Annotated in this window: 97 protein-coding genes (2 of these 97 cut by a window edge); 59 read left to right on the plus strand and 38 right to left on the minus strand. The window is 61.9% G+C overall.

Annotation, left to right across the window (positions count from 1 at the left end):
• Both OH764_RS19900 and OH764_RS19905 read left to right on the plus strand, forming a co-directional pair.
• Positions 1–421: the 3' portion of a putative bifunctional diguanylate cyclase/phosphodiesterase gene (locus OH764_RS19900; RefSeq protein ID WP_498850456.1), read on the plus strand. The gene continues 1,025 nt to the left of window position 1, outside the view; the window shows 421 of its 1,446 coding nt (coding positions 1,026–1,446); its start codon lies beyond the left edge, outside the window; the stop codon is at positions 419–421.
• Positions 422–535: 114 nt separating this feature from the next.
• The gene (locus tag OH764_RS19905; RefSeq protein ID WP_498850457.1) at positions 536–808 is read left to right on the plus strand and encodes a hypothetical protein; all 273 of its coding nucleotides are present in this window, start codon (positions 536–538) and stop codon (positions 806–808) included.
• A gap of 63 nt (positions 809–871) precedes the next feature.
• On the opposite strand, the gene OH764_RS19910 is transcribed toward OH764_RS19905, so the two are convergent.
• Positions 872–2,113, minus strand: a complete 1,242-nt coding sequence (locus OH764_RS19910) for an NAD(P)/FAD-dependent oxidoreductase (RefSeq protein ID WP_498850458.1) — start codon at positions 2,111–2,113, stop codon at positions 872–874.
• 181 nt (positions 2,114–2,294) lie between these two features.
• The gene (locus OH764_RS19915; protein ID WP_027777563.1) at positions 2,295–3,581 is read right to left on the minus strand and encodes an MFS transporter; all 1,287 of its coding nucleotides are present in this window, start codon (positions 3,579–3,581) and stop codon (positions 2,295–2,297) included.
• 106 nt (positions 3,582–3,687) lie between these two features.
• Here OH764_RS19915 and OH764_RS19920 point away from each other — a divergent pair, with 106 nt between their 5' ends.
• The 7 genes from OH764_RS19920 (at position 3,688) to OH764_RS19950 (ending at position 11,230) form a co-directional block, all read left to right on the plus strand.
• Complete coding sequence (locus OH764_RS19920) at positions 3,688–4,335, plus strand: helix-turn-helix domain-containing protein (RefSeq protein ID WP_440783496.1); 648 nt, start codon at positions 3,688–3,690, stop codon at positions 4,333–4,335.
• 177 nt (positions 4,336–4,512) lie between these two features.
• Positions 4,513–5,412, plus strand: a complete 900-nt coding sequence (locus OH764_RS19925) for a DUF3348 domain-containing protein (protein WP_498850459.1) — start codon at positions 4,513–4,515, stop codon at positions 5,410–5,412.
• A gap of 10 nt (positions 5,413–5,422) precedes the next feature.
• Entirely contained in the window at positions 5,423–7,867 is a 2,445-nt protein-coding gene (locus OH764_RS19930) for a DUF802 domain-containing protein (protein WP_498850460.1), read from the plus strand.
• 5 nt (positions 7,868–7,872) lie between these two features.
• Positions 7,873–8,520 carry an OmpA family protein gene (locus OH764_RS19935; protein WP_027777567.1) on the plus strand — a complete coding sequence of 216 codons (648 nt, stop codon included), beginning with the start codon at positions 7,873–7,875 and terminating at the stop codon, positions 8,518–8,520.
• A complete protein-coding gene (locus OH764_RS19940) occupies positions 8,513–9,238 on the plus strand; it encodes a DUF2894 domain-containing protein (protein ID WP_498850461.1) in 726 nt (241 codons plus the stop codon). Before OH764_RS19935 ends, OH764_RS19940 begins: the two co-directional genes overlap by 8 nt.
• 57 nt (positions 9,239–9,295) lie before the next feature.
• Positions 9,296–9,970, plus strand: a complete 675-nt coding sequence (locus tag OH764_RS19945) for an HAD family hydrolase (protein ID WP_498850462.1) — start codon at positions 9,296–9,298, stop codon at positions 9,968–9,970.
• 288 nt (positions 9,971–10,258) lie between these two features.
• Positions 10,259–11,230 (plus strand): response regulator, encoded by a 972-nt coding sequence (locus tag OH764_RS19950; protein ID WP_498850463.1) that lies wholly within the window; start codon positions 10,259–10,261, stop codon positions 11,228–11,230.
• Between the two features lie 101 nt (positions 11,231–11,331).
• Here OH764_RS19950 and OH764_RS19955 read toward each other — a convergent pair whose 3' ends face one another.
• The 5 genes from OH764_RS19955 to OH764_RS19975 form a co-directional block, all read right to left on the minus strand.
• On the minus strand, positions 11,332–12,279 hold the full coding sequence (locus tag OH764_RS19955) for an alpha/beta hydrolase (protein WP_498850464.1): 948 nt from the start codon (positions 12,277–12,279) through the stop codon (positions 11,332–11,334).
• Positions 12,272–12,781 (minus strand): thioesterase family protein, encoded by a 510-nt coding sequence (locus OH764_RS19960; protein ID WP_027777573.1) that lies wholly within the window; start codon positions 12,779–12,781, stop codon positions 12,272–12,274. The genes OH764_RS19955 and OH764_RS19960 overlap by 8 nt, the downstream gene beginning before the upstream one ends.
• 104 nt (positions 12,782–12,885) lie before the next feature.
• Positions 12,886–13,851 carry a carnitine 3-dehydrogenase gene (locus OH764_RS19965; RefSeq protein ID WP_498850465.1) on the minus strand — a complete coding sequence of 322 codons (966 nt, stop codon included), beginning with the start codon at positions 13,849–13,851 and terminating at the stop codon, positions 12,886–12,888.
• A 72-nt stretch (positions 13,852–13,923) separates the two neighbouring features.
• Entirely contained in the window at positions 13,924–14,853 is a 930-nt protein-coding gene (cdhC, locus tag OH764_RS19970; protein WP_498850466.1) for a 3-dehydrocarnitine:acetyl-CoA trimethylamine transferase CdhC, read from the minus strand.
• A gap of 46 nt (positions 14,854–14,899) precedes the next feature.
• Positions 14,900–15,865 carry a choline ABC transporter substrate-binding protein gene (locus tag OH764_RS19975; RefSeq protein WP_408485728.1) on the minus strand — a complete coding sequence of 322 codons (966 nt, stop codon included), beginning with the start codon at positions 15,863–15,865 and terminating at the stop codon, positions 14,900–14,902.
• Positions 15,866–16,231: 366 nt separating this feature from the next.
• On the opposite strand from OH764_RS19975, the gene OH764_RS19980 reads away from it, so the two are divergent.
• Together OH764_RS19980 and OH764_RS19985 are read left to right on the plus strand one after the other, a co-directional pair.
• A complete protein-coding gene (locus OH764_RS19980) occupies positions 16,232–17,239 on the plus strand; it encodes a GlxA family transcriptional regulator (protein WP_498850467.1) in 1,008 nt (335 codons plus the stop codon).
• Positions 17,240–17,352: 113 nt separating this feature from the next.
• Positions 17,353–17,676 (plus strand): DUF4148 domain-containing protein, encoded by a 324-nt coding sequence (locus tag OH764_RS19985; RefSeq protein ID WP_020068216.1) that lies wholly within the window; start codon positions 17,353–17,355, stop codon positions 17,674–17,676.
• A gap of 69 nt (positions 17,677–17,745) precedes the next feature.
• Here the strand turns inward: OH764_RS19985 and OH764_RS19990 are convergent, their stop codons facing one another.
• From OH764_RS19990 to OH764_RS20000, 3 genes are all read right to left on the minus strand, one after another.
• Positions 17,746–19,206, minus strand: a complete 1,461-nt coding sequence (locus tag OH764_RS19990; RefSeq protein WP_498850468.1) for an NAD-dependent succinate-semialdehyde dehydrogenase — start codon at positions 19,204–19,206, stop codon at positions 17,746–17,748.
• Positions 19,207–19,217: 11 nt separating this feature from the next.
• On the minus strand, positions 19,218–20,507 hold the full coding sequence (locus OH764_RS19995; RefSeq protein WP_498850469.1) for a PLP-dependent aminotransferase family protein: 1,290 nt from the start codon (positions 20,505–20,507) through the stop codon (positions 19,218–19,220).
• Between the two features lie 241 nt (positions 20,508–20,748).
• Positions 20,749–21,585, minus strand: a complete 837-nt coding sequence (locus OH764_RS20000) for a DMT family transporter (protein WP_498850470.1) — start codon at positions 21,583–21,585, stop codon at positions 20,749–20,751.
• Positions 21,586–21,884: 299 nt separating this feature from the next.
• On the opposite strand from OH764_RS20000, the gene OH764_RS20005 reads away from it, so the two are divergent.
• The 5 genes from OH764_RS20005 (at position 21,885) to OH764_RS20025 (ending at position 31,039) form a co-directional block, all read left to right on the plus strand.
• Entirely contained in the window at positions 21,885–22,919 is a 1,035-nt protein-coding gene (locus OH764_RS20005; RefSeq protein WP_498850471.1) for a M14 family metallopeptidase, read from the plus strand.
• The gene (locus OH764_RS20010; RefSeq protein WP_498850472.1) at positions 22,916–23,782 is read left to right on the plus strand and encodes an alpha/beta fold hydrolase; all 867 of its coding nucleotides are present in this window, start codon (positions 22,916–22,918) and stop codon (positions 23,780–23,782) included. The genes OH764_RS20005 and OH764_RS20010 overlap by 4 nt, the downstream gene beginning before the upstream one ends.
• A gap of 110 nt (positions 23,783–23,892) precedes the next feature.
• A complete protein-coding gene (locus OH764_RS20015) occupies positions 23,893–28,746 on the plus strand; it encodes an NAD-glutamate dehydrogenase (protein WP_498850473.1) in 4,854 nt (1,617 codons plus the stop codon).
• Positions 28,747–28,903: 157 nt separating this feature from the next.
• Positions 28,904–29,809, plus strand: coding sequence for a cation diffusion facilitator family transporter (locus OH764_RS20020; protein ID WP_027777584.1), 906 nt, complete (start codon positions 28,904–28,906; stop codon positions 29,807–29,809).
• 156 nt (positions 29,810–29,965) lie between these two features.
• A complete protein-coding gene (locus tag OH764_RS20025; protein ID WP_027777585.1) occupies positions 29,966–31,039 on the plus strand; it encodes a purine-nucleoside phosphorylase in 1,074 nt (357 codons plus the stop codon).
• Positions 31,040–31,309: 270 nt separating this feature from the next.
• Here OH764_RS20025 and OH764_RS20030 read toward each other — a convergent pair whose 3' ends face one another.
• Positions 31,310–31,624, minus strand: coding sequence for a DUF4148 domain-containing protein (locus OH764_RS20030; protein ID WP_498850474.1), 315 nt, complete (start codon positions 31,622–31,624; stop codon positions 31,310–31,312).
• Positions 31,625–31,847: 223 nt separating this feature from the next.
• Positions 31,848–32,852, minus strand: a complete 1,005-nt coding sequence (locus OH764_RS20035; protein ID WP_020068227.1) for a LysR family transcriptional regulator — start codon at positions 32,850–32,852, stop codon at positions 31,848–31,850.
• 172 nt (positions 32,853–33,024) lie between these two features.
• Between OH764_RS20035 and OH764_RS20040 the strand changes: the two genes are divergently transcribed.
• The 10 genes from OH764_RS20040 to OH764_RS20085 all read left to right on the plus strand — a co-directional run bounded on the left by OH764_RS20040 (position 33,025) and on the right by OH764_RS20085 (position 47,129).
• Entirely contained in the window at positions 33,025–33,879 is an 855-nt protein-coding gene (locus tag OH764_RS20040) for an alpha/beta hydrolase (protein WP_027777587.1), read from the plus strand.
• Between the two features lie 45 nt (positions 33,880–33,924).
• A complete protein-coding gene (locus OH764_RS20045) occupies positions 33,925–35,133 on the plus strand; it encodes an efflux RND transporter periplasmic adaptor subunit (protein WP_498850475.1) in 1,209 nt (402 codons plus the stop codon).
• A gap of 70 nt (positions 35,134–35,203) precedes the next feature.
• Positions 35,204–38,389, plus strand: coding sequence for an efflux RND transporter permease subunit (locus tag OH764_RS20050; protein WP_020068230.1), 3,186 nt, complete (start codon positions 35,204–35,206; stop codon positions 38,387–38,389).
• Positions 38,390–38,402: 13 nt separating this feature from the next.
• Positions 38,403–39,998, plus strand: a complete 1,596-nt coding sequence (locus tag OH764_RS20055; RefSeq protein WP_498850476.1) for an outer membrane factor lipoprotein domain-containing protein — start codon at positions 38,403–38,405, stop codon at positions 39,996–39,998.
• Between the two features lie 221 nt (positions 39,999–40,219).
• Positions 40,220–41,059: a MetQ/NlpA family ABC transporter substrate-binding protein gene (locus OH764_RS20060; protein WP_498850477.1), complete on the plus strand. Its 840-nt coding sequence runs from the start codon at positions 40,220–40,222 to the stop codon at positions 41,057–41,059.
• A gap of 42 nt (positions 41,060–41,101) precedes the next feature.
• Positions 41,102–42,508: an LLM class flavin-dependent oxidoreductase gene (locus OH764_RS20065; protein ID WP_498850478.1), complete on the plus strand. Its 1,407-nt coding sequence runs from the start codon at positions 41,102–41,104 to the stop codon at positions 42,506–42,508.
• A gap of 13 nt (positions 42,509–42,521) precedes the next feature.
• A complete protein-coding gene (locus tag OH764_RS20070) occupies positions 42,522–43,676 on the plus strand; it encodes a methionine ABC transporter ATP-binding protein (protein ID WP_498850479.1) in 1,155 nt (384 codons plus the stop codon).
• Positions 43,669–44,325 (plus strand): methionine ABC transporter permease, encoded by a 657-nt coding sequence (locus OH764_RS20075; protein ID WP_020068235.1) that lies wholly within the window; start codon positions 43,669–43,671, stop codon positions 44,323–44,325. The genes OH764_RS20070 and OH764_RS20075 overlap by 8 nt, the downstream gene beginning before the upstream one ends.
• 210 nt (positions 44,326–44,535) lie before the next feature.
• On the plus strand, positions 44,536–45,738 hold the full coding sequence (locus OH764_RS20080; protein WP_498850480.1) for an acyl-CoA dehydrogenase family protein: 1,203 nt from the start codon (positions 44,536–44,538) through the stop codon (positions 45,736–45,738).
• 59 nt (positions 45,739–45,797) lie between these two features.
• Positions 45,798–47,129, plus strand: a complete 1,332-nt coding sequence (locus OH764_RS20085) for a divalent metal cation transporter (protein WP_498850481.1) — start codon at positions 45,798–45,800, stop codon at positions 47,127–47,129.
• 168 nt (positions 47,130–47,297) lie between these two features.
• Here the strand turns inward: OH764_RS20085 and flhC are convergent, their stop codons facing one another.
• From flhC to OH764_RS20105, 4 genes are all read right to left on the minus strand, one after another.
• Positions 47,298–47,867: a flagellar transcriptional regulator FlhC gene (gene flhC / locus OH764_RS20090; RefSeq protein ID WP_020068238.1), complete on the minus strand. Its 570-nt coding sequence runs from the start codon at positions 47,865–47,867 to the stop codon at positions 47,298–47,300.
• Between the two features lie 13 nt (positions 47,868–47,880).
• Entirely contained in the window at positions 47,881–48,201 is a 321-nt protein-coding gene (flhD, locus tag OH764_RS20095; RefSeq protein WP_020068239.1) for a flagellar transcriptional regulator FlhD, read from the minus strand.
• A 527-nt stretch (positions 48,202–48,728) separates the two neighbouring features.
• Positions 48,729–49,952 (minus strand): YeeE/YedE family protein, encoded by a 1,224-nt coding sequence (locus tag OH764_RS20100; protein ID WP_498850482.1) that lies wholly within the window; start codon positions 49,950–49,952, stop codon positions 48,729–48,731.
• Between the two features lie 157 nt (positions 49,953–50,109).
• The gene (locus OH764_RS20105; RefSeq protein WP_498850483.1) at positions 50,110–50,949 is read right to left on the minus strand and encodes a helix-turn-helix domain-containing protein; all 840 of its coding nucleotides are present in this window, start codon (positions 50,947–50,949) and stop codon (positions 50,110–50,112) included.
• Positions 50,950–51,175: 226 nt separating this feature from the next.
• On the opposite strand from OH764_RS20105, the gene OH764_RS20110 reads away from it, so the two are divergent.
• From OH764_RS20110 to OH764_RS20130, 5 genes are all read left to right on the plus strand, one after another.
• Positions 51,176–51,544 (plus strand): nuclear transport factor 2 family protein, encoded by a 369-nt coding sequence (locus OH764_RS20110; protein ID WP_498850484.1) that lies wholly within the window; start codon positions 51,176–51,178, stop codon positions 51,542–51,544.
• A gap of 51 nt (positions 51,545–51,595) precedes the next feature.
• Entirely contained in the window at positions 51,596–51,904 is a 309-nt protein-coding gene (locus OH764_RS20115) for a hypothetical protein (RefSeq protein WP_498850485.1), read from the plus strand.
• 26 nt (positions 51,905–51,930) lie between these two features.
• Positions 51,931–52,395 carry an RbsD/FucU family protein gene (locus OH764_RS20120; protein ID WP_088173359.1) on the plus strand — a complete coding sequence of 155 codons (465 nt, stop codon included), beginning with the start codon at positions 51,931–51,933 and terminating at the stop codon, positions 52,393–52,395.
• 139 nt (positions 52,396–52,534) lie between these two features.
• Positions 52,535–52,966 carry a DoxX family protein gene (locus tag OH764_RS20125; protein WP_408412775.1) on the plus strand — a complete coding sequence of 144 codons (432 nt, stop codon included), beginning with the start codon at positions 52,535–52,537 and terminating at the stop codon, positions 52,964–52,966.
• A gap of 73 nt (positions 52,967–53,039) precedes the next feature.
• Complete coding sequence (locus tag OH764_RS20130) at positions 53,040–53,312, plus strand: hypothetical protein (protein WP_020068246.1); 273 nt, start codon at positions 53,040–53,042, stop codon at positions 53,310–53,312.
• A 131-nt stretch (positions 53,313–53,443) separates the two neighbouring features.
• Here OH764_RS20130 and OH764_RS20135 read toward each other — a convergent pair whose 3' ends face one another.
• Both OH764_RS20135 and OH764_RS20140 read right to left on the minus strand, forming a co-directional pair.
• Positions 53,444–54,925: an MFS transporter gene (locus OH764_RS20135; RefSeq protein ID WP_498850486.1), complete on the minus strand. Its 1,482-nt coding sequence runs from the start codon at positions 54,923–54,925 to the stop codon at positions 53,444–53,446.
• A 374-nt stretch (positions 54,926–55,299) separates the two neighbouring features.
• Positions 55,300–56,322, minus strand: a complete 1,023-nt coding sequence (locus OH764_RS20140; RefSeq protein WP_498847421.1) for an IS110 family RNA-guided transposase — start codon at positions 56,320–56,322, stop codon at positions 55,300–55,302.
• A 113-nt stretch (positions 56,323–56,435) separates the two neighbouring features.
• On the opposite strand from OH764_RS20140, the gene OH764_RS20145 reads away from it, so the two are divergent.
• Positions 56,436–57,461 carry an IS110 family RNA-guided transposase gene (locus OH764_RS20145; RefSeq protein ID WP_498847422.1) on the plus strand — a complete coding sequence of 342 codons (1,026 nt, stop codon included), beginning with the start codon at positions 56,436–56,438 and terminating at the stop codon, positions 57,459–57,461.
• A 456-nt stretch (positions 57,462–57,917) separates the two neighbouring features.
• Here the strand turns inward: OH764_RS20145 and OH764_RS20150 are convergent, their stop codons facing one another.
• Positions 57,918–59,219 carry an MFS transporter gene (locus OH764_RS20150; protein WP_498850487.1) on the minus strand — a complete coding sequence of 434 codons (1,302 nt, stop codon included), beginning with the start codon at positions 59,217–59,219 and terminating at the stop codon, positions 57,918–57,920.
• 394 nt (positions 59,220–59,613) lie between these two features.
• Here OH764_RS20150 and OH764_RS20155 point away from each other — a divergent pair, with 394 nt between their 5' ends.
• Complete coding sequence (locus OH764_RS20155) at positions 59,614–60,336, plus strand: response regulator transcription factor (protein WP_498850488.1); 723 nt, start codon at positions 59,614–59,616, stop codon at positions 60,334–60,336.
• A 14-nt stretch (positions 60,337–60,350) separates the two neighbouring features.
• Here OH764_RS20155 and OH764_RS20160 read toward each other — a convergent pair whose 3' ends face one another.
• On the minus strand, positions 60,351–61,256 hold the full coding sequence (locus OH764_RS20160) for a dihydrodipicolinate synthase family protein (protein ID WP_498850489.1): 906 nt from the start codon (positions 61,254–61,256) through the stop codon (positions 60,351–60,353).
• A 371-nt stretch (positions 61,257–61,627) separates the two neighbouring features.
• Here OH764_RS20160 and OH764_RS20165 point away from each other — a divergent pair, with 371 nt between their 5' ends.
• The 6 genes from OH764_RS20165 to OH764_RS20190 all read left to right on the plus strand — a co-directional run bounded on the left by OH764_RS20165 (position 61,628) and on the right by OH764_RS20190 (position 66,776).
• Positions 61,628–62,662, plus strand: coding sequence for a proline racemase family protein (locus tag OH764_RS20165; RefSeq protein WP_498850490.1), 1,035 nt, complete (start codon positions 61,628–61,630; stop codon positions 62,660–62,662).
• Entirely contained in the window at positions 62,659–63,792 is a 1,134-nt protein-coding gene (locus OH764_RS20170; RefSeq protein WP_498851247.1) for an NAD(P)/FAD-dependent oxidoreductase, read from the plus strand. The genes OH764_RS20165 and OH764_RS20170 overlap by 4 nt, the downstream gene beginning before the upstream one ends.
• The gene (locus OH764_RS20175; protein WP_498850491.1) at positions 63,785–64,057 is read left to right on the plus strand and encodes a (2Fe-2S)-binding protein; all 273 of its coding nucleotides are present in this window, start codon (positions 63,785–63,787) and stop codon (positions 64,055–64,057) included. Before OH764_RS20170 ends, OH764_RS20175 begins: the two co-directional genes overlap by 8 nt.
• Before the next feature lie 172 nt (positions 64,058–64,229).
• Positions 64,230–65,510, plus strand: coding sequence for an FAD-dependent oxidoreductase (locus OH764_RS20180; protein WP_498850492.1), 1,281 nt, complete (start codon positions 64,230–64,232; stop codon positions 65,508–65,510).
• A gap of 158 nt (positions 65,511–65,668) precedes the next feature.
• Positions 65,669–66,436, plus strand: coding sequence for an AraC family transcriptional regulator (locus OH764_RS20185; RefSeq protein ID WP_027777610.1), 768 nt, complete (start codon positions 65,669–65,671; stop codon positions 66,434–66,436).
• A 10-nt stretch (positions 66,437–66,446) separates the two neighbouring features.
• Entirely contained in the window at positions 66,447–66,776 is a 330-nt protein-coding gene (locus OH764_RS20190; protein WP_087753855.1) for a hypothetical protein, read from the plus strand.
• 8 nt (positions 66,777–66,784) lie between these two features.
• Here OH764_RS20190 and OH764_RS20195 read toward each other — a convergent pair whose 3' ends face one another.
• From OH764_RS20195 to OH764_RS20205, 3 genes are all read right to left on the minus strand, one after another.
• Positions 66,785–67,045: a hypothetical protein gene (locus OH764_RS20195; protein WP_131316811.1), complete on the minus strand. Its 261-nt coding sequence runs from the start codon at positions 67,043–67,045 to the stop codon at positions 66,785–66,787.
• A gap of 164 nt (positions 67,046–67,209) precedes the next feature.
• Complete coding sequence (locus tag OH764_RS20200) at positions 67,210–67,542, minus strand: hypothetical protein (RefSeq protein ID WP_027777613.1); 333 nt, start codon at positions 67,540–67,542, stop codon at positions 67,210–67,212.
• A 322-nt stretch (positions 67,543–67,864) separates the two neighbouring features.
• Entirely contained in the window at positions 67,865–69,748 is a 1,884-nt protein-coding gene (locus OH764_RS20205; RefSeq protein WP_498850493.1) for a bifunctional sugar phosphate isomerase/epimerase/4-hydroxyphenylpyruvate dioxygenase family protein, read from the minus strand.
• A gap of 512 nt (positions 69,749–70,260) precedes the next feature.
• Between OH764_RS20205 and aroQ the strand changes: the two genes are divergently transcribed.
• Genes aroQ through OH764_RS20220 form a run of 3 tightly spaced genes read left to right on the plus strand, consistent with a single transcriptional unit; the run spans position 70,261 to position 73,041 of the window.
• Positions 70,261–70,716, plus strand: a complete 456-nt coding sequence (gene aroQ / locus OH764_RS20210; RefSeq protein WP_020068256.1) for a type II 3-dehydroquinate dehydratase — start codon at positions 70,261–70,263, stop codon at positions 70,714–70,716.
• Between the two features lie 8 nt (positions 70,717–70,724).
• Positions 70,725–71,615, plus strand: coding sequence for a shikimate dehydrogenase (locus OH764_RS20215; RefSeq protein WP_498850494.1), 891 nt, complete (start codon positions 70,725–70,727; stop codon positions 71,613–71,615).
• Positions 71,616–71,673: 58 nt separating this feature from the next.
• Positions 71,674–73,041: an MFS transporter gene (locus OH764_RS20220; RefSeq protein ID WP_498850495.1), complete on the plus strand. Its 1,368-nt coding sequence runs from the start codon at positions 71,674–71,676 to the stop codon at positions 73,039–73,041.
• A gap of 89 nt (positions 73,042–73,130) precedes the next feature.
• Here the strand turns inward: OH764_RS20220 and OH764_RS20225 are convergent, their stop codons facing one another.
• The 3 genes from OH764_RS20225 to OH764_RS20235 form a co-directional block, all read right to left on the minus strand.
• A complete protein-coding gene (locus OH764_RS20225; protein WP_498850496.1) occupies positions 73,131–73,841 on the minus strand; it encodes a TetR/AcrR family transcriptional regulator in 711 nt (236 codons plus the stop codon).
• Between the two features lie 224 nt (positions 73,842–74,065).
• Positions 74,066–75,355 carry an NAD(P)/FAD-dependent oxidoreductase gene (locus OH764_RS20230; protein ID WP_498850497.1) on the minus strand — a complete coding sequence of 430 codons (1,290 nt, stop codon included), beginning with the start codon at positions 75,353–75,355 and terminating at the stop codon, positions 74,066–74,068.
• Positions 75,356–75,429: 74 nt separating this feature from the next.
• Positions 75,430–76,362, minus strand: a complete 933-nt coding sequence (locus OH764_RS20235) for a dihydrodipicolinate synthase family protein (RefSeq protein ID WP_498850498.1) — start codon at positions 76,360–76,362, stop codon at positions 75,430–75,432.
• A 210-nt stretch (positions 76,363–76,572) separates the two neighbouring features.
• Here OH764_RS20235 and OH764_RS20240 point away from each other — a divergent pair, with 210 nt between their 5' ends.
• Both OH764_RS20240 and OH764_RS20245 read left to right on the plus strand, forming a co-directional pair.
• Positions 76,573–77,628, plus strand: coding sequence for a LysR family transcriptional regulator (locus tag OH764_RS20240; RefSeq protein WP_498850499.1), 1,056 nt, complete (start codon positions 76,573–76,575; stop codon positions 77,626–77,628).
• Positions 77,629–77,820: 192 nt separating this feature from the next.
• Complete coding sequence (locus tag OH764_RS20245; protein ID WP_498850500.1) at positions 77,821–80,907, plus strand: transglycosylase domain-containing protein; 3,087 nt, start codon at positions 77,821–77,823, stop codon at positions 80,905–80,907.
• 15 nt (positions 80,908–80,922) lie between these two features.
• On the opposite strand, the gene OH764_RS20250 is transcribed toward OH764_RS20245, so the two are convergent.
• The 5 genes from OH764_RS20250 to OH764_RS20270 all read right to left on the minus strand — a co-directional run bounded on the left by OH764_RS20250 (position 80,923) and on the right by OH764_RS20270 (position 86,577).
• Positions 80,923–82,149: an ROK family transcriptional regulator gene (locus OH764_RS20250; RefSeq protein ID WP_498851248.1), complete on the minus strand. Its 1,227-nt coding sequence runs from the start codon at positions 82,147–82,149 to the stop codon at positions 80,923–80,925.
• Positions 82,150–82,179: 30 nt separating this feature from the next.
• Positions 82,180–82,977, minus strand: coding sequence for an ATP-binding cassette domain-containing protein (locus OH764_RS20255; protein WP_027777622.1), 798 nt, complete (start codon positions 82,975–82,977; stop codon positions 82,180–82,182).
• A gap of 73 nt (positions 82,978–83,050) precedes the next feature.
• Positions 83,051–84,037, minus strand: coding sequence for an ABC transporter permease (locus OH764_RS20260; protein ID WP_498850501.1), 987 nt, complete (start codon positions 84,035–84,037; stop codon positions 83,051–83,053).
• An 87-nt stretch (positions 84,038–84,124) separates the two neighbouring features.
• A complete protein-coding gene (locus tag OH764_RS20265) occupies positions 84,125–85,129 on the minus strand; it encodes a sugar ABC transporter substrate-binding protein (protein ID WP_498850502.1) in 1,005 nt (334 codons plus the stop codon).
• 416 nt (positions 85,130–85,545) lie between these two features.
• A complete protein-coding gene (locus OH764_RS20270) occupies positions 85,546–86,577 on the minus strand; it encodes a LacI family DNA-binding transcriptional regulator (protein ID WP_498850503.1) in 1,032 nt (343 codons plus the stop codon).
• Positions 86,578–86,767: 190 nt separating this feature from the next.
• Here OH764_RS20270 and OH764_RS20275 point away from each other — a divergent pair, with 190 nt between their 5' ends.
• The 8 genes from OH764_RS20275 to OH764_RS20310 all read left to right on the plus strand — a co-directional run bounded on the left by OH764_RS20275 (position 86,768) and on the right by OH764_RS20310 (position 96,305).
• On the plus strand, positions 86,768–87,919 hold the full coding sequence (locus OH764_RS20275) for an ABC transporter ATP-binding protein (RefSeq protein WP_498850504.1): 1,152 nt from the start codon (positions 86,768–86,770) through the stop codon (positions 87,917–87,919).
• Positions 87,920–87,930: 11 nt separating this feature from the next.
• The gene (locus OH764_RS20280) at positions 87,931–89,907 is read left to right on the plus strand and encodes a beta-galactosidase (RefSeq protein WP_498850505.1); all 1,977 of its coding nucleotides are present in this window, start codon (positions 87,931–87,933) and stop codon (positions 89,905–89,907) included.
• Positions 89,908–90,005: 98 nt separating this feature from the next.
• Positions 90,006–91,259, plus strand: coding sequence for an ABC transporter substrate-binding protein (locus OH764_RS20285; protein WP_498850506.1), 1,254 nt, complete (start codon positions 90,006–90,008; stop codon positions 91,257–91,259).
• Between the two features lie 150 nt (positions 91,260–91,409).
• Entirely contained in the window at positions 91,410–92,381 is a 972-nt protein-coding gene (locus OH764_RS20290; RefSeq protein ID WP_498850507.1) for a carbohydrate ABC transporter permease, read from the plus strand.
• A 10-nt stretch (positions 92,382–92,391) separates the two neighbouring features.
• On the plus strand, positions 92,392–93,243 hold the full coding sequence (locus tag OH764_RS20295) for a carbohydrate ABC transporter permease (protein WP_020068273.1): 852 nt from the start codon (positions 92,392–92,394) through the stop codon (positions 93,241–93,243).
• Between the two features lie 234 nt (positions 93,244–93,477).
• The gene (locus OH764_RS20300; RefSeq protein WP_408418571.1) at positions 93,478–94,713 is read left to right on the plus strand and encodes a Crp/Fnr family transcriptional regulator; all 1,236 of its coding nucleotides are present in this window, start codon (positions 93,478–93,480) and stop codon (positions 94,711–94,713) included.
• An 89-nt stretch (positions 94,714–94,802) separates the two neighbouring features.
• Complete coding sequence (locus OH764_RS20305; RefSeq protein WP_020068275.1) at positions 94,803–95,567, plus strand: flagellar motor protein; 765 nt, start codon at positions 94,803–94,805, stop codon at positions 95,565–95,567.
• Positions 95,568–95,612: 45 nt separating this feature from the next.
• Positions 95,613–96,305, plus strand: a complete 693-nt coding sequence (locus tag OH764_RS20310) for an OmpA family protein (RefSeq protein ID WP_498850508.1) — start codon at positions 95,613–95,615, stop codon at positions 96,303–96,305.
• A 3-nt stretch (positions 96,306–96,308) separates the two neighbouring features.
• Here the strand turns inward: OH764_RS20310 and OH764_RS20315 are convergent, their stop codons facing one another.
• Positions 96,309–97,982, minus strand: coding sequence for an FAD-dependent oxidoreductase (locus OH764_RS20315; RefSeq protein ID WP_498850509.1), 1,674 nt, complete (start codon positions 97,980–97,982; stop codon positions 96,309–96,311).
• Positions 97,983–98,271: 289 nt separating this feature from the next.
• Between OH764_RS20315 and OH764_RS20320 the strand changes: the two genes are divergently transcribed.
• Together OH764_RS20320 and OH764_RS20325 are read left to right on the plus strand one after the other, a co-directional pair.
• Positions 98,272–99,822 carry a methyl-accepting chemotaxis protein gene (locus OH764_RS20320; RefSeq protein ID WP_498850510.1) on the plus strand — a complete coding sequence of 517 codons (1,551 nt, stop codon included), beginning with the start codon at positions 98,272–98,274 and terminating at the stop codon, positions 99,820–99,822.
• A gap of 42 nt (positions 99,823–99,864) precedes the next feature.
• On the plus strand, positions 99,865–100,965 hold the full coding sequence (locus tag OH764_RS20325) for a lactonase family protein (protein ID WP_498850511.1): 1,101 nt from the start codon (positions 99,865–99,867) through the stop codon (positions 100,963–100,965).
• Between the two features lie 80 nt (positions 100,966–101,045).
• Here OH764_RS20325 and OH764_RS20330 read toward each other — a convergent pair whose 3' ends face one another.
• Both OH764_RS20330 and OH764_RS20335 read right to left on the minus strand, forming a co-directional pair.
• Positions 101,046–101,630 carry a glutathione S-transferase family protein gene (locus OH764_RS20330; RefSeq protein ID WP_498850512.1) on the minus strand — a complete coding sequence of 195 codons (585 nt, stop codon included), beginning with the start codon at positions 101,628–101,630 and terminating at the stop codon, positions 101,046–101,048.
• Between the two features lie 122 nt (positions 101,631–101,752).
• On the minus strand, positions 101,753–103,588 hold the full coding sequence (locus tag OH764_RS20335) for a pyruvate oxidase (protein ID WP_498850513.1): 1,836 nt from the start codon (positions 103,586–103,588) through the stop codon (positions 101,753–101,755).
• Between the two features lie 169 nt (positions 103,589–103,757).
• Between OH764_RS20335 and OH764_RS20340 the strand changes: the two genes are divergently transcribed.
• From OH764_RS20340 to OH764_RS20355, 4 genes are all read left to right on the plus strand, one after another.
• A complete protein-coding gene (locus OH764_RS20340) occupies positions 103,758–104,756 on the plus strand; it encodes an SDR family oxidoreductase (protein ID WP_498850514.1) in 999 nt (332 codons plus the stop codon).
• A gap of 118 nt (positions 104,757–104,874) precedes the next feature.
• Positions 104,875–105,516 carry a DsbA family oxidoreductase gene (locus OH764_RS20345; RefSeq protein WP_498850515.1) on the plus strand — a complete coding sequence of 214 codons (642 nt, stop codon included), beginning with the start codon at positions 104,875–104,877 and terminating at the stop codon, positions 105,514–105,516.
• An 81-nt stretch (positions 105,517–105,597) separates the two neighbouring features.
• Entirely contained in the window at positions 105,598–107,514 is a 1,917-nt protein-coding gene (locus OH764_RS20350) for an NHL repeat-containing protein (RefSeq protein ID WP_498850516.1), read from the plus strand.
• Positions 107,515–107,591: 77 nt separating this feature from the next.
• Positions 107,592–107,924 (plus strand): DUF2322 family protein, encoded by a 333-nt coding sequence (locus OH764_RS20355; RefSeq protein ID WP_498850517.1) that lies wholly within the window; start codon positions 107,592–107,594, stop codon positions 107,922–107,924.
• Between the two features lie 41 nt (positions 107,925–107,965).
• Here the strand turns inward: OH764_RS20355 and OH764_RS20360 are convergent, their stop codons facing one another.
• The 3 genes from OH764_RS20360 to OH764_RS20370 all read right to left on the minus strand — a co-directional run bounded on the left by OH764_RS20360 (position 107,966) and on the right by OH764_RS20370 (position 112,520).
• Positions 107,966–109,528: a PepSY-associated TM helix domain-containing protein gene (locus OH764_RS20360; protein WP_498850518.1), complete on the minus strand. Its 1,563-nt coding sequence runs from the start codon at positions 109,526–109,528 to the stop codon at positions 107,966–107,968.
• Positions 109,529–109,582: 54 nt separating this feature from the next.
• Positions 109,583–112,027 (minus strand): TonB-dependent receptor, encoded by a 2,445-nt coding sequence (locus tag OH764_RS20365; RefSeq protein WP_498850519.1) that lies wholly within the window; start codon positions 112,025–112,027, stop codon positions 109,583–109,585.
• Positions 112,028–112,118: 91 nt separating this feature from the next.
• Positions 112,119–112,520, minus strand: a complete 402-nt coding sequence (locus OH764_RS20370) for a DUF2946 domain-containing protein (protein ID WP_498850520.1) — start codon at positions 112,518–112,520, stop codon at positions 112,119–112,121.
• A 211-nt stretch (positions 112,521–112,731) separates the two neighbouring features.
• Here OH764_RS20370 and OH764_RS20375 point away from each other — a divergent pair, with 211 nt between their 5' ends.
• On the plus strand, positions 112,732–114,882 hold the full coding sequence (locus tag OH764_RS20375; protein ID WP_498850521.1) for a tetratricopeptide repeat-containing glycosyltransferase family protein: 2,151 nt from the start codon (positions 112,732–112,734) through the stop codon (positions 114,880–114,882).
• A gap of 55 nt (positions 114,883–114,937) precedes the next feature.
• Here OH764_RS20375 and OH764_RS20380 read toward each other — a convergent pair whose 3' ends face one another.
• On the minus strand, positions 114,938–115,343 hold the 3' portion of the coding sequence (locus OH764_RS20380; protein ID WP_498850522.1) for a DUF1801 domain-containing protein. 11 nt of this gene lie beyond the right edge of the window; the window shows 406 of its 417 coding nt (coding positions 12–417); the start codon falls outside the window, past its right edge; the stop codon is at positions 114,938–114,940.

Below are 115,343 nucleotides of genomic sequence, written 5' to 3' on the forward strand. Positions count from 1 at the left end.
CGAAATCACCGAGGGCATGCACTTGCCCGATGACGCGGCCGTGCGCGCCACCACCGCGGCGCTTGCAAAGCTTGGCGTCAAGCTGGTAATCGACGACTTCGGCACCGGTTACGCGTCGATGTCATACCTGAAGCGGTTTCCAGTGGATAGCCTGAAGATCGACCGGTCAATCGTTGCGGGTTTGCCGCGCGATGCAGATTCGGTGGCGATCACGCATGCGCTCGTGACAATGGCCCACGCATGCAATATGCGCGTAACGGCGGAAGGCGTGGAAACCGAAGCGCAGGCCGTTACGTTGCGCGAAATGGGTTGCGACGCGCTGCAAGGTTATCTGTTCAGCCGCCCATGCAGCGCTGCAGAATGCGCGGTCGCATTGTCGCGGCACCCCGTGCGAATGAAGAGTTGCTGCGTGGATAAGTGATCCTAACTAAAAGAAGTAGCGTTTTCTACCATGGCTTCTAGAATCAACTTTATAAAAACGACGAGATCGAGTGCCCGTCGCACGGGCGGTGTTGCACTAATGAGGAGAGAGACTATGTGCGATGCAGAAGTCGCTGCTGTGTTGCTGAACCGTTGCACACTTCAGCCATTCGACGAACCGGAGCCGTCTTACCTCGGCATACTGCGCGAAGGAAATCTGACTTTCAAACACGAGCATGGCTTCGTGGGATTACGCGATATTCCCGATAGCGCCGCGTGCCGTACCGAGTCGCTGATTTTCGCCGACGGCTCGCGTGCGTTGCGGGTTAGCGCGGCCGAGAGCGAAGGTGGCTGGACCCGCTGGGCGGCCTTGCAACCGCTGCACTGAGCCCGGCGGCGCTGTGGTGGCGCAGATAAAAGCGAGCGGCAATGACGCCGCTCGCGTTCGCCGTTAGAACCGGTCAACTCTGAACGGTCGCGGGTCCACCAGCGTTTGCTCTCCGGTCATCATTTCGGCGATGAGGCGGCCTGTCACTGGCCCCAGCGTCAGTCCGTGATGCGCGTGGCCGAATGCAAACCACAAGCCCTGATGTTTTCCAGCGCGCCCGATCACCGGCATCATGTCGGGCGTGCAAGGCCGCGCGCCCATCCACGGTTGATCGTCGACACGTTGGTCCAATGGGAAGAGCGTGCGTGCAATTGGTTCGACAGCGGCGAGTTGCGTGGGGGTTTTCGGCGCGTCGCGCAGCGCAATTTCGGCGCCCGTCGTCAAGCGGATGCCGCGCGCCATTGGCGCAAGCAGGTAGCCATTTTCCACGTCGAGCACCGGATGATTGAGGCGTGCCCCAGCCCGTGGCGAATAGTGCATGTGATAGCCGCGCTTGACGCCGAGCGGCAGGGAGTACCCGAGCCTCGAAGTGAGAACGTCCGACCACGGCCCGAGTGCGACGACCACCGAAGAGGCCGCGATAGTCCCCGCGTCTGTCGTCACCTCCCAGCCATTGCGAAGCGTGTTCGCATCGCCAGTGAAGATGCGTCCGCCGAGTGTCTCGAAGTGCTTCGCGTAGGCTGTGACAAGTGCGTTGGGATCGCTCACCGAATCGGCTTGCGTGTAGCGCAATCCACCTTGCAATGCCTTGTCCAGATCGGGTTCGGCCAGTTGCAATCGAGCCGCGTCGAGCGTTTCGAATTCGACGCCATATTCGCGGTGCCATTGCTCCGCGAGGCGCACTTCCGCGTCTTGGGCCGCATTGCTGCGAAACACCTTAATCCAGCCGGTGGGCCGAAGCAATGCACTCGCGCCTGCGTTTGCGGCCAACTCGCGGTGCTCGCTAATGCAGTGTTCGATGAGCGTCGAGTACGACTTCGCGATTGCAGCGTGTTTCGCCGGCTCGGAATTGCGCCAGTACTTCCACAGAAACGGCGCGGCGTGAAACAGCGCATCGCCATGGTAGCGAACGTCGAGCGACTGGTTGCGCGCATACCGAAGCAGGGCGCCGAGTCCGCGTGGGAACGCATACGGATAGACGCCTTCGCGCTGGATCAGGCCTGCGTTGCCAAACGAAGTCTCGTTGCCGGGCAGCTTTCGATCGACCAGCGCGACCTGGCGGCCGCGTTGTTGCAGGTGCACGGCGACGCACACGCCGACAATGCCTGCGCCTAACACTACGGTATCGAATTTGATTGCAGTCATCGGTTAAAGCGCTGAAAGGCCCGAGCCATTCGAGCAGGACCGGTTGAGAAGGTAAGGTGCGCGTCGAGCAGTTCCACAGGCGATTGTCTTCGCGCTAATCATGCGGCGCAACTCGACCGCTCTGCGCCGGGGCAATCCGCGGTCGGTAGTCATCGCCTCTTCGCTCATTGCGTGTTCATCGTCAGCCGAGCGCTTCGCCCGTACGGTCTCGCAGCCAGATCACGGGTACTAGCGAGATCGCGCAGGCAGCGGCGACATACCAGGCCGGCGCGAGCGGATTGCCGGTGCGTGCGACCAGCCAGCTTGCAATAAACGGCGAGAAGCCGCCGAAGAACGAGGCGCTCACCACATACGTCAATGCAATTCCCGTTGCGCGCACATGTTTCGGGAACAGTTCCGGAATCATCACCAGCACCGGCACGATCTGCCCGGACACGAACACGGCGAGCAGCGCCGAGACCATGCAAAGCGCTGCCATGGACGGATGCGCGCTCAGAAATGCGAACGCCGGATACACGAGCAGGAGCATTGCCACGCGGGAAATCACCAGCACCCGCTTGCGGGTGAAGCGATCGGCCAGCATGCCCGCGAGCGGCGCCGCAACGAAGAGCGCGAGCGAACTGACAATACCCGAGATCACCGCGGACGTGGAAGAAAGGTGCAGCGCGCGCACCGCATGGCTCGGCAGAAAAAAGGCGGTGATATAGACAGAAACCGAACCGCCCAATTCGGCGAAGGTGCCGAGAATCGTGAGCTTCAGGTGCGTGGTCAACGCGGCCTTCAGCGCGCCGCGCGGCGCGGGTTCGCCGGGCTTGCGTTCGGTGAGCGTTTCTTCGAGGCGTCTGCGGATCAGCATGCCGGCCGGTGCCGCGACAATGCCGAGCACGAACGGAAGACGCCAGCCCCATTCGAGCACCGCCTCCTTCGGCAACAACACGTTGACGAGCGTTGCGACGAGCGCGCCGAGCACGAGCCCCGCTGCGGTCGCGGCGAAGTTCCAGCTTGCAAAGAAGGCGCGGGTGTCGTCGGTCGCGTATTCGACGAGCAGCGTCGTGCCAGGCCCGAACTCGCCGCCCGCCGCGAAGCCCTGGATCAGGCGCGCCACGAGCACGATCAACGGCGCGGCGAGTCCCGCAACCGCATAAGTCGGCGCGCACGCGATCATCGCGCAACTGAGCGCCATCAGCATGATGGTCAGGACCATCGCGTTCTTGCGCCCGGCGCGGTCCGCATAGGCGCCGATCACCACGCCGCCCAGCGGCCGGACCACGAAGCCGACGCCGAATACACCGATCGACAGCAGGAACTGGTTGACCGGCGACGCGCCAGGAAAGAACAACTGGCCGATCTGAATAGCAAAAAAGCTGTAGATCGTGAAGTCGTAGAACTCGAGCGCGGTGCCGATGGTCGTGGCAGTGATGACGCGGGTCTTCGTCAAACCGGGCTTACTGAGAGCAAGGGTAGACACGATAGGGTTCCCACAGAAAAGGTGGAATCGACGTGAGTTATCATATACGAGAAAAAATAAATTTCTCACATACGAGAAATTTTCCTTGCAAGCGGAATCCGGTGAGATGGCCAAAGTAGCAGTGAAACAACAGGCGGCGCTCGGACATGAAGCGCCGCCCTTGCTCGATCACAAGCTGGTGGGCGCACATTTGCGGCAGGCGCGCAAAACGCGCGGACTGACGCTGGCCGAACTGTCGGAGCGCTCGGGTATTGCGGTATCGACGATCTCGAAGGCTGAGCGCGGCGACATTGCGCTCACCTACGACAAGTTCGCGGCGCTCGCGCATTCGCTGGAACTCGAATTCGACGCGATCTTCGGGCGGCGTCGCAAGCCGGCCGCCGGTGCGATGAAGCCCTCTTTTACGGCGGCGGGCAAGCAGCAAATCTACGACACGCCGAACTACGAGTACGGGATGCTGGCGAACAGTCTCACCGGCAAACGCATGATGCCGATGCGCGCACACATTCACGCCCGCGCCGTGTCCGACTTCCCCGAGTACATCCGGCACTCGGGCGAAGAATTCGTTTTTCTGCTGAGCGGCAAACTCGAACTGCGTTTCGAGAACGGCAAGTCGTTCAGGCTGATGCCGGGCGACAGTCTTTACTTCGACAGCTCGGTGGGGCACATCTATCTGAGCGTCGGCGACGAAGACGCCGATGCGCTCGTGTGCTGCGTCGATACGGACGAACATCGTCCTCGCGGGGCTATCTGAACCAATGGGTTCGTCCTTGTACGTCGCGTGACCACGGGGCCGCGGGCCAGTCGTGCGGACTCTATCGAACGCAATATGCGGGGCCGCGAGACGTCCCTGTTGCGGACCGATCTTTGGGGGACGGAAGCCGTCGTCCGCGTCAGCGTGTAAACTGCTGACTTTTTTGCATCTGGTGGTATGTTGCAAGCCCTTCAGCGCACAGCTCCCAGCGGCCCGGCGCTCATCCGCCTGCTGGCGCGTTTCGCCGATGCCGATGTCTCCGAACCCCGGCAATCGCTGTCCGACAGGCTGAGCCAGTGGCTCGGCTGGACGGACGCGATTGCGCTGTCTTCGGCGCTTACTGGCGCGCCGCCCTCGGTGCCTGCGGCCGCACGAGCGTTCGGCAGCGCGGAGGAGGCGGAATGCGCGCGCGTGCGTGCGTCGCTAGTCAAGACCATTACGGGCGACAGTGCGTTCGCCGTCGCGAGGCGCCGCGGTGCCGGGTACGTCGAGCCGCAGGCCGTGCCGGTGGACTACGCGTTGTTTCGCCAACGCTACCAGGCCATGCAGCAATCGATGGAAACAGGTGTCGGCAATCTGCGCGGCCGGCTGCGGGCGCTGCTCGCCGCGAAAACTCCCGCAATGGGCCGCCTTGCGCTGCTGGACGCCGTGATGGAACGTGCGCTCGGCGAGCGCGAGCGGAATTTGCTGGCGAGCGTGCCCGTGCTGCTCGCCGGGCACTTCGAGCGGCTTCGCGAGGCCGCGCAGCAGGCGCAAGACCAGGTGCCGGCACCGGACGACGGTACGCAAGCGGATGGTGCAGCGAGCCGGCCCGCGAGCGCGGCAGCAGGCAACGCCGCAGCCGCAGCCGCGGGCAGCAGTGCCGCTGAGGGCAGCGTTGAGGCGAAGGCCCACGTCCAGGCTCAGCTCCAGCCGCAAGCGCCCGCTCTTGACGGTCCGCCGACGTCCGCCCACGCGGTCGCGCCCAATGCGTGGCTCGACGTTTTCCGCAAGGACATGCAGAGCGTGTTGCTTGCTGAACTGGATGTTCGTTTACAACCGGTCGAAGGGCTGCTCGCCGCCCTTCGTACTCGCTAACTGGGACACTATGTCCAGATTTCGTATTGAATTCGTTGTGTTCGCGGCAGGTCTCGCCGCGGTGTGCGGCATCGCTATCGGCTATGTCGGTTCCAACTGGCTGGCGCTGGCGGTCACGTTGCTGATCGGCGCCTGCTATCTGGCGGGCGCGCTCGAATTGCGTCGCTATAGCCAGGCCACTGGGACGCTCGCGCGTGCCGTGGCCGGTTTATCCGAGCCGCCGCCGCAGCTTGGCGCGTGGCTCGAACTGCTGCATCCAGGTCTACGTAACGCGGCGCGGCTGCGTATCGAAGGCGAGCGCGTTGCGTTGCCGGGCCCTGCACTGACGCCTTACCTGGTTGGCTTGCTGGTGCTGCTCGGCATGCTCGGCACTCTGCTGGGCATGGTCGTGACGCTGCGAGGCACGGGCATGGCGCTCGAAAGCGCGACCGACCTTGCAGCGATCCGCGCTTCGCTGGCCGCGCCGGTCAAGGGGCTCGGCTTCGCATTCGGCACGTCGATCGCGGGCGTCGGCAGCTCGGCGATGCTCGGCCTGCTGTCGGCGCTCTGCCGCCGCGAACGGCTCGAAGCGGCGCAACGTCTCGACGTCAAGATTGCGACGAGCTTGCGCATCTACTCGCAGGCTCATCAGCGCGACGAAAGCTTCCGGCTCTTGCAAACGCAGGCTGAATTGATGCCGACGCTCGTCGATCGCCTGCAAACCATGATGGCGGCGATGGAGCAGCACAGCCTCGCTTTCAATGAGCGCCAGCTTGCGAGTCAGGAGGCATTCCACAGCAATGCACAGGTCGCCTATACGCGGCTCGCGGCGTCGGTCGAGCAGTCGCTGAAGAGGAGCATCGCGGACAGCACGCGCGCCGCCGGCGAGGCGCTGGAGCCCGTCATGCAGGCAACGATGGCCGGCCTCGCGCGCGAGAGCGCGGCGTTGCACGCGAGCGTGGGGCAGGCGGTTCAGCAGCAACTGGATGGCCTGTCGAGCGGGTTCGAATCAGCCGCTGCGACGGTCGCCGACATCTGGAGCAAGGCGCTTGCCGGACAGCAGCGCTCGAACGAGGACATGACGCAGCAGTTCCGCGCGTCGCTTGAGCGCTTTACACAGACTTTCGACGAGCGCTCGGCCGGCCTGGTCGACGGCGTGTCCGCGCGGCTGGAAGCCGCGGCGGGCAATGTCTCGCAGGCGTGGAAGGAAGCGCTCTCGCGTCAGGAGCAGGCCGGCGAGACGCTTGCAGTGCGGCACGAGCAGGCGCTCGCTGCGGCGGCGGCGAGCTTCGAAGAACGTTCGGCGTCGTTGGTGCGGACCGTCGGGCAGTCGCATGCGGATTTCCGAACCGAACTGGCCTCTCAAGACGAAGCGCGGCTCGCGGCGTGGACCGCGACGCTGGCCTCGATGGCGGCCAACCTCGGCAAGGAATGGGAGCAGGCAAGCGAGCGCAGCGAAGAGCGGCTCACGGCGTGGACTGCGAAGCTCGATTCGATGGCGGCCACGCTCGGCAAGGAGTGGGAGCAGGCAGGCGAGCGTGATGAAGAGCGGCTCTCGGCGTGGGCCTCGAAGCTCGATTCAATGGCGGCCAGCCTCGGCAAGGAATGGCAGCAGGCAGGCGAGCGTAATGAAGAGCGGCTCACGGCGTGGACCGCGAAGCTCGATTCGATGGCGGCCACGCTCGGCAAGGAGTGGCAACAGGCAGGCGAGCGCAATGAAGAGCGGCTCGCGGCGTGGACCACGAAGCTCGATTCGATGGCCGTCACGCTCGGCAAGGAATGGCAGCAGGCAGGCGAACGCACGGCGAGCCGTCAGCAGGAGATATGCGATACGCTCGCGCGGACCGCGACCGATATCGCTGCGCAGACGCAGGCGCACGCGAGCGAGACCATCGGCGAAATATCGCGGCTGGTGCAGGCAGCGTCGGAGGCACCGAAGGCCGCCGCCGAAGTGGTCGCGGAACTGCGTCAGAAGCTCTCGGACAGCATGGTGCGCGACACCGCCATGTTGCAGGAGCGCAGCCGCTTGATGGAGACGCTCGAAACGCTGCTCGATGCTGTCAACCATGCATCGACGGAGCAGCGCACGGCGGTGGATGCGCTCGTCGCGACGTCGGCGGATCTTCTCGAGCGTGTCGGGACCAGGTTCACCGACAAGGTCGAAACTGAGGCGGACAGAATCGGCGCGATTGCCGCGCAGATCACCGGCGGCGCCGTCGAAGTGGCGAGCCTCGGTGAAGCGTTCGGCTCGGCCGTTCAGCGTTTCGGCGAGTCGAACGACAAGCTCGTCGCGCATCTGGAGAGAATCGAGGCTGCGCTCGACAAGTCGCTCGCCCGCAGTGACGAGCAGCTTGCGTATTACGTCGCGCAAGCACGAGAGGTGGTCGATCTGAGCGTGATGTCGCAAAAGCAGATCGTCGAAGATCTGCAGCTGCTCGCTGCCCAGCGCGCCGCGGATGGAGCCGAGGCAGCATGAGCGGGATGAGCGAGGACATCGACGGCGGCGTGGAGCAGGGCGCGCCGATCTGGGCGGCGTTCGGCGACCTGATGTCCGTGCTGCTCGGCGCGTTCATGCTGATTCTGGTGGCTGTCATCGGCGTGCAGCTCGAACTGTCGAACAAGCTCGACCAGGAGGTCAAGCAGCGTCAGCTTGAAACGCAGCGCCGCAAGACGCTCGAGCAGGCGCTGGCGGGGCCGCTCGCGGCGGGCCGCGTGACGCTGGTGAACGGACGTATTGGCATCAGCGGCAACGTGCTGTTTGCGCTGAACTCCGACCAGTTGCAGCCGCAAGGGCGCGATCTGTTGAAGAGCCTCGCCGGGCCGTTGTCTGCATATCTGCGCGCGAACGACCAGATCCTGATGGTGAGCGGCTTTACCGACGACCAGCGGCTGCGCGAAGGCAACCGCCGTTTCGCGGACAACTGGGAATTGTCGGCGCAGCGCGCGCTGACAGTGACCCGCGCGCTGATCGATGCGGGCGTGCCGGCGTCGTCGGTATTCGCTGCGGCGTTCGGCTCCGGACAACCCGTGAGCTCGAATGCCGACGAACCGGGGCGGGCGCGCAACCGTCGCGTGGAAATAGCGCCGGTTCCGAGGCCGTCGGCTGCGGCAGGCAAGCCTCATGAGTAACAGCGAAAACGTCGACGCAAGGCCGACGCCGGGTGTGCCGCATGCTGAATGCACGGGTGAAACGGTGCAGACGGCGGAGGCAAACCACCCACCTAGGAGCGCGCCGACGAATTCCGCCGTGCAAGCCCCGCGCGCCACCCTCGACGCGTGGCGCGAGCGCGGCGCCGACCGCCTCGATCCGCTGCGTTTCGCTTTCATCGACGCGTTCGAGCGCCGTGCCGCCGCGCACACCGGCGCTGCGCGCCACGTGCTCGACGAGAAGCTTGCCTCGCTACTGGAAGCCTATGCGCGCAAAGTCGACCTGGCGGCCACCGCCGGTCATGCGTCGTCTCCGGATGGACCTGGACGCGGCACCCTTGCCGAACTCGTCGGCTACATGCAAGACGAGCCGCGGCACCTTGCAGGCGACCGGGCTCCATACCCGGAGCTTCCCGCTCTCGACTATTTCAGGGAAACGTGGGCCAAGGTCCGCACTGAAAAGCAGTTGCGGCAGTCGCTGCAGCCAGCGCCCGGCAATGCCGGTCCGCTCAATTCGAGCAGCCTCGTGCACCGTTCGCTGTCGCTCATGCGCGAGTTGTCGCCGGGCTATCTAAAACAGTTTTTGTCGTACGTCGACGCGCTGTCCTGGATGGAGCAATTGAGCGGCGGCGTCCCGGCCAGCAAGGATGCGCCGCGCGCCGGGGCGGCGGCTAAGGGCACTCGCAGCAAGGCCCGCTGATGCCGGACGGCGTGTGCCGTGGCATATTGGTGGGGTAGCCATCGAAAGGAGCCCACCATGCGAATCCAGACGTCATTTTTATTCGATCTCGACGGCACGCTCGTCGACAGTGTTTATCAGCACGTGCTGGCGTGGAAAGAAGCGCTCGACAGCGAAGGCATTCCCCTGTCCGTCTGGCGGATTCATCGAAAGATCGGCATGAGCGGCGGCCTCTTCACCAATCAGCTTCTGCGTGAGACCCACGGAGAGATCAGCGCCGAGCGCAGCGAGCGTCTGCGTCGTGCGCATGCGACTGCCTATCAAAACTTGCGCGCGCAGGTATGTCCGCTGCCGGGCGCGCGCGAACTGCTCGATGCCTTGACGCAAGCGGGCACGCCCTGGGCGGTGGCGACCAGCGGGCGCATGGAAACCGCTGCGGTGAATCTCGAAGCGCTCGGCGTCGATCCGGCAAAAGCGGTCGTCGTGACGCGCGACGACGTTAAATATGCGAAGCCCGACCCCGACCTTTTCCTCGCGGCGGCCGAACGCCTTGGCGTTGAGATCGAACACTCGGTCGTAGTAGGCGACAGCATCTGGGACATGCTCGCGGCGCGGCGTTGTCGCGCGCTCGGTGTCGGATTGCTGTCGGGCGGCTACGGCACCGAAGAGTTGGAGCGCGCGGGCGCCCTGCGCGTCTACGACGACCCCGCAGCTTTGCTCGACCATCTCGATGAAGTCGCCTCGCGGCCCTAATCGCGAGCATTCCGCGGCCGCAATCAACGCGGCCGCGGCGGCTCGTTCCACCCATGCTCATCCGGTTGATTCAACGCGCATAGGCTGCCGGCACCGCGCGTAACTTTGTACTGTTCGCGCCAAGAGCCCTGTACTATATGTTGAAACGGGGCCGGCCCTGCAACCTGCGATAGTTGACCGGCGTGTACGCACATGGCGGCGCGCCGGTATGTTCCATGAGCTCATGCGGTGGCCGGCGAGCCTGTCACGGTAACGCTCTGCGGCGGCCCGACGAACCACGCTAAAAACATGAACAAGTTTATTCGACCACCCGTCTCTTATCCGACAACGGTTGTTTTCGTCGACGATAACGACAACTACCTCGACGCCCTGCGCCGCTTCTTTCCGGACGTTTTCACCAATCTGTTCTTCTCGCGTCCTCAGGCGGGGCTTGCGTTCATACGCCAGCATGCGCGTGAGAACTCGCTGGAATTCGCGCCGGCTTCGGCCTGTTTGAGCGAGACCGGTTTTGATCGCTTTGTCGAGTCATCGCCGCAGCGCGATGTGCTCGCGCGCGCAACGCGTTTCTCCGAAGTGGCAGCCGTCGTAGTGGACTACGACATGCCGGGCGTAAGCGGTGTCGAGTTTCTGTCCTCCATATCCAACCTGCATTGCGCGAAGATTCTGCTCACAGGCGTCGCAGACGAAACTGTCGCTGTCAAAGCGTTCAATGCCGGCATTGTCGATTTATATCTGCGCAAGACGGACGCCGATTCGGCGAACCGGCTCGTCCACTTTCTCAAAGACGCCAAGAGCCGTCACTGCTCCGAAATGGGCTGGCTCGCGCTGGGCGAGAACGGCATGACGTATTGCGACCCGCGCACGCGCAAGGTGCTGGACGAAGTGGTGAAAGACAAAGGCATCGTCGAGTATTACTGGCGGCCCGAGCAGAATGCGATTCTCATGTTCGATCGCGAGGGAAGGGGCAGTGTCTTCGTCGCGTGGGCCGAGCACGACTGGATATCTCAGGGCGAGATCGTCGCAGACGAAAGCGGCCCCGCCGAGTTGCTGAAACAGATGGCGGTGCGCGAAGTCATGCCGCTTTTCTGGCCGCATCTCGCCTACCGGTCGGGCGTCGAATTCAGGATGCTCAAGCCGCAACCCATTCCTGGCTGGGGCGACGCTTTCTACTGCTGGAGCCCGATCGAGACGCCGGAAGTGGTCCAGGCCGGCGTCAGGCCGCTCACGTTCGCGCAGTGGCGGAGTGACCGGGCACGCTAACGTCCGCCGGCACGTCGCGCAACATGTACGCCATCCCCACTGCCTTCGTGTCGGCCATGTTCGCCGTGTTCGGTCTCTACGTGGTCATCACGCAATTGCCGTTACACCGCGTGGGCTTTTGCGGACAGAAAGCCGCAGACTTCGCCATGCATCGCCTGCACGCCAGGGCTCGATTCGATAGCGCGCCAGCATCCATGTACGAGTCCTGTGCCGATCCACAGGTGCGCTTCTCCGCCTGCAGCCTGAATGCGTTCGGCGAACACGCGGGCGTCGTCTCTGAGCGGATCGTGTTCGGCGCCTATCGCAAGCGTAGGCGGAAGGCCGTCATAACGCGTGGCGTCGAGCGGGATAGTCCACTTGAGGTATTGCGCCGTTTCGCCCCAATACGTGTCGCGAAACGCATGGACGTCGGTGAGCGTGAGCATGGGCGCTTGCGCTTCGGTATCGCGTGAGGGCGGCTGCGGGTCGGTGCCGAGCATCGGATAAATCAGCGCAAGACCGCTTATTCCTTCGATGCCCTCGTCGCGCAATCGCATCGCCACACTGGCAGCGAGCGTGGCGCCCGCGCTATCTCCCGCGAGTTGCAGCGTGGCGCCGTCAGGCGAATCGAAGGGCAGCCGCCGTTCCAGCGCGGCGAGCGTGACCTCCATGCAGTCGTCATGCGCGGCCGGTGCGCGGTGTTCGGGCGCGAGCCGGTAATCGACGGCGATTACATCGAGGCCGGTATCCGCGGCAAGGCGCGCCGTGATGACCTGATGACTGTCGAGCGATCCAAGCACAAAGCCGCCACCGTGGAAATACAGCACAGTACCACGCGGCGTCGCGGCCGCTTTTGCACCGTTGCGATACAGCCTTAGCGCAATCGGATGGCCTGCCGCGGTCAGGAATTGCGCGTCTTGGGTGACGACTTCTGCCGGCAAAGGCGGAGTGAGCGCAGCCGCGTAGCGGTCGTAGATTTCGCGCTGCTCGCGCGGCGTCAACGAGGTGCTGTGCCCCGGATAGACCGCGGCGGCTCGCGCGATAAATTCAGCCATCTGCGGCTCAAGCATGTTGGCTCCGGCTACGTTGTGCGGCGGCGGGCAGGCCGATCATGCGGCCCGCGTAGGTCGCGGGCGGCAATGCAGCATGAGCGTCGGCCAGTTCCCGCACGCGAGCGGCTACGTCGGCATCGAACGCGACCGAGCGCGGCCCGCTCGTGTCCACGTGCAACAGCATCTGCTCGCCCGCCGCGACCGGCGTGTCGCTGCCGTCGGCGAACATCTCCAGGTAGAGTTGCAGCCGCTTCGCATCGCACCCGAGCACGCGCATATCGACCCGCACGCGCGTGCCTTCCTTGATTTCGTGCAGATAGTTGATGTGCGCTTCGAGTGTGTAGATCGAGCGCCCACGCTCCTTACGCACAGCGTCTGGCAAACCGATCTGGTCGATCAGCTGGTCGGTCGCAAAGCTGAAGATCAGCATGTAGAACGCGTCGCGTAAATGGCCGTTGTAATCGACCCATTCCGCGCGCACCGTGTCGCGATAGCAGGGCAGGGCAGCGGTTTGCAGCATGTTGCGGAGTCTCCTTGTCTGGTGCCTCGCCTGCTTCGCGCTTTGCGGCGTACATGGCGGAAGCGGCGCGACACGGTGTGGTGCCGCGCATTGCGAGGCTCGCGTCAATCCGCCGGCGTCAGTCCGTGCCGCGCCTTGGCTTCGCCGATTGCGGCCAGCACACTCGTGATGCAGTCGTCGCGATAACGCTCCAACTGCTTGATCGAGCGCGGGCCGACCTGCTCAGCGGTGCCGTCCACGACGCGGTCGATCAGTTCGTCGGTCAGCTTCGGCGCTATCAGTTTAGTCCACGGCAGCTCCAGCGCGGGACCGAACTGCTGCATGAAGTGGCGCATGCCTGCATCGCCGCCTGCAAGGGTGTAAGTAAGGAACGTGCCCATGAACGACCAGCGGATGCCTGCGCCGAAGCGGATGGCGTCGTCGATTTCGCCGGTGGTCGCCACGCCTTCACTGACCAGATGCAGGGCCTCGCGCCACAGCGCTTCGAGCAGCCGGTCGGCGATAAAGCCGGGCACTTCCTTGCGAACTCGCAGCGGGCGCATTGAAAGCGAGCGGTACATGTGCAGCGCGGCGTCGATGGTTTCGGGCGCCGTCCGCTCCCCGCCGAGCACCTCGACGAGCGGCAGCAGATACACCGGATTGAACGGATGTCCGACGATGCAGCGTTGCGGATTCACAGCCCGCGCGTAGAAGTCGCTCGGCAATAGCCCCGAAGTGGACGAAGCGATGATCGCGTCCGGCTTCGCGGCACGGCTGATCTGCTCGTGCAGCGCGAGCTTCAGTTCCTCCCGCTCGGGCGCGCTTTCCTGAATGAAGTCCGCGTTCGCGACACACGCTTCGATCGTATCGACGAAGCGCAGTCTCGACTGCGACGCGCCCTCGGCGAGGCCGACGCGTTCTAGCGCGGGCCACGCATTGGCGACGTTCTCGCGCAGCTGCTTTTCCGCGCCCGGTGCGGGGTCCCACGCAATCACATCGAGCCCGTGCGCGAGCGCGCGCGCCACCCAGCCGCTGCCGATCACGCCCGCGCCGATCGCGGCAAATGTTTTGATATCGACGATCACTGCCATTGCTGACGTTTCCTTGTTTGCCTATGAGTTCTTCGATGCCCTAGCCGTTCGTGAGCATGCAACGCCGCACGCTTAAACGTATTCCCCGGCCACGCGCCGTTCGAGTTGCCGTTCTCCGCGCGCGGGCAGGCCGAGCTTGCGCCGTCCTCCGGCCGGTGTGAGCGCACGTCCGCCCAGGCGTTCGATGATTTCCACCGCGCGCTGCACGAGCGTGCCGTTCGTTGCGGGCACACCCTTATCGAGCCAGATGTTGTCTTCGAGACCGACTCGCACATGGCCGCCGAGCAACATCGCCTGCGCGACCATCGGCATCTGCATGCGGCCGATGCCGAAACCTGCCCATTGCGCGCCGGGCGGCAGGTTGTCGGCCATGGCTTTCATCGTCGTGGTGTCCGCGGGCGCGCCCCACGGAATGCCGAGGCAAAGTTGAAACAGCGGCGGCGCGTCGAGCAAGCCTTCCTTCAGCAATTGTTTTGCGAACCACAAATGACCGGTATCGAAAATTTCCAGTTCCGGCTTCACGCCGAGTTCCTGAATGCGCGCTGCTCCGGCACGCAGTTGCGCGGGCGTCGAAACGTAGATGTAGTCGCCGTCGCCGAAATTGAGCGTGCCGCAATCAAGTGTGCAGATTTCCGGCAGCAACTCTTCCACGTGCGCGAGGCGTGTCAGTCCGCCGACCAGATCCGTGTTCGCGCCAAAGCGCATCGGGTCTTCGCCGGGACCGATTTCGAGATCGCCGCCCATGCCCGCCGTCAGATTGATGATGACGTCCGTACCCGACGAACGAATCCGGTCGACTACCTCGCGATACAACTGCGGATCGCGGCTGCCGCGTCCGGTTTTTGGATCGCGAACATGGCAATGGGCGACGGTGGCGCCCGCTTTCGCCGCTTCGATCGCGGCCTCGGCGATCTGCCTGGGCGTGACAGGAATGGCGGGATGCTTACCGACTGTGTCGCCCGCGCCGGTGACCGCGCAGGTCACGATGACTTCATGGTTCATGCGTACTGGTTCCTGTAGATGAAAGTGTCACGACTCGCGCGCCGACTCATAGCCCGAGGTAGGCCTTGACCGCGGGCAAACCGTCCTTGCCGTCATAGGTCTTCACGCCGGCAAGCCATGCGTCGAGTACTTGCGGGTTTTTCTTCAGATAAGCCTTCGCGGCATCCGAGGGCTTTTGCTTGTTCATCACCGATTGCATGACCAGGTTCTCCAGTTGCGTGGAGAAGCGCAGGTTGCTCACGAGCTTGCCCGCGTTCGGGCAACGCGTCAGATAATCGGGCGACGTCAGCGTATAAACGCGCGCTTCGCCATCGTTCGGGCCGAATACGCCCTCGCTACCGGACAGGTATTTCATGTCGATCTGAATGTTCATCGGATGCGGCTCCCAGCCGAGAAACACCACCCATTTCTTGTCGCGAATCGCGCGGTCCACGGAAACGAGCATGCCCGCTTCGCTCGATTCGATCAGCTTGAATCCGCCGAGACCGAACTGGTTGGTGGCGATCATTTTCTGGATGGCTGCATTCGCGCTGCTGCCGGGTTCGATGCCGTAGATCTTGCCGTCGAGCTGATCGCGATGTTTGGCGATGTCCGCGAATGTTTTGAGGCCCGCGTCATACGCATAGGCGGGCACCGCGAAGGTCGCCTTTGCGCCCGTCAGATTGGGAGGCTGCAACACCTGGATCGACTTCGATTCGACGAACGGCGCGATGGCTTTTTCCTGCACCGGCCACCAGTAGCCGAGCGACACATCGAGCTGCTTGCTCTTCAGGCCCGCGAACGAAATCGGCACGGAGGCGACGGTGGTAACCGGCTGATAACCGAGCCCCTCGAAGACGGTGGACGCGAGTGCAGTTGTCGACGTGATGTCAGTCCAGCCGATGTCCGCGAAATGCACGGCGCGGCAGGTGGCCGGGTCCTGCGCAAACGCAGGCAGCGCGGTAACGGCGGCGGCAAATGCGGCCGCGAGGTACGCAAGCCGGGCCAGCCGCGTTTTGATGCGTAATTCCATGACGTTCCCCTATTGACGCTTGTGCGCATTTAACCGCGCGTTGTCGAATGGACCGCTTACCGGTGAGGCCGCAAGGCAGTGCTGCGAAACGACGGAACCGCCTGCCTCGATGCCCTAACGTTAATGCCCCATATTGCCGCCAAAGCGACCGTCAGCGACCCGTTCTTGCTTCCACGCGACAACAAGGGAAAATCAGCATGCGCCGACGTTGCCGTGCGGTTGCAATGCAGCAATCGGCTGGGAGATTTTTGGCGCGCCTTGCCCGCCCGCGACGCGCTTGCTACGCTCGCCCGGAACCGCGGGGCGGCTTGCGCTTGCCGCTTTCGTCTCGCATCGTCGTCTTCGCATCTGACCGGGTCCCGCGCAATGCCTGAAGAGATATCGTTCCTGCTGCTGCCTGGTTTTTCGGCAATCGGCTTCATGTCGGCGGTCGAGCCGTTGCGCGTTGCGAATCGCTTTCGCGGCGAGCTGTACCGCTGGCGCATCGTGAGCCTCGACGGCACACCGGTCGCGGCCAGCAACGGCATTTCGATCAACGCCGACGCGGCAATCGCCGAAGTGAACGATGCGCGGCTGCTGTTCGTCGTGGCGGGCTTCGAGCCTCTCGCCTGCTACACCCGCGATCTGGCCGAGTGGCTCAGGCGCCTGGACCGGGCCGGCGCGACGCTGGGCGGGATAGACACGGGCAGCTTCGTTCTCGCGGAAGCGGGGCTGCTCGGCGGCGAGGACAACGTGACTGTGCATTGGGAGGCGTTGTCGGCGTTTCGCGAGCGCTATCCGTCGCTGAATGCCAGCCAGGAACTCTTCGAAATCGGCGCGCGGCGCATCACATGCGCTGGCGGCACCGCGTCGATCGACATGACGCTCGACCTGATCGGCCGCAAGCACGGCGCGGCGCTGGCTTCCGCCGTGTCCGAGCAGTTCGTGGTGAGCCGCATCCGTCAGCGCTCCGACCATCAACGCATGGAGATCGCCGCGCGCTACGGCGTGCACAACCGCAAGCTGATTCAGGTGATCGGCGTGATGGAGCAGCACATGGAAGAGCCGTTGACGCCCGACCGGCTCGCCCAGGAGATCGGCGTGACGCGCCGGCAGCTCGAACGGCTGTTCTCTGCGTCGCTAAAGGACACGCCGACGCACTTCTATCTGCAGTTACGCCTTGCTCGCGCGCGCGAGTTGCTGCAGCAGACCGACATGTCCATTACGTCGATTTGCGTCGCGTGCGGGTTTGAGTCACCGTCCCACTTCTCGCGGACGTATCGCGCGCGATTCGGCGCAAGCCCACGCAGCGACCGTCAGGTAACCGGCGGTCTCGTGTCCAAGAACGCGCTAATCAGCGCGCACGCCGCTGAATTATCACAAATACGGCAATAGTGAATTCTTTGATCTGGGGTTTACCCTAGGTGTCTCGCCTCCTAAACTGTGTCCATCTGCTGAAGACAAACCGCCTTCAGCCCAGCACAAAACAATCTCTGGAGGTAGTAATCATGAAATCCCTGATCGAAGCTGCTGTTATCGCCGCTCTTATCTCTGCACCGCTCGCCGCTTTCGCGCAATCGAACCAGCCGGTTACCCGTGCTCAGGTCCGCGCCGAACTGATCCAGCTGGAGAAGGCGGGATATAACCCGGCAACGTCGAACGACTACGATTACCCGGCAAATATTCAGGCTGCTGAAGCACGCGTCGCCGCACAGAACCGTGCAGCTCAAACGAGCGGCTACGGCTCGGCAACGAACGGCTCGTCGCAAGCAGGCAACCGCGCTGAAGTGACGTCGAGCTCGTATTCGGCTCCGGTCTACGTCGGGCAGTAACGGAACAGCGGCGCGGCGCCTTTCGCCGCGCGAAAAAAAACGGCACGCTTTTGCGTGCCGTTTTTGCGTTCAGATGCCACCCACGCACATGTACTTGATGACCACGTAGTCGTCGATGCCATAGTGCGAGCCTTCGCGCCCCAAGCCCGACTGCTTGACGCCGCCGAACGGAGCGACTTCGTTCGAGATGAGTCCTGTGTTGATGCCGACCATGCCGTACTCCAACGCTTCGGCGACGCGCCAGACGCGTCCGATGTCGCGACTGTAGAAATACGACGCGAGGCCAAACTCGGTGTCGTTCGCAAGCGCGATGACTTCCTCGTCCGATGAAAACCGGAACAGCGGCGCGAGCGGACCGAAGGTTTCGTCGCGCGCGACTTTCATGTCGGGCGTGACATCCGCGAGTATGGTCGGCTCGAAGAAGCCGTGACCCAGCGCATGACGCTTGCCGCCCGTCACGACGCGCGCGCCTTTGGCGAGCGCGTCTTCGATATGCGACTCCACCTTGAGCACCGCCGCCTCGTTGATCAGCGGACCCTGCGTGACGCCTGCCTCGGTGCCGCGGCCTACTGTCAGTTGCTCGACGGCGGCGCGCAGCTTCGCGGCGAACGCGTCGTACACCTTGTCGTGCACGTAGAAGCGGTTAGTGCAAACACAGGTCTGGCCGCTATTCCGATATTTCGATGCAATCGCGCCGGCCACGGCGGCGTCGAGATCGGCGTCGTCAAAAACGATGAACGGCGCGTTGCCGCCCAGTTCGAGCGACACCTTTTTCACCGTCGGCGCGCACTGCGCCATCAGCAGACGGCCAACGGGCGTCGAGCCGGTAAACGACAGCTTGCGCACGATCGGATTGCCGGTCATTTCCGCGCCGATCGCTTTCGGCTCGCCCGTCACCACGTTGAACACGCCGCGCGGAACGCCCGCGCGTTCGGCCAGCACGGCGAGCGCGAGCGCGGAAAGCGGCGTCGCTTCAGCCGGCTTGACGATGATTGGGCAGCCCGCTGCGAGCGCCGGACCGACCTTGCGCGTGATCATGGCGGCCGGGAAATTCCACGGCGTGATCGCCGCGCAAACGCCGACGGGCTCTTTCGTCACGACAATGCGCTTGTCGTTTGCGGGAGTCGGAATGGTGTCGCCGTTCACGCGCTTGCCTTCTTCCGCGAACCATTCGAGGAACGAGGCCGCGTACTGGATTTCGCCCTTTGCCTCGGCAAGCGGCTTGCCTTGCTCGGTGGTGAGAATGAGCGCGAGATCGTCGGCGTTCTCCAGCATCAGGTCATGCCATTTGCGCAGGATCACCGCGCGTTGCTTGGCGGTGCTCGCCCGCCATGCGGGCCATGCGGCGTTGGCGGCGTCGATGGCGCGGCGCGTTTCCGCGGTGCCCATGCGCGGCACTGTCGCGACGACTTCTCCGGTTGCGGGATTCACAACTTCGAAGGTCGAGCCGTCGCCGGCGCCTTGCCATTCGCCCGCGAGATAGGCGTGGGTCTTCAGCAGAGCCGGGTCTTTGAGAGTGAGCGTGGTCATTGGGCGTTTCCTCAAGCTGCGACAGCTACGCTGTCCTTGATGACGTCTTCGAGAATCGCAAGCGCTTCGTCAAAGACCGTGTCCTCGATCGTCAGCGGGAACAGGAAGCGCACCACGTTCGAATAGACGCCGCACGCGAGCAGCAGCAAGCCGCGTTCGAGCGCGCGTGTTTGCACGCGTTTCGTGAATTCAGCGTCGGGTTCCGTGCTGCCGGGCTTGCAGAACTCCACGGCCACCATGCCGCCGGGGCCGCGCACGTCGGCGATTTGCGGCGCCTCGTTTTGCAGCGCGATCAGCTTCGCCTTGACGCGGTCGCCGAGGATCGTGGCGCGCTCGCACAGCTTCTCTTCGTCAATGATGTCGAGTACCGCAAGCGCGGCGGCCACCGCGAGCGGGTTGCCCGCATAGGTGCCGCCGAGCCCGCCGGGCGCCGCTGCATCCATGACGTCGGCGCGGCCAATCACGCCCGACAGCGGCATGCCGCCCGCGAGACTTTTGGCAACCGTCATCAGATCGGGCACCACGTCGTAGTGATGCATTGCGAACAGCTTGCCGGTGCGGGCAAAGCCGGTTTGCACTTCATCGGCTATCAGCAGAATGCCGTGCTCGTTGCAGAGCTTGCGCAGCGCGCGCACGAACTCGGCCGGCGCGGGATAGAACCCGCCTTCACCCTGAACCGGTTCGAAGATGATCGCGGCAACCCGTTTTGGATCGATGTCGGCCTTGAAGAGGAATTCGATTGCTTTCAGCGAATCGGCCGTGCTCACGCCGTGCAGCGGATTGGGGAACGGAGCGTGGAATACGTCGGAAGGAAAGGGCCCGAAGCCCACCTTGTACGGCGCGACCTTGCCGGTCAGTGCCATGCCCATCAGCGTGCGGCCGTGAAAGCCGCCGGTGAAGGCGATGACGCCCGGACGGCCCGTCGCGGCGCGTGCAATCTTGATCGCGTTTTCAACAGCTTCCGCGCCGGTGGTGAAAAACGCGGTCTTTTTCGGATGATCGCCGGGCGCGCGCTCGTTGAGCTTTTCCGCGAGTTCGACATACGACGCATACGGCACGATCTGATACGCCGTGTGCGTGAAACGGTCCAGCTGGTCGCGAATGGCGGCGACGATCTTTGGATGACGATGGCCGGTGTTGCACACTGCGATTCCGGCAGCGAAGTCAATGAAGCGGCGACCCTCCACGTCCCATAGTTCCGCGTTCTGCGCACGCTCTGCATAGAAATCGCACATCACGCCGACGCCGCGCGGCGTGGCGGCATCCTTGCGGCTCTTCAATTCTGCGTTCTTCAGGTTCATCGCGTGGCTCCTCTGTGTCGGCGGACGCCGCGCGTCGCGCGGCACATGGAGCGACTATAGTTAGATTTGGCTCTTAGCTTCAGAGCCATTTAAATGAAAACGTTGGAGCCAATTGGGGACGCTGAGGAGAAGGGCATCGCCTGCGTGAGTACGCCAGGCGAAGTTCGAGATTGAGAATTCGCAGTTCCGAAGCGGCAACTTGCCAGCGCAAGGCCGCTGGCCGCTGGCCGCGCCACGCTCATCAAATCCGGATCAGCACCGCACCCAGCGTCACCAGTGCACATGCAACGATGCGCCGGGAAGTGAGCTTTTCCCGCATGAAAAGCCAGCCGATCAACACCGCGAAGATCGAGCTCAACTCGCGCAGCGCGGAGACCATCGCGATGGGCAGATAACGGTACGCCTCGATGATCAGGCAATACGCGACGAGCGCGAGCGCGCCGGACGCCATGCCCTTGAGCACCACCGAGCGGCCGATGAAAAGTCCTTTGGCGCCGCCGCGCCAATGCCATGCGAGCAGGAACTGCGGCACGTTCCAGATCAGATAGACCCACATGATGTAGCTGAGGCCATTGCCTGCGACGCGCGCGCCGATTCCGTCGACGACCGAATACGTCGCGATGAAAAATCCCGTCAACAGCGCGAACGGCACGCTTTCGCCGGAGAAGCGCATGCCGCGGCGAAACGCGAGCGAGACAATCCCGATCGACACCAGCGCGACGCCAATCGCGGCGAGCGGTTTGAGCGATTCATGCGCGAACACCAGTGCGCCGACGAAGACGAGCATCGGCGACAGGCCGCGCGCAATCGGATAGATCTGCCCGAAGTCGCCGCTTCGATAGGCGCGGATCAGCGCCAACAGATAGCCGAACTCCAGGACCACCGACGCGAAGATATACGGCCACGCGGCAGGCGCCGGCAACGGCAGGACGATCACGCCCACCGCGCTCACGGCGATGTACGGAATCGCCATCATTCCGAGCAGCCACACACGGTCTTCGGACAAATGCAGGAAGGCGTTCCACGTGGCGTGAAGGAGCGCCGACAGCAGGACCAGCAGGACGACAAGGGTTTCCATCGAAGGTCAGGACAGGGCTAGGTTGGCTGGCCTGACTGCCGGCCGCAAGCTCGTGATTATTCCAGCAGAAGACGCAAATGGACGAGTGCACGACCAAAGTGGAGGGGCTTTATGGGGAAAAACGAGGCGATTTGTGGCGATCCGGAAGACGTCATGATGACGTCCATGCGACGTTAATATGACGCGCGTATGTCAGCATTTCCTCGCTGCGCAGCCGTCATGCATGCCGACCTGCGGCCAGGCTATATTGCTTCATTCGCCGTGCCGTCCCTGACACCCAGCACTCCTCGCGACGCCCCATGCAGCCTTTGAGCTTCCTTCCCGACAGCTTTGCCGAGTACGAAGATCTCAAGGCGATCCTCGATCAGGGCAGTGCGAGCTTTGCGATCCGCACGCTCTGCGAGACGACGGTGCGCGGCCGGCGTTTCGGCGTGCATGTCGCGAGCATCGGTTCGACCGATCCGCGCGCGCCGGCCATCGGCTTCGTCGGCGGGATTCACGGACTCGAGCGAATCGGCTCGCAACTGGTGCTCGATTACATGCGCGCGTTGCTTGCACGGCTCGAATGGGACGAACTGCTGGTCCGGCAACTTCAGTCGATCCGCCTTATCTTCGTGCCGATCGTCAATCCGGGCGGCATGTGGGCGGCCACGCGAGCCAATCCGAACGGCGTCGACCTGATGCGCAACGCGCCGCAAAACGCGGACGAGCGTGTGCCGCTGCTGGCGGGCGGCCAGCGCGTCGGCGCCTGGCTGCCGTGGTATCGCGGACGCCGCGGCGCTCCGATGGAAGCCGAGGCCGCCGCGCTGCTGCAGGTAGTTGAAACGGAACTCGCCGCGCGGCCCTTGAGCATCGCGCTCGATTGCCATTCGGGTTACGGCTGGAACGACAGCATCTGGTTTCCGTATGCGCGCACACGCAAGCTGATGCCGCATCTGCCGGAAATGTACGTGCTGAAAACCATGTTCGAGCGTTCCCATCCGCATCATGGCTATACGTTCGAGCCGCAGAGCCATCAATATCTGCTGCACGGCGACCTGTGGGACTTCGCGTACGATCGCGCGCCCGCACCCAACGTCTTTCTGCCGATGACGCTCGAACTCGGTTCGTGGCTATGGATCAAGAAGAACCCGCGGCAATTGTTCTCGCGTCAGGGAATCTTCAATCCGGTGAAGGCGCATCGCACGGCGCGTGTTTTGCGGCGCCACGCGAACCTGCTCGATTTTCTGGCGCGCGCCGTTTTTTCGGCGCAGCGCTGGCTGCCGCAAGGCAATCGCCGCGAGCAATTGCTGCAAAGCGCGATCGATCACTGGTACAGACCGGACAACGCATGAGCACGTGGATCTTGCTGCGCGGACTGACACGCGAGACACGTCACTGGGGCCGTTTGCCCGATGTGTTACGTGAAGCCGCGGGCGCTTCGGGCGTGAGCTTGATCGACTTGCCGGGCAACGGCGAATTTGCGCATTTACGCGCGCCTGCCACGGTCGCCGGGATGGTTGACTTCGTGCGCATTGCTGCTGTGCAAGGAGGGGCGAAAGGCACAGGCACGGTCGGCACCGGTCCAACGGACATAACCATGCGTGGTCCATTCAACGTGCTGGCGATGTCGCTCGGCGGCATGGTCGCGACCGCCTGGGCGCAACAGTACCCCGACGAGATCGGGCGCCTCGTGTTGATCAACACGAGCATGCGTCCGTTCAGCCGCGTACACGAACGGCTGCGTCCGTCCGCGTGGCCTGGTCTATTGACAATCGCCATGCATTGGAACGACGCCGTGCGCGCAGAGACCGCCATTCATCGATTGACGTGCAACAACGCCGATACCCTTGAAGCCGATCTTCAATCATGGAGCATGATTCGCCGCAGCGCGCCGGTGAGCCGCGGCAATGCGTTGCGCCAGTTATCGGCGGCGGCGCGCTTTACCGCAGACGCGGCTAAACCGGCTTGTCCGCTGCTGATTCTGTCTTCGCACGACGACCGGCTCGTCGATCCGGTTTGCTCCGCGAAGCTGGCCGCAGCGTGGGGCGCGCGTCATCGCGAGCATGCATGGGCAGGCCACGACCTGCCGCACGACGATCCCGCGTGGGTCGGCGAGCAGGTGAGTGCATGGCTTGCGCATGAAGCCGCCGAAGCGGACCGCATGCGGCAAATGGCGATTGCGCGCTTGCAGCATAAGCCCGGGCAGCGGGTATAACCTAAGTCGGTGCATGGGTCGCATTGCGGCGTGCAGGCGCATAATCCTTGTTCAGACGATGCATGCGATCCGGGCGATACCCGCCACTGCCGACAGCCGGGGAGTTCATCATGCAAGCAAAGAACGAAGAAGCCGTCACGCACTTGCTGAACGATGTCGTCGAGTTTGCACGAGCGCGCTTGCCCGAGCCGACGTTTCACATCGTCGAGCCCTTTCTGCGGCACTACTACGATTTCGTCGACGTCGACGATCTGCAAAGCCGCTCCATTCCCGATCTGTACGGCGCCGCGCTCGCGCACTGGCAGACCGCGCAGCGCTTTGTACCCGGCAGGGAAAGGCTGCGCGTCTACAACCCGATTCTCGAGCAGCATGGCTGGCACTCCGATCACACGGTGATAGAGATCGTCAACGACGACATGCCGTTTCTGGTCGATTCCGTTTCGATGGCGGTCAATCGGCAAGGTCTCGCGTTGCATTCGGTCGTGCATCCGGTGTTTCGCATCTGGCGCGCGCCCGACGGCGACATCGCGCGCGTGACGCAGGGCGCGGAAGAGGCCGCCGACACGCGCTCGCAATTGGCCTCGTTCATTCACTTCGAAGTCGACCGTTGCGGCGACGCGGCGAAACTGGACGCGCTGCGCGACGATATCGCGAAAGTACTGCGCGACGTGCGCGCCGCGGTTGAAGACTGGCCAAAGATAGTGGAACTCGCACGCGTCACGATCAAGGCCATGAAAGCCGGCGAGAGCGGGCCGGATGCGATGGAAGCGCGCGCGTTTCTCGAATGGATGGTCGCCGACCATTTCACCTTTCTCGGCCACCGCGACTACGAACTCGTGCAACAGGGCACCGGCTACGGCCTGCGCGCGGTGCCGGGCTCGGGCCTCGGCATCATGCGCGATGAACTGCGTGCAACGGATGGCGCCGCAGCGGCGCCAGAGGTGACCGTCTTACCGCCGGCCGCTGCCGAAATCATTTCGAGCGCCTCACCGATTTTCCTGACCAAGGCCAATTCGCGGGCAACCGTGCATCGGCCCGGCTATCTGGATTACGTAGGCATCAAACTCGCGGGTGCTGACGGCAAGGTGGTCGGCGAGCGGCGCTTCATCGGCCTCTATACGTCGACCGCGTATTTTGTGTCCGCGGCCGAGATTCCGATCGTTCGGCGCAAGTGCGCGAACATCGTGAGGAGGGCCGGATTCTTGCCGAAAGGTCATCTGGCGAAATCGCTCGTGACGGTGCTGGAAACGTATCCGCGCGACGAACTGTTCCAGGCCGACGAGAACCAGCTCTACGATATCGCGCTCGGCGTGCTCCGTTTGCAGGAGCATCAGCGCACGCGCCTTTTTGTGCGGCGCGACCGCTTCGACCGCTTCGTGTCGTGTCTCGTGTTCGTGCCGCGTGACAAGTACAACACCGATTTGCGGCAACGAATCGCCAATCTGCTTACTGACGCATTCAACGGAGCGAGCGTCGAGTTCACGCCGCTGCTTTCCGAATCGACGCTCGCGCGTATTCACTTCGTCGTGCATGCAAAACCCGGTGGCATGCCCGATGTCGATACACGCGAACTCGAAGCACGTCTCGTGCAGGTCTCGCGCCGCTGGCAAGATGATCTCGCCGATGCGCTGCTCGACGCGTTCGGTGAAGAGCAGGGCAATCGTCTGCTGCAGCACTACGCGGATTCGTTTCCGCCCGGCTATCGCGACGACTATGCCGCGCGCACGGCGGTGCGCGACATCGAACTGATCGAGCGCGTGCAGGGCAGCGAGCGCCTCGCGATGAATCTGTATCGGCCAATCGAAGCTGGGCCGCGCGCATTCCGCTTCAAGGTCTATCGAGCGGGAATGCCGATCGCGTTGTCGCGCAGTTTGCCGATGCTCGAACACCTGGGCGTGCGTGTCGATGAAGAGCGGCCGTATCTGATCGAAGCGCTCGGCGCGACGCCTGCGTGGATTCACGACTTCGGGCTTGAAGTGGTCGACGACGCCGAGTTCGATATCGAGCGCGTGAAAGATCTCTTCGAAGATGCGTTCGAGCAGGTGTGGACAGGCGCGATAGAAAGCGACGACTTCAACCGCCTCGTTCTACGCGCGCAATTGAGCGCGCGCGAAGTGACGATACTGCGGGCGTACGCGAAGTATCTGCGTCAGGTGGGCTCTACTTTCAGCGATGCGTATATCGAGCGCGCGGTGACCGGCAATCCCGCGATTGCGCGCATGCTGGTCGAACTCTTCATCGCGCGGTTCGACCCGTCATTGGCCGGCACACGTGAGACGCGCGTGGAGAATTTGCTGAAGACGATCGACAGTGCGCTCGACCAGGTGCCCAATCTCGACGAGGATCGGATACTGCGGCAGTTTCTCGGCGTCATCAAGGCCACGCAGCGCACCAACTATTACGTCTTCGATGCTGACGGAAAGCCGAAGCCGTATCTATCATTCAAGTTCAACCCGGCGCACGTGCCCGGCTTGCCGGAGCCCAAGCCGATGTTCGAGATATGGGTCTACTCGCCGCGCGTCGAAGGCGTGCATTTGCGCGGTGGACGTGTGGCGCGCGGCGGCTTGCGCTGGTCGGACCGTCGCGAGGATTTCCGCACTGAAGTGCTGGGTCTGATGAAGGCGCAAATGGTGAAGAACGTCGTGATCGTGCCGGTCGGCTCGAAAGGCGGCTTCGTCGTGAAGAACCCGCCGCCGCAATCGGAACGCGACGCATGGATGCGCGAAGGCATTGCGTGCTATCAAACGTTCCTTCGTGGTTTGCTCGATCTGACCGACAATCTTGCGGGCACGACGGTCGTGCCGCCGCGCGACGTAGTGCGGCACGACCCAGACGATCCGTATCTGGTGGTCGCCGCGGACAAAGGCACGGCCACGTTCTCCGACTACGCGAACGCGATCTCGCAGGAATACGGTTTCTGGCTCGACGACGCCTTTGCGTCGGGCGGCTCGGTCGGTTACGACCACAAGAAAATGGCGATCACGGCGCGCGGCGCCTGGGAGTCCGTCAAGCGGCATTTCCGCGAAATGGGCGTCGATACGCAGACGATGGACTTCACGGTGGTCGGTATCGGCGATATGTCCGGCGACGTGTTCGGTAATGGCATGTTGTTGTCGCCGCATATCAGGCTCGTGGCCGCGTTCGATCATCGGCATATTTTCCTCGACCCGAATCCCGATCCGGCAGCCAGTATTGCCGAGCGCGGACGTCTCTTTCTTCTCGATCGATCGAGTTGGGCCGACTATGACCCTTCGCTGATTTCAGCGGGCGGCGGCGTGTTTCCGCGCACGGCCAAGACCATTGCTCTCTCGCCGGCCGTGCAATCGGTACTCGGCATCAGCGCAGCGGCGCTCTCGCCGGCCGAACTGATGCGCGCGATTCTGCAAGCGCCCGTCGATCTGCTCTACAACGGCGGCATAGGCACGTATGTGAAGGCCTCACGTGAGACGCACCTGCAGGTTGGCGACCGCGCGAACGATGCGATCCGGGTGAACGGCGCGGACCTGCGCTGCAAGGTCGTAGCCGAAGGTGGCAATCTGGGGCTCACGCAACTCGGCCGTATTGAGTTCGCGCAGCGCGGCGGCCGCATCAATACCGATGCAATAGACAACTCCGCGGGTGTCGACTGTTCCGACCATGAGGTCAACATCAAGATTCTGCTGGGACTCGTGGTGGCCGACGGCGAGATGACCGCAAAACAACGCAACGCGTTGCTGGCGGAAATGACCGACGAAGTCGGCCTGCTCGTGTTGACGGACAACTATTACCAGACTCAGGCGCTTTCCATTGCAGGCCGTTATGGTGTCGAACTGCTCGACGCTGAAACGCGCCTCATGCGCTATCTGGAACGGGCCGGCCGCCTGAACCGCGCGATCGAGTTTCTGCCGAACGACGAAGAAGTGGCTGAGCGGCAGGCCGCGAAACAAGGGCTCACCACGCCGGAGCGTGCGGTGCTGCTCGCGTACAGCAAGATGTGGCTGTACGACGCGCTACTCGATTCTTCGGTGCCCGAAGACCCGCTCGTCAGCGACATGTTGATCGAATATTTTCCGAGGCCTTTGCGCCAGCGCTTCAGCGAGCCGATGCAGCGTCATCCTCTGCGCCGCGAGATCCTTGCGACTCATCTAACCAACGCGTTGGTGAACCGCGTCGGCTGCGAGTTCGTGCATCGGCTGATGGAGGAAACCGATGCGCAACCCGGCGACATCGTGCGGGCCTGCATCATGGCTCGCGATGTGTTCGATCTCGACGATGTGTGGCGCAGCATCGACGCGCTGGATAACCGCGTCGCCGACGACGTGCAGGCGCGCATGTTCGTCGAGGTCGCTCGGCTCGTCGAACGATCCGCGTTGTGGTTCTTGCGGCATTTGTCGTCGCCGGGCGTGCACAGCGACGATGTGACCGGCCTGCTCGCGCGTTGCCGCGACGCCGCGCAGCGTCTCGCGCCGCAGTGGCCCGCTTTGCTGCCGGCTGCCGATCTCGAAGCGCTATCCGAACGCCAGCGTGTGCTGGTCGACGCCGGCGTTGATAGTGAACTCGCGGTGCGCATTGCGAGCGGCGAGATTTCAGCGGCGCTGCTCGACATCGCGGAAGTGGCGTCCACGTGCGAGCGCAAGCTCGAACTGGTGGCGGGTGTGTACTTCGCGCTCGGCACTCTGCTCAACTACAACTGGATCAGCGAACGTGCGGCCGCGCTGCCCGCGCCGTCGCACTGGGACATGCTGGCGCGCGCGTCCGCATTGGCCGAACTTGCGCGACTCAAACGCGCGCTCACGATGAGCGCGCTTGCCAGCGCCGACGACGCGGCCACGCCGGACGCGCTGGTTCAGGCATGGCGCGACAAGCGCGCCACGCAGCTCGAGCGTTATGCGCGCCTGCTTGCCGACCTGAGGGCCACTGGCGGAGCGAGCCTGTCGATGCTGCTGGTGATTGTTCGGGAAATGGCCGCGCTCGAGAGGGCATGAGCATTGCGTGGGGGAAGCGGTAAAGAAAGGCTGGTCAAAGTTCCACGCACGCGGGGCGCATAGCACCGCGGTTGGACGCACGTTGCCCGGCATGTCCATAATACGGATTCCCGGCAAGTGAAAGCCTTTTGAAAATCGACTAACGCCCTCCACGACGATGAAAGAAGAATCGCCGAAAGCCATTATTTATGCGCTTGCCGCCAACTTTGGCATTGCCGTCTGCAAGTTTGCCGCTGCGTCGTTCACCGGCTCCGGTTCGATGTTCGCCGAAGCTATTCACTCCACCGCCGACTGCGGTAATCAACTGCTGCTGCTCTTCGGCTTGCGCCAGGCGCGCCGGCCGGCAAGCCCATTGCATCCGATGGGCGGCGGGCGCGAGATCAACTTCTATTCGCTGCTGGTCGCGCTGTTGCTGTTCTTCGTCGGCGGCGCATTTTCAGTGTACGAAGGCGTGCATCGCCTCGTCGCGCGGGAGCCGCTGCAATATGCGTATGTCGCGCTCGTAGTGCTCGGCGTCTCCGTGGTGCTGGAGGCGTTCTCGCTGTGGGGCGCGATGAAGGAGATCCGCAAGGTGCATCCCGAGAAAACGCTGTGGCGCTGGTTCAGGGAAACGCGCGAGTCCGAGTTGCTGGTGGTCGCGGGCGAGGATATTGCCGCGCTGGCCGGCTTGGGGATGGCCTTCGTGGCCGTGCTGCTCACTTTGGTGACCGGCAATCCTGTCTATGACGCGCTGGGTTCCATCGCCGTTGGTCTGCTGCTGATGGTGATCGCCGGCCTCGTGGCGCGCGAAGTGAAGTCGATGATCGTCGGCGAATCGGCAAGCCCCGAAGTGCGCCGCGCAATCGAGGCGCATTTGCGCGCACGCGGTGAGATTCGCAGCATCATCAACATGATCACTCTGCAATGGGGACGCCATGTAGTGGTCGCCGTGCAGGCTGAGATGATCGACTACGCGAGCGGCCGCGCGCTGGTCGACGCGATCAACGTGATCGAGGCAGATTTGCAAGCCGCATTTCCGCAGGTGCGCTGGGTGTTTTTTGAACCAGACGTGCCCCGCGTCTAACCATGCTTTTTCGGCACACGTGACTCGCGCAGGGCTTTGCGCGAGTTACGCAATCGGCACTTCATGTAGTGGAAAATAATTTCTTCGCATCTATACTTCTTTCGGCTTGAAGGCGGCACTCTCCCAAACTGCATCACAAGCAAAAGGAAGATCACGATGCTGACTCGCACGTTTAACGCTCTCTCGGTCATTGCACTCGCGGCATGCACAGCCTTTACTTCCGGGCCGGCCAGCGCGGACGACAACGACGCTTTCTCGCATGACGGCGGCGGCTCGCGCGGGCGGCCAGTCAAGGTGATGATTATTTCGATGTTCGGTCCGGAGGGCCAGGTGTGGCTCGATAAGCTCGGGCCATGGCGCGATATTCCGGTAGACGGCCTGTCACCCGATTACCCGGCAGTACATTGCAACCGCCAGGACGTATGCGTAATGACGACCGGCATGGGTCACACGAACGCCGCGGCGTCGATCATGGCATTGACGTTCTCACCGCGATTCGATTTGCGGCATACGTATTTCATGGTGGCGGGTATTGCCGGCATCGATCCTCAACAGGGTACGGTCGGCTCCGCTGCGTGGGCTAAATATCTCGTCGACTTCGGCATTCAGTGGGAGATCGACGGGCGCGAGATTCCGGCCGGGTGGAACACCGGCTATCTCGGCATCAACACGAAGAGCCCTTCAGAAAAGCCGCCGCTCGATTACCGTACCGAAGTGTTCCAGCTCAATACGCAACTCGCCGATACCGCATTCGCCTTGTCGCGCAATGTGGTGCTTTCCGACAACGCGCAGGCGCAGGCCGCGCGTGCGAAATATTCGTACGCGCCTGCTAATCGCCCGCCGACCGTTATTCAATGCGATACGCTCGCCGGCGATACGTGGTGGTCGGGCACGCTGCTCGGGCAACGGGCTCGCGACTGGACCAAGATCCTGACGGATGGAAAGGGCGTGTATTGCACCACGCAGCAGGAAGACAATGCCACGTACGAAGCGCTAAAACGCGCGGCTTCGGTGCATAAGGTCGATTTGAACCGCGTTGCCGTGGTGCGTGCGGGCTCTGATTTCGACCGTCCGTACGACGGACAGACCAGCGCCGACAATCTGCTGAACTACTCCGCGCAAGGCGGGTTCACGATTGCTCTCGAAAATCTGTACCGCTCAGGTAATCCGCTCGTGCAGGACATTGTCACGCACTGGAGCGAATGGCGCGAAGGCGTGCCCAAACGCTAACCAGCTAGTTGCATGCGGGCCGCTTCATGCGGCCCGCACTGCAATGGCGCGCGACACTCAACGTTGTGGTGCGCGATACGGTGTCCAGACGGGGGCGTCTGTATCCCAATGGTCGAGTTCCGATGGTGTCATGATGTGCTCCTTTATGAAGACTGGAAAGCTATCGTGGTGATTGGCGTTTAATCCGGAAAACTAACGATTTTCTCGTTCGATTTCCTATGTGCTCAGTGCCCCGCTTGTTGCTCCGTTTAGTGCTTTGCTTATTGCTCGTTACTGGCCATTAGCCACACGCGTGACGTCGCCGCTCGTGCCTTCCTGCAACGCGATGCGCGCGGCCTGCGTCTGACCGATCAGACCTTTGTTCGGGTAGCTCGTGCGATTGAGCGCGGGCAGCGAACCGTCACGATAGGCGGCGACCAGCTCAGCCTGCACTTCGGCGCGCGTTTTTCCGCTCGTCGTCGAAGTCGGTTGTGTCTGATAAGTACCGGCGTGCCCAATGCCGTTGCCGCCGCCGTTGCTTTGTGCAAATACCGGCGCGCTGGCGAGCAGCGAGAGAGCAAGACCTGCGAGAAGATTGCGTTTCATGATTCACTCCTGTCGATTCGTTTGCAGCACGAGGGGCGCTGCGACAGGGTGAAATGTAGACTTCGAGTCGACCTCGATAAATCGCGCTTTCGCGAAATGAATTGTCGCGATTTCGGAACAATCGCGCGACGACCCCTATAAACACGGGCTCAAACAACAACCGCGGCATTAGCGCCGCGGTTGGAATTCACTGTTCCAGATTTTGTACTTCAATCTAATTGAATTACGCGACCCATTCGGAAATAATCGGCGTGTCGAGTGCAGGAGCCGATTCGCGTTCTTCCAGTGTGCGTTGCGAGCATGTTGCGTCGAGCGCACCGCGGCCGCTCAGCAATGGGCAGCGATCGAATACTTCGGCGATCCAGTCTACGAAAACACGGACTTTAGGCGACAGATGCCGACTGTGCGGATAGACTGCGGAAATCGGCATCGGCAAAGGCTTGAGTTCTGGCAGTACTTCAACCAGTTGGCCTGAACGCAGATGCGGCAGCACCATGAAACGAGCCGGCTGAATCAGGCCAAAACCTTCCAGCCCGCAGGTCACGTAGGCATCGGCGTCGTTGACCGACACAATGCCCTTCATCTTTACTTCAACCTCTTTGCCATCAACCATAAACGCCCAGTCGAGCGTGCGTCCCGTACGGCTCGAGAAGTAATTGACTGCTTTGTGATTTTCCAGGTCGTCGAGCGAAGTCGGCATGCCGGCCCGTTCAATGTATTCCGGGGCGGCGCAGGTCACGCCCTCGAATAGGCCAATACGCCGTGCCACCAGCGAAGAATCCTGGAGTGCGCCGACGCGCACCACGCAATCCACGCCTTCCTGCAAAAGGTCGACCTGTCTGTCCGACAAGCCGAGTTGCAGGTCGATGTCCGGGTAGCGCGTGTGGAATTCACATAGTTGAGGAATCACCAGCAAGCGGCCGATCGAGCCCGGCATGTCGATGCGCAGCTTGCCGTGCGGCTTTTTATTGCCGCTCTGAAAACTGGCCTCGGTCTCTTCGACGTCCGCGAGAATGCGCACGCAGCGCTCGTAATAAGCGGCGCCGTCCGGCGTAAGCGACAGGCGCCGCGTAGTGCGGTGCATGAGCCGTGTGCCGAGGAACGCTTCGAGGTTCTGAATGATCGTGGTAACCGATGCGCGGGGCAGGTCGAGCGTTTCCGCCGCACGGGTAAAGCTGTTGGTGTCGACAACGCGTGTGAACACTTGCATGGCCTGAAGCCGGTCCATTGCAAACCTCCAGAAGGGGCAGGCGTACTGATCAGGATTCGAATCCGCGGAGCAATCGGATGGATTGTTCAGGGGCGCCGAATTGTGTTGCCGGATTATAGGCATTTATTTACGAGTCTGCCGAACCCACAATTCGCACCATTGAAGTTCTTTGCGCATTGCGCGGCTCGACATGCAAGCATTTAAACCGCCGTACTCCTTTGAGCCCACCGGCAGTGCACCGGTAGAGGCCGACAGCACGGCACTCGAAGTCACTGACGTGCAGATAGAAGGGCACGCTCAGGACATCACATTGCGTTTGTACCGGCAGGGAAAGAAAACCGCACTTCCAGTACTGCTTTATTTTCACGGCGGTGGCTTTACGAAGGGATCTATCGATCAAGCCGACTTCGCCTCGCGTTATTTCGCAGAACATTTACCGGCATTGGTGGTGTCGGTCGGTTATTCACTGGCGCCGGCGTTTCCGTTTCCCGCCGCGCCTGAAGACGCGCATCGCGCGGCATTGTGGGTACAGACGCGGGCGCGTGCTTTTGGCGGCAATAGCAGAAAGGTTGGCGTAGCGGGCCATGACGCCGGCGGGCAATTGGCCAATTGCCTCGCGTTCATCGCGCGTGATCGCGGCGACGTTCAGATCGCCGCGCAGGCTTTGTTTGGGCCGATGCTGGACCCGAGTCTCACCCGCCTTGGCGACGAAAAGCGCCTCGGCTCGGACATCACGGCGAGAGAGTGCGCGGCTTGTTACCGCGCGTACTTGCCGCAAGCGTCGCAACGCATGCATCCGTATGCGGCGCCGCTCGAATCGTCGCGACTCGCGGGCCTGCCGGCCACGCTGATCGCGACGGCGCAAAACGACGTGCTGCACGTCGAGGCGGAGAAATACGCAAGCAGCCTGATCGATGCAGGGGTGCTGACCCAGGTGGTCCGCTATCCCGCCGTCTCGCATGCGGCGTTGGCCGATCATCCGCCCGCCTTGCAGGAAGCGGTGCGATTTTTTCAGTGGCGCTTCGATGCGCGCGCCCATCGATGAAACACAAATAAGCAGAACTTCAATCAACGATACCGGGAGCTTCAAATGACCATTCTTCCTCTTTCCCGTCGCCGTGTGGCGATAGCCGCGCTAGCCGTGCTCGTCGTCGCCGGACTGGGCACGTTCGGCGCAATTCGTGTCGACGCCAGTTCGCCTGCCGCGCCGACCATCGTGCCGGAAGTCGATGTCGCTACTGTGGTGCAAAAGACCATTACCGACTGGCAGAGCTATTCGGGCCGCCTTGAAGCGGTAGAAAAAGTGGACGTCCGTTCACAGGTGCCTGGCACGATCGTGTCGGTCAACTTCAAGGACGGCGCGCTCGTGAAGAAAGGCGACACGCTGTTCGTGATCGACCCGCGCCCGTATGCGGCGGAAGTGGCCCGAGCGGAAGCGCAGCTCGCGGCCGCGCAGGCGCGCACTGGCTACACGCAAAGCGACTGGGAGCGCGCGCAGCGCCTGATTACCGACAACGCAATCGCCAAGCGTGATTACGACGAGAAGCAGAATGCCGCGCGCGAAGCGAGCGCGAACCTGAAGGCCGCGCAAGCCGCACTCGAAACCGCGCGCATCAATCTCGGCTACACGAAGATCGTTGCGCCGGTTTCAGGCCGTGTGTCGCGTGCGGAAATCACGGTAGGCAACGTGGTGTCGGCCGGCGCGAGTTCGACGCCGCTCACCACGCTCGTGTCGGTTTCGCCGATCTATGCATCGTTCGACGCCGACGAACAAACGTATCTGCAATACCTGCGTCGAGCAAAAGACGGCGGCAAGGTGCCGGTCGAACTCGGTCTCGCCGACGAAAGCGGCTACTCCCGCAACGGCGTTATCGAGTCGGTGGACAACCGGCTCGATACGTCGTCGGGCACGATTCGCGTTCGCGCGCGTTTCGATAACCAGGACGGCACATTGATTCCGGGCCTCTACGCACGCGTGAAAGTGGGCGGCAGCGAGCCGCACCCCGCGCTGCTGATCGACGACGCCGCCGTGGGCACCGACCAGGACAAGAAGTTCGTGCTGGTGGTCGATCAAAACAATCACGTTGCATACCGCGAGATTTCCGTCGGCGATATGCAGGGCAACCTGCGGGTCGTGAAGGGCGGACTGAAGGCGGGCGACCGGATCGTCGTCAACGGCATTCAGCGTGTGCGTCCGGGCGATGCAGTGCGTGCGCACATGGTGCCCATGACGACCGACCAGGACCCGAATAGCGCGCCGCTTGCACAGACGCGCGCCAAAGCGGACAAGAATTCGTGAGCGTCGCCGCCGCGGCATTGAACGCGCGGCGCCTTGCTCCAACCGCTTGCTCCAACATCAAGAGCTTCCAATGAACATATCCAAATTCTTCATCGATCGGCCGATCTTTGCGGGCGTGCTATCGGTATTGGTTCTGCTGGCGGGCGTCATTTCGCTCTTCAAGCTGCCGATCTCCGAGTACCCCGAAGTGGTCCCGCCATCGGTCGTGGTGCACGCGCAGTATCCTGGCGCAAATCCGAAAGTGATCGCGGAAGCCGTCGCTTCGCCGCTCGAAGAGCAGATCAACGGCGTCGAGAACATGCTGTATATGCAGTCGCAAGCAAATAGCGACGGCAATCTCACGCTGACGGTCACGTTCAAGCTCGGCACGAACCCGGACCTCGCAACGCAACTGGTGCAGAACCGCGTGAACCAGGCACTGCCGCGTTTGCCGGAAGACGTCCAACGGCTCGGCGTGACGACGATCAAGAGTTCGCCCACGCTGACAATGGTGGTCCACCTGATCTCGCCGAATAACCGCTACGACATGACGTATCTACGCAACTACGCGTTGCTGAACGTCAAGGACCGGCTCGCGCGTATTCAGGGCGTCGGCGAGGTGCAATTGTGGGGCTCGGGCGACTACGCGATGCGCGTGTGGCTCGATCCGCAGAAGGTCGCGCAACGCGGTTTGACGGCGACCGAAGTGGTCAACGCGATTCGCGAGCAGAACATTCAGGTGGCGGCCGGCGTGATCGGCGCATCGCCTTCGGTGCCGGGCACGCAATTGCAGTTGTCGGTCAATGCTCGCGGCCGTTTGAAGACCGAGGGCGAATTCGGCGACATCATCGTGAAGACCGCGCCCGATGGCGGCGTGACTTATCTGCGTGACATCGCCCGTGTCGAACTGGCCGCGTCGGAATACGGTCTGCGTTCGTTGCTCGACAACAAGCCGGCGGTTGCGCTCGCGATCAACCAGGCGCCAGGCGCGAACTCGCTCGCGATTTCCGACGAAGTTCGCTCCGCGATGAAGGACCTCGCTCAAGACATGCCCGCGGGCGTCGAATACAAGATCGTCTACGACCCGACGCAGTTCGTGCGCTCGAGTATCGAGGCGGTCGTGCATACGCTGCTCGAAGCAATCGCGCTGGTGGTGATCGTCGTGATCGTGTTCCTGCAGACGTGGCGTGCATCGATCATTCCATTGATCGCCGTGCCGGTGTCCATTGTCGGTACGTTCTCGCTGTTGCTTGCGTTCGGTTTCTCGATCAATGCGTTGTCGTTGTTCGGCATGGTGCTCGCCATCGGGATCGTGGTGGACGATGCGATCGTGGTGGTGGAGAACGTCGAGCGGAACATCGAAAGCGGGCTCAGTGCGCGCGACGCTACCTATAAGGCAATGCAGGAAGTGAGCGGGCCGATTATCGCCATCGCGCTCACGCTCGTTGCCGTGTTCGTCCCGCTCGCGTTCATGACGGGCCTCACGGGTCAGTTCTACAAGCAGTTCGCGATGACCATCGCGATCTCCACGGTGATCTCGGCGTTCAACTCGTTGACGCTGTCGCCGGCGTTGTCCGCCATGCTGCTGCGCGGTCACGGCGCGAAGGAAGACTTGCTGACGCGTGTGATGAATCGCGTGCTGGGCCGCTTTTTCAAAGGCTTCAACAAGGTGTTTCATCGCGGCTCGACGGCATACGGCCGCGGCGTGACCGGCGTGCTGCGCCGCAAGGGTGCAATGCTCGCGGTGTACGCGATTCTGCTCGGTGCCACGGTGCTGATCTCGCGTGTCGTGCCGGGCGGCTTCGTGCCCGCGCAGGACAAGGAGTACCTGATCGCGTTCGCGCAGTTGCCGAATGGTGCATCGCTGGATCGTACGGAAAAAGTGATCCGCGACATGAGCGCGATTGCGCTCAAGCAGAAGGGCGTGGAAAGTGCGGTGGCGTTCCCGGGTTTGTCGGTGAACGGCTTCACGAACAGTTCTAGCGCGGGCATTGTGTTCGTCACGCTCAAGCCGTTCAAGGAGCGCGGCGACAAGAAGCTCTCGGCGGGTGCGATTGCCGGCGCGTTGAACCAGCAATACGGCGCGATCAAGGATTCGTTCGTCGCGGTGTTTCCGCCGCCACCTGTGCTCGGTCTCGGCACGCTCGGCGGTTTCAAGATGCAACTGGAGGATCACGGTGCGCTCGGTTACGCGGAATTGAACAAGGCAGCAGAGGCATTCGTGAAGAAGGCCGCGCAAACGCCTGAACTTGGCCCGACCTTCTCCAGCTATCAGATCAACGTTCCGCAATTGAACGTGGACCTCGACCGCGTGAAGGCCAAGCAGCTCGGCGTGCCGGTTACTGACGTGTTCAACACGATGCAGATCTATCTGGGCTCGCTGTATGTGAACGACTTCAACCGCTTTGGCCGCGTGTATCAGGTGCGGGTGCAGGCAGACGCGCCGTTCCGTCAACGCGCCGACGACATCCTGCAACTGAAGACGCGTAATGCCGCAGGCGATATGGTGCCGTTGTCGTCGCTCGTGTCGGTCACGCCGACGTTCGGTCCGGAAATGGTGGTGCGTTACAACGGCTATACCGCAGCGGACATCAACGGTGGACCCGCGCCGGGATTCTCGTCCGGTCAAGCGCAAGCCGCGGCTGAGCGCGTAGCCGCCGAGGTTCTGCCGCGCGGTGTCAAGCTCGAATGGACCGACCTCACATACCAGCAGATTCTCGCCGGTAATGCGGGCCTGTGGGTGTTCCCGATCAGCGTGTTGCTCGTGTTCCTCGTGCTTGCCGCACTGTATGAAAGCCTGACGCTGCCGCTCGCCGTGATCCTGATCGTGCCGATGAGCGTGTTGTCTGCGCTGACCGGCGTGTGGCTCACCGGTGGCGACAACAACATCTTCACGCAGATCGGCTTGATGGTGCTGGTGGGCTTGTCGGCGAAGAACGCGATTCTGATCGTGGAGTTCGCCCGAGAGCTCGAACACGACGGACATACGCCGTTGTCGGCAGCGATTGAGGCGAGCCGCCTGCGTTTGCGGCCGATTCTGATGACGTCGATCGCGTTCATCATGGGTGTGGTGCCGCTGGTGTTGTCAACCGGGGCCGGTTCGGAAATGCGTCACGCAATGGGTGTCGCCGTGTTCTTCGGCATGCTCGGTGTCACGCTGTTCGGGCTGATGCTCACGCCGGTGTTCTATGTGGTGCTGCGTACGTTGGCCGGCGGGACGATTCACGTCGCGCAGAAGGATTCGCCGCGCATTGGCGCACCGGTCACGGACGCCTGAGGAGAAAACAACAATGAAACGCTTTGAAAGTTTGAGTGGATGGGGCCGGGCAGCAGCCAGCGGTTTGCTGCTCGCACTGCTCGCCGCCTGCTCCGTGGAGCCTACCTACAAGCGGCCGGAAGTGGACACGCCCACAGCGTTCAAGGAAGCCCCGGTAGCGGCTTCGGGGGCCTCGGCAGCTTCGGCGCCCTCCGCTGCATCGGCACCGGACGCCGGCACGTGGAAGACGGCGCAACCTGCCGACGACGCGCATCGCGGCGAATGGTGGAAGATTTTCGGCGACCCGCAACTCGACGCGCTCGAGGAGCAGGCGGCCGCGGCGAATCAGGACCTGAAGGCGGCAGCAGCGCGCGTGCAGCAGGCCCGTGCGGTGACGCGTGCAGCCAAATCGGACTGGTTTCCGAAGATCGATGCCGGCTTCGGCCCGACCCGCGAACGTGCGTCCGCAGCGTCGCAATTCCTGCCGGATAGCGCCGGTGGCACGACCGGCACCATCTGGCGCGCGCAGGTCGGCGCGTCGTATGAAGCGGATCTGTTCGGGCGCGTCAGCTCTAACGTCAATGCGTCGCGTGCGGACGAGCAGCAAAGCGAAGCGCTGTTCCGTTCGGTGCAATTGTCGTTGCAGGCCGACGTCGCGCAAAACTATTTCCAGTTGCGCGAACTCGATACCGATCAGGATCTGTATCGCCGCACAGTGGCTTTGCGTGAAGATACGTTGAAGCTCGTCGAGCGTCGTTTCAAGGAAGGCGACATCAGCGAGCTAGATGTTTCTCGCGCCCGCAACGAACTTGCGAGCGCGCGTGCGGATGCCGTGGGCGTCGCACGTCAGCGCGCGGCGTCGGAGCATAGCCTCGCGATCCTGCTCGGCAAGCCGCCGGCAGACTTCTCATTCGCAGAAGCGCCGCTGGTGCCGATAGCGGCGCGTGTGCCGCCAGGCTTGCCTTCGGCGCTGCTCGAACGGCGCCCCGACGTGTCGGCAGCCGAACGCGCGATGGCGGCGGCAAACGCGCGCGTCGGTCTCGCGAAGTCGGCGTTTTTCCCGAAGCTCGATATCACGGGCGCATTTGGCTATGAGTCGGCAACCTTGGGCAATCTTTTCATGTGGTCGAGCCGCGCGTTCATTCTCGGGCCGTTTGCCGGCACTGCATTGACGTTGCCTCTGTTCGACGGCGGCCGGCGCAAGGCGAATCTCGCGCAGGCTCGTGCGAAATACGACGAGGACGTCGCGCAGTATCGCCAGCAGGTTCTGGTGGCGTTCCGCGAAGTCGAGGACAACCTCGCCGACCTGCGCCTGCTCGACGACCAGATGCGCGAGCAGAACGATGCCGTGCAGGCCTCGCAGCGCGCGGCGCGTCTGTCGCGCACGCAGTACACCGAAGGCGCGGTCAGCTATCTGGACGTGATCGACGGCGAGCGGCAGGTGTTGAGTACGCAACTGCAGGCGAGCCACTTGCAGGGCACGCAGGCTGTCGCGACGGTCAACCTGATTCGTGCCCTCGGCGGCGGCTGGGGCGATGTGGCTGCGTCCGACACTGCAGTGGGTTCCGCTGCACCGGCTGCAACGCCGGCTTCGTCAGCAGCGCCTGCCGATCAGGTGGCCAAGCGCTAGACGTTTTACTGCTGAGGCTGGACTCGAGTTTCAAACAGGCCGGATCGCGCGACGAGCGCGGTCCGGCTTTTTTCTGCGCAAATCTTTTTTAGCACTTTCCATTCGAAAATCCGTTCGTAGACCCGTAGGTATCGTGGACTCTATGATGATTCGCACCATGACGCGGGCCGTCGAACAGGCTCGCTGCGAACCACATCACGTATCAACTACAAGAGTCCACCATGCGCAATTTCGCTTCAAACGTGCGGCGTTTTTTTCACGCGCCGACGCTCGCGCTTGTCAGCGCCTTCGGCTTCGCACTGGCACTGCCCGCAGCGCCCGCATTCGCAGCGGACGCGCCGACACTGAAAATCGGCACGGCCACGAGCCCGCAAATCGAGGCACTCAAAGTAGCCGTGCGCGAGGCGAAAGAGCAGGGGCTCGACGTGAAGGTAATCGAATTCACCGACTGGAACACGCCGAACGCCGCACTCGCGAATAGGGACATTGACGTCAATTACTTCCAGCACATTCCGTTTCTCGAAAACGCGAAGAAGCAGGGCGGCTATAACTTTGTCGCAATTGCCCCTGGCACGATCATGAAGATCGGTCTGTATTCGAAGAAGATCAAACGCTTCGACGAGTTGAAAGACGGCGCGACCGTGGCGATCGCTAACGATCCTGTCAATGGCGGGCGCGGCTTGTTGCTGCTGCAACGCGCGGGGCTGATCAAGCTGACGCCCGGAATCGACTATCGCGCAACCACGCTCGACATTATCGACAACCCCAGGCATCTGAAGATTGTTCAACTGGAAGCATCGCAACTGGCGCGTTCGCTCGACGATGTCGATCTTGCACAAGGCTATCCGAGCTTCATCAAGCTCGCGGGTACGACGGACCCCAATAGCGCGCTGCTATTCGACGGTCTGGAGAACAAGAACTATGCAATTCAGTGGGTCGTGCGTCCGGAGAGCGTGAACGATCCGCGCGTTCGCAAGTTCATTTCGATCTATCAGCATTCGCCGGCTGTGCGCGCCGCACTCGACAAGGCATTCGGCACTCTGTACGCAGTCGCCTGGTAAGCGGCGCGTTTCGCGCTGAATAGAAACAACGGGAGTGACGCGATGCCGAAGAAGAAGATTGTGTTGAACGCATTCAACATGAATGCGGTGGGCCATATCAATCACGGCCTGTGGACGCATCCGCGGGATCGTTCGGCGCATTACACCGATCTCGACTACTGGACGAGTCTTGCGCAAACGCTCGAACGCGGCAAATTCGACGGGATCTTTCTCGCAGATATTGTCGGCGTGTACGACGTGTATCAGGGCGGCCCCGAAACGCCGTTACGCGAAGCCGTGCAGATTCCAATCAACGATCCCTCGCTGATCGTGCCCGCGATGGCGCATGTGACGCGACATATCGGTTTCGGCGTGACGTCGAATCTGACGTATGAGCCGCCGTATCTGTTCGCGCGGCGCATGTCGACGCTCGACCATCTGACCAAAGGGCGGGTCGGCTGGAATATCGTCACCGGCTATCTGGATAGCGCCGCCCGCGGCATGGGTCTCGCGCAACAGATCAGTCACGATGACCGCTATGACCGTGCCGACGACTATATGGATGTGGTCTACAAGCTCTGGGAACAAAGCTGGGAAGACGACGCGGTGGTGCGCGACCGCGCTTCGCGCATCTTCTCGCAACCGGGTAAGGTACATCGCGTGAAACACGACGGTCCTTTCTATTCGATCGACGCGATTCACTTGAGCGAGCCATCGCCGCAACGCACCCCTGTGTTGTATCAGGCCGGATCGTCGAGCCGCGGCGTGGATTTCGCGGCACGCCATGCGGAGTGCGTGTTTGTCGGCGGACAGAACAAGCAGTTGACGCGTTCGATCGTCAACGACATTCGCGCACGAGCCGCGAGCTTTGGGCGCTCGCCTGACGACATCAAGATCTTCGCGGGCATCACCGTGGTGGTCGGCGAAACCGAACGAGCCGCACAGGAAAAGTTCGAAGAGTACCGGCGCTATGCGAGCGCTGAAGGCGGCATCGCGCATTTCTCCAGCTCGACAGGTATCGACTTTTCGCAATACGAGCTGGATGAGCCGATCTCGTATGTGAAGACGCAATCCATGCAATCGGCGGTCGAAGCCATTTCGAAGAAGAGCGTGAGCGGCGTCTGGACCAAGCGCAAAGTACTCGAACAGATGACGCTCGGCGGTCGCGCAAAACCGGTGGTGGGCTCGCCCCAGCAGATTGCGGATGAACTGGTGTCATGGATCGACGAAGCGGGCGTTGACGGTTTCAATCTGACACGCACAGTGATGCCTGAATCGTTCGAGGACTTCGTGGACCTCGTCGTGCCGGAGTTGCAGAACCGCGGCGTCTACAAGGAAGACTACGATCCCGCGCCTACGCTGCGAGAGAAGCTGTTCGGCGGCGGCCGCGCGCGTTTACCGGACGTGCATGCCGGCGCACAGCATCGGCGAGCGCCGCAAAGCGGCATCAAACAAACCGTGGAAGCCTGAGAGGAGCGAAGCGATGGCTAATCTTTTCGACGTGCCGCAGTTCATCGAAGAAGCACCCTCTGCCGCAGTCGAGCATCGTGGGAACGCGGCGCCAGCGGCCGTTGTTTTCGACCACGTCGGCAAAGTATTCGAGGGGACCAACGGTGCTCCGACTGCAGCGCTCGCAGACGTGACATTGAACGTTGCGCGTGGCGAGGTGTTCGGCATTATCGGTCGCAGCGGTGCAGGGAAGTCCACATTGCTGCGGCTAGTGAACGGACTCGAAAAGCCGAGTTCGGGCGCAGTGCACGTGAACGGAATCAATGTCGGCGAACTCGACGAACGCGGACTCGTGACGCTACGCCGTCGCATCGGCATGGTGTTTCAGCACTTCAATCTGCTCTCCGCGAAGACCGTGCGTGAGAACATTGCGTTGCCGCTGAAGATCGCCGGCGTACCGAAAGCGGCGATCGACAGGAAGGTCGATGCGTTGCTCGAACTCGTCGGCCTCGCGGCAAAGCGCGACGCTTATCCAGCGAGCTTGTCCGGTGGACAGAAGCAGCGTGTCGGCATTGCGCGCGCACTCGTCACGGACCCCGACATTCTGCTGTGCGACGAAGCGACGTCCGCACTCGATCCAGAAACGACACAAGCGATTCTCGCGCTGCTGCGTGACATCAACCGTCGGTTGAGCCTGACCGTTGTCCTGATCACGCATGAAATGCAGGTGATTCGTGAGGTGTGCGATACGGTCGCCGTGATTGAGCGCGGCCGCGTAGTCGAAACAGGCCCGGTCTGGCGAGTATTCGGCGAGCCGCAGCATGACGCAACGCGGGCGCTGCTACGCACGCTGGTTCACGACCTGCCGGCGGATCTTGCCGACCGCGTGAAGCCGCTTGCCGGGATCGTGCAAGCCGACGCGCGCGTTCTGCTCGACGTGCGCTTTACTGGCGGCAATGCACGTGACCCCGACCTCGCAGGTCTGACTTCCGCGCTGAGCATCGACGGAGGCGGCGTGAGCTTCGTGCATGGCGGGATCGACCGCATTCAAGGGCATGCGCAAGGGCGCCTCATCGTGTCCGCGCAGGTCCGCGCGAAGAAGGGCGCCACGGTGCATGCGCAGGTCGCCGCGTTGGTCGAACGCGCGCGCGGCCACGCTAACCACGTCGAGGTATTGGGTTATGTCTGATCTCTGGCTGTCGGAACTCGTCGGTGCGATACGCGATACGGTTGTAATGGTCGGCGTGTCCGCAGTAATCGCGGCACTGGTCGGCATTCCGTTGGCGCTCGTGCTGGTCACGACCACGCGCGGCGGCATCTTCGAAAAGCGCGCGGTGAACAGCACGCTCGGCGCGCTCGTCAATGCGTTTCGCTCGACGCCGTTCATCATTCTGCTGGTCGCGCTGCTGCCCCTCACGCGCTTGCTGATCGGTACGACCATCGGCGTATGGGCGGCAATCGTGCCGCTCAGCATTGCCGCGATTCCGTTCCTCGCCCGCGTAGCCGAAGTGAGCCTGCGCGAAGTGGACCGCGGCCTGATAGAAGCAGCGCAGGCAATGGGCGCGCAACGCAGGCATATCATCTGGCATGTGCTGTTGCCCGAAGCGCTGCCAGGCATCGTGGGCGGCTTTACGATAACCGTAGTTGCGATGATCGGATCTTCGGCGATGGCCGGTGCGGTCGGCGCAGGCGGCCTGGGCGATCTTGCGATCCGCTACGGCTATCAGCGTTTCGATACGACGGTGATGGTGACGGTGATCGTGTTGCTGATCGCGATCGTGACCACGGTGCAACTGGTGGGCGATCGCTTCGTGCGGCGACTCGCGCAGCGCGCGTGAGGGGCGTGTGAGGGGCGCGTTCCAATACTGATTGCCGTGTTCGCGTCGGCCTGCTGACACAGTGCAATCGCATGACGAATGACGCGCGCCCTATCGGTCGCCGATCTCACCGCCTATCATGAAAGCTGCCGGATGCGCCGCGAGCCTCTCGCGAGCCCATTCCACCTGCACGGCAGGGTCGCCCCGAAAACATCATCACGTGGAAATAGCATGAACGATTTTCGCCAGACTGCGGCGCTGCAGACGCGCGACGCGTCCGCCGCACCAGCCGTGCGCGATCTCGCCGGCCTGCTCGCGGCACTGCATGCGAGCGCCGCGGAGCGCGACCTTGCGGGCGGTCACGCCGCGCAGGAGAAACAATGGATCGCCGACGCCGGCCTGCTCACGCTTGCCGTGCCGCGCGAATTCGGTGGCGAAGGCGCTTCCTGGCCGGAAATCTACGACACCATTCGCAAGATCGCGCAGGTGGACAGCGCGCTCGCGCATCTGCTCGGGTTCACGTTCTTGCAAGAGATCAGCGTCTATGTGTGGGGTAACGCAGAGCAGCGTGCCCGCTACCTGAGCGGTACGGTAAAAGACCGCTGGTGGTGGGGCAACGCGGTGAATCCGCTAGACACCCGGCTCGTTGCCAACGCAACCGGCGACGGCGGCTATGTTCTGAATGGCGAGAAAGGCTTTTGCTCGGGCACGCGCGGCTCGCAGATGATGACGGTTTCCGGACACGATCCGCAGACCGGCAGCACGATGTTCGCAGTCGTGCCGACCACGCGCGAGGGCATCACCGTCAACGAAGACTGGAATCCGATCGGGCAGCGGCAGACCGACAGCGGCAGCGTGTCGTTTGTCCAGGTCCGGGTCGAGCCGGAAGAAGTCCTGCAACGTGCCGACACGCCATACGCGAGTTTGCGCACGCTCGTATCGCAGCAGGTCATGACCAATCTGTTCGTGGGCATCGCGCAAGGCGCGCTCGATGAAGCGCGTGCGTACGTCACGAAATACGGCAAGCCGTGGATGACTTCGGGCGTAACCAAAGCCACCGACGATCCGTATCTGGTCCAGCGTTTTGGCGAAATGCGTATTCAGGCGGTGAGCGCCGAAGCGCTGGCCGTGCGCGCCGCGCAAGCGCTCGATGCCGCGTGGCGCGAAGGCCCGTCGCTTTCCGCGGAAGCGCGCGCGCACGTTGCGCTCGCTACTTCAGAGGCGAAAATCGTCGCGCATCGTGCGGCGCTCGACGTCAGCGAAAAACTGTTCGACGCCTGCGGCGCGCGCGCCACGCATGCGCCACTCGCGCTCGATCGTTTCTGGCGCAACGCTCGCGTGCACACGCTGCACGATCCGCTCGACTATCGCGTGCGCGACGTCGGCCGTTACGCACTCAGCGGGACATTGCCGGAAGTTTCTTTGTACACTTGAGGCGGTCCGCGGTGCAGCCAGTCTGTGCCGCGTTTTATTCCTTCTCAGAGATCTCCGGATTGCAGTTCAAATTACCGACCACGGCAACAGCGCCGTTTTGCCCGTCTGAAGTGCAAGGCTCGGTCGCCGTTTCGCAAGGCGCGCCTTTCTGGAAAAAGATCCTGCAGTTCGCCGGCCCTGGCCTGCTGGTTTCCATCGGCTATATGGACCCGGGCAACTGGGCGACCGACATTGAAGCCGGCTCGCGTTACGGCTACAGCTTGCTATTCGTCGTCATGCTGTCGAGTCTCGCGGCGATGGCGTTGCAATGTCTGAGCATGCGTCTGGGTATCGTCACGGGACGCGATATGGCCGAGTTGTCGAGGGCGCGTTATTCGCCTGCGGTCGCGCGAGGGCAATGGTTTCTTGCCGAGCTTTCGATCGTCGCGTGCGATCTCGCAGAAGTGCTGGGCGGCGCGCTCGCTTTTCATCTGCTCTTCAAATGTTCGCTTACCACGGGCGTGTTGTTGACCGCGTTCGACACGCTGATCGTGCTTGGGCTGAAAGGCAAGAACTTCCGCGATCTGGAAGCGATCATGCTTGGACTGATCGCGACGATCGGCGTCGGGTATATCGTCGAACTCGCACTCGTGAAGCCGCATTGGCCGTCGGTCGCGCAAGGACTGATTCCGTCGTGGCAGGCGTTGAACTCGCGAGAGCCGGTGTATCTCGCGATCGGCATTCTCGGCGCGACGGTCATGCCGCATAACCTGTATCTGCACTCGTCTATCGTGCAAACGCGAGCGGTGAAGCGCGATCCGGCGAGCATCGGCTCCGCGATCGGCATGTCGCGCATCGATACCATCGTGTCGTTGCTGCTGGCGCTGATGATCAACATGGCGATCCTGATTCTCGCGGCCGCCGCGTTTCATGCGACCGGCCATAATCAGGTCACCGAAATCGAAGACGCCTACAAGCTGCTCGCGCCGATTGTCGGCACCGGCTTCGCGGCGGTGTTGTTCGCGATCACGCTGCTCGCGTCGGGACAAAGTTCGACCTTCACCGGCACGGTTGCCGGGCAGGTCATCATGGAAGGCTTCCTGAAGCTGAAGATTCCGTGCTGGCAGCGGCGTTTCATCACGCGGGCGCTTGCGTTGATTCCCGCACTGATCGGCGTGCAAATGATGGGCAACGGCGCGGTGGGCAAGCTGCTCGTCGCAAGTCAGGTCGTGCTCAGCCTGCAATTGCCGTTCGCGCTTTATCCGCTGATCCGCATGACCGGCGACCGCTCGCTGATGGGCGAGTTCGCGAATACGCTGCTCACACGGATCGTCGCGTGGACGCTGTTCGCGGTTATTACCGCGGCGAACCTGTGGCTTGTCGTGCAGACGGCGGGACTCGTTGGAGACTGAAGGGACGAAGTGCGGCGCGGCCTGGTGCATCGCCGCGTTGCCGCGCGAATAGCGTGAACGTTGAACAAAAAAGGTCCGCGCAAATTGGCGGACCTTTTATTTTGAGGCTTCGGATTCGAATCGGGCGGACCAGCCGTCATCGAAGTTCAATCTGGCAAGCCGCGTGGCTCAGGCGGCCTGGGCGACCTGCGCGGCTTCGAGTGCTTCCTGGCGAGCGGCTGCGGCTTTCTTCGTCTTGCCCGCACGCGACGGCGGCTGGCATGCGCCGCACACGACGTTGTGCTGCAGGTCGTGCTTGTGTGCGACGAACTTGCCGGTGCAACGGCAGCACTTCGTCAACTGCAGGATGTCGGCGTCGAAGAAACGCACCAGCGTCCAGGCGCGCGTCAGGTCGAGCACCGGTTCGGTTTCGCTGTGCTTGCAGTGTTCGAGATACAGCCGATACCCTTTGGTCAGCGCATCGAGATGCGAGCAACGCGCTTCGTTCTTCAGGAACAGGTACGTGTTGTAGAACAGCGACGCGTGAATGTTAGCAAGCCACGTCATGTACCAGTCCGCCGAGAACGGCAGCATGCCCTTGGGCGGCGATACGCCCTTCACCTCGCGGTACAGGCGGATCATGCGGTCACGCGAGAGCGTCAACTCGCTCTCGAGCACCTGCATGCGTGCGCCGAGTTCGATCAACGCGATCGCACGAAACACTTCTTGTGCATCTTCCGTCAGGCTACGCTTGAGCATCGCAGTCACCCTATTAGGCAAATTGCTCAGCGGGCTGGCCTGCAAGCAGGATGGCCGCGTGAGTCGGTGCAACTGCGGTGTGCTTCGTCGTTTGCGTCAACGCCGACAGCATCGAGTGGTCGTTGAAGCGGAAGAAACACAACAGCTGATCGGAAGAGGCCAGCTTGACGATCTGTGCGAGCGACAGCCCGGCAAGCAGATCAGCCAGTTCCGACGACAAACCCAGACGGAACATTCCGATCGGTTTGTCCTCACGCAACATACGTTGCGCAAGCATGATGTACGACAGGTTAATCTCGCGGATTGAGTCCAGCGTCTCGCTGCTACGGTCCATTTTCTCTGTTTCCGAAGCCCCGAATTACTATGTCGGCTTTTTGCCGTTATGTCTTTTATGCCTCGCCGAAAACGTTGTCCTTCGGCTACAAGTCGTCCCTGATACACATGGCGACCTTTTGATACATCGCGTTACATTTCGTAACAGCTTGGGACGAATTGTATGAAGGGCAAAACCAGAAATCAATCCCTTCTCAAAAAAATATCTCGAAAAAGTACATGAAATTTCGGTAAGAATTTCACCGGCTTGTAATGCGCCGCTCTGGACGCCTTTTCCGCCTTGGGAAGCTTTCGTCAGATCCATGAAAACCCTTGTACGGCGGGGATTAGACCGTGTCGTCCGCGCAACACCGAGGTAGATCCGAGAGAACCGGTAATTAAGACTGAATGGAAACGGATCGAAAAGCCGGCGCCAAGTCGTGTAATTACTACCTGCCGAATCCCTGTTTCAGGGACGGACCGACTTTGTAATGAAAAGATGGTGCCCCGGTTACAAACTCGGCGAGTTTGTAACCGGATCGGTAAGAATTAGCAGCCCGTCGGGTGAACCCGCTCGACTTCGAGCCCGAACGCGGGCCGCAGGCGCGTGCCGAGCACGTTTCCGATGAAGGCGGCGACGAGCCACAGCCAGCCGTGCAGGCTGCCTGAAACGATGCCGCTAAAGTAGGCGCCGATGTTACAACCATAGGCGAGGCGGGCGCCGTAGCCGAGCAGGAGGCCGCCGACGACGGCAGCGATCAGCGAGCGCGCCGGCACTTTCCAGACCGGTGCGTAGCGGCCGGCGAGTGCGGCGGCGGCCATGGCGCCGAGAATGATGCCAATGTCCATCACCGTGGTGACGTCATGTGTAACAGGCGCCGCCAGCGCGCCCGCGTTCGCGCGGGTCGCCCAGTACGGCCAGCTCGCCACGTCCACGCCCAGCGCCGCAAAAAGCTTGGCGCCCCACAACGCGAACGCCGAGGTCACGCCCCACGGACGTCCCGACAGCGCGAGCGTCGCGAAGTTGAGCAGCACCAGCGCGAGCGCGCCGACAAAGAGCGGCCACGGCCCTTGCAGCCACGGGGATGCGCGCGGCGCACGCGCCGGCTCGTTGACGAGGCGCCCATGCCGCCGCCGTTCGACGATGACGGTCAGCGCCGCGATCGCCGCGAAAATAACCAGGTTCAGCGCGATCGCGGCGCCAGCGCCGAGCGTGTTGACCATCGACAGCGGCTTCAAGGCGGGAAGTGCGGTCCAGAACGGCATGTGCGCGGTCGCCACGACCGAGCCTGTTACAAATGCCGCGAGCGTGACGATCATCCGGGTGCTGCCGCCGCCGACGGTGTACAGCGTGCCCGACGCGCAGCCGCCACCCAGCTGCATGCCGATGCCGAACATGAAGGCCCCGACGAGGACCGACGTGCCGGCTGGCGCAACGAGCCCCACCACCGGATGGCCGAACAAGGTCCCCGACGCGAGCACCGGGAAGAACAGCACGACGCCCACGGCGAGCATCAGCATTTGCGCGCGAAGCCCCGCGCCGCGGCCGTCGGCGATGAATACCCGCCACGCCGACGTGAAACCGAAAGCCGCGTGATAGAGCGACATGCCGAGCAGGGCACCGACTATATAGAGCGCGGCCTGGCGGCCACTGACGGTCTGAGCCAGATACACGGCACCGAGCGCGATGAGAAGGAGAGCCGCGGCAAGCGGTTTTGGGTTGAGGTCGAAACGGCGTGGCGCGGGAGAAAGAGTAGAGGAAAGTTCGGACATGATGAGATTGACCGACAACGCACGCGCGCCGACGGCCCGGCGGGCGGCTGGCGAGCGTTGTTGGCAGACGAGCGAAAGCGCAATGAGGATCGAAAAAGATAGCACGTAGTGCATATCCGCGCAGGCGCGGGGTGCGTCGCTGTTTGCCGCTATGCCGCTATGCCGCTGTCAAGCCGTGCAATGCGGCTGCGGTCTGCGGATCGGCTGGAAAGAACGCTTCAATCGCCAGTTCCGACAAGGTGACGTCCACCGGCGTACCGAACACCGTCGTCGTGCTGAAAAACGACAGCACGCCAACCGGCGTGCGCAGACGCAGCGGCACCGCAATCTGATTGAGCGGGCTCTCGCCGGGCTCGGGCGGTTCCGCGCCCGGCGGCGTTGGATAAGCCGCCAGTTCGTCGCGCAACGCGCTGAGAGTTTCGTCGGCGCTTACGTCGATCTGCCGTTGCAGCCGCGCGAGCACATGCTCCCGCCACGCGTGCCAGTTGACGATGGACGAAGCAATGCCTTCCGGATGCAGGCTCAGGCGCAACGCATTCACGGGCGGCTTCAGCAGATCGGGACTCGCGCCCGAAAGGAGCGGCCCTAGCGCGTTATTCGTGGCGACCATATTCCAGTGCCGGTCGACCGCGAGCGCCGGATACGGTTCGTGGCCCTTCAGCACCAGTTCGACGGCTTCGCGCGCGGCGCTCAGTTGCGGGTCCGATAGCGGACGTTCGCGAAACAACGGCGCGTAACCGGCCGCAACAAGCAACGCATTCCGTGCGCGCAGCGGCACGTCTAGGCGCTCGGCAAGATGCATGACCATCTCGCGGCTCGGCATTGCGCGGCCGGATTCGACGAAGCTCAGATGCCGCGTCGAGATGTCGGCTTCGGCGGCGAGCAGCAACTGACTCATCCGTCGCCGCTGCCGCCATTCACGCAGCAGATCGCCGACGGTGCGGCTGGTCGCGGGCCGTGTCGACGTGGCGCTTTGCGCAGAAGAAAGTGTGTTCATGCCACCGATGATAGCTAAAGCGCCGCGTCAATCCATTACCTGCGAGGTAATGCGCTCGGCGCACTGCCGCGCACTAACGCCGGGACCGCCGGGACGCGCCGCGCAACGATTACCTGCGACGTAATCGACGCGCGGCCCGCTAACCGCGAATCTTCACTCCGAGCCCGCCGCATGCGACGTGTATGCCGAGCGTAGCGCTCAGTCATTGCCAATCAAGGAGTTGCAGATGAACGCGCATACCGATCTGATCGACCGTTATTTCGACGCATGGAACGAGACCGATGGCGAGCGCCGTCGCAAGCTGATCGCGGTGACATGGGCGACCGACGCCGACTACCGCGACCCGCTGATGGCCGGCTCCGGCCACGACGGCATCGACGCGATGATCCGCGCGGTGCAGGAGCGCTTTGCGCATCACACGTTTCGCCGCTCGACCGACGTGGACGGTTTCGGCAACCGCCTGCGCTTTTCGTGGGCACTCGTCACGCCCGACGGCGAGGCGATCGTCAAGGGCTCCGACTTCGGCGTGGTCGACGCGCACGGCCGTCTGCAGGCCGTGACCGGCTTCCTCGATCAGGTGCCCGCGGGCGCCTGATCGCACAAGCGTCCGCAGCTTCGCTACCGTCATCTTTGCGTGGAGACGATCATGCACGAGCCCGTCATCAAGTTTGCGCGATACGCACACGCCATCGATGCGCTGTGCGGCGCGATTGCCGGCTTCGCGCTGCTCGCCGGCCCGCGGGCATTCATGTTTACCGCGTTACTCGGCTGGCGCGAGCCGGTAGCGGGCGGCGCGGGTCTGATGCTGCTCGCGGTCGTCGGATGGTTGCGGTGGCGTTGCGGCGGGGCGCCGCGGCGCGTGGGCGGCACGTCTTGCATTCTTCACTGGAATGTCCCCGAAATGCGCAACGTTGCTTGCTACAATCGATTGCCGCAATGCGAGCCATTCGAATAACCGCAAGCAACTTGCATGGAGACACAGTGCTTAAGAATCTCGATCCTCTGCTCAACGCCGACATACTGCACGCCCTGCGCTCAATGGGACACGGCGACGAGCTCGTCATTTGCGACGCCAACTTTCCGGCCAACTCCGTCGCGCGTTCCTCGGTGCTCGGCAAGCTGCTTCGCCTCGACGGCGTGAGCTCGCCGCGCGCGATCCGCGCCGTGCTCTCGGTGATGCCGCTCGATACGTTCATCGACCAGCCCGCATCGCGCATGGAAGTCGTCGGCGAGCCGCATACCATTCCCGCCGTGCAGCGCGAGGCGCAGGCCGAGGTCAATGCGGCCGAAGGGCGCGACGTGCCGTTTGCGTCCATCGAACGGTTCGCGTTTTATGAGCGCGCGCGCAAGGCGTATTGCGTGATCGCCACCGGCGAGGAGCGCGGCTATGGTTGCTTCGTCTTCACAAAAGGCGTTCTGCTCGCGCCGGACGCTCCTCGCTCGTAGTCGCCAGTCTGCCGCTTTGCGTCGTTCAAATGCTTGCCCGTCTTGGAAAGCGCGGGCAATGCACATATGCTCAGAGGCAAAGCAGGGAACTGCAGCCTTCTAGTCGGGTCTGCTGCTTATTCATCTACAGGAGTCCCCCATGACGCGTCCCGTCGATTCCGGCGTTATTCTCGTCGCACGCATTGCTCTCGCTGTTCTGTTTCTATGGGGCGGTGTGATGAAACTGCTGGGCTATGCGGGCTTTGTCGGCTACCTGCACTCCAAGGGCGTGCCCTTCGTGCAGATCGCCGCGCCGATCGCCACCGCGGTCGAGGCAGTGGGCGGGCTCCTGCTGATAGTCGGCTTCAAGGTGCGCCCGCTCGCGCTCATCATGGCGGTTTATACGGTGGCCACGGCTGTCCTGGGTCACGACTTCTGGAACGTGACGGACGCCGCCTTGCAGCGCGACATGGTGATCCATTTCTGGAAAAATATCGGTATCGCCGGCGGTTTTCTGCTGCTGTTCGTGACCGGTGCGGGGCGTATCAGTATCGACGGTGCGCGCGCGCCGCGCAGCGGGTTGGGTCTTTGAGCGCACCATACTCAGCGATTCCCCGCTGGTTTTGCCTGACTGACGTATTCCGGCTGCAAACAAGGGAGTAAATATGATTCAAAGTTTCGAGCAATCCATTGGCGGCAAAGTGTTGCAGTTGTGCGCGAGTCTTGGAGAAGGGCCCACGCCGCATCGCGTGATCATCAGCCTCGCCGAGTCCGCAAAAACACTTGTGGTGCTGGATGCGTCCGGCTTTTTGAGCGCAATCAAGGCCGAGATCGAAGAGCCCGAAAAACTGATTGCCGACGCAATCAGCAAGGCGCAAAGCGAAGGGCTGATCGAAGCTGCGATCAATACGGGAACGATTCAGGAGGCATCGCTGTAACGCGCCTGGAGCTTTACGCACACGCTGTTATTCACCGCTGATAATTCTGTTGACGACCCCCGCGGCACCCGAGCCGCGGGGGTCGTTTTTCTTCTGTCATCCGCGAAGGCCGTCCGGCCAGACGCGCAAGTTCAGCGCGAATTGCCGACCGGCGCGGAATCCGCCTCACGCCTCGTCTGCGACGACGAATGCGGCTGCGGGTGCACGAGACAGCTGATCACGCCAGCAAACGCGAGCAGGCCGACCGAGATTGCGGTCGCCGCTTGCATCCCCGAGACGATTTGCGTGGCCGCCGCCCCGCTGGCGAGCGCGCCGAATGCGGCCACGCCCACCGCGCCGCCCGCCTGGCGGGCCGTGTTCAATACCGCCGACGCCGTGCCCGCCCGCGACGCTTGCGCCGACGCCAGCACGGCGGTCGTCATCGCGGGGACGGCGAGTCCCATGCCTGACGGAATCAGCAGGAACGGCAACAGCAGGCCGATCAGCGGCGTGCTCGCGTCGACCAGATGCAGCAGGCCGTAGCCGAGTCCGGCGGTGATCGCGCCGGCGATCATCGGTACACGCACGCCGAAGCGGCCCACCACCCAGCCGCTTGCGACGTTCGAGATCAGGAAGCCGCCCGTCAACGGCAAAAATGCCAGACCGGCCTGCAGCGCCGTATAGCCGCGCACCCGCTGCAGGTAGAGGCTCAGCACGAACACCATCCCGTAATAGGTCATGTTCACGCAGATGCCGAACAGCACGGCCGCGCTGAAGCTGCGCCCGGCGAAGAGCGAAAGCGGCAGCATCGGCGCGCTCGCGCGCGCTTCGACCGCGACAAACGCGCTGCCGGCGAGCGCCGCAAGCACGAAACCACCTGCGACGAGCGGATGGCTCAGTCCCAGCGGCCGCCATTCGATCACCGCGGCGACGAACGCGGTCAACGCGACAATGGCGAGCGTCTGGCCGCTCAGATCGATGCCGCGTGGCGTCGGCGGAGCGGTTTCAGGACGAGCGGTTTCAGCACGAGCGGTTTTCGGGACAGCGGCTTCAGGGCGTGGCACCCACAGCAGAGTCGCCAGAAAACCGGCAGCGCAGATCGGCAGATTGACAAGAAAAATGCTGCGCCAGCCGAACGCGGCGATCAGCAGCCCGCCTGCTACCGGGCCGGCCGCGATGGAGATCGCGCCCGCCGCCGTCCACAGCCCGACGGCGCGAGCCCGCAGTTTCGGGTCGTGTCCATACGACTGATTCAACAAGGCAAGCGAGTTCGGCAGCATCGCGGCGGCGCCGATGCCTTGCAACGCTCGCGCGGCGACCAGCATCGGCGCGCCGGAGGCGACGCCGCAAGCGAGCGACGCGAGCGCGAACAGCACGATACCCGCCGCGTACAGCCGGCGCGCGCCGAAGCGGTCGCCGAGCGCACCGGCCGACAGCATCAGCACCGCGAAGGCGAGCGTGTAGGCGTCGACGACCCATTGCAGGCCCGCGACATTCGCGTGCAGATTCGCGCCGATCTCGGGCAGCGCAATATTGACGATTGTCACGTCGAGTTGCGTGACGACGAAGCCGACGCTGACGGTCGCGAGCACGCGGCCGAGGGCGGGCGAAACGGTACGTTTTGTGGAGGTCATGCGCTATATCGTAGGCACGATGTGGCGCACCATGTTTCGGGGCGGCGTGAAGTGTCGATGTCGGTGGAAAACTGCGGCAGTTGTGGGCTCCGGAGTGGGGTGACGAGCTGGACGCTTATATGAACGCCGCCCGGCTTGCAAGGTAATAACGCTGCGACGTTCGACAGGGATTTGGTTGCAGGCTTATATCCGGCATCTGCAGGCCGAGCCTGCGTGCCCTGATGGAATTCGCCAAGAACGACCTCTGCTATCTAGCGCGCTCGAAGCGCTCAGCGTCAATCAGGTTTGCGTTCTTGCGGACCAACCTGTCTCGCCATCACATCATTACCAACCTTCGCAACCTTTCTGCATGGCTCGCGCGATGCGGAAATTTTTCAGGCTGTCTTTTGTAGTGCGTAGTCTTTTTGATACGTGCGGTTGTTCGCCAGCAGCGACCACGCTGTCCGCGCCATCTTGCTTGCCAGTGCGACTGCAACCACGTTCGCAGGTCGACGTCGCGACAGTTGCTCGCACCAGGCCTCCTTGCTCCTGCTTTTGAAGAGGACCGCACGTGCACCGTGGATCAGCAGCATCCGAATATAGCTGTCGCCGCGCTTGCTTATGCCGCCCAATCGCACCTTTCCGCCGGTACCGCTTTGCCTGGGCACCAGGCCGAGGTATGCGGCAAGTTCTCGTCCCGATTTGAACGCGGCGGGATCGCCGATCGTCGCGACCAGGGCTGTCGCCGTCAATGGCCCAATACCCGGGATCGTCGAAAGCCGTCGACATGCTGCCTCTTGCCGCTGCCAGACAACGATCTGCCGCTCGAGCTTGCGGATCTCGGCTTCGATGCGTTCAATGAACTGAAGCTGGTCGCGCAGCGCACAGAACAATGTGCCCGGAACGATCTGCTCAATTTCACCCAGTCGCTCGCGGACCTCGGCCAAGCCCGCGAGACGTCCCGCTCTCAGCGTTACGCCAAATTCATACAGCAGGCCGCGCAACTGGTTGACCTGCATGGTACGTGACTTGACCAGCAGTGAACGGATGCGATGCAATCCGAGCATGGCCTGCTGATCTGCGGTCTTCGGTGCTACGGACCGCATGCCGGGTTGCTGCGCTGCCGTCCAGATTGCACGAGCATCTGTTGCGTCGGTCTTGTTATTCTGGACGAACGGGCGAATGAACCGTGCATGCAGCAATACGACTTGATGACCTAGCGCCGCAATCTTGCGCGCCCACCAGTGCGCACTCCCGCAGGCTTCCAAGGCCACCCGACTGGCCGCTCGCTGGCCAAGGAATTCTATAAGCTGTTGCTTCGTGAATCGCCGGTTCACAACCTCTCCGGTTTCCGCTTCGATCCAATACATCTGGAACGTGCGCTTTGCAATATCGAGCCCGAACGTCGTAGCATTCATGATGGTCCCTCCGTTCCCTCAAGTGGTCGCGACAACTTCCACTAATGGGATGGTCCACCCCACCTCGCTGGACAGGTTAGGCTGGCAGTGTTCATACCGAACTGGAGGCCACCATGGACGACGTTACGCTCGTTGGTATCGATCTTGGCAAACACAGCTTTCACCTGCATGGGCAAGATGCGAAAGGCAAGGCTTTGTTTCGTAAAAAGATGAGCCGCAAACAACTGATCGAATTCTTCGCGACTTTCCATGCCTGTACCGTCGTCATGGAGGCCTGCGCCGGTTCGCATCATATGGCGCGGAAGCTGGCCGAGTTCGGGCACACGGTGCGCCTGATCTCGCCGCAGTTCGTCAGGCCATTCGTCAAATCGAACAAGAATGATTTCGTCGATGCAGAGGCGATCTGCGAAGCTGCGTCGCGCCCGGCGATGAGATTCGTAATTCCGAAGACTGAGTCGCAACAGACGCTTTCGGTGCTGCACCGTGTACGTGAATCGATGGTGCGCGAGCGGACCAGAACCGTCAACCAGATGCATGGCTTTCTTCTCGAGTTCGGCATCAGTCTGCCGGTAGGCAACACTGCCGTCACACGTCTGCCGTCTGTGCTCGCTATGCATGAACTGCCGCCAAGACTGGTTGCGATCCTCGAACGCCTCCATCAGCACTTCAAGTACCTTGAAGAACAGATCGGTGAGATTGACCAGGAGCTTGCACGTCAGCTCGCCGACGACGAGGTCGGACAGCGCCTGATGAGCATCCCGGGAGTCGGCCCGGTCACCGCAAGCGCGTTGGCCGCAAAGATGGGCGACGCAAGGCAGTACCGATGCAGTCGCGATTTTGCGGCATCGGTTGGGCTCGTGCCCCGGCAATTCAGTACGGGCGGCAAGACCAATCTTCTTGGGATCAGCCGGCGCGGCGACAAAAATGTCAGGCGTCTGCTCGTCCTGTGCGCCCGAGCCTACATGCGAGGGTTGGAGAAACGAACCGGTCGCCTGGCAGACTGGGTCCGCGCAATGCTCGCTCAACGACATTCAAACGTGGTGGCGTGTGCGCTCGCCAACAAGCTGGCCCGAACGGCCTGGGCGATTGTTGCGCGCCGAACCACATTCGACGCCAGCTACGCAACTCACCCGATCTGAACGAACACAGCTTCATCTTTACTTAACACAATCACCCAACTGGTTTTGCGACGACTGAAAATTGATGACGTGAACGGCGCAGCGGCCTGCCGAAGAACCTGAGTGCCAAAGAGGCTTTTCGAAGCCGATCCACTGTTAAGGATCGTCAGGCGCGAATCTCATCGTGGCGCGGGGAGCGATCCCCACAATGACGCCGAATAGATTTAAGCAAGCCAACTCGCCATCGAAGATCATAGTTGCAAAAACGGGGTGGACCATAGATTTGGCACATTGATGCCGTTGCGTTCTGGAGGGACCCAGTACCTCCAAAGGCACTTCAGTGTTCAGAGCCGAAACGACCGCGACGGGAGGGTGGCGTTCATACCATCTGTCTACAAGCGGACAGGAAAACGCCGGCGCAAATAAAAACGGCGCGCCCGAAGGCGCGCCGTTCTCTTCATCACCGCGTGCGCTGGATCAGCGCGTCTGCGGCGCATCCTTGATGAACAGCGTGGTCAGTGCACCGATCACGCAGATCGCGCCGACATACAGCGGCGCGGCCATCGGATTGGACTTCATCATCAGCGAAACCGCGATTGGCGTGAGGCCGCCGAAGACCGCATAGGCGACGTTGTACGAAAACGAGATGCCCGAAAAGCGCACGACCGGCGGGAAGGCTTTCACCATCACGAACGGAATCGCGCCGATCACGCCGACGAGCAGCCCGGTCACGCCGTACAGCGGCACGAGCGCCGAGGCATCGACGGAGAGTTGCTGGAACATCACGTAGTACGTCACGCCCAGCGCAAGGCCGCCGATGAAGATCGTGCGTCCCGCGCCGATGCGCCCGGCAATCGAGCCCGCCATCACACAGCCGATGGTCAGGCACAGCGTCGCCACGCAGTTGGCCAGCAAAGCGGTGGCCGGCGCAATGTGAAACTGCTTTTGCAGCAGCGTCGGCGTCATCAGAATCACGACGACGATAGCCGCGGACAGCATCCACGTGAGCAGCATCGAGACGATCACCGCCCGGCCGTGGTCGCGCAGCACGGCCTTGAGCGGCACTTCGGCGGCAATCGCCTTGCGCTGCTTCAGTTCGGCGAAGACCGGCGTCTCGTGCAGCCAGCGGCGCAGGTAGACGGAGAACATGCCGAACACGCCGCCGATCAGAAACGGAATGCGCCACGCGTAATCCGCGATTTCCGCGGGCGCGAAATTGCGATTGACCGCCGACGCGATCAGCGAACCGAGCAGGATGCCGGCCGTGAGGCCCGCCGTCAGCGTGCCGCACGCATAGCCGATGTGCCGTTGCGGCACGTGCTCGGAGACGAACACCCACGCGCCCGGCACTTCACCGCCGACCGCCGCGCCTTGCATCACGCGAAACAGCAGCAGCAGGACCGGCGCCATGACGCCGATGCTCGCGTAGGTGGGCAACAGGCCCATCATCAGCGTCGGCACGGACATGAGCAGCACGCTCAGCGTGAACATGCGCTTGCGGCCGAACAGATCGCCGAAGTGCGCCATGATGATGCCGCCGAGCGGCCGCGCGAGGTAGCCCGCGGCGAAGATGCCGAAGGTTTGCACCTGCCGCAGCCAGTCCGGCATCGCAGCCGGGAAAAACAACTGGCCGATTGCCGGTGCGAAGAACACGAAAATGATGAAGTCGTAGAACTCGAGCGCGCCGCCGAGAGCGGCGAGGCCGAGCGTCTTATAGTCGCTGCGCCCAAGAGGGCGTGGGGTGACAGCCTGCGCTCCACCCAGATTTGTCGCTTGCATTGCTTTGTCGTTGTCTTGAATTGGAAACCACGTGTCGCGTGGAAAAACGGCGGTCGTCGGGCGAGAAGTGTGGCGGCGGCTGGGTAGAGCGCGGGACACCGGCGCACCGGCCCGGGTAGGGCGGCGCGATGACGAGAGAAGCCAGCGCGGGATTTTACAGGATGAAAGCGATTCGCTTCGGGAAGTGCTTAATTAGATTGGGAAAAGTTCCGCCTATCCCTCAATTTCCCGGATCGTGCGACGAACCGCACGCGTCACGCGAAGGCGCTTGTAGTCCGTCGGCCACTCTTCGACGCGATTCGTCAGAGCGCGCGTCAAATTCAGATTGATCCTATGGGATAGGGGCTAGGCGCCTTTGAGAATCGCGTCCACGCCACCTGTTAAGAGTCATCCCATGCGCATTGCCATTCTTCAACGCGATCCCGTCATGCGTCAGTCGATTGAAAAGATCCTGACGAGTGCCGGCCATACCTGCGCGGGCTACGACGACGGCCTCACCATGTCGAAGGCGCTGGCCCGGTCCACCGTGGATCTGCTCGTGCTGGACTGGCACGGCACCCGTCTGTCGGGCACCGAGGTGTTGAGGACGGCGCGTGCGGTCGGCGGCGACCGCGTGCCGGTGATCTTCGTGTCGAGAGACACGTCGGAAGAAAGTATGGTTCGCGCGTTCGTCAACGGCGCCGACGACTACACCGCGCTGCCGGTTCGTCCCGCGGAATTTCGCGAGCGCGTCGCGGCGTTGCTGCGGCGCGCCTATCCGGACCGCTTCAGCACCTCGAGCTTCGATGTGGGCCCGTACCGCTTCGACACACATCGCCAGATCGTCATGCTGCGCGGTCAGCCGGTCTCGTTATCCGGCACGCAATACCGGCTTGCCTCGCTGTTCTTCTCGAACATTGGCCGCGTCATGTCGCGCGATCACATCTTCGCGATGGTGTGGGGCCGTGAATTCCGCGAGTTCACGCGCACGATCGACAGCCATGTGTCGCGACTGCGCCTGTTGCTCGAAATCGAGCCGCAAAACGAGTTCCGCCTGCAGCCGGTTTACAAAAGCGGCTACAGGCTGCTGCATTTGCGTCAGGAAGAGGCGATACATGAGCAGCAGCAGGCCGCCTGAACTTTGCGGTTGGCTCAAAGGCGCGGCAGTTCCGGACGCGTTTCGAGGGCCTTGCGAATCAGCGCTTCCACCGCGACGCGCTCGTCGCCAGCAAGAGGCAGGCGCGGCGGGCGCACGGGTTCCGTGCCGAGGCCAACCATCGTTTCGGCGAGCTTGATGTTCTGAACGAGCTTGTGCGAGACGTCGAGTGCGAGCAGCGGGGCGAACCAGCGGTAGATCGTCCGCGCTTCTTCCAGCCGTCCTGCTTGCAGCAGTTTGTAGATCGTCACCGTCTCATGCGGAAACGCGCATACGAGACCTGCCACCCAGCCATGCGCGCCCATCAGGATCGCTTCCATCGCCAGGTTGTCGACGCCGCACAGAATGGCGAAACGGTCGCCGACCGCGTTGATCAGATCGGTCACGCGCCGCACGTCGCCGCATGATTCCTTGATGGCGACGATCTTCTTTTCGTCGGCGATTTCCGCGAACATGTCGGGGGTCATGTCGACGCCGTACGCGAGCGGATTGTTATAGATCATCAGCGGGAGCGCACTTGCATCGGCGACGCTGCGGAAATGGTGCAGCGTCTCGCGCCGGTCCGACAGATAGCGCAGTCCGGGCAGCACCATGAAACCATTGGCGCCACGGCGGCTGCCGGCCTCGGCCTGGCGGCAGGCGTCGAGCGTGCTGTTTTCCGCGATGGTCAGCAGCACCGGCACGCGGCCGCGAGAGGCTTCCACGGCGATGTCGAGCACCTCGAGCTTTTCGTCGAGCGAGAGCGTCGAGGCTTCGCCGAGCGATCCGCACACGATGATTCCGTCCACACCCGCGTCGATCTGCGCTTCGATATTCTTGCCGGTCCACGCACGGTCTATGCTGAAATCCGCGTTGAACTTGGTGGTGACTGCGGGCAATACGCCTTCCCAGATATGCGCCACGACTGCTCTCCTGAGTGTGATGAGTTCAAGCGCAGTGTAAGCAGCGAAAACGCTGGCGTCTTGCGTCAATCGCGCGTCGCTAATGACGATTTCGGCACAGTGATGGTGTGGCCTCGCATGCACGATGGCTCAATTGAGAGGGCCTTTCACATAGATTCGGCAACTGGTCGCTGAAGCGGCCTCGTGTGCAACGAGGCGTACGGCATGCGATCCGCGCTCCTGATCGTGGCTCCGCGCATTGCGCCGCGCTCACCGTTCCAAAGTGGCCGCGGTTTCGCGCACATGCGATGCTGCGACCCAACGGCACTGTGCCGAAATCGTCACAATCCACGCGCAGGCTCACCAAGACTGCCGCCGTCGCCGTTCCTATCATGTCCGTCATGAAAACGCTCAATATCATCGACTCGCACACCGGCGGTGAACCGACCCGCCTCGTGGTGTCGGGCGGCCCGGATCTCGGCGGCGGAACGCTGGCGCAACGGCTCGACGTATTTCGCACTCGTTTCGACGATTGGCGCGCGGGCGTCGTCACCGAACCTCGCGGCTCGGACGTGGTGGTCGGCGCGTTGCTGTGCGAGCCCGACGACCCGTCATGCGCGGCCGGCGTGATCTTCTTCAACAACGTTGGCTATCTCGGCATGTGCGGTCACGGCACGATCGGCCTCGTCGTTTCGCTTGCGCATATGGGGCGAATCGGACCGGGGCGCCATCGGATCGAGACGCCGGTCGGCGTCGTCGAAGCGACGCTCAATGACGATGGCAGCGTCGCCGTGCGCAACGTGCCCGCCTATCGTTATCGCAAGGCGGTTCAGGTCGATGTGCCGGGACATGGCGTGCTGACGGGCGACATCGGCTGGGGCGGCAACTGGTTCTTTCTCGTCGCGGAGCATGGCTATTCGCTGGAGGCTGCACGCATTCCCGAGTTGACCGGTTTCAGCGCGGCGATCCGGGATGCCCTGATCGCGCAGCGCATCACCGGCGCGGGCGGCGCGCTGATCGACCATATCGAACTCTTCGGGCCCGGGTCGGGCGACGACATCGACAGCCGCAGTTTCGTACTATGCCCCGGCAATGCGTACGACCGCTCGCCGTGCGGCACGGGCACGAGCGCGAAAGTCGCGTGTCTCGCGGCGGACGGCAAACTCGCGGAAGGGGCGGTGTGGCGTCAGGAGAGCATTATCGGCAGCGTGTTCGAGGCGAGCTATCGCCATGCCGGCGCTGACGCGTCCGCAAATCCTGGTGGCGACGGCATGCCAGTTGTTTCACCCCGCGGCGACATCCCAGCAATTTCAGCCGACGGCGCACCCGTAATCCCTACGATCACCGGCCACGCCTATATCACAGCGGAAGGGCGGCTTTGCTTCGACGAGCGTGATCCGTTCGCGTGGGGCATCCGCACGGTATGACGGCGGACGCGTTGATTGTCGGCGCGGGCATCGTGGGCGCGGCATGCGCGGCCGAACTCGCCGCGCTCGGCATGCGGGTCGAGGTGCTCGACGCGCAAGGCATCGGCGGTGGCGCGACGGCTGCGGGCATGGGCCATATCGTCGTGATGAACGACTCGCCTGCGGAATTCGCGCTGTCACGCTACTCGCGTGAACTCTGGCTGGACCTCGCGCCGCAGCTGCGTGCGCGAGATGCGTTCGCGCGCTGCGGCACGCTCTGGCTCGCCGCCGACGACGAAGAGTTGCATGCCGCCCGCGCAATGCACGCCGCCTACGAAGCGCAAGGCGTTCCGGCGGAACTGCTCGACGCGCGCGCACTGCGTGCGTGTGAACCGGCGGTTGTTTCGTCGCTAGTCGGGGGCTTGCGCATCGAGCACGACAGCATCGTCTACGCGCCGACCGCGGCGCAATGGCTGCTGACGCAATCGCCGGCGTTTGCGAATATTGGCGTGCGGCTCGACGCGCGGGTCGTTTCGGTCGATGCTGCCGGCGTGATGCTTGCGAACGGCGAGCGGCGCAGCGCGGCGCACGTGATCGTCGCGAACGGCCTCGGCGCTCAGGGGCTGATACCGGCGCTGCCGCTGCAACCGAAGAAAGGCCACCTGTTGATCACCGACCGCTATCCCGAACTGATCCATCATCAGTTGCTGGAGCTCGGGTATATCAAGAGCGCGCATCATGCGACCGGCACGTCCGTCGCGTTCAATGCGCAACCGCGGCCGACGGGGCAGGTACTGATCGGCTCGTCGCGTCAGTTCGACACGACCGACCCGGCGGTCGAGATGCCGGTGCTCGCACAAATGCTGCAACGTGCCGCGCACTATCTGCCGATGCTGCCGCAACTGAACGGCATCCGCGCATGGACCGGCTTTCGCGCGGCATCGCCGGATGGTCTGCCGCTAATCGGCCCAGCCGGCGAGCACGCACCCGGCGTGTGGCTCGCCGTCGGTCACGAAGGTCTGGGTGTGACGACTTCGCTGGCGACTGCCGCGTTGCTCGGGGCGCAAATCGCCGGAAACGCGCCGGCCATTCCGGTCGAGCCGTATTTGCCGAGCCGTTTGGTTTCCGTGCATGAGGTGGCGCATGACTGACAGCGGCGAGCGCATTCGCTTGACCATCGACGGCGTCGCTCTCGAGGTGGAAGCCGGCACGACGGTGGCTGCGGCGCTTGTCCTCGCGGGTTCGAAAAGCGGAACGCGGGTGTCCGTAGGCGGCGAGCCGCGCGCCGCGTTCTGCGGCATGGGCGTCTGCCAGGAATGCCGCGTGACGATAGACGGCCGCGCGTACGTGCTCGCGTGTCAGACGCTTTGCCGCGACGGCCAGACAGTGCGCACGCAGCAAGAGGGCGCTCGATGACTCAGCATTTCCATGTGGCCTCTGCCTGCCATCCGCCGGCGGATTTGCCGCCCAGGTTATTCAGGCCGCGCGCAAAAGTCGCCTCTACGGTTACGCAACACTCGCAGCATGACATTGAGCCAGACCTTTACCGCAACGGCGATAACCCGCGGAACGTAGAGGTTGACGCATCGTGAGCCAGCACTTCGACGTCATTGTGATCGGCGCCGGTCCGGCGGGTTTGCACTCGGCGCTTGCTTCGGCGCGCGAAGGCGCGAGCGTCGCGTTGCTCGACGACAACCCCCGCGCCGGCGGACAGATCTGGCGGCAAGGCCCGGGCCATTCGCAATATGCGCCGCTGCAAAAGCTGCTCGCCGATCTCAGTCGCCGCAGCAACGTCACGAATTTCCGATCGACGCGGGTCGTCGCGCCGCTCCCGCCGCGCGGACTGCTGATCGAATCGGCGGAACGGGGCGGTATGTGTCTGACATACGAACACCTGATCCTCGCGACCGGCGCACGCGAGCGCTTGCTGCCATTCGAGGGCTGGACCTTGCCCGGTGTGACCGGCGCGGGCGCGCTGCAAGCGCTGATCAAAGGCGGCATGCCGGTGCGCGGCGAGCGCGTCGTGATCGCCGGCAGCGGGCCGCTGCTGATCGCGGCGTTAGCCACGGCGCGCGCGGCGGGCGCACGGGTGCTCGCGGTTGTCGAACAGGCATCCGGTGTCGATGTTCTGCGCTTTGGCGCGTCGCTGATACGCGAACCCGCGAAGCTGCGGCAGGCCTTGAGCATGTCGCGCGGCTTTGCCGGCGTGCATTACTGGACCGGCAGCCTGGTAGAGGCGGCGCACGGGGAGGGCCGCGTCCAGCGGGTCACGGTTCGGCGCGGACAGACCAGCGTCACGCTTGACTGCGATCGCATCGCGTGCGGCTTCGGACTGGCGCCGAATGTCACGCTTGCCCAGGCGCTCGGTTGTGCAATCGATGAAGCGGGCGGCATCGTCGTCGATGCGGCGCAGCGCACATCGGTTGACGGCGTGCTGGCGGCCGGCGAATGCACCGGCGTGGGCGGCGCGGAACTCGCGGCAGTCGAAGGGGAGCTTGCAGGCCTGACCGCGAGCGGCGCAACGTCGGATCGCAGCGCACTGCATGCGCAACGCGAGCGATGGCGCCGCTTTGCAGCGCGCATCGACACCGCCTTCGCATTGCAGACGCCCGCGCGCACGCCGCCCGCCGACGACACGCTGCTGTGCCGCTGCGAGGATGTGAGCGTCGGAGAAGTGCGTGTGTTCCGCAACTGGCGGGACGCAAAGCTGCATACCCGTTGCGGGATGGGCGCGTGCCAGGGAAGGGTATGTGGGCTCGCCGCGAGTGTGTACTTCGGCTGGCCGTCGGCGACGCCCCGGCCGCCCTTCAGTCCCGCGCAGATCGGCACGCTGATCGCGGCAAGCGCACAGCCGCCGCAGGTGGACTGACTCGCGCCGCGCGTTGCCGGCGAGCGGATATTGTCGGCCAACCTGCCGCTTTATAATCGACCGCGCATGCAGCGCGGATCGACCGCAAGCCAACCGCCCGGCATGCAGCGCTTACTCCTGCGCTCTTATAAACGGCTCGGACCCACGGGACCTGCACGATGAACACGCTGGCTCATCAGTTTTCACCTGACGAAGCAACGTTGTCCGGCATGCTGTCGCACTTCAGGCAGTTGGAGCCCGTGTTCGACGCGCTGCCCGACGTCGTTTTCTTTGTGAAAGACGCGGACGCGCGCTATGCGCTGGTCAACCGCACGCTGGCTTCGCGTTGCGGGTTCAAGGAAAAGACGGCGCTGTTGGGCAAAACTGCGGAGGATGTGTTCCCACGCCGCTTCGGCCGCATCTATACGGCGCAGGACGAAGGGGTGATCCATGTCGGCAACCAGATGATCGATCAACTGGAATTGCACCTTTATCCTGGCCGCCAGCCGGGCTGGTGTCTGACCACCAAGCAGCCGTTGCGCGATGCCGCGGGCGTGATTGTCGGGCTTGCGGGCATTTCACGCGATCTCAGAGCGGACGAAAGCAGCCATCCGGCCTATAGCCGGCTCGCCGCGGTGGTGCAGTTCATCCAGGAAAACTATGTGCAGCCGCTCAATCTCAAGCAGTTGGCGGTGATGGCGGACATGTCCGTCGCGCAACTGGAGCGGTATTTTCACAAGGTATTTCATCTGACTCCGCGCCAGGTTCTGCTCAAGACACGGCTCGACGCCGCCACGGCACTGCTGGTCTCGCACGACAAGGTCACCGACGTCGCCGCACTGTGCGGCTACACGGACCACAGCGCCTTCACGCGCCAGTTCAAGGCGACCGTCGGCGTTACGCCGACCGAATACCGGATGCTGCTGCACGGCACTTCGCGGAGTTGAGCGTCGGCATATGGTTCGCCGTAAGCATCATTACTATGTGTACGTCGTCGTACTCGACGACAAGGTCTGGAACGAGGCGCGCTTTCGCCGCGCGAATCCGGATTACCGGTTCGACAAGCCGTGCGTGTATGTAGGGATGACCGGGCTCGATCCCGATCTGCGCTTCGACCGGCATAAAGCCGGCATTCAGGCAAATCGGTATGTGCGCGATTATGGCCTGCGCCTTGTGCCCGAGCTATATGAAGTGTTCAATCCCATGCCGTATCGCGGCGCACAGGAAATGGAAGTGGAACTGGCGATTGGACTACGCGAAGCGGGCTACGGCGTATGGCAGGCGTAAAGCGTGCGTTACTTGACGCCCAGCCCGCGCAGCACGGCATTGCCTTCGGGCGTGAGGCGGATGCGCGAGCCGCCCGCTTCGTTCGAGATCGTTTCGATCAGGCCGGCTTCGTGCAGTTGTGGAATTTCGGGTTTGGCGGACGCGTCGATAGGCGCGTGCAGCAAAAGCAGCAGCGTCGCCAGTTCATGATGACTCAGGAGGCGCCGCAGGATGGTCGGACGCTTTGCCGGCGCGGGCGTGTCGTTAGTATTCGGTTCGGGTTGGTTCATGGTGCGCACCTCGTGCGGGGTCGTGTCCGAGGCATCATGCGGACGAAGTCTTAAACGATTCTTAAGACCCATTGTCCTGTAACACCGTGACATGAAGATGGCACCGGCGCACCTTACGAACGCTTAACAGCGCCGCTTTTTTGGCCCGCTAGGGCAACCCGGGCTTACGGCGCGCAGGTTTTCCCGGCCGTTTCGATCCACAGATTGTTCACATGGCGCTTGCCCGCATAGAAACGGTAAGTGGTCGCTCCGTTGTCGCTGCGCACCTTGATGATGTTCGAATCGCCGAAGTCCAGCATCTGGCCTTGCGGGATCGACGTGGATTTGAACGCGGCATTATGGTTCGATGCCAATTGCGTCAGGCAGGCGACGACATCGTTGACCGAGCGCTGCGTGTTGGTGTCGGTGACCGGCTCGCCGGCATCCGGGTTCTTCTGAAAGTAGGCGCAAGCGCTGAGAAGCAGGGGAACTGACAGGACTACGGCAAACTTCTTCATATCTCTCCTGGCGTTTCATTCGGCCGGCGGTGGGCGCGGTTCGTGCTACGGGCGTCGCGAGCGCGCTGCTCTGGCGTGGCCGCCGCCCTGGCCGACCTGCTTGAACCGCCCGACCCGAGTACCGACGCGGCCGCGCGGCGCGGACCGCGACTTAAGACGCCATTATATCGGGCGAAGGGCGTACTCCCGCGGATGCCGCACGACGCGTGCCCGCGCGGTCACGATTCGCGATGCAGTCAATGCAACGCGACTTGCCGCGATTCCCGGTTCACGATTTCTCGATTCGCATTCCCGGTCCACGCAAGCCGCCGGCGAGCGCCGCCTACTTGCGCCGCTGCGCTTGCGCGGCGAGCCGCACCGCCGCGTTGCTTGCGCCGTAGCCGTCGTAACCGCCGCGCCGCTCGACGATCTCCATGAAGAAGCGTTGATCGAGCTGTTCCGTGTAAGCGTGGAAAAACTCGCCGCCGCGTTCATCGCGGTCATACAGGATGTTGTGCTCGCGCAGCGCTTCCAGCATGTCGTCGGGCAGCGCGTAGCGGGCGGCAAGATCCTCGTAGTAATTACGCGGGATGCGCAGCACCGGCAAGCCATCGGCGACGAATTCCGGAATCGCGCTGAAGATGTCGCTCGTGCTGAATGCAACGTGATTCAAACCGGACCCGTGATAGGTATGCAGCGCCTCGGCCACCGCCGTGTGGTGATCGACTGAAGCGTTCAGCACCACTCGGACCGAGCCGTCGCGGCTGCGCAGCGCGCGGCTGCGAACAAGGCCGTAAGGATCGGGTACGAGCACACCCGGTTCCGCCTGAAAGCCGAACGCGGTGCGCAGAAACAGCACCCACGTATCGAGCGAATTCGCCGGCACGGCGAGGCACACGTGATCGATGCGGGTCAACGGCCCGACTTCGAACGGGCCATTGACGTCCGTGAGAACGAAGTCGGCTTCGAACAACGTGGGCTGATCGGGCGTTTCGTCGACGAAATAATTCAGGCTGCCGTCTGGCGCCTGCACGGCCGGAAGCACGCGTTCGTTAGGGCCGATCTGACCGGAGAACGGCGCGTAGCCGAAGCCGGCGGCGCGCTCGAAAGCCTGATTCGCGTCATTCACCCGAAACGCCGACGCGCACAGCGACAAGCCGTGCTGCTGGAAGAACGCATTGGCGAACGAATCCGGTTCCGCATTCAGCACGATCGAGGCGGCACCGTGCTGATACAGCGTCACATCTTTCGAACGATGCTGGCCTGCCTGGCGAAAGCGCAGCTTGCCGAGCCAGTCGGCGAGATGCGCGCGTGTCGTGTCGTCAACGGCGAATTCCAGAAACTGATAGCCGACATGCGCGGGAGCCGCGGGCGACTCGTACAACTCGCCGACCGGCTGCTGCGCGGCTTGCAGCAACGCACGGGTCTGTTCCTCGAGAAACAGCAACGAGCGATGCCCGTCCGCAGCCGTGATGTTGGTGGGCGCGGCGCGAAAGCCGTCGTTGAAAATCTCCAGCGAAAGCGGGCCCTTGTAGCCCGTCTTGACGACTTGCGCCGTGAAGTTGGCTACGTCGAAATCGCCCTGGCCCGGAAAGCAGCGGTAATGGCGGCTCCATTCCAGCACGTCCATGGCGAGCTTGGGTGCGTCCGCGATCTGCACGAACGCGATGCGCTCGCCAGGAATGTCGGCGATCGCGTCCACCGTATCGTTGAGCGACAACGTGTGAAAGCTGTCGAGCACGAGTCCGAGACTGCGGTGATTCACCGCGTTCACGAGCTTCCACGCATGCCGGTACGTCTTGACGTGCCGGCCCCACGCGAGCGCTTCGTAACCGGCGACAACGCCTGCCGCCTCTGCAGCTTCCGCGAGCGCGCCGAGCTGGTCGGTCATTAGCGCATCGTCGCAGATGGTGTCCGGCGACACGTTGCTGCATACGAGAATGCGGTCCGTGCCCAGTTCATGCATCACGTCGAATTTGCGTTTCGCGCGGTCCAGGTTGCGCGCGAGACGCTCTGGACTTACGCCGTCGAAATCGCGGAACGGCTGAAACAGCATGATTTGCAGCCCGAGATCTTCGGCAATACGCCGCACGTCGGCGGGCGAACCATCGAAATAGAGCAGGTCGTTCTCGAAGATCTCGACGCCCTCGAAGCCGGCCGCCTGGATCGCGGTGAGCTTCTCTACGAGGGTGCCGCTGATCGAGACGGTGGCAATCGAACGTTGCATGAACAGCTCCTGCAAAAACAGTTGGACGGAGATTGCGAGCGCGCGCCATTGAAGCCAACGCGCCGGGCCACTGCCATGTTGCGGCGCGGAAAATGGGCTAGTTCGTTACTCGTGAAGCAAGCGACAGGCCGCAAATGTCCATAGTAAGCGCAATTTTCGATAGTCTATACAAACTAACTAGATGGTACAAATTCGTATAAACCCCGAATGACGGAGAGGGCTCATGCGAGCACACTTCGCTTTACGTTGAGGAGCGTTTTGCGCTTGTCGCGATCCGCTTCATTGTTCGAGTTTGTTGCAACTGCGTTGGATGGGGCGAGAGTAAGCGCTAAAGCGCTAACTCTTGCCGACAGCTTTGCATGGGACGGGAGTAAGCGCTAAAGCGCTAACTCCCGCCGACAGCTTCGCATGGGACGGGAGTAAGCGCTAAAGCGCTAACTCCAGTCGACAGCTTTGCATGGGACTGGAGTAAGCGCTAAAGCGCTAACTCCAGTCGACAGGAGATCGATGTCATGAGTTTTGCTTCCGTACTGGTCCTCAATGGACCCAACCTCAACCTGCTCGGTACACGCGAGCCGGCCATCTATGGCGCCGAAACGCTCGACGATGTCGCGAAACTCTGCCGCGATGCCGGTGAGCGCCTCGATCTCTCAATCGACTTCTGCCAGTCGAACGCTGAACATCAACTGATCGACTGGCTCCACGCAGCGCGCACCAAGGTCGATGGCATCGTCATCAATCCCGCTGCATATACGCACACGTCGGTGGCCATCGCCGACGCGCTCAGCGCAATCGAAAAGCCCGTCATCGAAGTGCATATTTCAAACGTGCATCGACGTGAACCGTTCCGTCATCACTCGTATGTGTCTGCGGTGGCGGATGCAATCATCGTCGGGTGCGGCACCCAAGGCTACGTGCTCGCACTGGAGCGAATGGCCACCATCCTCAAGAATAGGGCGGCGAAATGAACGTGCCAATGAATGAACAAGCGAATGCAAAAACTAGCGCACAGGCCAGTGCAAGTTCTTTTCTTGTCGGTCTGATCGGATCTGGCATCGGCGGCTCGCTGAGTCCCGCGATGCACGAGGAAGAGGGCAGCAAGCTCGGCTTGCATTACGTGTACCGCCGCATCGATCTCGAAGTGTTGAAGCTCGATGTAGCAGCGCTGCCCGATCTGCTGCTCGCGGCCGAACGCATGGGCTACAACGGTTTGAACATAACGTATCCGTGCAAGCAGGCCGTCATTCCGCTACTCGACGAATTGTCCGACGACGCCCGTGCGCTGGGCGCAGTCAACACCGTGCTTTTCAAGGACGGCAAACGGATCGGACACAACACGGACTGGTCCGGTTTTGCCCGCGCGTTCCGCCGCGGCTTGCCGGACGTGTCGCTTGAGCGCGTGGTGCAACTGGGCGCGGGCGGCGCGGGCGCTGCGGTCGCTCACGCAGCCCTCGCAATGGGCACACAAACGCTCACGCTGTTCGACGTCGACGCTGCTCGTGCCGCGTCGCTCGCTGCCGAGTTGCAGAAGCGCTTTGCCGATCGGACGGTCACTGCTGGCACGTCGCTCGGAGAGACGCTCGCGGCCGCCAACGGGCTGATTCACGCAACGCCGACCGGCATGGCCAAATTGCCGGGACTGCCTTTGCCGGCCGAATTGCTGCATAGCGGTCTGTGGGTGGCCGACATCGTCTATTTCCCGATTCGCACCGCGCTGTTGCAGGCAGCTGAAGCGCTCGGCTGCCGCACGCTGAGCGGCGGCGGCATGGCGGTGTACCAGGCCGTCGACGCAATGCGCATTTTCACCGGGCTCGAACCGGACGCCGAGCGCGTCTACACGCATTTCCAGTCGTTGCTGGAACGCTAACCGGTAGCGCACACCGGCAAACGACGACAGATGATCAATGAGAGGAGACTACAACCCCATGCCGCAATCGACTCAAACCAGACCGGCCGACGCGACGCGTCAGGCCGGCGCAAGCACGACTGCCAGCAGCTCCCGCCGCTCCAACGCCCGTTATCAGATACTGGGGTTGCTGGCCGTCGGCACGATGATCAACTATCTCGACCGTACGGTGCTCGGCATTGCCGCGCCGCAACTGACCAAAGAACTCGGCATCAACGCTGCGATGATGGGGCTGCTGTTCTCGGTGTTCTCGTGGAGCTACGTTGCTTCCCAGATTCCTGGCGGCCTCTTCCTTGACCGTTTCGGCAGCAAGCTCACTTACTTCCTGTCGATGACCTTCTGGTCCCTGTGCACGCTCGCGCAAGGGCTCGTGCACGGCATTGCCGGACTGTTCGTCTTTCGCCTCGGCCTCGGCGTCTCGGAAGCGCCGTGTTTCCCGACTAATAGCCGCGTGGTTGCGACATGGTTCCCGCAGAGCGAACGCGCGATGGCGACCGGCACCTACACCGTCGGCGAATATATCGGCCTCGCGTTTTTCAGCCCGTTCCTGTTCATGCTGATGGGCGCTTTCGGCTGGCGTTCGCTGTTTTACGTGGTGGGCGGCGTGGGTATCGTGTTTGGTGTGATCTGGTGGCTGATGTATCGGGAGCCGCGAGATCATCCGTCGGCGAATCAGGCGGAACTCGACTATATCGAGGCAGGCGGCGGTCTCACGCACCGTCACAAGGATAGCGGCGCTGCTGCCGCGCCCGCGAAAAGCGGCTTTGAATGGCGCACCATTGGCCGCCTGCTCAAGCACCGTCAATTGACGGGCATCTGTCTTGGCCAGTTCGCCGGCAACTCGACGCTCGTGTTCTTTCTCACGTGGTTCCCGACTTACCTTGCCACCGAACGTCATATGGGCTGGCTCAAGATCGGCTTTTTCGCGATCATGCCGTTCATCGCGGCGTCGATCGGCGTGATGTTCGGCGGCCTCTTTTCCGACTGGCTGCTGCGCCGCGGCAAATCCGCCAACGTGGCGCGCAAGCTGCCGATCATCGCCGGCCTGTTGCTGGCCTCGACGATCATTCTGGCCAATTATGTCGAGAGCAACGTCGCGGTGATCGCGATCCTGTCAGTCGCATTCTTCGCGCAAGGCATGGCTGCGCTCGGCTGGACGCTGGTGTCCGACATCGCGCCCGAAGGGCTGCTCGGCGTGACAGGCGGCATCTTCAACTTCGCCGCGAATCTGGCCGGCATCGTGACGCCGCTGGTAGTCGGCTTTATCGTCGCGGCAACCGGGTCGTTTGTCGGCGCGCTCGTATTCATCGGCGTGATTGCATTGATTGGCGCGCTGTCGTACATCTTTATCGTCGGCGATATCAAGCGGATCGTGCTGGTGGATTGAGCACTCGTTCGACTGCGAAAAAAAAGGGACGTGGCGCAGGCCACGTCCCTTTTTTCATTCGTCCGTGAAAGTGGACTATAAGAGGCTCGTCAATCTTCCTTGCGAACGAAGCGCAGCACCGCATCGACGATCATTGCGCGATGACGCGCACGCAATCTGGGATGTGACGGATCGCGCCCAAATGCCGTGCCGAACGTATGACGATTGCCGACGCGATGAAAGCACAGTGAACTGATCAGCAGATGCAGGTCGATCGCGTCGACGTCGCTGCGAAACTTGCCCGCGGCGATACCGCGCGCAAGCAGATCTTCGATTGTATGAATGACGGTGACGTTGCGGCCTTTGAAGCTCTTGACCTGCTCGACATACTTTGCGCCGTTGATATTCTCGATCGTGACGAGGCGCACGAAATCCCGCTGGCGGTCGTGATAGTCAAACGTGAATTCGACCAGCGCGCGCATGCCTTCGACCGGGTCGAGTTCGCTGACGTGCAGATCCTGTTCGAGCTCACGAATGTCGCCGTACACCTTCTCCAGCACCGCCTGGTACAACCCTTCCTTGCTGCCGAAGTAGTAGTACAGCATGCGCTTGGTGGTGTTGGTGCGCTCCGCGATGGCATCGACGCGCGCGCCCGTCAGCCCCATCGCGGAGAACTCCTGGGTCGCGACGTCGAGGATATTGCGCTTCGTCTGCTCGGGATCGTACTTGCGGCGGGCGTCGCTACGTCGGGCGTCTTTGCGCGGCGCGTCGGACGGGATGCCGTTGGTATCGGGCTCGGCGGCCTTGCTTCCCTTTTTCATTGTGTATTCGAGCGGCAGTGACCGCGCATTCTAGCATGGCGAAAATGGCCTCTGGCGCGGGGTTTTTACGCGAAACAGGCCGCATCTCGCAGCGGTCTGGCGGAGTTTCGAGCACCTACGCGCAAGCCAACCGCATCGACGCGGCGCTGCCTCGGCAGACCGCACCGGCAGCGCCTTAAGCTGTGCGGACATAGCCGCGCGTTCGCAGCCCGCGCGATGTGTTTTCAGACGGAGCCGCGCGCCCGCGTGCGGCGCGCGGCGAATACGTCGCGCGTTTGCATCGCGGTGTACGTGAGTTGAGCGGCGGCGAGACCGAGTGCGCCATAAGCGGGCGTGAGGCCAAACGCGGCGAACGCCTCCGGAACCGCACGCTCGCCCGCAATCGCCGCGGCCAGCAGTTCGCCGGACACGGTGGTCGGTGCCATGCCATGTCCGCCGAAGCCGACTGCATGCCAGACGCCGTCCGCGGTGCGACCGATCTGCGGCATCTTGTGACGCGCGTAGCTCATGAGGCCACCCCACGCGTAGTCCACACGCACGTCGTGCAATTGCGGATACACCTTCAGCAGATCGCGCCGCAGTAATCGGGCGATGACTTGAGGCGCGCGGTCACGCACCGAGATGCGTCCGCCCCAGAGAATCCGCGTGTCGGGCAGAGGCCGATAGTAGTCGAACGCGAAACGGGTGTCGTAGACGGCCGCGCGCGTGTCGATCGCATCGTGCAGCCGCGCGCCGAGGGGCTCGGTCGCCATCACATAGGTGGCGATGGGCAGCACCGCGCGCTCCACTTTCGCGTAGACGTTGCGCGCGTAACCGCCGCCCGCCATCACGACGTGCCGCGCGTCGACGACGCCTTGCGGCGTGCGAAGGACGAAGTCGGCACCTTCGCGCTGCAAATGCACGACGGGCGACTGCTCGTGAACCCGCACGCCGGCATTGGCCGCCGCCTCGGCCACGCCGAGTACGTATTTCAGCGGATGAAAGTGAAATGCGTTGCGCTCGAACAGGCCACCGTGATAGCGGCGCGTCTTCAACTGGAGCGCCAGATGTTCGGCTGCCACCGGTTCCCAGTCGACGCCGAATGATTCGAGCATCAGGCGACGCTGAGCTTCTAGCCGCGCAGGTTCGTCAAACCAGTTCGCGAGAATTACGCCGGCGTCGGTGACATCGCAATCTATGCGGTATCGCGCGATGCGGGCCCGCATCAGATCGACGGCGTCGGTGGTAAGCGCATATAACTCGCGCGCGCGAGCCGCGCCGAGCGTTTTCAGCAGATCGGCACAATCGAGGCTATAGCCGCCGAACACAAAGCCGCCGTTGCGTCCCGATGCGCCGTAACCGACCTGCCGCGCTTCGAGTACCACGACGTTCTTCACGCCTCGCTCAACGAGACCTAGCGCCGTCGACAGCCCCGCCAGTCCGCCGCCGACAATACAAACGTCCGCGCTATGTTGGCCGACGAGCGGCGCATACGCGGACGGGCGTGTCACAGTGGCTTCGTAAAAACTTTCCATGGCGGCTAGCGTAGCGGCAATCGCACGTCCCCGTCCAGCCGCACCCCGCTTTTCCGATGGCGCCGCTATCGCCTCTAGTGAGCCCAGCGCAGCACCAGCGGATCGAGCCGTCGCGCGATTTTGAGCAGTCCCTCACGGGTGGCCGGGCGCATTGCCGGCAACGGATGACGTACCGCGTCGGAGCGAATCACGCCGCCTTCCTTCATCAACGCCTTGCACGATGCGAGACCGCCCTGGCGGTTCTCGTAGTTGATCAGCGGCAGCCACTGCTGATAGTGAGCGGCGGCAGCTTCGGTGTCGCCTGCAGCATAGGCGTCGACGATCAGCCGGATACCGTCGGCATACCCGCCGCCCGTCATCGAACCGGTTGCGCCTGCATCGAGATCGGCCATCAACGTGATTGCTTCCTCACCGTCCCACGGTCCCACGATCGCGTCGCCGCCTAACTGAATGAGCTCGCGCAGCTTGTTCGCCGCTTGCGGCACTTCGATCTTGAAGTACGACACGTGTTCGATCTCACTGGCCATACGGGCGAGAAACGGAGCGGACAACGGCGTACCGCTGACCGGCGCGTCCTGAATCATGATTGGGATATCTATTGCGTCGGACACCGTGCGGTAGAACTCTTCAATGCCACGCTCGCCGATGCGGATCGTTGCGCCGTGATAGGGCGGCATGATCATGACCATTGCGGCGCCTGCTGCTTGCGCGCGGCGGCTGCGTTCCGCGCATTGATGCGAACTGAAATGCGTGGTCGTGACGATAACGGGTACGCGGCCCGCTACATGTTCGAGCACCACGTGCATCAGCGTCTCGCGCTCGTCGTCGGAAAGGGCGAACTGTTCGGAGAAGTTCGCGAGAATGCACAAACCGTTCGAGCCCGCGTCGATCATGAAGTCGATGCAGCGCTTCTGACCTTCCAGGTCGAGCCGGCCGGCGTCGTCGAAAATGGTAGGCGCAACGGGGAACACGCCGCGCATTGCCGCGGTATTAACGGATCGAGTCATGATATGGGCGCTTTGGGAATGTAATGAGGCGGTGGAAGTGTCTCTGTCGGTCGCGACTCGCGCTTCAAATGCTTCAAGTGCGTGAAGTGCGTGAAGTGCGTTAAGCGGTCTCATGGTGCTTATTGCCGCCGACTATACGACTGCGCGGCACACAGGTATATTGAATTGTTTCCATCTCGTGATCGCTTTTACGACTCACCCGCCATCTTCATGAAAAATACGTTGAGTGTTCTGCTAGGCAAACTGCGCATGAAGCAGCTCCAACTGCTGATCGTGCTCGACGACCAGAAGTCGTTGCATAAAGCGGCAGGCATGATGTCCATGACACAATCGGCCGCAAGCAAAGCGTTGCAGGAACTCGAATCAATGTTCGACGCGGCGCTTTTCGAGCGCACGAAAAGCGGCATGATCCCGAACCAGCTCGGGCATTGCGTGATCCGCTACGCGCGCCTTGTGGCGACGGATCTCGCCGCGCTGTGTCAGGACGTTGCCGAAATTCGCTCAGGGCACGGCGGGCGCCTCGCGATCGGCGCGATCATGGGCGCGATTCCCGAATGCGTGATTCCGGCCATCAATCAGCTGCATGCGCGGCAGCCGAATCTTTCTATCGAAGTGGTGGAAAACACGAGTGCGCGCATGCTCGCCCAACTCGACGACGGCCGCCTGGATCTCGTGATCGGCCGAGCCGCCGTGGCTGCGGATCCGTCGAAATATCAGTATCGTCCGCTCGCCGACGAGCCGTTGTCCGTCGTGGTCGGGTACGGTCATCCGGCGCTGCCGCGAAAGAATGTGCAGTTGAGCGATCTGGCGGATCACCGTTGGGTGGTGTATCCATCGCATATGCCGTTGCACGCGCTGCTCGAACGGGAAATGGATCTCGCGGGGCTGGCTATGCCAGATAACCCGATCTCGACTGCATCCACTTTTGTGACTGTCGCGCTGCTGCAGAGCAGTGCGGATCTGGTGTCGTTGTTGCCGACCGCCGTTGCTGACATGTTCATTCGGCAAAAAATGCTGCGTCGCGTGCCGGTCGCGCTGAAGTCGCCTTCGCAAACGTTCGGCGTCGTGACGCGTAAAGGCGGCGTGCTGTCGCCGCCCGCCGAGCGCTTCGTGGAATTGCTGCGGCATCAGGCGCGAGAAGAGGAGAACTTGCCGGAAAAAATCCGTCGGTCAACACGCACGCCCATATCGACGTCTGCGCGGACGCCGACACCAACGCCGCGGCGCCAGGCCGCCCATGCAGCCGCAAAGCGAAAACTTGCGTGAGTCAGCGGTTTTTTCAGAGTGCGGCAAGACGTCGAATATCGCACGGCGATTCGCGCTTTGCTATCTTCTTGCGACGAGTGTTGTAGCGGCGACACTGGGGTAAATCCGGGCCAATGGCGCGTCTGCCCCCGCGCTACACTGCCTTGAGGGCGTCGGAGTGAAAAGGCTGGCGCCCATTCGGGGAGAGCAGTCATGAATCGGCCATCGGTTCGATTTCCGCTTCGCGCCACCGGCACCGCTTCGGTCCGCAAGTGGTTCAAATGGGCGCTGGCGGCGGCGTTGTTGTTGGGATTGGCGTGGGTCGTGCGCCTATGCGAACTCGAAATAGAAACTTCCCGGCTGCAGGCCCACTACCTCTCCGAACTCACGCGCGACATCGGCTTCGCGGTAGACGATGGTCCGAGCCATTCCATCCGTTTTCCCGAGGCGGACAAAGGTCCGTACGACACCCGCCTTGGCTACGCATTGCTGCCGTCAATCCAGCAGCGCTTGCTGCAGCGCGGCTTCGAAGTCACCGCACAGGCGCGCGATTCGGAGCGCATGCTTTCGCTAGCAGATAGAAGTCTTTTCTTGCCGTACGTCGAGAAGGACCAAGCCGGCTTGCAACTGTTCGACGGCACCGGTGCACCTCTTTTTAGCGCGAGTTTTCCTGGGCGGGTGTACGACAGCTTCGAGGCGATTCCGCCTGTCATCGTCAACTCGCTTCTGTTTATTGAAGACCGCTATCTGCTCGATCCGGATCAGCCTAACCGCAACCCGGCCATCGACTGGGGTCGCTTTAGCCGCGCACTGGCCGATCAGGGCGCTCGCGTATTCAACCATCACCAGATGGCGCCCGGCGGCAGCACGCTCGCCACGCAGATCGAGAAATTCCGCCACTCGGCGGGCGGCCGCACCGCAACACCGCCGGAGAAGCTGAGGCAGATTGCGTCCGCTTCCGTGCGTGCGTATCTGAATGGTCCGCAGACCATGCCCGCGCGTCGGCAGATCGTCATGCACTATCTGAATTCGGTGCCGCTTGCGGCGCAACCTGGCGTCGGTGAAATCAGCGGCATGGGCGACGGTCTCGCCGTGTGGTACGGTCGCGATTTCGCGGATGTGAACCGCATACTGAACGCGCCTGCAACCACAGAGAACCTGCCACAGCAAGGCGAGGCATTTCGCCAGGTGCTTTCTCTGATGATCGCCCAGCGCGCGCCGTCCTATTTCCTGCATCGCGGTTATCCCGACCTCGAACGATTGACCGACAGTTATTTGCGGCTGCTCGCGAATGGCGGCGTGATTTCCGCCGCTTTGCGCGATGCGGCGCTTTCTGCCACGGTCGATTTGCACCGCGCGGGCAAACCCGCTCAAAACGCCGGCTCGTTCGTGTCGCGCAAAGCCGTTACGTCGATGCGCTCGAACCTCCTCGCAGCGCTCGGCATTTCGAGCTTTTACGAACTCGACCGGCTTGATCTGCAAGCCACCGGCACGCTCAACAACGCGGTGCAGCAGGCCGTGAGTGAACGGCTTGCCGCTGCCGCAACACGCGACGGCGCGAAGGCCGCGGGCCTTGTCGGCTTCGAAATGCTGCGCGCATCGGACGATCCGTCGAAAATCGCCTACAGTTTCACGCTATTCGAACGGCGCGACGGAGCGAATCTCGTGCGTGTGCAAACGGACAGCGTGAACCAGCCGTTCGACATTAATTCGGGTGCGCGTTTGAACCTCGGGTCCACTGCAAAACTGCGTACCGTGGTGACGTATTTGCAGATCGTGTCGCAGCTGCATGCGCGTTACGCTGCTCGCAGCGCGGCGGAGCTCAAAACCATCAAGCCCGATCCGAGCGATCAATTGACACGCTGGGCGCTGGACTATCTGTCGCACACCAAGGATCGCACGCTTCAATCCATGCTCGACGCAGCCGTAGAGCGCAAGTACTCCGCGAGTCCCGGCGAAACCTTCTACACGGGCGGCGGCGCGCAAACCTTCAATAACTTCGAATCCGACGACAACGGTCGCATTCTTACTATTCGCCGTGCGTTCCAGCATTCGGTGAATCTGGTTTTCGTGCGGCTGATGCGCGATATCGTCCACTATGAGATGGTCCAAACCACAGGACCGTCGTCACAATGGCTCGGCGATCCGGCGATCCGCAAAATGTACTTGACGCGTTTCGCCGATCAGGAAAGCCGCGTTTACATGAATCGTTTCTACACGAAGTATCACGGCAAAACCCAGGAGCAGGCGTTGGCGCTGTTGCTGCTCGGCGTGCGCAAATCGCCGCCTAAAGTCGCCACGGTGTTGCGTAGCGTTGCGCCCGACAAGTCCAACGCATGGTTCAACGAGAAGATGCGCGCCGCGCTGAAAAATACGCCGGCCGCTTCGGTGCTCGACGACGAAGACCTCGCGAACCTTTATGCGAAGTACGCAATCGACCGCTTCAATCTGAACGATCGGGGTTATATCTCGAGTGTGCATCCGCTCGAACTATGGACGCTCAACTATCTGCGTGAACATCCGAACGCCACGCTCAACGACATTCAGAACGCAAGCAGCGATGTGCGTCTCTCGACCTATTCATGGCTCTTCAAGACGCGCTATCACGCGACCCAGGATCGCCGCATCAAACGCATGGTCGAACTGCGCGCGTACGACACAATCGGCAAGTCGTGGCAGGCGCTCGGCTATCCTTTTGCAACGCTTACCCCTTCGTATGCCGCTGCGATCGGTGCGTCCGGTGACAGACCCGCAGCGCTAGCACAACTGATCGGCCTGATCGCAAACGACGGCAACAAGGTTCCGACTGAGAACCTCACGCAACTGGACTTCGCGAAAGACACGCCGTACGAAACGCATTTCCGGCGTGCGTCTGTCGCTCCGCAACAGCAGCTTTCGCCTGAAATTGCGGGGATCGTGAAGGGCATGTTGCGCGATGTCGTGACGGGTGGCACGGCGCGGCGTCTCGCGCAGGGCATGACATTCCCGGACGGCCGGACCATGGAGGTATACGGCAAGACAGGTACGGGCGATCAGCGCTTTAACGTATTCGCCAAGGGCGCGCGCCTCATTGAATCGCGCAAGGTGAACCGCAGCGCGACGTTCGTATTCGCCATTGGCGACCGCTTTTACGGCACGCTGACCGCGTGGGTGCACGAACCTTATGCGGCGCACTATGAATTTACGAGTGCACTTTCGGTGCAACTGCTGAAGTCGATGGCGCCCGCGTTGCAGCCCCTGCTCGAATCTGCGCCTGCAACGACCGCTTCTGTCTCTGTCCAGAAGGTGGTCGCGCAGTGAAGCGGCCGCGGCAGATCAATATGCGGCTTCTGTCGCAGGTTTGAGAAACAGTTCGTGCACCGGCGCGAAATGCGCGTAGAGCGGCAGGATTGCGCCGCCCATTGCGCGCGCGTCGGCACCAATTGCGCCTTCCAATAGTTGCGGGCGTACCATGCCTTCCCATTCGAATCGGTCCAGCACGCGCTCCGTGCGGCGAATGATTTCGCGCACCATTTGCCGGTCCAGTTCGCCGTCGATCACGACCGCTTCGAGGTCCAGCAACGCGGCGGCGCTGGTGAGCGCGTTGGCGATCGCAGGGCACGCGGTATCGAGCCATTCCTCGGTATGCCGCCACATTTCCGGCGCCAGCGCCCGATGATCGTGCGCAGCGGCTGCCGGTTTCCCCGCGTCGGTAAACAGGCGTTCCAGTACGAAACCGGAGGCCGCGTGCAGCAGTTGCCGCGCAGGTTTGCGCGCGCCGCCGTCGCGCAGCGGAATAGAGCCGACCGCGCCGGCGTTGTCGTGCGGCCCGCCATGCAGGCGGCCGTCGATAACAAGCCCGCCGCCGATGAACGTGCCGACGAACAGGTACAGGAAATTGTGAATGCCGCGCCCCTGGCCCATCACGAGTTCTGCGGCGCACGCGGCTGTCGTGTCCTTTGCGAATTCGACCGGCAGCCCCGTCATGGTCGCGATGCGCGAACGCAAGTCGATCTCGTGCCATGCGTCTAGTGCGTCGGGCGGCGCGCCGAGAAAGTCGCGCCAGCCGCCGAGCCACAACGGCGCAGCCACGCCCACGCCGACCACTTTGCTGGCGTTCGCGCCGAGCGCCTGATTCACGCGCGCGAGCTTGCTTTCGAGTGCGGGAAACAGTGTGCGCGGATCGGGGTACGGGTACTCGAACACATCGCGGCACATTACGCGGCCGGCGAAATCCATCGCCAGTACGTCGAGACTGCGGCGGCCTACCTTGATGCCGATCGTGTACGCGCCGTCCGCTCGCAACGCGATGGGCACCGACGGCTGGCCGATCCTGCCGCGCACCCGAGCCTGCTTTTCCAGCAGACCATCGTCGATCAGACGATCGACGATCATCGACACGGTCTGCATCGAAAGACGCGTGAGACGACCCACGTCTGCCTTCGGCAACGGTCCATGCAGACGGATCGTCTGCAGCACGATCCGCTCGTTGAATTGCCGCATGCCGACCTGATTCGAGCCGACCGTGCGTTTGAGGGGCGGGCGCATGCCTGTGGTATCCATGCTCATGAGCCCCTCAGCGATGTGATTGCATCATGCAATCGCCTTGACGTCGGCCTCTTTTGCGCCAGTCATGATCGCAACGGCCTCCGACATATGCACGTCTTTGGTATTGACGAGCGCGGCACGCCGGCCGAGCCGCTGAATATGGATGCGGTCAGCCACTTCGAATACGTGCGGCATGTTATGGCTGATGAGAATCACCGGCAGCCCGCGGTCGCGCACGCGGCGAATCAGTTCGAGCACCATGTTGCCTTCCTTCACGCCGAGCGCTGCGGTCGGCTCGTCGAGAATCACCACATGCCGCGCGAATGCCGCGCTGCGCGCGACGGCAACCCCTTGACGCTGACCGCCGGAGAGCGTTTCGACCGCCTGACGCATCGAGCGAATGCCGATTTGCAGGTCTTTCATATGGGCGGTCGCTTCTTCAAGCATGCGGCGTTTGTCGATCATCTTGAAGATCGAACCGCGCCAGCCGGGTTTAACCAACTCGCGCGCCAGAAACAGATTTTCTGCGATGCTCATGGCCGGCGCGACCGCGAGTTCCTGATATACGGTCTCAATGCCTTGCGCGCGTGCATCCAGCGGACTGCGGAATTTGACGGGCTTGCCGTCTAGCAGAATTTCGCCTTCGTCCGGCACCGTGGCGCCGGAAAGTGCCTTGATCAACGACGATTTCCCAGCGCCGTTGTCGCCGATCACTGCGAGAATCTCGCCGGGCAGCACTTCGAAGTCGCAGCCGTCGAGCGCGGTCACATTGCCATAACGTTTGACGAGGCCACGCGCCTGCAGAACGGGCAGCGCGGCGGAAGCGGAAGTAGGTGTCGACATGACGGGCTCCTGTCGGCCTGAGTTAGCCAATGCGCTGACTCAGGCTTCATGCAATAAGGTTGCGATTGAAAGCTCAACCGCGGCGATGAGAGAGTTTGTCCGCGGCCACCGCGAGAATTACCAGCATGCCGGTGATCAATACCTGGTAGACCGAAGAAACGCCGATCAAGGTCAAGCCGTTGCGGAACACGCCGACAATCAGCGCGCCGAGCAGCGTCCCGGAGATCGACCCGCGCCCGCCGAAGAGACTGGTGCCACCGAGCACTACCGCCGTAATACTATCGAGGTTCTCGGTTTGGCCTGCTTGCGGATCGCCCACGCCGGTGCGCGACACCGACAGCAACGCAGCAATGCCGTAAATGGCGCCGGCCAGTGTGTAGACGGTGAGCAGGATCTTCTGCGACGACAAACCCATCAGCCGCGCGGCCTCGGCGTTGTTGCCGAGCGCATACAGATGGCGGCCGGGCACCGTGTCGCGCAACACGAACCACGTGGCCAGATACATCAGCAATGTGAGGACGGTGCCGTACGTGACGTCGGCGGGTCCGAGCTTGAACGTGTTGCCGAAGAACATGATTGCGTCCGGCAGATTCGACACGCTTTCCGCATTCGAATAGATTTGCGTAAGGGCGAACGCAATGTTCAGCGTGCCGAGCGTGACGATGAACGCCGGCAATTTGATCCGCGTAATGAGCACACCGTTGAGCACGCCGAACAATGTGCTCGCACCGATGCCGCACAGAATCGCGAGTACGGGCGGCAGGCCCAGCGTCACCGCGAACTTCGTCATGATGATGGAGCCGAACGCCATCACCATGCCGCAGGAGAGATCGATGCCGCCAGTCAGCACAATCAGCGTCTGGCCGATTGCGATCACCGCAACGACCATCGTCTGTTGAAGGATCAACGAGAGGTTCTGGAACGACAGGAAACGGCTGCTTTGCGAGATGAAGAAACCGCAAGCCAGCGCGAGCGCAATGAGCGGCCCGACTTCGGCAAGCGACGGCAGACGGTCTGAGAAATGGCGCGGATGGCCTGCGGGAGCGGAAGGAGTCGACATGATGGATGTCCTCGAAACATGAGCGTGGCGTGCGCCGCGCGGCGAATCATCCGGCGGCCCGACGAGCGGGCCGCCGTACAGTGCGTGTTACTTGTTGCCCCAGCAGTTGTCGAGGCCGAAGGTCGTGTCCTTGCTGTCGATGCCGGACATCGGCTTGTCCGTGATCAGCGTCACGCCCGTGTCCTGGTAGCCCGAAACCTTCTTGCCGGTCTTCGCGTAATCGACGCCTGCCGTTACGCCGAGCGCGGCCATTTTCAGCGGATACTGCTGCGAGGTCGCGGCGATGGAACCGGCCTTGACGTTGCGCACGCCCTCACAGCCGCCGTCGATCGAGACGATCATCACGCTCTTGTCCTTGCCCGCTGCCTTCAGCGCGCGATACGCGCCCGCGGCCGCAGGTTCGTTGATCGTGTAGACCACGTTGATATCCGGCGATTTCTGCAGGCAGTTTTCCATCGCCGTCTGGCCTTTCGCCTGATCGCCGCGGGTGTCCTGGCTGCATACGATCGAAGGGTCGCCTTGCTTTACGCCGAACCCTTCCAGAAAGCCGTTATGCCGCAGCACGCCCACCGAAACGCCGGGCGCGAGGTCGAGCGTGGCGATCTTCGCGGGCTTGCCGTTCAACGCCGCCTTCGCGTATTTGCCGATCAGCACGCCGGCTTTGAAGTTGTCGGTCGCGAAGAGGGCGTCAGTGGCGTCTTGCGGGTCCGTCGGCGTGTCGAGCGCGACCACCATCACGCCGGCGGCGCGCGCTTTCTTGATGCTCGGCACGATCGCCTTCGTATCGCTTGGAGTGATCAGAATCGCTTTCGCGCCTGCCGTCATCATGTTTTCGATTGCCGTCACCTGGCTCGCGTTGTCGCCGTCGAATCTGCCGGCTGCGGTAATCAGCTTGGCGCCGTCTTTTGACGCTGCCGCCTCCGCGCCTTGCTTCATCTTCACGAAGAACGGATTGGTGTCGGTCTTGGTGATGAGGCCGACGACCGGCTGGTCGGCTGCCTGACTTGCGCTCGCGCACCAGACCGCCGACGCCGCGACGCACATCGAGACGATCTTCCTGGCGACAGGAAGCCTGGGGGAATTCAGATTCATGGGACGCTCCTCCGGTTATTGGCAATGACGTTCTTGGAACTGCTGGCGGTTGCACACACGAACGCTGCGCGGGTGCAACCTGGAATGCGGCACGTCCGAGCGGTGGAAGTAAGACCGTGGACGCCGCCTAAATCACTTTGGTTGATTTAGTACAGCAGGCGGCGAGGGGCGCGTCAAGGAATCTCGTTGGACGCGGACTGGGCCGCATATACCTTTGGAGGACCCGAAGCGCCTTGCGTGGCGGGGTTTTCAGCCAGATGGTGCGGCGCAGCGTCTGTGCGGCCGGATTGGGGAAAGTCCTGGCTTCAGTGAAAGCCGGTAGAAAGGTATTTCGTGCGTTTTGACTGCATCGAGGAGGGTGTAAGCGACGCCCGAACGGGTTCCGGACGACGACATTTCCAGCCTCAATTGCGCGTTCAGGAGGAGCGCGGCGTGCCAGTCGACGCACGCACCACGAGTTTCGGCGGCGATGAAATTCGCATGGGTACATTGGTCTCGTCGGGCCTGGCCTGCCCATACGACGATTCGATGAGTTCGCGCAGCAACGAAACCGCGAGCCCGGCGACTTCCACGGTCGGCACGGCGACTGTGGTCAATGCAGGCCGCGACTCGCGCGCGAGCTGGATGTCAGTGATGCCCACCACGGAAAGATCGGCTGGTACGGCGAGACCGAGGTCGGCTGCGGCATGCATCGCGCCGAGCGCCGGCAGGTCGTTGGTCGCGAAGATCGCAGTGAGTTGCGGATCGGCCTCGAGCAACTCGCGCGCCGCGCTGTAGCCACCCTGGATCGTATCCGCAGCATGTTTGACCCGGTTTTTGCGCACCCCGGCCGCACGCAGCGCGTCGACGAACCCTTCATAGCGGGCCGCGTGAATGCCGGAAGCCTTGCTGCCGACAATCGCGCCTATCCGCCGATGTCCCAAGTCGAGCAGATGCTTTCCGGCGAGCTCGCCGGCCAGACGAAAATCCACCGCAACGCAGGGCAGACCGGGTGGCTCGTTGGGTCGCTCCCACATGCATAAAACCACGGGAGTGCCGCGCGATTCCGTCACGTGAAGGTCTGCGAATTGCAGGTTCGCGTTGGTCACGAGCACCCCCTCGGAAAGCGTGCCGGCTATCTGGTCGAGGTACGCGCGGCCGGTTAGCGGATCTTCGTTAGTATTGCAAATGATCACGAAATGCCCACTCGTTCGCGCCGCGCGTTCGACGGCTAGCGCGAACTCGGGGTAGAACGGATTGGCGATGCTCGACACCATGAGGGCGAGCGTCGGGGCGCGCCCTTCGGCGAGCGCGCGGGCGGCGAGGTGCGGCCGGTAGCCGAGCGCGTCGACGGCTTCGAGAACCCGTTGACGTGTGCTCTCGCCGACGCGCCCGCGATTGCGCAGCACGTTCGATACGGTGGCAGGCGTGACGCCGGCATGGCGCGCGACTTCGCTAAGTGTGGGCATGTCTCTTCATTATTTGGGATGGCTGCCCGGCATTTGCATCGGCGGGCAAGGCGCGGCAACATCTGTCGCACAGACAAAACGATAGCGGAGACAGGCAAGGCCGGCGATCGCATGCGATCGATTTTTTTGGCCATGTTGATTAAGCGCTTAATCTCCGCCGTCGAGCCGATTAAATCACGGAGTCGAGGCGATGGCGAGCATTTCGTTAAGAGGCGTGCAGAAAGCGTATGGCGACGGTGCGCCGGTGATTCGCGACGTCGATCTCGAGATCGGCGAGAACGAGTTCTGCGTTTTTCTCGGCCCCTCGGGCTGCGGCAAATCTACGTTGCTGCGGATGATCGCAGGGCTCGAAGACCTCACCGACGGTGACCTGTTCATCGGCGGCGAGGTCATGAACGACGTGCCGGCGGCGCAGCGCGGCGTGGCGATGGTGTTTCAGAGCTACGCGCTCTTTCCGCATATGACCGTGTTCGAGAACATGGCCTTTGGACTAAAGCTCGCCAAAACCCCAAAAGATGAGATCGACCGCAAGGTGCGGGAAGCCGCGCGCATTCTGCAACTGGAAGCGCTGCTCGAGCGCCGGCCGAAAGCACTGTCCGGCGGTCAACGTCAGCGCGTTGCAATTGGCCGCGCGATCGTGCGCCAGCCCGGTGTGTTTCTCTTCGACGAACCGCTCTCCAATCTCGACGCAACGCTGCGTGGCCAGACGCGCATCGAAATCGCGCGGCTGCACAAGCAGTTCGCGAAGGCGAGCGTGGTCTATGTGACGCACGATCAGATAGAGGCGATGACTCTCGCGGACAAGATCGTCTTGTTGCATGCCGGGAAAGACACCGAACGTTACGGCAGCATTGCGCAAATCGGTGCGCCGCTGGAGTTGTATCACCGTCCCAGGAGCCGCTTCGTCGCGGGGTTCATCGGGTCGCCGCGCATGAACTTTCTGCCGGGACGTGTCGCTTGTGTCGACGTGCAAGGCGTTGTCGTGACGCTTGATCACACGCACGAGAGCGTCCGCGTGCCTGTGGATGGTGCCGCGTTGCAGGTCTCGCAAGCGGTGACGCTCGGCGTGCGTCCTGAGCACCTTGAATTCATCGACTCGTCCTCGTCTCATCACGACGCCACCCTTTCGCGCACCGTCTCGCTCGTCGAACAGCTCGGCGAACACAGCTATGTGCACCTCGATCAACCCGGCGGCGCCGCGCTCATCGCGAAAGCGCCGGGCGATACGCGACTCGCGCCAGGCGATCGCGCAAACCTGCGTGTACCGCGCCACGCTACTCACCTGTTCACCGAAGACGGCTTCGCCGCTCCTTCGCTTGAATCCGTCGAACACTACGCATAAAGGACATTCGGATGCGCCTTGGAGTCTGTTATTACCCGGAACACTGGCCCGAGTCGATGTGGGAAGACGACGCGCGCCGGATGAAAGCGCTCGGTATCGAGCAGGTGCGAATCGCCGAGTTTGCGTGGAGGCGCATTGAGCCGACGCCTGGCGAATACGATTGGGCGTGGCTCGATCGCGCAATTGAAGTACTCGGCGCCGCAGGCTTGCAAGTCGTGATGTGTACGCCCACCGCGACACCCCCAAAGTGGCTGATCGATCGCCATCCGGACATCTTGCCGATTGGGGCGGATGGCCGCCCGCGTACGTTCGGCTCGCGCCGTCACTATGACTTCTCGTCGCCGTCGTATTTCGCGGCCTCACAGAAAATTTGCACTGCAATTGCGGAGCGTTACGGCAAACACCCGGCCGTTGCGTACTGGCAGACCGATAACGAGTTCGGCTGTCATCACACGGTGGTGAGTTATTCGCCCGCAGCGGTGGCGCGCTTTCGCGACTGGCTGAAGGCACGCTACAAAACGATCGACGAATTGAACCGCGCGTGGGGCACCGTGTTCTGGAGCATGGAGTACCGCAGCTTTGACGAGATCGACGCTCCGGTGGCGACTGTGACCGAGGCACATCCTTCGCATCGGCTCGATTACCGGCGCTTTGCGTCCGACGAAGTCGCGCGCTATAACCGCATGCAGGTCGAGATCATCCGTGCGCATTCGCCGGGACGGCCGGTAGCGCACAACTTCATGCAGCTCTTTACCGAGTTCGATCACTACAAGGTCGCTGCGGATCTCGACGTTGCCACTTGGGACAGTTATCCGCTCGGCGCGCTGGAAGAACAATGGTTCGCGCCCGATGTGAAAGCGCGCTGGCTGCGCAGCGGTCATCCGGATTTCGCGTCGTTCAACCACGACGTATATCGCGGCATGTCGAAGCTGCCGTTCTGGGTGATGGAGCAACAACCGGGTCCGGTGAACTGGGCGCAGTGGAATCCGTCGCCATTGCCGGGCATGGTGCGGCTGTGGAGCTGGGAAGCGTTCGCGCACGGCGCGGGCTGCGTATCGTATTTCCGCTGGCGTCAGGCTCCGTTCGCGCAGGAGCAGATGCACGCGGGCCTGAATACGCCGGATAACCGACTCGACGTCGGCGGTAGCGAAGCGGCGCAAGTGGCGTCGGAAATTCGCACGGTGCTCGCGGCTAATGCTCATGCCGATGCCGCGGTCCGTTCGAAAGTGGCGCTCGTCTACGACTATGAAGCAAAGTGGCTGTTCGAGATCCATCCGCAGGGTGCGGACTTTCACTATCCGCGCTTCGCATTCGAGTACTACTCGGCATTACGTGCGTTAGGTCTCGATGTCGATATCGTGCCGGTCGATGCATCGCTCGACGGCTACAGCCTGATCGTCGTGCCGCCGTTGCCGATCGTGCCGGCGGATCTGGCCGCGCGTCTTGCCAGCTCGGGGGCGCAGGTCGTGCTTGGGCCGCGCACCGGCTCGAAGACTCAGGACTTGCAGATTCCCTCGAATCTGCCGCCGGGTGCGCTCGCCGATGTGTTGCCGCTGCGTGTCTGGCGCGTCGAATCGATGCGGCCTAACGTGACCGAGGCCGTGCGGCTTGCCGGTACGCAAGACGCGAGTGTTGAAGACGGCGTCGCGCGTCACTGGCGCGACTTCATCGAAAGCAGTGAAACGAATTCTTTCGATGTACTGGCGCGTTTCGCCGACGGGCACCCGGCGTATGTGCGTAGCGGTGCGTTCCATTACCTCGCCAGCTTGTTCGACGACGCGCTGACGATCCGGCTCTTCGAGCAGATCGCGCAACGTGCCGGCGTCGAAACGATGCAGCTTGGCGAAAGCGTTCGCATTAGCCGGCGCGGCGCGCTGACCTATGTGTTCAACTACGGCGACACCGCGCACACGATCACCGGTGCGGCAGACAACGCATTCTTGATTGGCTCACGTGCTGTCGAGCCGCAAGGCGTGGCAGTGTATTGAGCTGGATGACAGGTGCGGCGAGTGGGACGATGTGCAAACCGGAATTCCATGCAGTAAAGACAATGATGCAAAAATCAGGAATAAAGGAGACAGGTAGCATGAAAATGAAACCACGCAAGGTTCTGCTGGCACTCGCGGTCGCTGCGGCGGCTCTCGGAACGTCCGTCGTCAGCACTGCGCAGGCCGGCACGCTGACCGCGAATATCGCATTCAAGGGGGCGAGTCAGCGCGCGGTCTGGCAGTCTGTTGTGGATGAATTCAAGAAGGCGCATCCCGGCATCGACGTGAAGGTATCGTTTATCGACGAAGAGGCGTACAAAGTGCAATTGCCGGGTTGGCTCTCCACTGTCGCGCCCGATATCGTCAACTGGCATGACGGCGAGCGCATGGCGTATTACGCGCAGCGCGGTCTTTTTGAAGACCTGAGCGGCGACTGGGCGAAGAACGGCTGGAACGACATGTATGCCTCCACGAAGGAAGCATCCTCATATAAAGGCAAGCAATATGCGGCGCCTACGGTGTATTACTCGTGGGGCATGTTCTATCGCAAGGATCTATTCCAGAAAGCCGGCATCTCTGGCGAACCGAAAACGTGGGATCAGTTTCTCGACGACTGCAAGAAGCTGAAGGCAGCCGGCATTACGCCGATTGCCGTGGCGGGCCGCGATGCATGGACGCTCGCCGGCTGGTTCGACTATCTCGATCTTCGCTTGAATGGCAACGCATTTCATCAGAAGCTGATGGCGGGTGAAATTGCATACACCGATCCGCGTGTGAAGAAGGTCTATACGACTTGGAAGCAGTTGATCGACGCGGGTTATTTCATCGACAACTCCCTGTCGTACGATCTGGATTCGGTGCAGCCGTTCCTGTTCCAGGGCAAGGCCGCGATGATGCTGATGGGCACCTTCATCACCGCAGGCTTCCCGCCGAATGTGAAACCGGAGATGGGCTACTTCCAGTTCCCGATCATCGACGCCAATGTGCCGACCGCCGAAGACGGTCCGGTCGAATCGCTGCATATCCCGTCGAAGGCGAAGAACAAGGCGGACGCTCACACGTTCCTCGCGTTTGTCGAAACGCCTGAAATCGGCGCGAAGCTTGCTGCCGGTCTCGGGTCGCTGTCGGCGAATAGCAAGTCGCCGGAACCGGAAGATCCGATCTCCAAGATTGGCTTCCAGATTCTTGCCAATACGAAAGGCGGCATTGCGCAGTTCTACGATCGCGACATGACGAAGGAAATGGCCGATGAAGGCATGAAGGGGATGCAGCAGTTCGTCTCCGATCCGTCGAAGCTGGACAGCGTGCTCGCGCAACTGGAGCAGACGCGCAAGCGCATTTACAAGAAGTAGTGGGCGGTGGCGGCCGTTGAGGCGCCTTTCGGGGTGTCTGGACGGCAGCTCTGCATGGGACCGGAGTAAGTGCTGATGCACTAACTCCGGTCGACAGCTCTGCATGGGACCGGAGTAAGTGCTGAAGCACTAACTCTGGTCGACAGGAGAATGATTTTGTCGCATTCCGTCACTCGTCATACTGTGGGCGGTCCCGCTGAACCAGGCGGCTCGCCGCTGCCTGCGTCGGGCAGAACAATCCGGGACCACGCTCGCGGGCGTCGTCCTTCGCCCACAGCACGGCGTCAACGACGCGCCGCCTTTCTGTTTCTCGCGCCCGCTTGTGTGATGGTGGCCATTTATGTGATCTGGCCGATCCTGTCGACGATACGCCTGAGCTTCTTCAACTGGGACGGCATGACGGAGCCGACTTTCGTCGGCCTCGCCAATTACACCGAGTTGTTCCATACGCAGACGTTCTATACGGCGCTAAAGAACAACCTTGTCTGGCTCCTGCTGTTTCTGCTCGCGCCGCCGATGGGACTCGCCGTCGCGTTGTATCTGAACCAGGCAGTGGCTGGCATCCGGATCGTCAAGTCGCTCTTCTTTGCGCCGTTTGTATTGTCCGGTGTGGTGGTCGGGCTGATCTTTTCGTGGTTCTACGATCCAACATTCGGTCTGCTCGCGGTGATCCTCGGTCACGGCGTGCCGGTACTCGGCGATCCGCGCTATGCAACGCTAGGCATTGTGTTCGCCGCGCTGTGGCCGCAAACGGCCTATTGCATGATCCTTTATCTGACAGGGCTCACTTCGCTAAACGCGGAACAGATCGAGGCGGCGCGCATGGAAGGCGCACGCGGCTGGTCGATGCTGTGGCATGTGATCCTGCCGCAACTGCGGCCCACCACCTTTATGGCAATCGTCGTCACGATCATCGGCGCATTGCGTAGTTTCGATCTGATTTCGGTGATGACGGGCGGCGGTCCTTTCGAAAGTTCGACCGTGCTCGCCTATTACATGTACGACCAGGCAATCAAGTACTACCGCATCGGCTATTCGGCGGCCGTGGCCGTCGTGCTGTTCGGCATCATGCTGGTGTACATCGTTTATCACTTGCGGCGGATGCTGCGCGCCGAGCAATAAGGAGCCCACCATGTTTCCAATTCCGATCGACAAGTGGAAACCGGCAACGCGCCGCGTCTACAAACTGACGCTGCCGATCGCGTTGCTGATCTGGCTTCTACCGATGATCGCAGTGCTCGTCACATCGATACGCTCGAGCGAAGAACTCAGCGAGGGCAACTATTGGGGATGGCCGAAGCATTTTGCGCTGTTCGACAATTATCGCGAGGCGCTGACTACTTCGCCGATGCTGCATTACTTCTGGAACAGCGTGCTGATTACCGTGCCCGCGGTGATCGGTTCCATTGCACTCGCCGCAATGGCCGGCTTTGCGCTCGCAATCTACCGCTTTCGCGGCAATTCCTCGCTGTTCGCTACTTTTGTTGCGGGCAACTTCGTGCCTGTGCAGGTGTTGATGATCCCGGTACGCGATCTGTCGTTGCAGCTAGGGGTGTTCAACACGGTGAGCGCCCTGATTCTTTTCCATGTGTCGTTCCAGACAGGTTTTTGCGCGCTCTTTTTGCGCAACTTCATCAAGCAGTTGCCGTTCGAACTGGTCGAGGCGGCGCGGATCGAAGGAGCGAACGAGTGGACGGTGTTCTTCAGAATCGTTCTTCCGCTGATACGGCCCGCGCTCGCGGCATTGGCGATTCTCGTGTTCACCTTCGTGTGGAACGACTATTTCTGGGCGTTGTGCCTGACGCAAGGCGACGACGCTGCGCCAATCACCGTCGGTGTTGCCGCGCTGAAGGGGCAATGGACGACCGCATGGAACCTCGTTTCCGCCGGCTCGATCCTGGCTGCGTTGCCTTCCGTCGCAATGTTCTTCGCGATGCAGAAGCACTTTGTCGCAGGCTTGACATTCGGCGCGACGAAGGGTTGAAGCAGCTACCCGATGACCTTGCAAGCGCGTGACCGAAGAAATTGCAAATCGAGTCGCGCGTATTGAGCGTTGAGAGTATGAGCTGCAAACGTTTGCGCGATTGCCGTCGCGTTTGCCCTGATTAAAGATTGGGATGGGCTTGTCGTTATCTAGTGCAATATGTCAGACCGTCGAACTGACTCGTGCTTGAAGAAGGCACGCGCTGGACCAAAAAGCTCATCGGGGGTACCAATCTTGAACCAACAACGCACGCCATGGACGCGCACGGCGGCTCCGGGGGAAGTCATCTATTCAGAAGGCTTCCTGGGCGACGCAGTGATCTACGTCATTGCAGATGGCAAAGTCGAAATCTCCACCCAGTGCGACGAAAAAAAGGTCATTCTGGCTACGCTCGGCAAGGGCGAATTTTTCGGGGAAGCGGCGTTGTTGCCGCCCGAACCCCGAGCACACACGGCGAAGGCACTGAGCTTCTGCCAACTTACCGCCATCGCGGGCGGCATTGTCGAAGAAGAACTCGAGCGCGTCTCGCCGCTGCTGCGCCATATCGTGCGCACGATGATCCGTCGCGTCAAAAAGAAAGACGACATTCTCGCGACCAATACACATGCCGATTTTCTACCCGGCGTCCTTTCCTACGCGCACGTTCTTTCGTTGATGGCCGGAGCCGAGCCGAACGACAGATTCGATGGACGCGCGCGCCGTCCTCAAAACGAGGAAATCTCGATTCCGCTTTCCGAAGTCATCAAGAAATGCAACGCGATAGCGGGCCACTCGCGTCCGCATGTGATGGCAATGCTCAAGCGCATGGAGAAGCTCAATCTCGTATCCATCGAAGGGGGACGCTCAGAGCGGCTGAACAATACGTCTGGGCGCTATTCGGCAAGTGACGGCGCGGCGGGCCGGCAGCTCGTCACGTTCGACGCAGTGAAAATCACTGAACGCGCGCAGCAGGTGGCGGACCACGATCTGGATGTATCGATCAGCAGCGAACTCGAACTGATCGAACTGGACGACCTGGAAGCCTTGATCGGCGTCGATCGGAAAGTGATTCTGAACAAGCTCTCTCACGCGGAGATCGCCGAGGACATCTTCGCGTTCCGCAAGACCAAGGTACTCAACTACGTCGAGGAAAAAGGTCTCAGTTACTTTTCGCGCCGCAACGCGCGTGGCGCAGGCGAGTTGAAATCGCTCGACGATCTGGAGTTTGTCGATCAGCGCACGTTGTTCGAAGCGGTGAGTGCGTTCGATACCTATGACCTCGCGAAACTGCTGTCCGCGTCGGAGGGACAGCCGATCGACGAGCGCCTGCAATCGGTGATGACGGAAGCCCGCAAGAAAGAGGTGTCGTGGGTCATGCGTCGAGAGATCAAGATCGACCCGGTCGAGATCATCGAAATCGAGCAGCGGTTCCTCGATACGGTGCGAGCGCTGAAGTCACCCGTGGCGAATACTGCTCCGGCTGAGTCCTGATGCCTGCGGCGCCCAGTCCGCAATACCGGGCGCGACGTTTGAACGTTTAACTGTAATTCGCAGGCTACTGCAGCCGGTCGCGAGGACGTATGGATCTTTTGACGATATTTGGCGTAGTGTTCGGCCTGACGGCGATCGTCGCGGGCTTCTCGCTCGAGGGCGGCAACTTCACGTCGCTCTTTCAACTGGAGGCGTTTGTCATCGTGCTTGGCGGCACCTTCGGGGCCGTGATGATCCAGAACACGTGGGCCCGCTTCTATGACGGCGTAAAGCAATTGCGCTTTGCTTTTGTCAAGGCGCGGCAAGTGGATCGCGAGAGCCTTTCCGTTCTGCTCGAATGGGGCGATCAGGCAAAACTCAATGGCATGCTGGTATTCGAGTCGATCGACGCAAACGGGATTAGCCCGTTTGCCAAGCGAGGTCTTGAGCTGCTGGCAAATGGTGTGTCGACCGCAGTGCTCGAAGATGCGTTGCAACGCGAGGTCGATGCCTATGAGCGCAATCACATGGCGGCCGCGCGAATCTGGCAGCAGGCGGGCGGTTATGCGCCGACGTTTGGCATTCTGGGCGCGGTGCTGGGGCTCATTCAGGTGACGGGCCATATGCTGGAACCGTCGCAACTGGGGCAGGGCATTGCGGTCGCGTTTGTCGCAACGCTGTATGGCCTGGCCGTAGCCAACCTCGTGTTTCTGCCGCTATACGGGAAGATCCGCGCTCAGGTGGACAGCGAATTGCGTTTCAGGCGTTTGTACCTCGACGGCCTACTCGCCATCTCGCGAAAGGAATCGCCGCACACCATCGAAACGCGTCTGGCTGGAGACGTGCGCGAACGATCCGCCGAACTGCTCGGCTAATGGCTCGGCAATGCCTGAGCATCAATTCATAGCGGACTCGCGTGTATGAGCACATCGACTGGCAGCAAGCGTCTTCCGACGGACAAGACAGCGCATCAGGACGGTCACGATAACGGCGAGCAGTCGGACCGCTGGCTGCTTTCGTACGCCGATCTGATCACCACGCTGATGGTGCTGTTTCTCGCGCTGTATGTCCTGCAACTCGCGAAGAACAGCGAGCTGCAAATAAAAACGCTGCAACATCACCCGGTGAAGGAGGCTGTCGACGTGCAGCCGCCCATTACCGCAACGGATGCAAAAGAAGCTGCGAAGAAGCAACTTCTCTCGTTGCTGGAGCCTTTGCAGGGCAACCGTCAGATCACGATTTCGCACACGCCTCAAGGCGTTGAAATTGCGATCAACGCGAAAGTACTGTTCAATTCCGGCGACGCTCGCCTTTTGCCCGAATCGTTCGCTGTGCTGGATCAGATCGCCAAGGTGCTGCGTGAGCGCGCGAGAAACAACGTTCTGGTCGAAGGACACACCGACAGTTTGCCAATAGCGACGGCGAAGTACGAATCCAATTGGGAACTGTCTTCCGCTCGTGCGGGCGCTGTCGTGCGCTTCTTCGCTGACAAGGGTATTGAAGCGCACCGTATGGCCGCCATTGGCCGTGCCGACAATTTTCCACTGGTTATCGGCAACGACGCGGCGGCCAATGCTGCGAATCGCCGCGTCACCATACTCGTCGAGTATTGAATGTCACGGTGCGAGCGCAAGGTACTGGTGTAGGGACTGAATCGCGGCCGCGCCTTCCCCGACGGCCGCCGCGACTCTTTTCACCGAACCGCTGCGCACGTCGCCCACTGCGAAAATGCCGGGTCTGCTGGTTTCGAGGAAATGCGCGGGGCGGTCCGAGGTCCACTTGTGAGCGACATCGGGGCCTGTCAGCACAAAGCCATTCTTGTCCAGTTCGACGCAGTCGCCAAGCCATCCGGTACTTGGCTGCGCGCCGAGAAACAGAAACACGTGGCGAATAGCCTTTTCCTCGATTCGCCCCTGCTGGTTCCACTGAATCGACTCGAGATGTTCTTCGCCATTTAGCGCGACGATCTGCGTTCGCACGTGAACCGTGATGTTCGGCGCCGCTTCGATCCGCCGGATCAGGTAGTTGGACATGCTGGCGTTGAGTCCTTCGCCGCGAATTACGATATGCACATGGCGGGCGAATCCGGAGAGAAATACCGCTGCCTGTCCCGCCGAATTGCCTCCGCCGACAATGACGAGTTCTTCATTTCCGCAAAAAGCGGCTTCCATGAACGTTGCGCTGTAATAGACGCCCCGACCCTGGAAATGCTCGAGCCGCTCAAGCTCCGGCTTGCGATAACGCGCGCCTGTTGCGATCACAACGGCGCGGGCATAAACATGCTCGTCGCAATTCAGGCGGATATGGAACGGCTGTCCTTTGTCGCATTCGATATCGAGTGCCTCGATCGGCACACCGACTTCCGCACCGAACTTCCGGCATTGGGACAGGCCGCGTCCGGCGAGTGCCTGGCCGGAGATGCCCGTCGGAAAGCCAAAGTAATTCTCGATCTTCGAGCTGGTGCCCGCCTGGCCACCGGGCGCCTTGGTGTCGAGAACCGCAACCCTCAGTCCTTCCGATGCGGCGTACACGGCCGCTGCGAGACCGGCGGGTCCCGCGCCGACCACCACCACGTCGAATCGCTCGCCATTCAATCTGTCGGGGCTCAGGCCAATCGCGTCCGCCACGGCGCGATTAGTCGGCCGCTTAAGGATAGTGCCCTGCAACGTGACGAGTACCGGAAGATCTTCCTCGGTCGCGCCGTAGCGATCGAGCAGTGCTTTGGCCTCTTCGTGCTCGGCAATGTCGAAATACGCCGACGGTTGCGCGTTGCGGCTCAGGAAATGCCGCAATACGAGTGTCGGAAAAGAGCCGGAACTGCCGATGACGACTACGCCGCCGCTTTGATCCTGAATGTACGCGACGCGGCGCAGGATATAGGCGCGCATGATCGTCTCGCTCAGTTGCGCTTCTGCAACCACGAGTGCGCGCAGTGATTCCTCGTCGATCACGATCACCTCGCAATCGCTCGTTGCGCGTGCCGACGCCACTGCACCGCGCCCAGCCAGCGTGCCGACTTCGCCGGTAAAGCTGCCAGGCCCGTGAGTACCCAGAAAATGCAGGTTTTCGCCGCTGCCGCGCGTCGCCTCGATGGTGCCTGACACGATCGCGAACATCGGAACGTGGCGATCGCCTTCGGTGAACAGTACCTCGCCGGCGCTTAGCTTGCGCCGCTCGCCGTATCTTTCCAGCACCGCAAACTGCGCGTCGTTCAGCCTGGGAAAGATCTGGTGGTGACGGCTGCCGCCTTCCAGCAGACCTTCACGCTTACCAGAAGTTTTGTCGCTCATGAGGTGTCCAATTAGAAAGACGCACGGTGCAGCGCGTCGCTACGCTGCCGGATTGGAACGACGATGCGAATAATCGGCATCATGGGAATGGCGGTGCGCAGCGGCTTACGCTGAGATTGTGCGCCAGAGTCGGTCCGCCAGTAAAGGGCAGCGTCAGGCCGGACAGGGCAAGGCGGCGCATGCACGGGGGTGACAATGGCATACCGCGCGGGGCTGCACACATTCAAGTTCACGCATCTTTTGCCGTTAATAACCAGAGAGAAACAGACAACGAACGGGCTCGAAAAGCATGCGCGATTTCACAGTAAGAAAAAGCTTACTCGCAGTACTGGTCCTGTTTGCCGCGATGATCACGTTTGGCGGCGTGGTGGGTGTCTTCGCGCTCGGCCGCTCGAACGAGAACGCGCAACGGCTCCAGGAGATTGCAACTCAGGAGATACTCGCCAACGACGGCTACAAAGACAGCACCCGTACCCGGGCAGCTCTCACTCGCGCGTACGCGGCGCTGAAGGAGCGCAACGATCTCGCCACTCGCGATTCTGCACTCGCTAGCGCGCAGCGAACCCTCGATCGCGCGGACGCCGAAACGCGTGCTTTTGCGGCGGCGTCCCGATTCGTGGGACAGGACGATGCGCTGAAACAGCAGCTTGTCGACTCTTCGAATGCGCTGGCCGCAACACTGAAGAAGTCGTTCGACGCACTCCAGCGTGGCGACACCGACGCCTACGTTGCAATCAACGACCGCGACATTACGCTTGCCGGTCAGGTCTATTCGGCGAACGTGGAGAAGTTTCAGAACCTTGCTGGCGCGTTGGCGAAGGAGTCCGCGGCGAGAAACGAACGGGAATACGGCTGGATCGTCACGATGGTCGTCACGGGCGTCGCACTTGCCCTCGCATTGATCGTTGCGACGCACTTCGCGTTGCGTAAGATCGTGATCAACCCGTTACAGCAGGCGTCGAAACTGCTCGACCGGATTGCCGGCAATGATTTGACCACCTCTATTCCTGAAGGCAGCAAGAGCGAAATCGGCCAGTTGTTCATGTCGATGTCGCGCATGCAGGCCGGGCTCGCGCAAACGGTGTCGAACGTCCGTGTCAATTGCGAGGCGATTCACGGCGGCGCGCGCGAGATTGCTGCGGGCAACCTCGACTTGTCGAGCCGCACCGAGGAGCAGTCGGCATCGCTCGAAGAAACGGCGGCGAGCATGGAGGAGCTGACCTCCACCGTGAAGCAGAACGCGGATAACGCTCGCCAGGCGAGCACGCTTGCGGCAAGCGCTGCCGACGTGGCGCAGCGTGGCGGCGACGTCGTGCAGCGCGCGGTGCAGACGATGACCGCCATCACCGCTAGCTCGCAGAAGATCGCGGAGATTACCGGCATGATCGACAGCATCGCGTTTCAGACCAACATTCTGGCGCTCAATGCCGCTGTGGAATCGGCGCGGGCCGGCGAGCAGGGTCGCGGCTTCGCTGTCGTTGCCGGCGAAGTGCGCACGCTCGCTCAGCGCAGCGCGAGTGCCGCGCAGGAAATCAAGTCGCTCATTTCCGCTTCGGTAGATGACGTGCGGCACGGTAATGAACTCGTCACGCAGGCCGGCCACACGATGACCGAAATCGTCGGAGCGGTTCAAGGTGTGGCGACCATCATGGCGGAGATCACGTCGGCAACCGTCGAGCAAACCGCTGGCATCGAGCAGGTTGGCAAGGCCGTGAGCCAGATGGACCAGGTGACGCAACAGAACGCGGCCCTCGTTGAAGAGGCTGCAGCTGCAGCGAGTGCTCTCGAGCATCAGGCCCAGTCGATGACCGATGCAGTGTCGGCATTCCGCCTCCGCTAACCCAGGTTGATGTTCGTATCCACTCGATCGGAAAATAAAAACATGGGCGTTAAAGCCGTCTCGCGTGTATTCGCAATTCTGTTAGCCGGTGTAACGATGTCCGCCGCTACACATGCCGCCACTTACGCGTACGTGTCCAACGCGGACAGTCAGGACATTTCGGTGTTCAGCCTCGATGCAGCGAATGGCGCACTGAAGCCAGTGGAGACGGTGGGGCTCGCCGGCACCGTCATGCCAATGGCTTTGTCGCCGAACCACTTGCGGCTTTACGCCGGTGTGCGTTCGAAACCTTATCGCGTGGTGAGCTTCGCAATCAATCCGCTCAACGGCCGCCTCAGCGAACTGGGCAAGGCGCCGCTCGCGGAAAGCATGGCCTACGTGTCCACCGATTCGAGCGGCCGTTACCTGTTCTCTGCTTCTTACGGCGGCAATCTGCTGGCCGTGAACAGCATCGACTCGAATGGTGTGGCGCAAGACGTTCAGCAGATCATAAAAACAGGCCCAATGGCGCATGCTATTCGCAACGCGCCGGATAACCGTTATGTATTCGCGTCGGTGCTCGGCTCCGACGCCTGGTTGCGCCTGAAGTTCGATCCGTCGAAGGGTTCACTGACCGAAGACGGCGCGCCTGCGTATTCGCTTGCCGCCAAATCGGGACCACGTCATTTCGTGTTCTCGCCGGATCACCGGTTTGTTTATCTGATCGATGAACTCGACGGCAAGCTGCACGTGCTCGCATTCGACAATCAGCGTGATTCGGCTAAGCCGGTGCAGACCATTTCCATTCTGCCGCCCAATTTTTCCGGCGATAAGCCATGGGGCGCCGATGTTCACATCACGCCGGATGGCCGCTTCGTGTACGCGTCGGAACGCACTTCGAGCACGCTCGCTGCTTATCGCGTGGAGCGGGCGTCGGGCAAGCTGACACGTATCGGCACTTACGCCACCGAAAAACAGCCGCGCGGCTTCAACGTCGATCCGTCGGGCAATTATCTGCTCGCGGTCGGACAGTTGTCGACGAGCCTGAGCGCATACAGGATCGACCGGAAGACCGGTGCATTGAGCGCGCTGGGGCAATACCCGGTGGGCAAGGGCGCGAACTGGATCGAGATAGTGCAGTTCGACGGTTCGAACGCCGAGTAGATATCACGGCGAGCTGCGACCGCTCGCAGCCGCCGATGCAAAACCACGTCGGCGGCCGCGGCTAACGCGGGCATGCTCCTTTACTCGATCCCTTCGTGTTTCAACGCGAGTTGTACCGCAGGCCGCGTCCGCATGCGTTCTGCAAAGTCCGCGAGTTTTTGCGGCACTTCGATGTTCGCTTGTTTGGCCCACAGAAGCATTGTGAACAGGTACGCGTCCGCGACGCTTGCTTCTGCACCGAACAGATAGTCGCCCTTCAGCATGGTCGAAACGAGCTGGAAACGCTGGCCCAGCTTCTCCCGCGCGGCACTTGCTTCTTCATTCGACGCGGGTTTGAATACGCGGCCGAATTGCTTGTGCAACTCTGTTGAAATGAAAGCCAGCATCTCGACCAAACGTGTCGCGCCTAGCTCGCCCGACGGTGACAGTGACGGCTTGCGTTGTGCGACCCATGACAGGATTGCGACGTTCTCCGTGAGCCGTTGACCGTCGTCGAACTCCAATGTCGGGACATAGCTCTTTGGGTTAATTTCGTTGAAATTTTGACCCGTCTCCGTTGTTTTCGTTTTCAGGTCGACGCGCACGCGGTCGAAATCCATACCTGCTTCGTGCATCGCAATGTGATCGGCCAGACTGCACGCGCCCGGTGAGTAATAGAGCTTCATGATGCGGTCCTCCATATAGTTTAGTTGGCGATCTCTTCAGGGCAGCATTCGGCATGCCCTACAAAATGGCCGCTATGTCATTTCGTAGGGCATGTCATGGCTAACTGGCCAGCGTCGCACGCTTACTCGTCGTGGTGACCCGGAAGCACTGCGCCAAGCACCTGCTTTGCGGTCTGCACAATCACATTGCCTTCGTCCGGGTCGCCCTTCAGCAAGGTCGATGCAAATGCCTTGGCCTGTGCCAGCGTGATGTGCGGCGGCAACGGCGCAATGTTCGGATCGGCCTTCACCTCGATCACGACGGGGCGATCCGCGGCCAGCGCTGTGTCCCACGCGGCGCCCATCTGCTCTGCGTCGTCGACATAAATGCCTTTCAGGCCAATCAACTCCGCGAACTTGTGATACGGCACGGAGGGAATGTCCTGTGATGCCTCGAATTTCGGATCGCCCTCCATTACACGCTGTTCCCACGTCACCTGATTCAGATCCTGGTTGTTCAGCACCATGCAGATCCAGCGCGGATCGGCCCAGCCTTTCCAGTACTTCGAAACGGTAATGAGTTCGGCCATGTTGCTCATTTGCATCGCGCCGTCGCCGACAAGAGCGATCACTGGGCGCTCGGGATAAGCGAACTTCGCAGCGATCGCATACGGCACGGCCGCGCCCATTGACGCAAGACCTCCCGACAGCGAGCACATCATGCCGCGTTGCACTTTCAGATCGCGTGCGTACCAGTTCGCGCAGGAGCCCGAATCGCTCGTCACAATGGCATTCGACGGGACACGCGGCGACAGTTCCCACACGGTGCGTTGCGGATTGACCGCGTTCTTGCCCGGCTCGTGTGCGCGCTTGTCGAGCGTCTTCCACCAGTCGGCAGTCCAGCCTTCAATCGTTTTGCGCCACGCGCGATCCTGCTTGTGTTCGAGCAACGGCAGCAGCGCGCGCAGCGTTTCCACGCTATCGCCGACAAGATTCACTTCCATCGGATAACGCAGGCTCAGCATGTCGGCCTTGAGGTCGATCTGCACACCGCGCGCCGCACCTTCTTTCGGCAGGAACTCTGAATATGGGAAGCCCGAGCCGATCATCAGCAACGTATCGCACTCGGTCATGAGGTCGTAGCTTGGCTTGGTGCCGAGTAGACCGATGGAGCCGGTGACCCACGGCAAATCGTCGGGCAGAGCCGCTTTGCCGAGCAGAGCCTTCGCGACACCTGCGCCCAACTTCTCAGCGACGGCGATGACTTCATCGGTCGCGTGCAATGCGCCGGCGCCGACGAGTATCGCGACTTTCTTGCCGGCGTTGAGCACGTCCGCGGCCTGTTGCAGATCTTCCGCTTGTGGGACGAGACGCGGCGCGCGATAGCCGACACCCGAATGCAAAGTGCCATGCTTGCGCGCGGGCGGCTCGTAAGGCAAGTCCTGCAAGTCGTTCGGCAAAACGAGCGCGGTCACCTTGCGCTCGGAAAGTGCGGTACGTATCGCGCGATCCACGAGATGGCGCACTTGCGCGGGCACCGTGGCCTGCTGGACGAACGCGCCTGCGACATCTTTGAACAGCGAGACGAGATCGACTTCCTGCTGATAATGACCGCCGAGTGCTGAACGTGCCTGTTGACCCGTTATCGCCAGCACTGGCATGTGATCCATTCGGGCGTCGTAGAGTCCTGTAACAAGGTGCGATGCGCCGGGTCCGGACGTCGCGATGCAAACTCCGAGTTCGCCGGTGAATTTGGCATGGGCCGATGCCATGAAGGCCGCCATTTCCTCATGACGAACCTGAATGAATTCGATCGGCTCCGGTTGACCTGTGGTCTTGCGATGTTTTTTGGCCTCCGTTTGTGCCCGATTCAGCGCGCCGAATACGCCATTGATGCCGTCGCCAGGGTAACCAAAGATACGGCGCACGCCCCACGCCTGTAGTCGCTCGATAATAAAGTCGCCGACGGTGATGGACATGGATAGCTCCTCACAAAAGTATTCATGATGTAGATCCAGACGGAGTTGCAAAGCGCGTTCCGCGTTCTTTCATGCAGAAAGAATCACCATGCCATGCAGATCTAGTGGGCTCGCTTTTTGCTGCGCTGCTATGCACACGTGCTGCGCGAACGAGGCACAAGGGATCGCTATGAGCAAAGTTGTTGTCGTGACCGGAGCGGGCGCCGGAGTTGGACGCGCGGCTGCAGAGGAGTTTGCGCGGCACGGCTACGATGTCGCACTGTTATCGCGCGACCCGGCGCGGCTCGCGCGCGCCGCCGACGAGATCCAGCGTGCATATGGCGTGCGCGCGCTGGCGATTCCAACGGATGTCGCCGATGCAGAGCGCGTAGAAGAAGCCGCCTCGCGGACGGAGGCGGAACTCGGTCCTATCCACGTATGGGTCAACGTTGCAATGGCCACCGTCTTTGCACCCGTGTCGAAACTTACCGCTCAGGAATTCGAGCGAGGAACCCAGGTAACCTATCTCGGCCAGGTGCATGGCACGATGGCCGCGCTGTCGCGGATGCGTACGCGCAATCGCGGCACTATCGTCAACGTGGGTTCCGCGCTTGGGTATCGCTCGGTGCCGCTGCAGTCGATTTATTGCGGAGCGAAGTTCGCGGTGCGCGGCTTCACCGACGCGCTGCGTTCGGAGATCATTCACGACCGGCTCAATGTGCATTTGACCATGGTCGATCTACCGGCACTGAATACGCCGCAGTTCGACTGGGCGCTCAACAAGATGGGCAGGAAGGCAAAACCGGTCGCGCCTATTTTCCAGCCGGAAGTAGCCGCACGTGCCATCTATTTCGCCGCAACGCATAAACGACGCCAGGTATGGGTGGGCTTTCCGACGGCCAAAGCAATTCTTGCAAACCGCATCGCGCCCGGATTGCTCGACAGATATCTGGCAAATGCGGGCTACGAGGGACAACTGACCGACGAACCGCTCAGCCCCGACGCGCCCAGCAATCTCTTCGATCCAGTACCCGGCGATTTTGGCGCGCACGGACGTTTTGACCGCGAGTCGAAACCGGCAAGCCGCGAAATGTTAGCGGTTCGCCACCGCGGCGTTTTATGCGCTTTGGCCAGTATCGGGATCGCTGGCGGCATCGGTTTGCTGATCAGAAAGAGCCGAGGCGCATAACGCGCACGCGTGCAGCGGTGCTCCTTGCCGCGCTGGGAGACGTGAATAGCCTGGATCGGTAACAATACGCATATCTCCGGCTGTCTCGACCTGTTACCCCATCGCCTTTAGGAAAGCCATGTCCCAACCGCTCACAATTGATTTCGTCTCCGATATCGCATGCCCTTGGTGCGCCATCGGCCTTTCCTCACTGCAGCTCGCGTTGGCGCGCCTGGGAGATGCCGTGGATGCACAGATCGTCGTACACCCGTTCGAACTGAACCCGCAGATGGGTCCCGAGGGCGAGGCGATCGTCGACTATCTGGGCAAGAAGTATGGGCGCACGCCCGAGCAGATTGTGCAGACGCAGGAAATGATTCGCGAGCGCGGCGCAAGCGTCGGCTTCAACTTCGGACCGCGCACTTATGTCTATAACACTTTCGATGCGCACCGCCTTTTGCATTGGGCCGGTCTTGAAGGCAAGCAGTTGCCGCTCAAGCTTGAATTGCTGCGCGCTTATCATTCCGAGGGCCGCGACCCGAGCAACCATGACGTGCTCGTCGCAGCAGCTCAGGCGGTGGGACTGGACGCCGATGCAGCGCGCAACGTGCTGCAAAGCGGCGACTACGCCGACGAGGTCCGCGCGGAAGAACAGGAATTCCAGTCGCATGGCATCCAGTCGGTACCTGCGATCATCTTCAATCGCCGCTACCTGGTGAGCGGCGGCCAACCTGTCGAGACCTTCGAGCAGGTCATCCAGCAGATTCTCGCCGAGGCGTAAGCCGGCACTCCCGAATTGAAATGGCCGCATGCAGTCATGCGCGCTGTGACGCAAACGAAGTACCGCTGGAGGCAATCGTCGATGATCACAAAGCGGATCGCTGCCGCGTTGTTCGGCTTCGTGCTGATGGCGCTTGCCTGCGCGTGCCATGCGCAATACACGACCGACTGGCTCGCCAATACCTACGGCACGCTCGCGGCGCACGTCGGCAACGGCGCGCGCTCGATGTGGGTTGCGCCCGAAGGGGTGATTTATACGTCGTCGCTGTGGGACGAGAACGAGGGCGGTGTGGCGATCTATCAGAATGGCCAGAGCATCGGCTCGATCGGCACTCACGCGGACTTTCAGGGCAGCGCGATAACAGGTAATGCGACGTCGATCTTTACGGCATTGCAGTACAACAGGTCGTTTGGCAGCGGCTCCGTGGGGCGCTATAACCGCGCGACGAAAGCGCTCGAACTTCGTATTCCCGTCAGCGTGTGGACCGGCATACCTCACGCCGATGTCATCACCGGGCTCGCCACGGCAGGCACGCTGCTTTATGTCAGCGACTTTTATGGTAACCGTGTCCGCGTCTATACAACCGACGGCGTCTGGCAGCAAGACATTAGCGTAGCCGCTCCAGGCGCGCTTGCGCTCGATAGCGCGGGCAATTTGTGGGTTGCGCGAAAAAGTGCAGGCGTCGTAGCCGAATTCAGTGCGGGCGGTGCGCCTTTGAGTACGATCCAGATGCCTGCTGCATCGCGGCCGTCGGCACTTTATTTCGATGTGTCGACGGGACAACTCATGATCGGCGACGAAGGGCCCGACATGAACATCAAGATCTACAACGTTGCGGGCACGCCGACATTAGCCGGCACGTTCGGCATTCAGGGCGGCTATCTGGACACGACGACGGGAATCAAAGGACAGGTTGGCGATAAGCGCTTCACGCGTGTGGCGGGCATTGGCAAAGACGCAGCCGGTACTCTCTATGTGCTGAACAATCCGTGGGGCGGCGGCTGGGACCTTGGCCGCAACGGCCCGACGGATCTGCATGCATACGACGGGGGCGGCAATCTGAAATGGAAACTGCAGGCACTGAACTTTGAGGCCGTCGCGGCGCCCGATCCCACGACAGACGGCGCCTGGTTTTACAGCGGTGCGCACATTTATACGGGCGGCGCGGGCGGCACCTTCGTTGCGAATACCGTCGATCCGTTCACCTATCCTTCAGACCCGCGACTGAACATTAACGACACCCAGCGCGGGCAGCACTTCGGTCAACTCGTCAGCGTGGGCGGAAACCGTATTCTGGTTGCGTCAGGTCAGAATCCCGATACATTCAACTTCTATCATTTCAACGCGGCGAGCGGCTACATTGCAATACCGGACGGATCGATTCCGGGGACTGCGTTCAACACGACGGTGAAGATAACCGGGGGCTTTTGCATCGATAGCCGTGGCGATGTGTGGGCCGGTCTCGACAGGACCAATCATATCTATCACTACCCGCTCACAGGTTTCGACGGAAACGGCAAACCGTTGTGGGGACCGGCAATCACAATTTCCATTCCGCTCAGTATCCGGCCGTTGACGCGCATCATCTATCTGCCGGAGAGCGACACGATGATTCTCGCGCAAGGCGTTGCGGGGAGTTGGGACTGGACGGCGATTCAATCGCGCATCGAGGTTTACCACGGCTGGAGTGCGGGCAATACCACGCGGCCGCAGCCGGTGATCAAACTCACCGGTGCCAATCCGAAGTCGATTACTGCAGCGGGCAATTATCTTTTCGTCGGGTACGTGCATACGGTGCCGAACATCGACGCTTTCAATCTCACCACCGGCCAACTCGACACCACGCTAATCAACAACAGTCCCGGTACGGTGGATGTCGGCAACGACGTCGATTCGATGTACGGGCTTCGCGCATTTGTGCGAGCGAGCGGTGAGTACGTGGTCACAAAAGACAACTACAACGGATCGAGCATTATCGTTTACCGCTGGACCCCGTGAGCGGGCGCGATGCAACGGGGCTATCGGATAAGATACGGCCCTCGTGGCAATTTCCCTGCTTAAAAGGAGTGGTTTCAGTGATTCAGGCGAGTAACGTATTCAAGGAGAACCTTGCGCAAATGCCCGCGATCGACGGTATCGCACGCATCGATCTGATCGACGCGCAAGACGCGGTGGTGGCAAGCATCGAGAACAAGCCGGGCAAGCAGGGCTCGCTCGCGGTGTACAACTATTTGCAGCAGACCTTCGGCACGCTCGACGCCAAAGCGGCCGAGCATGGTCTCGCGGTGTTTGGCGAACATACCGCTGACGCGCGCAACCGGCCAGGCGCGCATCCGAATGTCGATCATCTTCTCGCGATTGCAGCAGGCGCGCCGGCATTGCGTATCGACGTTATTCAGGCGGGCTGAACCGCTTGCGGTGCGCTTGAAAGTATTTCGGGCGCACAGTGCTACCGCTCCACCGACTCATATGGTGTAGCTCGCTTGCGCCGCGAAGCACGTCCGAATAGTACGCGGTCGCCGAGCCACACTACGATCAGCGTGGCGCCCATCAACGGAAAGACGATGCCCAGCATGATGAGGCCGGTCTTCCAGCCGCGCATCGGCGGTGCGGCTCTTTCCCGCGAAGGCGCTCCGAGCGAGCGCTGGGGCCTGCGCTTCCACCACATCACGCAGCCGGTTACGGCCATCATCGCAAGACCGAGCGAGATCGTGGCGCACAAGATCTGATTGGCAACGCCGAAATAGCGGCCCATATGCAATGACGTGCCGTAGGAAACCGCTTTCGATACTGCTCCGTAGTCCGAATAGCGAATCTCCTTGAGCACGGTGCCGCTGTACTGGTCGATATAGATTGTCCGTTCCTTTTGCGGATCGGCCGGGAAGTAGGAGACGGTGTACACGCCCGTTGCCGAGGTGGGCAATGCGATGTTGTAGCCGCTCGTCACGCCGAGCGCCGCCGCTTGCGAGACGATGCGCCCGAGCGGTAGCGGGGGCGTTGTTCCTTCATTGGCGGAAGCGGGCACAGGCGCATTGCCGACGGCCCACGGCGTTTGCGGCAACGGCAAGTCGTCCATGACCATGCCGGGCATCGAGTCATCCTGCGCGGCCTGTGTGTCGTGGCCGGCGTGTCCGGCGTGCGTTGCACGAGCTTTTGTTTCCGTCGTGTTTGCCGTCGTGTTTGCCGTCGTGTTTGCCGACGTGTTGGCCGTCACGTCGCCGCGCGCCGCGACGGGCAGCACGGAGCGCAACGGCAAGCCGCCCCAGGTGCCGGGCGGCGCGCCTAGATTGGCGGCGCTCGCGAGTGCCTTGAACTGCTTGCCCCACGAGCCGGACCACGGAAGACCCGTCAGCACGAATGCCAGCGTGCCGAGTGCGAGCCAGATGCCCATCACCGCGTGAACGCTTTTCCATAACGGACGGCCTTTCAGTGTGAGGCGCGGAACCAGCGCATCGCGTGCCCGCGTCGCTCCACGCGGCCACCACAGCGCAACGCCAGTGCCGATCATCACGAGAGTCCAGCATGCGGCGAGTTCCATCAGCAACTCGCCCGGCTTGCCCAGCAACAGCTTGCGATGGAGCATGCGGTCGATCTGCATGAAGCGATTTTCGACGCTCAACGTGCCGAGTACTTCTGCGTTATACGGATTCACATACACGCTTTGCTTTTCCCCATCCGCGAGACGGAAGATGAATTCCATGCTGCGCTCAGGCGTATCCGGGATAACGGTAGTCACGGCAACGGAACCTGTCGGCATCGCAGCCCGCGCTCGCGCAAGCAGTACGTCGGCTGGCATACGCGGTGCCGTTCGAGATTCGACGACGAGAAGCTGCGGATAAAGCAGCGGTTCAATCTGCGGTTGAAAGCAGTACAGCGTGCCTGTTATTGCCAGCACGACGAGGAACGGCATCACGAACAGTCCGGCATAGAAATGCCATCGCCATAGCGTGCGATAGCCGTTGCTGTTGGTCATGGTGCGCGATGCAGCATTTTGCTGAATGGTGGTGGACATGAAATCCTCCTGCAAAAATGATCTGGTTCTTCCTGATTTGCACGGCGCCACGCATTACATGCGCAGCTTTGCTTCCACGTAGAAGGTGCGGCCCGGATACGGGTGATAGACGTAGTACCGCTCATCGAAAATGTTATCTACGCCAATGCCCACTTCGCTGAGCTTCGTGGGCTTGAAGGTGAACTTGGCGTCTGCCACTGCATATGAGCTTGTGCCGCCAAACACGTCCGGATTCGTGTCGGTGTTAGTGAGCGTGTTGTACTGGCGGCCTGAATAGCGTGCGGCAAGCGTCAATGCCGAATGCTCGTCGAAGCGATAGGTCGCTGCAATGTTCGCGCGCCACAATGGAATGCGATAAAAGTACTTGCCGACGCTTGCGGGGTTTTGCGTGTTGGCGAGAATCTTCGACTGCGTATAAGCGACACTCGCAAGCAGATCCAGTCCCCGCATGAATACGTTCTCGCCTGCATAACTCGTTTCGACGCCTCGCGAGCGCACCTTGCCGATGTTCTGGAAGTTCGTCACGTTTGGAATCACGGTCGTATCCGTCTGGCTGAAGATCGTGTTCTTCACGTCGTCCTGAAACAGCGAGAAGCGGAAAATGCCATTCCAGTGCGCCCATTCGGCTGTCAGTTCTTTCGAGAGATCGTCTTCCGGTTTGAGGTTCGGATTGTTATTGACGATTGACGAGCCATTGATTTGCCCCTGGAATAATTCGCTGACGGTTGGGAAGCGATACGCGCGGCCAATCGATGCACGCAATGTCAGCTCGTCGCTCACGTCGAACGATAGAGAAGCCTTCGGCGAAAAGTGCCGCTGATTTGCGTCGCTCAGCGCGATCGTGGTACCGGGCAGGGACTGCGATCCGTCGTATGCATGCCAGTCTTCGTAGCGTATGCCGTACACGAATCTCCAGCGCGGCAGGAAGCGCCATGCATCCTGTGCGTACAGCGCCTGAGTTTGCGTCTTGCCGGCGAACGAGTTGGCAAACGTAGCGGCTGCGCCGTCGCGCCAGTTGAGCGTCGAATAGCTTTCGTTGTCGAGAAAGTAATCGTCGTAGTGATAGCCGAAGCTCAGCGCGTGATTGGCCAGTCCCGCCTGCGTCGATGCCGGTGTGTAGGTGGTGCGCAGATCGAGCGTTTTCCAGCCCGTACCATCGCCGAAAGTGACGGTGCCCGCGCCATTGCCGGGCGCTCCGGAATTGGCGAGACGCGCGACGCTATCGCCCACGTCGTAATACGATGCGATCACCTCGCCATTCCAGCCCGTCGCATGGCGCGTTTTCAACGACACGCCGTATAGCCAGTTCTCGCTATGTCCGAGGCTCGGTGCAAACGCGGCTGCTGGAACGGTGTACTCGTATCCGTCAATGGCTACCTTTCCGCTGTACACAGGGTTGCCGTTTGCGTCGCGCAGAAAGCTCGACGTCTGACTGTTATACGTTTGATGCCAATAGCCCAGCGTGAAACCGCCTTGCAGTGTCGGCGTGAAGTCGTACTGCATCTTCAGCTTGAACTGGTCTTGCACCGTGTGTTCAATGCCTTCGCCGTTAATGCCGAGTATGGCCGTCGGTGTATTGGTCTGGTTGTTGTAGAAGTAGGCGCCGGTCACGGGCGTGTCGCCGGCTCTCGCAGGCGTGCCCGATTTGGCGAGTGTTGCGAATTGCAGCGGCTGACTCGTGTTTTCCAGGTGGTTCACGCCCAGCGAATAAGAGAACTTGCCGATCCGGTCGCCTAGCGAAGCACTCGCTTCACTGCCGTTGAAATTGCGATTCACGCCGTAGAGACTGAAATGCTGGGTGAATGCTTTTACGTCGGCCTCGGCTTCGAACTTCTTCGGCATGCGCGTGCTGATCAGCACCGTTGCACCGAGCGAATTGCCCGGATAGAGCGCGGAATAGGGGCCGTAAATGACGTCGACTCGCTGGATCTCGTCGGGAGAGACCATCGACCAGCGCGGTGGAAAAGAATAGCTGTTGCCGAGCAGATTGCTGAGCAGCAGGCCGTCCGCATAGACGAGACCGCGTGCGCTCTGTGTGTTGCTTGTCCCGCGCACGGCGATGATCGAATTCAGATCGCCGATAAAGCGCTTACGGACCGCAAGGTTCGGCATGTACTTCAACACGTCTTCGGTGTTGACGACATTCCAATTGGAGAATTGATCGCGCGTAACCGTTTCGACTGTGGCGGGCAGATCCGGGTCGAGTGCTCGCGTTGCGGCGGTCGGATCAGCGGCGCTATTCGCGCTCACGCTTACGGTGGGCAGCGTGGTTTCGGCGCTGGCTGTGTCGGCACGAGCGGGCGACGCTGACAACGCCGCAAACCCTGCCAGGCCCGTCACAGCAGCCCGGAAGAATGCGTGCAAATACGACGCAAATGAAGCGCAATGCAATCGCGCGAATGTGAAAACCCGAAAGGTGCGGACGGCACGAGTGGCGACGCCGGCACCACGCTCGAAGCGGACGCGAGCGGGCAACCTTCGCAGCGCGAAGATGAACATGACAGTTTCCTTGATGCATTGAACGGACGATCGCGCGCGCCGTCGACGAATGCGACGAGTGCGGTCAATGCGCGATCAGGAACAACGACAATCAGGAAACGACAGGGGGTGCTCTTGGGCGCCCGGACGGAAACGCGCCGAGCGGTGTAAAGCGGGTGGAGAGAACAGGCGGTGCAGTGCCCGTAACCATAACGGCTAGTGGCGCGGGCGTTGTGGCAACTGTAGGCATTGCCACGTGATGTTGCAGGAGATGGCAGTACCCGCAAGCGCCGAAGGCGTCGTCGTGACTGAGATGCACCGCCATTGCATCGGCATGGGCTGCCTGATCCGCCGCGCCGGGCTGGACCGTTTGCAGCGCCGAACACAACGCGGCGATCGGCTCCTGCGCGCGGTTGGACGCCAGTACCTGACTCACGGCGGGCGCAAACACGACGAGCCACATGGCGATGAGGCCAAGCCAGGCGGTCAGACGGTTGCGGGAACGTGGAGTCATGGCGATGAGCAAGGAAACGCGGGCGATTCTAGCATTGCACGCCGTTTTTTTCTGCCTGATCCTGGCTATAGCTGTGGATTGACGGTGTAAAACCGCTCATTTCGCGCCGTTACAATCGCGCCGCATCGCTTAATCTGCGTGCTACATGTTCGCTTTCGTGCAACATGCGCGACTCCGTGCGCGAATGCCAGACCGCAACGTAACCCGACTCATGACTCTCACGCAGACGCTCGCCTCTTCTATTACGGAACTGAACCAGCAGGCGATGGCGCTTTATTCCGCGGATCAATTCGCTGCGGCATTATCGACCGTCATGCCGGTGATCGAGCGGGACGAAAGCGCGCTGGACGACGCTACGATTCACGCAATGGCCGACGCGCTCAACCTTGCGGGCGCTTCTTCGTGCCGTCTAGGCTCGCCGGACGACGCCGAGCGTTATTGGCGCCGTTGTTTGCGCATGACGCCCGGCTACGTCGAGGTATATGAAAGCCTCGGCGCGCTGCTGAAAGCGCGTGAACGTCTCTCCGCGGCAAAGGCAATCTACCGGCAACTGATCGTTCTGCAGCCCGGACATGCGGATGCCCACAATCAGCTAGGCGCAGTACTTTATGCACAGGGCTATCACGAGGATGCGGAAGCGTCGTACCGCAGGGCGCTCGTGCTACGCCCGGATCACGCAGAAGCGCACTACAACCACGGCGTCGTCCTGCACGCACTGCAACGCCTGGACGAGGCCGAAGCCGCTTATCGCGAGACGCTCGTCCGATTGCCGGCGCACGCGGAAGCACACAACAACCTGGGCAACGTATTGATGGACCTTGGCCAGGTTGCGCAAGCGGACGCTGCTTATCGCGAGGCGCTCACGATCAGGCCGCAATATCCGGAGGCATTGAATAATCTTGCGGGCGCGCTCAAGGCCGCGCAGCGCCTGACCGAGGCAGAACTTGCGTGCCGGCTTGCGTTGACCATGCGGCCCGATTACGCGGAAGCCCACGTGAATCTCGGAGCCACGTTGACCGATCTGCAGCGGCTGCCCGAGGCGGAGGCGGCATACCGCAAGGCAATCGCGCTTCGTGCCGATTACGCCGAGGCGTACTACAACCTCGGCATTACACTCTTCAAGCTCGAACGTCTGACCGAGGCCGCAGAGGCTTACCGCGAAGCGGTTCGCCTGCGGCCCGGCATCGCGCCCGCGCACAACAATCTCGGCTGCGTGCTGCGCCTGCTCGATCGCTTGCCTGAAGCTGTTGAGTGCTTCGAGCAGGCTCTGTGCGTTCATCCCGATCTCGCGGAAGCGCATTACAACCTCGGTGCTACGCTCGCGCAGCTGAAGCGCTTGCCCGAAGCAGAGAGTGCGTACCGTCGCGCGCTTGAACTACGTGCCGATTACGGCGAAGCGCGCTTCGGGCTAGCCACGTTGTTACTCGGCATGGGGCGTTTCGACGAAGGGTGGCGGCTATACGAATGCCGTTATCGACTAACCGGTTTCGTGCATCGGCACACTGCTCAGAGACTGAGTTGCCCGCAGTGGCAGGGCGACGCACTGTCGGGGCGTTCGCTGCTCGTCTGGCAGGAAGACGGTCTCGGCGATATGCTGCACTTCAGCCGTTATTTCGCCTTGCTCAAGGCGCAGGGCGCAGCGCATATCGCGTTCGCGTGCGCGCCTGCGCTGCATAGGCTGATGGCTTGCGTAGACGGCGTTGATGCCGTACTCGACCACGACACCGCCGTCGCGCGCGCCTCCGCTTACGACTGCTGGACGAGTCTGCTGAGTGCGCCGCTGCATCTGCGAACGGCTGTCGACACCATCCCGCGACCGGTCCGGCTTGCGGTGGAACCGTCGCTCGTCGAACAGTGGCGGACCGTTATCGACGCACTGCCGCCGGGTCGCAGGATCGGCCTCGTATGGAAGGGCAACGCGAAGCATCATAACGACGCGAACCGCTCGATTCCGTCACTCGCGACGCTTGCGCCGCTGTGGAGCGTAGACGGCGTGAGTTTCGTGAGTCTGCAAAAGGGGCAGGGCGAGGACGAAGCACGAAATCCGCCTGCCGGTCACCCGTTGCTTCATCTCGGCTCGATGGTGACCGATCTGGCCGACAGCGCTGCGATCGTCGGGCAACTCGATCTGGTGATTTGCGTGGATACGTCGATCGCGCATCTCGCTGCGTCGCTCGGCAAACCTTGCTGGGTGATTCTGCCGCAAAAAGATGTCGACTGGCGCTGGATGCACGACCGTAGCGATTCGCCGTGGTATCCGCACACGGTGCGGTTATTTCGCCGCGAGCGAGGGGAGCAGTGGGCGGTGGTCGTCGAAAGGGTGAGGCAGGCGTGCGTGGCGCGGTTCGGCGTGCGTAGTTAGCAAGAAGCGGCGCAAGCGCGCCTCGACTCGCTGGCAATACGGCTCTAAGCCGCGACTACTTCGCTCGCTTTGGCTTTGGCTTTTTGCTGGACGTGTTCAACGCGATTGCGGCTCGAATGAGGGACTTGAACGCATCCGCATCAAGTTCTTCTCCCTCATGAATATCGATTGCGCGCCGCACGTTTCCGTCGAGGCTCGAGTTGAACAGCTTCGCCGGGTCATCCAACGATGCGCCCTTCGCGAAGGTCAGTTTCACGACCGACTTGTAAGACTCGCCCGTGCAGATGATTCCGTCATGCGACCACACGGGCGTGCCCATCCACTTCCACTCTTCCACCACATCCGGATCAGCCTCTTTGATGAGCTTGCGCATTGTGCTCAAGGTAGTCCCGCGCCAGTCTCCGAGGTCCGCGATTCTTTTGTCGATCAGTTCGGAGGCAGGCTGGGTTTCTGTGGAAGCG

Source organism: Burkholderia sp. M6-3 (genome assembly GCF_050858985.1).
Lineage (GTDB): Bacteria > Pseudomonadota > Gammaproteobacteria > Burkholderiales > Burkholderiaceae > Paraburkholderia > Paraburkholderia caledonica.

Excerpts from the sequence above, each read along its gene's own strand:
- OH764_RS19905 (WP_498850457.1), top strand. The coding sequence starts at position 536 with ATGTGCGATGCAGAAGTCGCTGCTGTGTTGCTGAACCGTTGCACACTT.
- OH764_RS19910 (WP_498850458.1), bottom strand. The coding sequence starts at position 2,113 with ATGACTGCAATCAAATTCGATACCGTAGTGTTAGGCGCAGGCATTGTC.
- OH764_RS19920 (WP_440783496.1), top strand. The coding sequence starts at position 3,688 with ATGGCCAAAGTAGCAGTGAAACAACAGGCGGCGCTCGGACATGAAGCG.
- OH764_RS19925 (WP_498850459.1), top strand. The coding sequence starts at position 4,513 with ATGTTGCAAGCCCTTCAGCGCACAGCTCCCAGCGGCCCGGCGCTCATC.
- OH764_RS19930 (WP_498850460.1), top strand. The coding sequence starts at position 5,423 with ATGTCCAGATTTCGTATTGAATTCGTTGTGTTCGCGGCAGGTCTCGCC.
- OH764_RS19935 (WP_027777567.1), top strand. The coding sequence starts at position 7,873 with ATGAGCGAGGACATCGACGGCGGCGTGGAGCAGGGCGCGCCGATCTGG.
- OH764_RS19940 (WP_498850461.1), top strand. The coding sequence starts at position 8,513 with ATGAGTAACAGCGAAAACGTCGACGCAAGGCCGACGCCGGGTGTGCCG.
- OH764_RS19945 (WP_498850462.1), top strand. The coding sequence starts at position 9,296 with ATGCGAATCCAGACGTCATTTTTATTCGATCTCGACGGCACGCTCGTC.
- OH764_RS19950 (WP_498850463.1), top strand. The coding sequence starts at position 10,259 with ATGAACAAGTTTATTCGACCACCCGTCTCTTATCCGACAACGGTTGTT.
- OH764_RS19955 (WP_498850464.1), bottom strand. The coding sequence starts at position 12,279 with ATGCTTGAGCCGCAGATGGCTGAATTTATCGCGCGAGCCGCCGCGGTC.
- OH764_RS19960 (WP_027777573.1), bottom strand. The coding sequence starts at position 12,781 with ATGCTGCAAACCGCTGCCCTGCCCTGCTATCGCGACACGGTGCGCGCG.
- OH764_RS19965 (WP_498850465.1), bottom strand. The coding sequence starts at position 13,851 with ATGGCAGTGATCGTCGATATCAAAACATTTGCCGCGATCGGCGCGGGC.
- cdhC (WP_498850466.1), bottom strand. The coding sequence starts at position 14,853 with ATGAACCATGAAGTCATCGTGACCTGCGCGGTCACCGGCGCGGGCGAC.
- OH764_RS19975 (WP_408485728.1), bottom strand. The coding sequence starts at position 15,865 with ATGGAATTACGCATCAAAACGCGGCTGGCCCGGCTTGCGTACCTCGCG.
- OH764_RS19980 (WP_498850467.1), top strand. The coding sequence starts at position 16,232 with ATGCCTGAAGAGATATCGTTCCTGCTGCTGCCTGGTTTTTCGGCAATC.
- OH764_RS19985 (WP_020068216.1), top strand. The coding sequence starts at position 17,353 with ATGAAATCCCTGATCGAAGCTGCTGTTATCGCCGCTCTTATCTCTGCA.
- OH764_RS19990 (WP_498850468.1), bottom strand. The coding sequence starts at position 19,206 with ATGACCACGCTCACTCTCAAAGACCCGGCTCTGCTGAAGACCCACGCC.
- OH764_RS19995 (WP_498850469.1), bottom strand. The coding sequence starts at position 20,507 with ATGAACCTGAAGAACGCAGAATTGAAGAGCCGCAAGGATGCCGCCACG.
- OH764_RS20000 (WP_498850470.1), bottom strand. The coding sequence starts at position 21,585 with ATGGAAACCCTTGTCGTCCTGCTGGTCCTGCTGTCGGCGCTCCTTCAC.
- OH764_RS20005 (WP_498850471.1), top strand. The coding sequence starts at position 21,885 with ATGCAGCCTTTGAGCTTCCTTCCCGACAGCTTTGCCGAGTACGAAGAT.
- OH764_RS20010 (WP_498850472.1), top strand. The coding sequence starts at position 22,916 with ATGAGCACGTGGATCTTGCTGCGCGGACTGACACGCGAGACACGTCAC.
- OH764_RS20015 (WP_498850473.1), top strand. The coding sequence starts at position 23,893 with ATGCAAGCAAAGAACGAAGAAGCCGTCACGCACTTGCTGAACGATGTC.
- OH764_RS20020 (WP_027777584.1), top strand. The coding sequence starts at position 28,904 with ATGAAAGAAGAATCGCCGAAAGCCATTATTTATGCGCTTGCCGCCAAC.
- OH764_RS20025 (WP_027777585.1), top strand. The coding sequence starts at position 29,966 with ATGCTGACTCGCACGTTTAACGCTCTCTCGGTCATTGCACTCGCGGCA.
- OH764_RS20030 (WP_498850474.1), bottom strand. The coding sequence starts at position 31,624 with ATGAAACGCAATCTTCTCGCAGGTCTTGCTCTCTCGCTGCTCGCCAGC.
- OH764_RS20035 (WP_020068227.1), bottom strand. The coding sequence starts at position 32,852 with ATGGACCGGCTTCAGGCCATGCAAGTGTTCACACGCGTTGTCGACACC.
- OH764_RS20040 (WP_027777587.1), top strand. The coding sequence starts at position 33,025 with ATGCAAGCATTTAAACCGCCGTACTCCTTTGAGCCCACCGGCAGTGCA.
- OH764_RS20045 (WP_498850475.1), top strand. The coding sequence starts at position 33,925 with ATGACCATTCTTCCTCTTTCCCGTCGCCGTGTGGCGATAGCCGCGCTA.
- OH764_RS20050 (WP_020068230.1), top strand. The coding sequence starts at position 35,204 with ATGAACATATCCAAATTCTTCATCGATCGGCCGATCTTTGCGGGCGTG.
- OH764_RS20055 (WP_498850476.1), top strand. The coding sequence starts at position 38,403 with ATGAAACGCTTTGAAAGTTTGAGTGGATGGGGCCGGGCAGCAGCCAGC.
- OH764_RS20060 (WP_498850477.1), top strand. The coding sequence starts at position 40,220 with ATGCGCAATTTCGCTTCAAACGTGCGGCGTTTTTTTCACGCGCCGACG.
- OH764_RS20065 (WP_498850478.1), top strand. The coding sequence starts at position 41,102 with ATGCCGAAGAAGAAGATTGTGTTGAACGCATTCAACATGAATGCGGTG.
- OH764_RS20070 (WP_498850479.1), top strand. The coding sequence starts at position 42,522 with ATGGCTAATCTTTTCGACGTGCCGCAGTTCATCGAAGAAGCACCCTCT.
- OH764_RS20075 (WP_020068235.1), top strand. The coding sequence starts at position 43,669 with ATGTCTGATCTCTGGCTGTCGGAACTCGTCGGTGCGATACGCGATACG.
- OH764_RS20080 (WP_498850480.1), top strand. The coding sequence starts at position 44,536 with ATGAACGATTTTCGCCAGACTGCGGCGCTGCAGACGCGCGACGCGTCC.
- flhC (WP_020068238.1), bottom strand. The coding sequence starts at position 47,867 with ATGCTCAAGCGTAGCCTGACGGAAGATGCACAAGAAGTGTTTCGTGCG.
- flhD (WP_020068239.1), bottom strand. The coding sequence starts at position 48,201 with ATGGACCGTAGCAGCGAGACGCTGGACTCAATCCGCGAGATTAACCTG.
- OH764_RS20100 (WP_498850482.1), bottom strand. The coding sequence starts at position 49,952 with ATGTCCGAACTTTCCTCTACTCTTTCTCCCGCGCCACGCCGTTTCGAC.
- OH764_RS20105 (WP_498850483.1), bottom strand. The coding sequence starts at position 50,949 with ATGAACACACTTTCTTCTGCGCAAAGCGCCACGTCGACACGGCCCGCG.
- OH764_RS20110 (WP_498850484.1), top strand. The coding sequence starts at position 51,176 with ATGAACGCGCATACCGATCTGATCGACCGTTATTTCGACGCATGGAAC.
- OH764_RS20115 (WP_498850485.1), top strand. The coding sequence starts at position 51,596 with ATGCACGAGCCCGTCATCAAGTTTGCGCGATACGCACACGCCATCGAT.
- OH764_RS20125 (WP_408412775.1), top strand. The coding sequence starts at position 52,535 with ATGACGCGTCCCGTCGATTCCGGCGTTATTCTCGTCGCACGCATTGCT.
- OH764_RS20130 (WP_020068246.1), top strand. The coding sequence starts at position 53,040 with ATGATTCAAAGTTTCGAGCAATCCATTGGCGGCAAAGTGTTGCAGTTG.
- OH764_RS20135 (WP_498850486.1), bottom strand. The coding sequence starts at position 54,925 with ATGACCTCCACAAAACGTACCGTTTCGCCCGCCCTCGGCCGCGTGCTC.
- OH764_RS20140 (WP_498847421.1), bottom strand. The coding sequence starts at position 56,322 with ATGAATGCTACGACGTTCGGGCTCGATATTGCAAAGCGCACGTTCCAG.
- OH764_RS20145 (WP_498847422.1), top strand. The coding sequence starts at position 56,436 with ATGGACGACGTTACGCTCGTTGGTATCGATCTTGGCAAACACAGCTTT.
- OH764_RS20150 (WP_498850487.1), bottom strand. The coding sequence starts at position 59,219 with ATGCAAGCGACAAATCTGGGTGGAGCGCAGGCTGTCACCCCACGCCCT.
- OH764_RS20155 (WP_498850488.1), top strand. The coding sequence starts at position 59,614 with ATGCGCATTGCCATTCTTCAACGCGATCCCGTCATGCGTCAGTCGATT.
- OH764_RS20165 (WP_498850490.1), top strand. The coding sequence starts at position 61,628 with ATGTCCGTCATGAAAACGCTCAATATCATCGACTCGCACACCGGCGGT.
- OH764_RS20170 (WP_498851247.1), top strand. The coding sequence starts at position 62,659 with ATGACGGCGGACGCGTTGATTGTCGGCGCGGGCATCGTGGGCGCGGCA.
- OH764_RS20175 (WP_498850491.1), top strand. The coding sequence starts at position 63,785 with ATGACTGACAGCGGCGAGCGCATTCGCTTGACCATCGACGGCGTCGCT.
- OH764_RS20185 (WP_027777610.1), top strand. The coding sequence starts at position 65,669 with ATGAACACGCTGGCTCATCAGTTTTCACCTGACGAAGCAACGTTGTCC.
- OH764_RS20190 (WP_087753855.1), top strand. The coding sequence starts at position 66,447 with ATGGTTCGCCGTAAGCATCATTACTATGTGTACGTCGTCGTACTCGAC.
- OH764_RS20195 (WP_131316811.1), bottom strand. The coding sequence starts at position 67,045 with ATGAACCAACCCGAACCGAATACTAACGACACGCCCGCGCCGGCAAAG.
- OH764_RS20200 (WP_027777613.1), bottom strand. The coding sequence starts at position 67,542 with ATGAAGAAGTTTGCCGTAGTCCTGTCAGTTCCCCTGCTTCTCAGCGCT.
- OH764_RS20205 (WP_498850493.1), bottom strand. The coding sequence starts at position 69,748 with ATGCAACGTTCGATTGCCACCGTCTCGATCAGCGGCACCCTCGTAGAG.
- aroQ (WP_020068256.1), top strand. The coding sequence starts at position 70,261 with ATGAGTTTTGCTTCCGTACTGGTCCTCAATGGACCCAACCTCAACCTG.
- OH764_RS20215 (WP_498850494.1), top strand. The coding sequence starts at position 70,725 with ATGAATGAACAAGCGAATGCAAAAACTAGCGCACAGGCCAGTGCAAGT.
- OH764_RS20220 (WP_498850495.1), top strand. The coding sequence starts at position 71,674 with ATGCCGCAATCGACTCAAACCAGACCGGCCGACGCGACGCGTCAGGCC.
- OH764_RS20225 (WP_498850496.1), bottom strand. The coding sequence starts at position 73,841 with ATGAAAAAGGGAAGCAAGGCCGCCGAGCCCGATACCAACGGCATCCCG.
- OH764_RS20230 (WP_498850497.1), bottom strand. The coding sequence starts at position 75,355 with ATGGAAAGTTTTTACGAAGCCACTGTGACACGCCCGTCCGCGTATGCG.
- OH764_RS20235 (WP_498850498.1), bottom strand. The coding sequence starts at position 76,362 with ATGACTCGATCCGTTAATACCGCGGCAATGCGCGGCGTGTTCCCCGTT.
- OH764_RS20240 (WP_498850499.1), top strand. The coding sequence starts at position 76,573 with ATGAAAAATACGTTGAGTGTTCTGCTAGGCAAACTGCGCATGAAGCAG.
- OH764_RS20245 (WP_498850500.1), top strand. The coding sequence starts at position 77,821 with ATGAATCGGCCATCGGTTCGATTTCCGCTTCGCGCCACCGGCACCGCT.
- OH764_RS20250 (WP_498851248.1), bottom strand. The coding sequence starts at position 82,149 with ATGGATACCACAGGCATGCGCCCGCCCCTCAAACGCACGGTCGGCTCG.
- OH764_RS20255 (WP_027777622.1), bottom strand. The coding sequence starts at position 82,977 with ATGTCGACACCTACTTCCGCTTCCGCCGCGCTGCCCGTTCTGCAGGCG.
- OH764_RS20260 (WP_498850501.1), bottom strand. The coding sequence starts at position 84,037 with ATGTCGACTCCTTCCGCTCCCGCAGGCCATCCGCGCCATTTCTCAGAC.
- OH764_RS20265 (WP_498850502.1), bottom strand. The coding sequence starts at position 85,129 with ATGAATCTGAATTCCCCCAGGCTTCCTGTCGCCAGGAAGATCGTCTCG.
- OH764_RS20270 (WP_498850503.1), bottom strand. The coding sequence starts at position 86,577 with ATGCCCACACTTAGCGAAGTCGCGCGCCATGCCGGCGTCACGCCTGCC.
- OH764_RS20275 (WP_498850504.1), top strand. The coding sequence starts at position 86,768 with ATGGCGAGCATTTCGTTAAGAGGCGTGCAGAAAGCGTATGGCGACGGT.
- OH764_RS20280 (WP_498850505.1), top strand. The coding sequence starts at position 87,931 with ATGCGCCTTGGAGTCTGTTATTACCCGGAACACTGGCCCGAGTCGATG.
- OH764_RS20285 (WP_498850506.1), top strand. The coding sequence starts at position 90,006 with ATGAAAATGAAACCACGCAAGGTTCTGCTGGCACTCGCGGTCGCTGCG.
- OH764_RS20290 (WP_498850507.1), top strand. The coding sequence starts at position 91,410 with ATGATTTTGTCGCATTCCGTCACTCGTCATACTGTGGGCGGTCCCGCT.
- OH764_RS20295 (WP_020068273.1), top strand. The coding sequence starts at position 92,392 with ATGTTTCCAATTCCGATCGACAAGTGGAAACCGGCAACGCGCCGCGTC.
- OH764_RS20305 (WP_020068275.1), top strand. The coding sequence starts at position 94,803 with ATGGATCTTTTGACGATATTTGGCGTAGTGTTCGGCCTGACGGCGATC.
- OH764_RS20310 (WP_498850508.1), top strand. The coding sequence starts at position 95,613 with ATGAGCACATCGACTGGCAGCAAGCGTCTTCCGACGGACAAGACAGCG.
- OH764_RS20315 (WP_498850509.1), bottom strand. The coding sequence starts at position 97,982 with ATGAGCGACAAAACTTCTGGTAAGCGTGAAGGTCTGCTGGAAGGCGGC.
- OH764_RS20320 (WP_498850510.1), top strand. The coding sequence starts at position 98,272 with ATGCGCGATTTCACAGTAAGAAAAAGCTTACTCGCAGTACTGGTCCTG.
- OH764_RS20325 (WP_498850511.1), top strand. The coding sequence starts at position 99,865 with ATGGGCGTTAAAGCCGTCTCGCGTGTATTCGCAATTCTGTTAGCCGGT.
- OH764_RS20330 (WP_498850512.1), bottom strand. The coding sequence starts at position 101,630 with ATGAAGCTCTATTACTCACCGGGCGCGTGCAGTCTGGCCGATCACATT.
- OH764_RS20335 (WP_498850513.1), bottom strand. The coding sequence starts at position 103,588 with ATGTCCATCACCGTCGGCGACTTTATTATCGAGCGACTACAGGCGTGG.
- OH764_RS20340 (WP_498850514.1), top strand. The coding sequence starts at position 103,758 with ATGAGCAAAGTTGTTGTCGTGACCGGAGCGGGCGCCGGAGTTGGACGC.
- OH764_RS20345 (WP_498850515.1), top strand. The coding sequence starts at position 104,875 with ATGTCCCAACCGCTCACAATTGATTTCGTCTCCGATATCGCATGCCCT.
- OH764_RS20350 (WP_498850516.1), top strand. The coding sequence starts at position 105,598 with ATGATCACAAAGCGGATCGCTGCCGCGTTGTTCGGCTTCGTGCTGATG.
- OH764_RS20360 (WP_498850518.1), bottom strand. The coding sequence starts at position 109,528 with ATGTCCACCACCATTCAGCAAAATGCTGCATCGCGCACCATGACCAAC.
- OH764_RS20365 (WP_498850519.1), bottom strand. The coding sequence starts at position 112,027 with ATGTTCATCTTCGCGCTGCGAAGGTTGCCCGCTCGCGTCCGCTTCGAG.
- OH764_RS20370 (WP_498850520.1), bottom strand. The coding sequence starts at position 112,520 with ATGACTCCACGTTCCCGCAACCGTCTGACCGCCTGGCTTGGCCTCATC.
- OH764_RS20375 (WP_498850521.1), top strand. The coding sequence starts at position 112,732 with ATGACTCTCACGCAGACGCTCGCCTCTTCTATTACGGAACTGAACCAG.